The 113,639-nt window shown below is 72.1% G+C and carries 94 protein-coding genes, 1 tRNA gene and 1 pseudogene (2 of these 96 only partly in view); 44 read left to right on the plus strand and 52 right to left on the minus strand.

Annotation, left to right across the window (positions count from 1 at the left end; all coding sequences use genetic code 11):
- Nucleotides 1-1,441: the 5' portion of a coagulation factor 5/8 type domain-containing protein gene (locus tag ACF073_RS08905; RefSeq protein ID WP_392067840.1), read on the minus strand. 395 nt of this gene lie to the left of the window's left edge; the window shows 1,441 of its 1,836 coding nt (coding positions 1-1,441); its start codon is at nucleotides 1,439-1,441; the stop codon falls past the left edge of the window.
- 296 nt (nucleotides 1,442-1,737) lie between these two features.
- Between ACF073_RS08905 and ACF073_RS08910 the strand changes: the two genes are divergently transcribed.
- The 5 genes from ACF073_RS08910 to ACF073_RS08930 all read left to right on the plus strand — a co-directional run bounded on the left by ACF073_RS08910 (nucleotide 1,738) and on the right by ACF073_RS08930 (nucleotide 8,941).
- Nucleotides 1,738-2,811 (plus strand): DUF1996 domain-containing protein, encoded by a 1,074-nt coding sequence (locus ACF073_RS08910; protein ID WP_392067841.1) that lies wholly within the window; start codon nucleotides 1,738-1,740, stop codon nucleotides 2,809-2,811.
- Nucleotides 2,812-2,923: 112 nt separating this feature from the next.
- A complete protein-coding gene (locus ACF073_RS08915) occupies nucleotides 2,924-4,678 on the plus strand; it encodes a discoidin domain-containing protein (protein WP_392067842.1) in 1,755 nt (584 codons plus the stop codon).
- 27 nt (nucleotides 4,679-4,705) lie between these two features.
- Entirely contained in the window at nucleotides 4,706-7,147 is a 2,442-nt protein-coding gene (locus ACF073_RS08920; protein ID WP_392067843.1) for a glycoside hydrolase family 3 C-terminal domain-containing protein, read from the plus strand.
- A 77-nt stretch (nucleotides 7,148-7,224) separates the two neighbouring features.
- Nucleotides 7,225-8,265, plus strand: coding sequence for a LacI family DNA-binding transcriptional regulator (locus ACF073_RS08925; protein ID WP_392067845.1), 1,041 nt, complete (start codon nucleotides 7,225-7,227; stop codon nucleotides 8,263-8,265).
- A 127-nt stretch (nucleotides 8,266-8,392) separates the two neighbouring features.
- Nucleotides 8,393-8,941: a CHRD domain-containing protein gene (locus tag ACF073_RS08930; protein WP_392067846.1), complete on the plus strand. Its 549-nt coding sequence runs from the start codon at nucleotides 8,393-8,395 to the stop codon at nucleotides 8,939-8,941.
- On the opposite strand, the gene ACF073_RS08935 is transcribed toward ACF073_RS08930, so the two are convergent.
- Nucleotides 8,904-9,671 carry a YqjF family protein gene (locus ACF073_RS08935; protein WP_392067848.1) on the minus strand — a complete coding sequence of 256 codons (768 nt, stop codon included), beginning with the start codon at nucleotides 9,669-9,671 and terminating at the stop codon, nucleotides 8,904-8,906. The genes ACF073_RS08930 and ACF073_RS08935 overlap by 38 nt on opposite strands.
- 90 nt (nucleotides 9,672-9,761) lie before the next feature.
- A complete protein-coding gene (locus ACF073_RS08940; RefSeq protein WP_392067850.1) occupies nucleotides 9,762-10,499 on the minus strand; it encodes a class I SAM-dependent methyltransferase in 738 nt (245 codons plus the stop codon).
- Nucleotides 10,500-10,872: 373 nt separating this feature from the next.
- On the opposite strand from ACF073_RS08940, the gene ACF073_RS08945 reads away from it, so the two are divergent.
- Nucleotides 10,873-11,433, plus strand: coding sequence for a DoxX family protein (locus ACF073_RS08945; RefSeq protein WP_392067851.1), 561 nt, complete (start codon nucleotides 10,873-10,875; stop codon nucleotides 11,431-11,433).
- 157 nt (nucleotides 11,434-11,590) lie between these two features.
- Nucleotides 11,591-12,328 (plus strand): SDR family oxidoreductase, encoded by a 738-nt coding sequence (locus ACF073_RS08950; protein ID WP_392067853.1) that lies wholly within the window; start codon nucleotides 11,591-11,593, stop codon nucleotides 12,326-12,328.
- A gap of 48 nt (nucleotides 12,329-12,376) precedes the next feature.
- Here the strand turns inward: ACF073_RS08950 and ACF073_RS08955 are convergent, their stop codons facing one another.
- Nucleotides 12,377-13,291 (minus strand): RNA polymerase sigma-70 factor, encoded by a 915-nt coding sequence (locus tag ACF073_RS08955; protein WP_392067854.1) that lies wholly within the window; start codon nucleotides 13,289-13,291, stop codon nucleotides 12,377-12,379.
- A 132-nt stretch (nucleotides 13,292-13,423) separates the two neighbouring features.
- Nucleotides 13,424-14,008, minus strand: a complete 585-nt coding sequence (locus ACF073_RS08960; protein ID WP_392067856.1) for a helix-turn-helix domain-containing protein — start codon at nucleotides 14,006-14,008, stop codon at nucleotides 13,424-13,426.
- Between the two features lie 117 nt (nucleotides 14,009-14,125).
- Between ACF073_RS08960 and ACF073_RS08965 the strand changes: the two genes are divergently transcribed.
- The 3 genes from ACF073_RS08965 to ACF073_RS08975 all read left to right on the plus strand — a co-directional run bounded on the left by ACF073_RS08965 (nucleotide 14,126) and on the right by ACF073_RS08975 (nucleotide 17,849).
- Nucleotides 14,126-14,965 carry an EamA family transporter gene (locus ACF073_RS08965; RefSeq protein ID WP_392067857.1) on the plus strand — a complete coding sequence of 280 codons (840 nt, stop codon included), beginning with the start codon at nucleotides 14,126-14,128 and terminating at the stop codon, nucleotides 14,963-14,965.
- 104 nt (nucleotides 14,966-15,069) lie between these two features.
- On the plus strand, nucleotides 15,070-15,777 hold the full coding sequence (locus tag ACF073_RS08970; protein WP_392067858.1) for a B3/4 domain-containing protein: 708 nt from the start codon (nucleotides 15,070-15,072) through the stop codon (nucleotides 15,775-15,777).
- Nucleotides 15,778-15,884: 107 nt separating this feature from the next.
- Nucleotides 15,885-17,849, plus strand: coding sequence for a protein kinase (locus ACF073_RS08975; protein ID WP_392067860.1), 1,965 nt, complete (start codon nucleotides 15,885-15,887; stop codon nucleotides 17,847-17,849).
- Nucleotides 17,850-17,930: 81 nt separating this feature from the next.
- Here the strand turns inward: ACF073_RS08975 and ACF073_RS08980 are convergent, their stop codons facing one another.
- From ACF073_RS08980 to ACF073_RS09000, 5 genes are all read right to left on the minus strand, one after another.
- Entirely contained in the window at nucleotides 17,931-19,130 is a 1,200-nt protein-coding gene (locus ACF073_RS08980) for a cytochrome P450 (RefSeq protein WP_392067861.1), read from the minus strand.
- 31 nt (nucleotides 19,131-19,161) lie between these two features.
- On the minus strand, nucleotides 19,162-20,532 hold the full coding sequence (locus ACF073_RS08985) for an NAD(P)/FAD-dependent oxidoreductase (protein WP_392067863.1): 1,371 nt from the start codon (nucleotides 20,530-20,532) through the stop codon (nucleotides 19,162-19,164).
- Nucleotides 20,522-20,731 carry a ferredoxin gene (locus ACF073_RS08990; RefSeq protein ID WP_392067864.1) on the minus strand — a complete coding sequence of 70 codons (210 nt, stop codon included), beginning with the start codon at nucleotides 20,729-20,731 and terminating at the stop codon, nucleotides 20,522-20,524. Before ACF073_RS08990 ends, ACF073_RS08985 begins: the two co-directional genes overlap by 11 nt.
- A 155-nt stretch (nucleotides 20,732-20,886) precedes the next feature.
- Complete coding sequence (locus tag ACF073_RS08995; RefSeq protein ID WP_392067866.1) at nucleotides 20,887-25,185, minus strand: discoidin domain-containing protein; 4,299 nt, start codon at nucleotides 25,183-25,185, stop codon at nucleotides 20,887-20,889.
- Nucleotides 25,186-25,383: 198 nt separating this feature from the next.
- Nucleotides 25,384-26,349 (minus strand): LLM class F420-dependent oxidoreductase, encoded by a 966-nt coding sequence (locus ACF073_RS09000; RefSeq protein WP_392067867.1) that lies wholly within the window; start codon nucleotides 26,347-26,349, stop codon nucleotides 25,384-25,386.
- A 186-nt stretch (nucleotides 26,350-26,535) separates the two neighbouring features.
- Here ACF073_RS09000 and ACF073_RS09005 point away from each other — a divergent pair, with 186 nt between their 5' ends.
- Nucleotides 26,536-26,709 (plus strand): CsbD family protein, encoded by a 174-nt coding sequence (locus tag ACF073_RS09005; RefSeq protein ID WP_392067868.1) that lies wholly within the window; start codon nucleotides 26,536-26,538, stop codon nucleotides 26,707-26,709.
- Between the two features lie 95 nt (nucleotides 26,710-26,804).
- On the opposite strand, the gene ACF073_RS09010 is transcribed toward ACF073_RS09005, so the two are convergent.
- Entirely contained in the window at nucleotides 26,805-26,963 is a 159-nt protein-coding gene (locus ACF073_RS09010; RefSeq protein ID WP_392067870.1) for a hypothetical protein, read from the minus strand.
- Nucleotides 26,964-27,223: 260 nt separating this feature from the next.
- On the opposite strand from ACF073_RS09010, the gene ACF073_RS09015 reads away from it, so the two are divergent.
- Together ACF073_RS09015 and ACF073_RS09020 are read left to right on the plus strand one after the other, a co-directional pair.
- Nucleotides 27,224-28,405 (plus strand): PP2C family protein-serine/threonine phosphatase, encoded by a 1,182-nt coding sequence (locus ACF073_RS09015; RefSeq protein WP_392067871.1) that lies wholly within the window; start codon nucleotides 27,224-27,226, stop codon nucleotides 28,403-28,405.
- A 101-nt stretch (nucleotides 28,406-28,506) separates the two neighbouring features.
- The gene (locus ACF073_RS09020) at nucleotides 28,507-29,010 is read left to right on the plus strand and encodes a hypothetical protein (protein ID WP_392067872.1); all 504 of its coding nucleotides are present in this window, start codon (nucleotides 28,507-28,509) and stop codon (nucleotides 29,008-29,010) included.
- A 31-nt stretch (nucleotides 29,011-29,041) separates the two neighbouring features.
- Here ACF073_RS09020 and ACF073_RS09025 read toward each other — a convergent pair whose 3' ends face one another.
- Both ACF073_RS09025 and ACF073_RS09030 read right to left on the minus strand, forming a co-directional pair.
- Entirely contained in the window at nucleotides 29,042-30,280 is a 1,239-nt protein-coding gene (locus tag ACF073_RS09025) for a PP2C family protein-serine/threonine phosphatase (RefSeq protein ID WP_392067874.1), read from the minus strand.
- A 155-nt stretch (nucleotides 30,281-30,435) separates the two neighbouring features.
- A complete protein-coding gene (locus ACF073_RS09030) occupies nucleotides 30,436-31,119 on the minus strand; it encodes an endonuclease (RefSeq protein ID WP_392067875.1) in 684 nt (227 codons plus the stop codon).
- 177 nt (nucleotides 31,120-31,296) lie between these two features.
- Here ACF073_RS09030 and ligD point away from each other — a divergent pair, with 177 nt between their 5' ends.
- Together ligD and ACF073_RS09040 are read left to right on the plus strand one after the other, a co-directional pair.
- Nucleotides 31,297-32,229 (plus strand): non-homologous end-joining DNA ligase, encoded by a 933-nt coding sequence (gene ligD / locus ACF073_RS09035; RefSeq protein WP_392067876.1) that lies wholly within the window; start codon nucleotides 31,297-31,299, stop codon nucleotides 32,227-32,229.
- Nucleotides 32,230-32,304: 75 nt separating this feature from the next.
- Nucleotides 32,305-32,757, plus strand: a complete 453-nt coding sequence (locus ACF073_RS09040) for an SRPBCC family protein (protein ID WP_392067878.1) — start codon at nucleotides 32,305-32,307, stop codon at nucleotides 32,755-32,757.
- A 245-nt stretch (nucleotides 32,758-33,002) separates the two neighbouring features.
- Here ACF073_RS09040 and ACF073_RS09045 read toward each other — a convergent pair whose 3' ends face one another.
- Both ACF073_RS09045 and ACF073_RS09050 read right to left on the minus strand, forming a co-directional pair.
- On the minus strand, nucleotides 33,003-34,718 hold the full coding sequence (locus tag ACF073_RS09045) for an aldehyde dehydrogenase family protein (RefSeq protein WP_392067879.1): 1,716 nt from the start codon (nucleotides 34,716-34,718) through the stop codon (nucleotides 33,003-33,005).
- Nucleotides 34,715-36,292 carry a GMC family oxidoreductase gene (locus ACF073_RS09050; protein ID WP_392067880.1) on the minus strand — a complete coding sequence of 526 codons (1,578 nt, stop codon included), beginning with the start codon at nucleotides 36,290-36,292 and terminating at the stop codon, nucleotides 34,715-34,717. Before ACF073_RS09050 ends, ACF073_RS09045 begins: the two co-directional genes overlap by 4 nt.
- A 199-nt stretch (nucleotides 36,293-36,491) precedes the next feature.
- Here ACF073_RS09050 and ACF073_RS09055 point away from each other — a divergent pair, with 199 nt between their 5' ends.
- Nucleotides 36,492-37,136: a TetR/AcrR family transcriptional regulator gene (locus tag ACF073_RS09055; RefSeq protein ID WP_392067881.1), complete on the plus strand. Its 645-nt coding sequence runs from the start codon at nucleotides 36,492-36,494 to the stop codon at nucleotides 37,134-37,136.
- Nucleotides 37,137-37,327: 191 nt separating this feature from the next.
- Here the strand turns inward: ACF073_RS09055 and ACF073_RS09060 are convergent, their stop codons facing one another.
- The 3 genes from ACF073_RS09060 to ACF073_RS09070 are packed head-to-tail and all read right to left on the minus strand — an operon-like array spanning nucleotide 37,328 to nucleotide 41,758.
- Complete coding sequence (locus ACF073_RS09060) at nucleotides 37,328-37,837, minus strand: inclusion body family protein (protein WP_392067883.1); 510 nt, start codon at nucleotides 37,835-37,837, stop codon at nucleotides 37,328-37,330.
- Nucleotides 37,838-37,868: 31 nt separating this feature from the next.
- Complete coding sequence (locus tag ACF073_RS09065) at nucleotides 37,869-39,704, minus strand: thiamine pyrophosphate-binding protein (RefSeq protein WP_392067884.1); 1,836 nt, start codon at nucleotides 39,702-39,704, stop codon at nucleotides 37,869-37,871.
- Entirely contained in the window at nucleotides 39,701-41,758 is a 2,058-nt protein-coding gene (locus tag ACF073_RS09070) for a flavin monoamine oxidase family protein (protein WP_392067886.1), read from the minus strand. The genes ACF073_RS09065 and ACF073_RS09070 overlap by 4 nt, the downstream gene beginning before the upstream one ends.
- A gap of 1,199 nt (nucleotides 41,759-42,957) precedes the next feature.
- Between ACF073_RS09070 and ACF073_RS09075 the strand changes: the two genes are divergently transcribed.
- From ACF073_RS09075 to ACF073_RS09105, 7 genes are all read left to right on the plus strand, one after another.
- Nucleotides 42,958-43,527, plus strand: a complete 570-nt coding sequence (locus ACF073_RS09075) for a 2Fe-2S iron-sulfur cluster-binding protein (protein WP_392067887.1) — start codon at nucleotides 42,958-42,960, stop codon at nucleotides 43,525-43,527.
- Nucleotides 43,524-44,519, plus strand: a complete 996-nt coding sequence (locus ACF073_RS09080) for an FAD binding domain-containing protein (protein WP_392067888.1) — start codon at nucleotides 43,524-43,526, stop codon at nucleotides 44,517-44,519. Before ACF073_RS09075 ends, ACF073_RS09080 begins: the two co-directional genes overlap by 4 nt.
- Nucleotides 44,516-46,744 (plus strand): molybdopterin cofactor-binding domain-containing protein, encoded by a 2,229-nt coding sequence (locus ACF073_RS09085; RefSeq protein ID WP_392067890.1) that lies wholly within the window; start codon nucleotides 44,516-44,518, stop codon nucleotides 46,742-46,744. Before ACF073_RS09080 ends, ACF073_RS09085 begins: the two co-directional genes overlap by 4 nt.
- 146 nt (nucleotides 46,745-46,890) lie before the next feature.
- Nucleotides 46,891-46,964, plus strand: a tRNA-Met gene (locus ACF073_RS09090).
- A gap of 868 nt (nucleotides 46,965-47,832) precedes the next feature.
- Nucleotides 47,833-48,372 carry an ArsR/SmtB family transcription factor gene (locus ACF073_RS09095; protein ID WP_392067891.1) on the plus strand — a complete coding sequence of 180 codons (540 nt, stop codon included), beginning with the start codon at nucleotides 47,833-47,835 and terminating at the stop codon, nucleotides 48,370-48,372.
- The gene (locus ACF073_RS09100) at nucleotides 48,369-49,664 is read left to right on the plus strand and encodes an MFS transporter (RefSeq protein ID WP_392067892.1); all 1,296 of its coding nucleotides are present in this window, start codon (nucleotides 48,369-48,371) and stop codon (nucleotides 49,662-49,664) included. Before ACF073_RS09095 ends, ACF073_RS09100 begins: the two co-directional genes overlap by 4 nt.
- A gap of 229 nt (nucleotides 49,665-49,893) precedes the next feature.
- The gene (locus ACF073_RS09105) at nucleotides 49,894-50,670 is read left to right on the plus strand and encodes a hypothetical protein (RefSeq protein ID WP_392067894.1); all 777 of its coding nucleotides are present in this window, start codon (nucleotides 49,894-49,896) and stop codon (nucleotides 50,668-50,670) included.
- Nucleotides 50,671-50,813: 143 nt separating this feature from the next.
- Here ACF073_RS09105 and ACF073_RS09110 read toward each other — a convergent pair whose 3' ends face one another.
- Nucleotides 50,814-51,746, minus strand: coding sequence for a dihydrodipicolinate synthase family protein (locus ACF073_RS09110; protein WP_392067896.1), 933 nt, complete (start codon nucleotides 51,744-51,746; stop codon nucleotides 50,814-50,816).
- Nucleotides 51,747-51,817: 71 nt separating this feature from the next.
- Here ACF073_RS09110 and ACF073_RS09115 point away from each other — a divergent pair, with 71 nt between their 5' ends.
- The gene (locus ACF073_RS09115; protein ID WP_392067898.1) at nucleotides 51,818-52,738 is read left to right on the plus strand and encodes a LysR family transcriptional regulator; all 921 of its coding nucleotides are present in this window, start codon (nucleotides 51,818-51,820) and stop codon (nucleotides 52,736-52,738) included.
- Nucleotides 52,739-53,041: 303 nt separating this feature from the next.
- On the opposite strand, the gene ACF073_RS09120 is transcribed toward ACF073_RS09115, so the two are convergent.
- Entirely contained in the window at nucleotides 53,042-53,659 is a 618-nt protein-coding gene (locus tag ACF073_RS09120; RefSeq protein WP_392067899.1) for a TetR/AcrR family transcriptional regulator, read from the minus strand.
- Nucleotides 53,660-53,813: 154 nt separating this feature from the next.
- Between ACF073_RS09120 and ACF073_RS09125 the strand changes: the two genes are divergently transcribed.
- On the plus strand, nucleotides 53,814-54,674 hold the full coding sequence (locus tag ACF073_RS09125; protein WP_392067901.1) for an enoyl-CoA hydratase/isomerase family protein: 861 nt from the start codon (nucleotides 53,814-53,816) through the stop codon (nucleotides 54,672-54,674).
- A gap of 486 nt (nucleotides 54,675-55,160) precedes the next feature.
- Here ACF073_RS09125 and ACF073_RS09130 read toward each other — a convergent pair whose 3' ends face one another.
- A complete protein-coding gene (locus tag ACF073_RS09130) occupies nucleotides 55,161-55,763 on the minus strand; it encodes a TetR/AcrR family transcriptional regulator (RefSeq protein ID WP_392067903.1) in 603 nt (200 codons plus the stop codon).
- An 83-nt stretch (nucleotides 55,764-55,846) separates the two neighbouring features.
- On the opposite strand from ACF073_RS09130, the gene ACF073_RS09135 reads away from it, so the two are divergent.
- Nucleotides 55,847-56,125 (plus strand): SsgA family sporulation/cell division regulator, encoded by a 279-nt coding sequence (locus tag ACF073_RS09135; RefSeq protein WP_392068891.1) that lies wholly within the window; start codon nucleotides 55,847-55,849, stop codon nucleotides 56,123-56,125.
- A gap of 39 nt (nucleotides 56,126-56,164) precedes the next feature.
- Nucleotides 56,165-57,292 carry a dihydrodipicolinate reductase gene (locus ACF073_RS09140; RefSeq protein WP_392067904.1) on the plus strand — a complete coding sequence of 376 codons (1,128 nt, stop codon included), beginning with the start codon at nucleotides 56,165-56,167 and terminating at the stop codon, nucleotides 57,290-57,292.
- Nucleotides 57,293-57,317: 25 nt separating this feature from the next.
- On the opposite strand, the gene ACF073_RS09145 is transcribed toward ACF073_RS09140, so the two are convergent.
- The 3 genes from ACF073_RS09145 to ACF073_RS09155 all read right to left on the minus strand — a co-directional run bounded on the left by ACF073_RS09145 (nucleotide 57,318) and on the right by ACF073_RS09155 (nucleotide 59,665).
- Nucleotides 57,318-57,920, minus strand: a complete 603-nt coding sequence (locus ACF073_RS09145) for a helix-turn-helix domain-containing protein (protein WP_392067905.1) — start codon at nucleotides 57,918-57,920, stop codon at nucleotides 57,318-57,320.
- Between the two features lie 145 nt (nucleotides 57,921-58,065).
- The gene (locus ACF073_RS09150) at nucleotides 58,066-59,004 is read right to left on the minus strand and encodes a M56 family metallopeptidase (RefSeq protein ID WP_392067906.1); all 939 of its coding nucleotides are present in this window, start codon (nucleotides 59,002-59,004) and stop codon (nucleotides 58,066-58,068) included.
- 37 nt (nucleotides 59,005-59,041) lie between these two features.
- On the minus strand, nucleotides 59,042-59,665 hold the full coding sequence (locus tag ACF073_RS09155; protein WP_392067907.1) for a TetR/AcrR family transcriptional regulator: 624 nt from the start codon (nucleotides 59,663-59,665) through the stop codon (nucleotides 59,042-59,044).
- Between the two features lie 181 nt (nucleotides 59,666-59,846).
- Here ACF073_RS09155 and ACF073_RS09160 point away from each other — a divergent pair, with 181 nt between their 5' ends.
- The gene (locus ACF073_RS09160) at nucleotides 59,847-60,104 is read left to right on the plus strand and encodes a hypothetical protein (protein WP_392067908.1); all 258 of its coding nucleotides are present in this window, start codon (nucleotides 59,847-59,849) and stop codon (nucleotides 60,102-60,104) included.
- Nucleotides 60,105-60,486: 382 nt separating this feature from the next.
- Nucleotides 60,487-60,807, plus strand: a complete 321-nt coding sequence (locus tag ACF073_RS09165; protein ID WP_392067910.1) for a hypothetical protein — start codon at nucleotides 60,487-60,489, stop codon at nucleotides 60,805-60,807.
- Here the strand turns inward: ACF073_RS09165 and ACF073_RS09170 are convergent.
- Entirely contained in the window at nucleotides 60,728-63,007 is a 2,280-nt protein-coding gene (locus ACF073_RS09170; protein ID WP_392067911.1) for a SpoIIE family protein phosphatase, read from the minus strand. The two genes, ACF073_RS09165 and ACF073_RS09170, sit on opposite strands and share 80 nt — an antisense overlap.
- A 127-nt stretch (nucleotides 63,008-63,134) precedes the next feature.
- Nucleotides 63,135-64,196, minus strand: a complete 1,062-nt coding sequence (locus ACF073_RS09175; protein ID WP_392067912.1) for a zinc-binding dehydrogenase — start codon at nucleotides 64,194-64,196, stop codon at nucleotides 63,135-63,137.
- A 257-nt stretch (nucleotides 64,197-64,453) separates the two neighbouring features.
- On the opposite strand from ACF073_RS09175, the gene ACF073_RS09180 reads away from it, so the two are divergent.
- From ACF073_RS09180 to ACF073_RS09190, 3 genes are all read left to right on the plus strand, one after another.
- Complete coding sequence (locus ACF073_RS09180) at nucleotides 64,454-67,672, plus strand: bifunctional cytochrome P450/NADPH--P450 reductase (RefSeq protein WP_392067913.1); 3,219 nt, start codon at nucleotides 64,454-64,456, stop codon at nucleotides 67,670-67,672.
- A 151-nt stretch (nucleotides 67,673-67,823) separates the two neighbouring features.
- A complete protein-coding gene (locus tag ACF073_RS09185; protein WP_392067914.1) occupies nucleotides 67,824-68,441 on the plus strand; it encodes a TetR/AcrR family transcriptional regulator in 618 nt (205 codons plus the stop codon).
- Nucleotides 68,423-68,572, plus strand: coding sequence for a hypothetical protein (locus ACF073_RS09190; protein ID WP_392067915.1), 150 nt, complete (start codon nucleotides 68,423-68,425; stop codon nucleotides 68,570-68,572). Before ACF073_RS09185 ends, ACF073_RS09190 begins: the two co-directional genes overlap by 19 nt.
- Nucleotides 68,573-69,456: 884 nt before the next feature.
- Here ACF073_RS09190 and ACF073_RS09195 read toward each other — a convergent pair.
- The 13 genes from ACF073_RS09195 to ACF073_RS09255 all read right to left on the minus strand — a co-directional run bounded on the left by ACF073_RS09195 (nucleotide 69,457) and on the right by ACF073_RS09255 (nucleotide 85,583).
- The gene (locus ACF073_RS09195; protein ID WP_392067916.1) at nucleotides 69,457-70,323 is read right to left on the minus strand and encodes a phytanoyl-CoA dioxygenase family protein; all 867 of its coding nucleotides are present in this window, start codon (nucleotides 70,321-70,323) and stop codon (nucleotides 69,457-69,459) included.
- A gap of 392 nt (nucleotides 70,324-70,715) precedes the next feature.
- Nucleotides 70,716-71,816 carry a phosphotransferase family protein gene (locus tag ACF073_RS09200; RefSeq protein WP_392067917.1) on the minus strand — a complete coding sequence of 367 codons (1,101 nt, stop codon included), beginning with the start codon at nucleotides 71,814-71,816 and terminating at the stop codon, nucleotides 70,716-70,718.
- Nucleotides 71,816-73,054 carry an acyl-CoA dehydrogenase family protein gene (locus tag ACF073_RS09205; protein WP_392067918.1) on the minus strand — a complete coding sequence of 413 codons (1,239 nt, stop codon included), beginning with the start codon at nucleotides 73,052-73,054 and terminating at the stop codon, nucleotides 71,816-71,818. Before ACF073_RS09205 ends, ACF073_RS09200 begins: the two co-directional genes overlap by 1 nt.
- 28 nt (nucleotides 73,055-73,082) lie before the next feature.
- Nucleotides 73,083-73,865, minus strand: a complete 783-nt coding sequence (locus ACF073_RS09210) for an SDR family oxidoreductase (protein WP_392067919.1) — start codon at nucleotides 73,863-73,865, stop codon at nucleotides 73,083-73,085.
- 3 nt (nucleotides 73,866-73,868) lie between these two features.
- Nucleotides 73,869-75,548: a class I adenylate-forming enzyme family protein gene (locus tag ACF073_RS09215; RefSeq protein ID WP_392067920.1), complete on the minus strand. Its 1,680-nt coding sequence runs from the start codon at nucleotides 75,546-75,548 to the stop codon at nucleotides 73,869-73,871.
- Between the two features lie 41 nt (nucleotides 75,549-75,589).
- Nucleotides 75,590-77,146, minus strand: a complete 1,557-nt coding sequence (locus ACF073_RS09220; RefSeq protein WP_392067921.1) for a long-chain fatty acid--CoA ligase — start codon at nucleotides 77,144-77,146, stop codon at nucleotides 75,590-75,592.
- 99 nt (nucleotides 77,147-77,245) lie between these two features.
- Complete coding sequence (locus tag ACF073_RS09225) at nucleotides 77,246-78,502, minus strand: aspartate aminotransferase family protein (protein ID WP_392067922.1); 1,257 nt, start codon at nucleotides 78,500-78,502, stop codon at nucleotides 77,246-77,248.
- 17 nt (nucleotides 78,503-78,519) lie between these two features.
- A complete protein-coding gene (locus ACF073_RS09230; RefSeq protein ID WP_392067923.1) occupies nucleotides 78,520-79,635 on the minus strand; it encodes a Zn-dependent alcohol dehydrogenase in 1,116 nt (371 codons plus the stop codon).
- Between the two features lie 29 nt (nucleotides 79,636-79,664).
- The gene (locus tag ACF073_RS09235; RefSeq protein ID WP_392067924.1) at nucleotides 79,665-81,023 is read right to left on the minus strand and encodes an NAD-dependent succinate-semialdehyde dehydrogenase; all 1,359 of its coding nucleotides are present in this window, start codon (nucleotides 81,021-81,023) and stop codon (nucleotides 79,665-79,667) included.
- Nucleotides 81,020-81,754 carry a transporter gene (locus tag ACF073_RS09240; protein WP_392067925.1) on the minus strand — a complete coding sequence of 245 codons (735 nt, stop codon included), beginning with the start codon at nucleotides 81,752-81,754 and terminating at the stop codon, nucleotides 81,020-81,022. Before ACF073_RS09240 ends, ACF073_RS09235 begins: the two co-directional genes overlap by 4 nt.
- On the minus strand, nucleotides 81,751-83,145 hold the full coding sequence (locus ACF073_RS09245; RefSeq protein WP_392067927.1) for a flavin monoamine oxidase family protein: 1,395 nt from the start codon (nucleotides 83,143-83,145) through the stop codon (nucleotides 81,751-81,753). Before ACF073_RS09245 ends, ACF073_RS09240 begins: the two co-directional genes overlap by 4 nt.
- Nucleotides 83,129-84,055 carry an alpha/beta fold hydrolase gene (locus ACF073_RS09250; RefSeq protein ID WP_392067928.1) on the minus strand — a complete coding sequence of 309 codons (927 nt, stop codon included), beginning with the start codon at nucleotides 84,053-84,055 and terminating at the stop codon, nucleotides 83,129-83,131. Before ACF073_RS09250 ends, ACF073_RS09245 begins: the two co-directional genes overlap by 17 nt.
- Nucleotides 84,048-85,583: a flavin-containing monooxygenase gene (locus tag ACF073_RS09255; protein ID WP_392067929.1), complete on the minus strand. Its 1,536-nt coding sequence runs from the start codon at nucleotides 85,581-85,583 to the stop codon at nucleotides 84,048-84,050. Before ACF073_RS09255 ends, ACF073_RS09250 begins: the two co-directional genes overlap by 8 nt.
- A gap of 180 nt (nucleotides 85,584-85,763) precedes the next feature.
- Between ACF073_RS09255 and ACF073_RS09260 the strand changes: the two genes are divergently transcribed.
- From ACF073_RS09260 to ACF073_RS09270, 3 genes are all read left to right on the plus strand, one after another.
- Complete coding sequence (locus tag ACF073_RS09260) at nucleotides 85,764-87,212, plus strand: APC family permease (protein ID WP_392067930.1); 1,449 nt, start codon at nucleotides 85,764-85,766, stop codon at nucleotides 87,210-87,212.
- 235 nt (nucleotides 87,213-87,447) lie between these two features.
- Nucleotides 87,448-88,686, plus strand: a complete 1,239-nt coding sequence (locus ACF073_RS09265) for a helix-turn-helix domain-containing protein (RefSeq protein WP_392067931.1) — start codon at nucleotides 87,448-87,450, stop codon at nucleotides 88,684-88,686.
- Nucleotides 88,687-89,361: 675 nt separating this feature from the next.
- A complete protein-coding gene (locus ACF073_RS09270; protein WP_392067932.1) occupies nucleotides 89,362-90,723 on the plus strand; it encodes an NAD(P)/FAD-dependent oxidoreductase in 1,362 nt (453 codons plus the stop codon).
- A gap of 280 nt (nucleotides 90,724-91,003) precedes the next feature.
- On the opposite strand, the gene ACF073_RS09275 is transcribed toward ACF073_RS09270, so the two are convergent.
- The 8 genes from ACF073_RS09275 to ACF073_RS09310 all read right to left on the minus strand — a co-directional run bounded on the left by ACF073_RS09275 (nucleotide 91,004) and on the right by ACF073_RS09310 (nucleotide 97,819).
- Nucleotides 91,004-91,969 (minus strand): pirin family protein, encoded by a 966-nt coding sequence (locus ACF073_RS09275; protein WP_392067933.1) that lies wholly within the window; start codon nucleotides 91,967-91,969, stop codon nucleotides 91,004-91,006.
- A gap of 94 nt (nucleotides 91,970-92,063) precedes the next feature.
- A complete protein-coding gene (locus ACF073_RS09280; RefSeq protein ID WP_392067934.1) occupies nucleotides 92,064-92,405 on the minus strand; it encodes a hypothetical protein in 342 nt (113 codons plus the stop codon).
- Nucleotides 92,402-93,010, minus strand: a complete 609-nt coding sequence (locus ACF073_RS09285; RefSeq protein ID WP_392068893.1) for a SigE family RNA polymerase sigma factor — start codon at nucleotides 93,008-93,010, stop codon at nucleotides 92,402-92,404. Before ACF073_RS09285 ends, ACF073_RS09280 begins: the two co-directional genes overlap by 4 nt.
- 138 nt (nucleotides 93,011-93,148) lie before the next feature.
- Nucleotides 93,149-93,604: a hypothetical protein gene (locus tag ACF073_RS09290; RefSeq protein ID WP_392067935.1), complete on the minus strand. Its 456-nt coding sequence runs from the start codon at nucleotides 93,602-93,604 to the stop codon at nucleotides 93,149-93,151.
- A gap of 188 nt (nucleotides 93,605-93,792) precedes the next feature.
- Nucleotides 93,793-94,386: a GNAT family N-acetyltransferase gene (locus tag ACF073_RS09295; RefSeq protein WP_392067936.1), complete on the minus strand. Its 594-nt coding sequence runs from the start codon at nucleotides 94,384-94,386 to the stop codon at nucleotides 93,793-93,795.
- A 133-nt stretch (nucleotides 94,387-94,519) separates the two neighbouring features.
- Nucleotides 94,520-95,494: a D-cysteine desulfhydrase family protein gene (locus ACF073_RS09300; RefSeq protein WP_392067937.1), complete on the minus strand. Its 975-nt coding sequence runs from the start codon at nucleotides 95,492-95,494 to the stop codon at nucleotides 94,520-94,522.
- 118 nt (nucleotides 95,495-95,612) lie between these two features.
- Nucleotides 95,613-96,965, minus strand: coding sequence for a VWA domain-containing protein (locus tag ACF073_RS09305; protein WP_392067938.1), 1,353 nt, complete (start codon nucleotides 96,963-96,965; stop codon nucleotides 95,613-95,615).
- Complete coding sequence (locus ACF073_RS09310; protein WP_392067939.1) at nucleotides 96,962-97,819, minus strand: AAA family ATPase; 858 nt, start codon at nucleotides 97,817-97,819, stop codon at nucleotides 96,962-96,964. The genes ACF073_RS09305 and ACF073_RS09310 overlap by 4 nt, the downstream gene beginning before the upstream one ends.
- 136 nt (nucleotides 97,820-97,955) lie before the next feature.
- On the opposite strand from ACF073_RS09310, the gene ACF073_RS09315 reads away from it, so the two are divergent.
- The 4 genes from ACF073_RS09315 to ACF073_RS09330 all read left to right on the plus strand — a co-directional run bounded on the left by ACF073_RS09315 (nucleotide 97,956) and on the right by ACF073_RS09330 (nucleotide 101,437).
- Entirely contained in the window at nucleotides 97,956-98,528 is a 573-nt protein-coding gene (locus ACF073_RS09315) for a TetR/AcrR family transcriptional regulator (RefSeq protein WP_392067940.1), read from the plus strand.
- Nucleotides 98,529-99,147: 619 nt separating this feature from the next.
- Nucleotides 99,148-99,828, plus strand: coding sequence for an ABC transporter permease (locus tag ACF073_RS09320; protein ID WP_392067941.1), 681 nt, complete (start codon nucleotides 99,148-99,150; stop codon nucleotides 99,826-99,828).
- Entirely contained in the window at nucleotides 99,825-100,496 is a 672-nt protein-coding gene (locus ACF073_RS09325; RefSeq protein WP_392067942.1) for an ABC transporter permease, read from the plus strand. The genes ACF073_RS09320 and ACF073_RS09325 overlap by 4 nt, the downstream gene beginning before the upstream one ends.
- Nucleotides 100,493-101,437 carry an ABC transporter substrate-binding protein gene (locus ACF073_RS09330; RefSeq protein ID WP_392067943.1) on the plus strand — a complete coding sequence of 315 codons (945 nt, stop codon included), beginning with the start codon at nucleotides 100,493-100,495 and terminating at the stop codon, nucleotides 101,435-101,437. Before ACF073_RS09325 ends, ACF073_RS09330 begins: the two co-directional genes overlap by 4 nt.
- Before the next feature lie 5 nt (nucleotides 101,438-101,442).
- Here the strand turns inward: ACF073_RS09330 and ACF073_RS09335 are convergent, their stop codons facing one another.
- From ACF073_RS09335 to ACF073_RS09350, 4 genes are all read right to left on the minus strand, one after another.
- Nucleotides 101,443-102,597, minus strand: a complete 1,155-nt coding sequence (locus tag ACF073_RS09335; protein ID WP_392067944.1) for an ABC transporter ATP-binding protein — start codon at nucleotides 102,595-102,597, stop codon at nucleotides 101,443-101,445.
- Nucleotides 102,598-102,731: 134 nt separating this feature from the next.
- A complete protein-coding gene (locus ACF073_RS09340; RefSeq protein WP_392067945.1) occupies nucleotides 102,732-103,373 on the minus strand; it encodes a lactate utilization protein C in 642 nt (213 codons plus the stop codon).
- Nucleotides 103,370-104,848, minus strand: coding sequence for a LutB/LldF family L-lactate oxidation iron-sulfur protein (locus ACF073_RS09345; protein ID WP_392067946.1), 1,479 nt, complete (start codon nucleotides 104,846-104,848; stop codon nucleotides 103,370-103,372). Before ACF073_RS09345 ends, ACF073_RS09340 begins: the two co-directional genes overlap by 4 nt.
- Entirely contained in the window at nucleotides 104,845-105,600 is a 756-nt protein-coding gene (locus ACF073_RS09350) for a (Fe-S)-binding protein (protein WP_392067947.1), read from the minus strand. Before ACF073_RS09350 ends, ACF073_RS09345 begins: the two co-directional genes overlap by 4 nt.
- Before the next feature lie 716 nt (nucleotides 105,601-106,316).
- Here ACF073_RS09350 and ACF073_RS09355 point away from each other — a divergent pair.
- The 5 genes and pseudogenes from ACF073_RS09355 to ACF073_RS09375 all read left to right on the plus strand — a co-directional run.
- Complete coding sequence (locus ACF073_RS09355; protein ID WP_392067948.1) at nucleotides 106,317-107,342, plus strand: LacI family DNA-binding transcriptional regulator; 1,026 nt, start codon at nucleotides 106,317-106,319, stop codon at nucleotides 107,340-107,342.
- 98 nt (nucleotides 107,343-107,440) lie between these two features.
- On the plus strand, nucleotides 107,441-108,742 hold the full coding sequence (locus ACF073_RS09360; protein ID WP_392067949.1) for an alpha/beta fold hydrolase: 1,302 nt from the start codon (nucleotides 107,441-107,443) through the stop codon (nucleotides 108,740-108,742).
- A gap of 412 nt (nucleotides 108,743-109,154) precedes the next feature.
- Nucleotides 109,155-109,955, plus strand: coding sequence for a MerR family transcriptional regulator (locus ACF073_RS09365; RefSeq protein ID WP_392068895.1), 801 nt, complete (start codon nucleotides 109,155-109,157; stop codon nucleotides 109,953-109,955).
- A complete protein-coding gene (locus tag ACF073_RS09370; RefSeq protein WP_392067950.1) occupies nucleotides 109,952-111,181 on the plus strand; it encodes a glycosyltransferase in 1,230 nt (409 codons plus the stop codon). Before ACF073_RS09365 ends, ACF073_RS09370 begins: the two co-directional genes overlap by 4 nt.
- Nucleotides 111,182-111,260: 79 nt before the next feature.
- Nucleotides 111,261-111,892: pseudogene (locus tag ACF073_RS09375) on the plus strand (pentapeptide repeat-containing protein); the annotation flags it as partial.
- 60 nt (nucleotides 111,893-111,952) lie between these two features.
- Here the strand turns inward: ACF073_RS09375 and ACF073_RS09380 are convergent.
- Nucleotides 111,953-113,639, minus strand: the 3' portion of a protein-coding gene (locus tag ACF073_RS09380; protein ID WP_392067952.1) for a cytochrome P450. It continues 14 nt past the right edge of the window; the window shows 1,687 of its 1,701 coding nt (coding positions 15-1,701); its start codon lies beyond the right edge, outside the window; it ends in the stop codon at nucleotides 111,953-111,955.

The raw sequence follows: 113,639 nt of genomic DNA on the forward strand, positions 1-113,639 counted from the left end.
TGCACAGCACGTCGTCGCCGTTGACCACGACTCCGTAGTCGGCGCGGTTGGTGTCCCAGCCGACGCCGGTGCCGTGGTCGGCACGCCAGACCCAGGTGTGGTCGACGATGGTGTGGCGGCTGTTGATCACCATGCTGGTGGTCGCCTTGCCGGCGCCCGCGCCGCCGATGCGGACGAAGACGTCCTGCACGGTGGTCGGGTTGGCCGAGTGGTCGAGGGAGGCGCCCGCGGGTCCGACCTCCAGCAGTGTCGCCGAGTTGACCGGCCCGGCGTCGATCAGGAAACCGGCGAGCCGCACCCCGTCGACATCGGCGACCTTGATGACCGTGGTCCCGTTGTCGGGCACGAGCGTGGCGAACCCGAGGCCCAGCACCACGGTGTTGGCCCGGTTGACCTGGAGGGGCTGGTCGACGTGGTAGATACCCGGCGTCAGCAGCAGGTGCAGCCCCTGCGCCAGCGCCTGGTTGAGGGTGGCCGCGCTGACCCCGGGCTTCGCGACGTAGAACTGCGACAGGGGCAGGGACGTGCCCCGCGGGGTGCCGTTGCCCCAGGTGACCCCCCGGGCGTTGGTCCGCTTCTCCGGCAGGAAGACCCGGTATTCGCTGCCGCTGAGGTACAGGAACGGCTTCTCGCGGGAGACGGGGGTGGTGTCGAGCGTCGTGTAGGGCGGGTTGGGGAAGCTCTGCGCGGGGGCGCCCTGGACGCCGGAGAACACCATGTTCCACACCCCGTTGAGCCAGCCGCCGATGACGCTGTCACGGGTGTACCACTGCTGCTGGGAGTACGGGCCCACCTGGCCGTCGATCCGGCTGTCCGCGATGTAGCCGCCGCTCGCCCAGCCGTAGCCGGACGGCGCGAGGTTGAGCCCGCCCCGCACATGCATCCGGCGGAACGGGGCCGCCTGCGCCACCGCCCACCGGTCGGTGCCGTTCACCGGCACCAGGGCCAGGTTCTCCGCCGAACGCCAGAAGTTCTGCGTGGCGTTGCCGTTGAACCAGCCCGCATCGACCGTGACGTCACCGTTGATCGTCGTGTCGTCGGGGGACAGACCGAGCCCCGCGATGGAGGTGTAGAAGCCGATCTGGGCGTTCAGGCCGCTGTACGTGCCCGGCTTGAACAGCAGCGCGTACCGGCCGGTGCCGAACTGCGCCGACTCCTGCTGTCGGAAGATCTGGTCCAGCTTGGCCTGGATGCCGGGCGTGGCCGGGTCGAACACCACGACGTTCGGGCCGAGATCGCCCCCGCCGGGCAGGGCGCCAGGAGCGGCGGCCGTGGCGCCGGCCGCCCGGGCGGGGGCGGCGACACCGGCCAGCAGCGGTACCGCTGCCGCCGCCGCGCCGAGGACGGTCCGGCGGCCCACGGACGACGGCGAACGGGAGGCGGAGGAAGCGGGGGAGGAAGCGGAGGGGGAAGCGGGGGAATCGGGGGAGGCGGGAGGCATGCGCGGCTCTCCTTGTTCAGGAAATGAACGGAGTGGGGTGGGGGAGCGCTCTCTCGACGTTGGATGCTTCATTGGCCTGAACGATGCGTCAAGAGTTACGACCGAATTTCCGCGCTGTCACGCCTGATTACGCGTCATGTCCCGCGCCAGTCTTCGAGAAGTGAGCGATGGGCGTCCTCTGATCCTTTGGCCTTATCCCTTGACACCCCCTGCCGACGCCTCAACACTCCAGCGATGGGAGAGCGCTCTCCCACCCTCCGTTCGACCTCTCCTTCCCCTCCCGCCGAGGAGCCCCCATGTCACGGAGAACGAAGATCCTCTCGGGCGCGCTGATCACTTCCGCCGTGGTGCTCGCCTCGTTCGGTGTCACCGGCGTCGCCGCCTCGTCCGCACCCCGCTCCACGGTGACCGCCGCGCACACCGGCCACACCATGGCGGTGTCGACCGCGGCCTCGCCCGAGGACCCCGACGGCGACGGCTACATCCCCGCCGTCCCGCCCGTCACCGGCGTCACCCCGTCCACGCAGAACCCGCCGCACCGCTACTTCCACGAGTTCCAGGCCAACTGCGCGGTCAGCCACACCAAGCCGGACGACCCGATCGTCTATCCGCAGCAGCCCGGCAAGTCCCACGACCACACGTTCATGGGCAACACCACCACGAACGCGAACAGCACGACCGCCTCCCTCGGCGCGGGCGGCACCACCTGCAAGGCCCCCGGGGACCTGTCCGGCTACTGGATGCCCACCCTCTACAAGGGCGACCGGGCCGTCCTGCCCGTGGGCCCGCAGGTCATCTACTACAAGGCCGGCGTCACCGACTACACCAGCGTCCGGCCCTTCCCCAAGGGCCTCAGGTTCGTCGTGGGCAGCCCGATGCAGAGCGCCGCCGAGTTCCGCAACCACCGCGGCTTCGTCGAGGGCTGGGAGTGCGGCGACAGCTTCTTCAACACCGAGTTCCCGGCGACCTGCCCGGACCGGCCCGACGTCCAGCTCAACATCCGCTTCCAGGCGCCCAGTTGCTGGGACGGAAAGTACCTCGACACCCCCGACCACCAGAGCCACATGGCCTATCCGGTGGTCAAGCCCGGCACCAACGACAACATCTGCCCCGCCGACCACCCGGTCGCGCTGCCGATGATCGAGTTCAAGATGGCGTTCCCCGTCAACGGAGACATGTCGCAGGTACGGCTGGCCAGCGGAGCGGGCCACAGCTTCCACTACGACTTCTTCAACGCCTGGGACGACCGCACGCTCAAGGCCCTGGTCGACCACTGCGTCGTCGGCGGTCTGCAGTGCGACGCCCGGGGCTACGACGAGACCCACCCCGAGGCGGGCGCCGCCCTGAACGCCGACTACCGCCTGCCCTAGCGACACCCCCCACGGTCACCCCCGAACCCCTGACGCCCCTGACGGGCCGCCCCCCAGCCCCCTGGGTCACCCCCACACCCCCATCGTCACCCCCCCCGGAGACCCCATCACCATGACCCCACCACCACGCACCCGCACGCGCCGCCTCGCCGCCCCCCTCACCGCCGGCGTGCTGACCGTCGGCGCCCTCACCGCCCTGCCGGCCGCCCAGGCCCACGCGGCCGGCAGCGTCGTCAAGGTCACCGGCTCCCAGGGCAACTGGCAGCTGACCGTGGACGGACAGCCGTACCAGGTGAAGGGCCTGACCTGGGGGCCGTCCACGGCCGACGCCGACCGGTATCTGCCCGATCTGAGGTCCATGGGCGTCAACACCATCCGCACCTGGGGCACCGACGCCACCAGCAAGGCGCTGTTCGACTCCGCCGCCGCGCACGGCATCAAGGTCGTCGCCGGATTCTGGCTCCAGCCCGGCGGCGGACCCGGCAGCGGCGGCTGCGTGAACTACGTGACCGACACCCCCTACAAGAACCAGATGCTCGACGAGTTCCCCCGGTGGGTCCAGACCTACAAGGACAACCCGGGTGTCCTCATGTGGGACGTCGGCAACGAGTCGGTGCTCGGCCTCCAGAACTGCTACAGCGGGGCCGAGCTGGAGCGGCAGCGCGACGCCTACACCACCTTCGTCGACGACGTCGCCAAGAAGATCCACTCCATCGACCCGAACCACCCGGTCACCTCCACGGACGCCTGGGTGGGCGCCTGGCCCTACTTCAAGAAGAACGCACCCGACCTGGACCTGTACGCCGTCAACTCCTACAACGCGGTCTGCGACGTGAAGTCCGCCTGGGAGCAGGGCGGTTACACCAAGCCGTACATCGTCACGGAGACCGGGCCCGCCGGGGAGTGGGAGGTGCCCGACGACGCCAACGGCGTTCCGCTGGAACCCGCCGACCGGGCCAAGGCCGACGGATACACCCGCGCCTGGGGCTGCATCACCGGGCACAAGGGTGTCGCGCTCGGCGCCACGATGTTCCACTACGGCACCGAGTACGACTTCGGCGGCATCTGGTTCAATCTGCTGCCCGCCGGGGAGAAGCGGCTCTCCTACTACGCGGTGAAGCGTGCCTACGGCGGCGACACCTCCCGCGACAACACCCCGCCGGTCATCACCGACCTGGCCGTCGAGGGCGACCCGGGCAAGGTGCAGGCCGGCCGCGACCTGACCCTCGCCGTCAAGGCGACCGACCCGGACGGGGACCCCCTCACCTACGAGGTCCTCGACAACAGCATGTACATCGACCAGGGCAAGGACCTCACCACGCTGCCCTTCACCGACCTCGGCGGCGGCCGGCTCAAGGTCACCGCACCCGACCGCCCCGGCGTCTGGAAGATGTACGTCAAGGTGAAGGACGGGCACGGCAACGTCGGTGTCGAGAGCCGGTCCGTCCGGGTCGTGCCACCCGTCGTGACCGGCACGAACGTCGCCCTCGGCAAGCCGGCCACCGCCTCCTCCTTCCAGCCGGGCTACGGCGACTGCCCGTGCGCCCCGGCCAACGCGGTCGACGGCAACCCGAACACCCGCTGGGCCAGCGACTGGAGCGACCCCCAGTGGATCCGGGTCGACCTCGGCACCCGCACCGCGTTCCGGCACGTGCAGCTGGTGTGGGAGGCCTCCTACGCCAAGGCCTACACCGTGCAGACCTCCGACGACGGCCAGAACTGGCAGACCCTGCGCACCGTGACCGACGGCAACGGCGGGGTGGACGACCTCGACATCACCGGAACCGGCCGGTACGTCCGGATCAACGGCACCGCCCGCGGCACGGGCTGGGGCTACTCGCTGTACGAGTTCGGCGTCTACAACTGACGATCGCCGACGCACGAGGGGGTGGGGATGACCGACGAGGACGCACTCGACCGGCTGCTCGACAAACTGACCCCGCACGCCGGGATCCGGCTGCTCACCGGCGCCACGACCTGGCGCACGGCGGCGGAACCCGACCTGGAAATGGGGGAGTTGGTACTGTCCGACGGTCCCGCCGGGGTGCGCGGCGAGGGGTGGGACGAGCGGGACACCTCCGTCCTGCTGCCCTCGGCCTCCGCGCTCGCCGCCAGCTGGGACGAACAGCTGGTCGAGGAGGCCGGCGGCCTCCTCGCCTCCGAGGCCCGGCGCAAGGGCGTGCACGTGGTCCTCGCGCCCCACCTCAACCTGCACCGCAGCCCCCTGGCCGGCCGGCACTTCGAGTGCTTCTCCGAGGACCCCGTGCTGACTGGCCGGATGGGGGCCGCCCTGATCCGGGGCATCCAGGCGCACGGGGTCGCCGCGACGGCCAAGCACTACGTCGCGAACGACGCCGAGACCGACCGGCTCACGGTCGACGTGCGGATCGACGAACGCACCCTCCGCGAGGTCCACCTCGCGCCCTTCGAGGCGGCGGTCGCGGCGGGCGTCCGGCTGGTGATGGCCGGATACCACCAGGTCAACGGCGTCACCATGACCGCCCACGAGCTGCTGGGCGCCCCCTTGAAGAGCGAGTGGGGATTCGACGGGGTGGTGGTCTCCGACTGGGGCGCCGTCCGCGGCACCCGCGACACCGCCCGGGCCGGGCTCGACCTGCAGATGCCGGGACCCGCGGGCGAGTGGGGCGAGGCACTGGTCCGCGCCGTGGCGGCGGGCGAGGTCGAGGAGCGGGCCGTGCGCGACAAGGTGCGCCGGCTGCTGCGGCTGGCCGCCTGGTGCGGGATGCTCGGGCGTCCGCACCGGGCGGCCCGACCGCACCTGCGGTCCGGGCAGGCGCGGTCCCTGGCCCGGCGGGCCGTCGCGGCCGGCGCCGTCCTGCTGGCCAACCGGGGCGTGCTGCCCCTGGACCCGGCCCGCCTGGGCACGGTCGCCGTCATCGGCGCGGCAGCCGCCCGCACCCGCACCCAGGGCGGCGGCAGCGCCGGCGTCTTCCCCCAGGGCGAAGTGTCGCTCCTGGACGGCCTCAGGGCCGGCCTGCGCGGCCGGGCACGCGTCGTCCATGTGCCGGGCCCCGCACCGGCCGGGCCGCCCCCGCCCCTCGACCCCCTCCTCGCCTCCGACCCGCGCACCGCCGCACCCGGTGTGCTGCTGCGGATCCTCGACGCCTCCGGCGCCGAGCTGCTCGCCGAACACCGCGCCTCCGGACGACAGCTGGAGCCCCCGCTGCCGCCGGGAGCGCACACCGTGGAGATCAGCGCACGACTGCGTCCGCGCACCTCCGGCAGCTGGCGCGTCGGCATCGCCGGATTCGGCCGCCTCGCTCTCGGGCTCGACGGACACCCGCTCCTGGACGGCGAGTTCGCCACCACCACCGACGACCCCGCCGTGCTCCACGTGAGCCCGCCCGCGCAGGTCGTCACGGCCCGGCTGACCGCCGGTACGACCCCGCTGCTCGTCGCCCGCAGGGAACTCGCCCCCGGCACCGGCCGGGCCGTCGTGGTCGGCGCCGCACCCCCCGCGCCCGACCGCGCCGCGGCGCTGGCGGCCGCCTCCCGGGCGGCACGCGCGGCGGACGTGGCCGTGGTGGCCGTCGGCACCGGCGAACAGTACGAGTCCGAGGGCCGCGACCGCGCCCACCTCTCGCTCGGGCCCGACCAGGACGCCCTGGTCCGCGCGGTCGCCCGGGCCAACCCGCGCACGGTGGTCGTCGTCAACAGCGGCGGCCCGGTGGAGCTGCCCTGGCGCCACGACGTCGGCGCACTCCTGCTCGCCTGGTTCCCCGGCCAGGAGGCCGGCGGCGGCCTGGCCGACGTCCTGCTCGGCCGCAGCGAGCCCGGCGGACGGCTGCCCACCACCTGGCCCGCCCGCCTCGCCGACGCCCCCGTCACCCGCACCCGCCCGGACGCCGGCCGGCTGCCCTACACCGAGGGCATCCACGTGGGCCACCGCGGCTGGCTGCGCGAAGGGCGTACGCCCGCCTACTGGTTCGGGCACGGCCTCGGCTACACGACCTGGGCCTACGAGCACATCTCCGGGCCCGCACGGGCCGCGCCCGACGCCGGCCTCACCGTCCTGGTGCGCCTGCGTAACACCGGTGCGCGCCCCGGACGCGAGGTCGTCCAGGTCTATCTGTCCCGCCCCGGGAGCACCGCCGTCGAGTACCCCGAGCGATGGCTCGCGGGATGGGCCGCGGTACGGGCGCGGCCCGGTGAGACGGTCGTCGCCCGGATACCGGTCCCGGCACGCGCCCTGAGCCACTGGGACGTCGGCTCGGGCGGCTGGCGCACGGAACCGGGGCCCTGCCGCGTGCTCGCCGGGAGCTCGGCGGACCAGCTGCCTCTGACACTGGACGTCCGGGTCGGCGACCTGACTTGACCTGACCTGACCTGAGCTGCGCCTCGGCTCGGAGAGCGCTCTACCGCCGCAGTGCGCCGGGCCGTTAGGGTGCGGGCATGAGCAGACAGGCGCCGACCCTGGAGGACGTCGCCCGGGAGGCGGGCGTCTCCCGGGCCACGGTCTCCCGGGTCGTCAACGGCGTACGCAATGTGGATCCGGCGATCCAGGAACTGGTCCGCCGGGCCATCGCACGCACCGGGTACGCGCCCAACCGGGCCGCCCGCTCCCTGGTCACCCGGCGGGCCGAGACCGTGGCGCTGGTGGTGTCCGGCGCCGGTGACACCTCCGACCAGGCCCAGGCCGCCTTCGCCGCCCGCGTGTTCGCCGACCCCTTCTTCGGCCGGGTGGTCGCCGGGATCGTCGGCTTTCTCCGGCCGCGCTCCGTCCATCCGGTGCTGATGTTCGCCGAGTCGGACGCGGCCCGCCAGGAGGTGCTCACCTATCTGCGGCAGGGCCGGGCCGACGGCGCGCTGGTGGTCTCCAGCCATGCCGAGGATCCGCTGCCCGCGCTGCTCGCCGAGGCCCGGCTGCCCGCGGTCCTCTTCGCCCGTCCCGCCCGTCCCGTCCCGCTCAGCTATGTCGATCTGGCCCACCGGGACGGCGGCCGGCTCGCCGCCGAGCACCTGCTCGCCCGGGGCTGCCGCAAACCGGCCACGATCTGCGGGCCGTTGGCGGTCGCGGCCAGCCAGGAGCGGCTGGCCGGCTTCCGGGACGCCCTCGCCCGCCGGGGCCTGGCCTACGCCCCCGTCGCCGAGGGCGGGTTCACCCTGGACAGCGGGGTCGCGGCCATGACCGAGCTGCTCGCCCGGCACCCGGACCTGGACGGGGTGTTCGCGGCCAACGACCTCATGGCCCGGGGGGCCTGCCAGGTGCTGCGGGAACAGGGCCGGCGGACACCCCAGGACGTGGCCGTCGTCGGCTTCGACGACTCCGCCGTCGCCGTCGCCCGGCACCCGCATCTCACCACCGTGCGCCAGCCGGTGGAGGACATGGCCGCCGAGATGGCCCGCCTCCTCGACGAACACATCCACGGCACCCGCACCGAGCCCACATCGGTCCTGTTCGACGCGGAGCTGGTGGTCCGGGAGTCGGCCTGAGCCGGCCGCTCACGGCGCGCGTCGCACACCCCGACCGGGCCGAAGGCGAGATCCGTTCGCACGCATGCCCAGAAGCGGATGCAGGGGGGCGCCGGCCCGGAAACCGGGGATAAAGGGAACCATGGGTATGAACAACGCAGTCTCCGGCCGCCGCGGGCGCCTGACTCTCGCCGCTGTCGCGGTGGCCGCCGCCGCTGGTGTCGCCGCCGCGGTGATCCCGGCCCACGCGGCCACGAGCCACGACGGGAACGGCAGCGGCACGACCGTCCTCGCCGCCGCTCTGCGGGGTGCCGCGGAGGTCCCGGTCGAGGGCGGTCCCGCAGTCGGCGACAAGGACGGCGCCGCGCTCGAACTCCTCAGGGTCCGGGGCGACGAGGTGTCCGTCGCCGTGATCTGGCGCCGCACCGGCAGGCCGGTCAAGCTCCACATCCACGAGGGCGCCGAGGGCACCAACGGCGACGTCAAGATCGACTTCACTCATCTGCTGGACGGGGCCGAAGGCCACACGTTCACCGGCACCGTGACCGTGGAGGACCCGGCCCTGCTGCGCAGGCTCACCACCGACCCCGGCTCCTTCTACACCAATCTGCACACCGCCGAGTTCCCCGGCGGCGCCGTCCGCGGCCAGCTCCACACGGTCACCGCCGCCGGCTCCGCCCCCGGGGCGGGCGGGTGAAGCGGACCGGGACTCCGGGGGAGTAGAGCACGCTGGCGGGGGCGCCGGCAGGCGCGGGCAGGCCCGCGGCCGCCACCAGGTTCTCGTCGCAGCGCAGCAGTTCGGCGCGGTGCAGCGGCCAGCGGGGGTGGGTGTTCGGCAGATACAGGGCGCGGCCGAAGAAGGCGCTGTGCATGCCCCAGCGGGCGGTCAGGAAGTGTTCGAGGCGGGTCGGTGCGTCGATCCGCTCGCCGACCCGGATCGCGAGATCGCTGCGCGGGCCACGAGGGCCCGGCAGGCGCCGCTCGCTGGTGTACGCGACCGTCGCGCCCTCCTTGCGGATCCGCATCCGCGACCAGACGTACGGGAGGCGGAAGGCGACCCGCCCGACGGCCACGGGTATCAGCCGGGAGGCGTCCAGGGAACGGAAGACCACGCCGCGCCGCCCCTGGGCGTCCACGGAGTACAGGCGGACGTTGGTCTCGGGGAAGGAGCCGAGGTACGGAACGCCGGGCAGCCGGAACCATCCGACGCGGTGCATCCGGAAGGCGACCAGCCCGACGTACGTCACCCCGTCCAGCGTGTCCGGACGGGTGCCGGCCGGCAGCAGCGGGGCGACGTCCGCGGGGTCCGCCACCCAGTGGAGGAAGGCAAGGTCGAGCCACGACTGGGTCAGCAGCGGCCGCCGCGTGCGGTGCGGAGGGTCGGCGGACACGGGCTCCGGGCCCACGGCGAGCGGCGGTAGCGGCATCGCACCAGTATCCGGGAGCGGTCCGGGGCGACGGAACGCGGGTGCGGCCGAGGTTCCGGGTCCGGGCGCGGGCAGGGGGCCGGACGCGGGTCAGGCGTGCGTCGTCAAGATCATGTAGGGCGCGGTCCGGGTCTCCGCCGGAGCCTCGGGCGCGGTGTCGCCGGCCGGGAGCGTGGGCAGCTCCACGGTGGGGGCGGGGAAGCCGGCCCCGGTGAGCAGGGACCGGTACCGGTCCAGGGACCGGTGGTACGTGACACCGGCCATCATGGTCCCGTCGCGCAGGCGCAGCAGCGTGGACACGGTGTCGCCGTCGGCGTACGCGGTGTCCGGCTCGCCGTTGCGCAGCGTGGAGAAGGCCACGCCGGTGGCGGCCGGGTTGAGGTCGGCCAGGATGTACGGGGCACCGGGGCGCAGGACCCGGCGGATCTCGGCGGTGAGGCCGGCCAGCCGGTCGTCGTCGGGGTCGGTGCAGTACACCAGGCAGCACACCGCGGCGGCGACGCTGTCGTCGGCGAGCCAGTCCAGGGTGCGGCCGTCGAACAGCCGGTAGGTGATCCGCGGATGCGGGCGGTCGGCGCGGGCGATGTCCAGCATGTCCGCCGAGAGGTCGACGGCCTGGACCGTCCACCCGCCCGCGTCGGCGAGCCGCGCCGCGACCGCGCCGGTGCCGCATCCGACGTCCAGGGCCGGCAGGCCGGAGCCCGCCCGGCCGGCGAGCCCGCGCAGCACGGCGGGGAAGATCAGCCGCTCGGCCAGCCGCATGTCGCGGTCCCGGTACGCGTCGGCCGCGGCGGAGGTGTCCCAGCCGAGGGGGTCGTCGGCGATCAAGAGCGCTGCCTCCCGCACGGAACCGGGCCCGGACGGTGGTGACGGGCCGCTCGGCGGCAGCCTGACACACCGCGCGCGGGGAACGTCCGCATGTCACGGAGAGATCCCCCCGACAGCGGACCGGGCGGGCGGACGGTTGACGGGTCGGCCGCCCCGCCGTCGCCGGCCGGCTGATCGGATCCGGGACCCGACGCGGCCGTCTCACCCATCGGTACGCCCCCCCCGCTGCCCGGATGCACGATGCCGCCCGCGACGGAAGGATCGTGAGGGGGGCGCTCCGCGGTGTCGCGCGGGGCCCACCTGCCACCGGTTGCTCGGTGCCTGTCCGAGCTGGGGAAAACGCCCGTTCCGGCGTTCCAACCGGAGTATTGCCATGGTCTTCGAACACACTCCCAGCAGTTCCGCCGGTCCCGCGGAACCGGCACCGCATCCCACCACGACCCGGCCCACGGCGACCGCCGCCGACTGTGGTCTGCTGCTCATCCGGCTGACCTTCGGTCTCTTCATGGCCGGGCACGGCGCGCAGAAGCTCTTCGGAATCTTCGGCGGCGACGGCCTGGCGGCCACCGGCAAGGGCTTCGAGGCCCTGGGATACAGCCCGGGAAAGCTCTTCGCCACGATCTGCGGACTCTCCGAACTGCTCGGCGGCCTCGGCCTCGCCGTCGGGCTGCTGACGCCGCTCGCGGCCGCCGCCCTGATCGGCGTACTGATCAACGCGATGGCCACGGTCACCGGTGCCCACGGCCTGTGGGACACGGACGGCGGGGTGGAGTACAGCGTGGCCATCACCGTCGTCGCCCTCGCCGTCGCCGCCATCGGTCCCGGCCGGCTGGCCCTCGACCGCTTCTTCCCCTGGGGCAAGGGCGGCTGGCGAGAGGCCGCCTTCGCCCTCGGCCTCGGCGGAATCGCCGCCGCGATCACGCTCAGCATCTGACGGCTGTCACAGACCCGGCCGCTGCCTTGTCTCGTTGGTGTGCGGCTCACGCACCGGGGCCGGCGAGGTGTCGCCGGTATCCGCAGACAAGTGAGACAAGCGCACCAGGCGCACCAGGCGCATCGAACGAATCAGCACAGGGAGACAGGAGACAGTGATGAAGATCGTGGTCATCGGCGGTACGGGCCTCATCGGCTCGCAGGTGGTCGCATCCCTCCGGGACAGCGGCCACGAGGTCCAGGCGGCCTCGCCGTCCACGGGCGTCGACGCGTTCACGGGCCAGGGCCTGGCGCAGGCGCTCAAGGGCGCGGACGTGGTCGTGGACGTGACGAACTCGCCCTCCTTCGACGCCGAGCCGGCGCTGGACTTCTTCACCCGCTCGGCGCGGCACCTGATCGAGGCCGAGCGGGAGGCGGGCGTCCGCCACCACGTCACGCTCTCCATCGTCGGGGTCGACCAGGTGCCCGACTACGGCTACTACCGGGCCAAGGTCGCCCAGGAGGACGCCGTGCGCGACGGCGGCGTCCCGTACAGCATCGTGCGCGCCACACAGTTCTACGAGTTCATCGCCCCGGTGATGGACATGACCACCGAGGGCGAGGAAGTGCGCCTGCCGACCACGCGGCTGCGCCCGATGGCCTCCGCCGATGTCGCCGCCGCCGTCGCCGACGCGGCCCGGGCGGAACCGTCGCACGGCATCCGAAACATCGCGGGCCCGGAGGTGCACGGCCTCGACCGGCTCGGCGAGATCACCCTGGCGGTCAAGCCGGACGGCCGCAAGGTCGTCACCGACGATGCCGCCGGACTCTTCGCCGGCATGCCGGACGTGCTCGTGGGCGACGACACCGCGCACCTCGCGACCACCCGTTACGAGGACTGGCTCAAGCGGCACTGACCCGCCGAGCGCCGCCCCGCCGGCCGTGCCGCGCGGGCCCCGCGTCGGCTACGCCCGGCCGGTGGGCCTGCGCCCCGACCGCTCGTACGCCCTGAGCTTGTCGGGTGCGAGCACCCAGTAGAGCCCGTCGATGCCGTCCGGTGCCGCGGTGACGCTCACCAGAGCCACCGCGGCACCGTCGGCGGCGAGCAGCACGCCGGGCCGGCCGTTCGCCTCGACCACCGTGTACTCGGCCCCGGGGAAGAACCGCTGGGCGAAGGCGCTGATCATGGCCACGCGCCGGGCGCCCACGACCGCCAGCCGCGCCACGCCGCGCATCCCGTTGCCGTCCGCGTACGCGACGACATCGGCGGACAGCACGTTCTCCAGCGCGGCGACGTCACCGTGCCGCGCCGCCGCGACGAAGGCGTCGAGCAGGCGCCGGTGCTGGGCCGTGTCGACGGGGGCGCGGCGCTCGGCGGCGAGCCGCTTGCGGGCCCGGCTGACGATCTGCCGCGTGTTGGCCTGGGTCAGCTGGAGCATGCCGGCGATCTCGTCGTACGCGTAGTCGAACGCCTCCCGCAGCACGTACGCCGCCCGCTCCACGGGATTGAGGCGCTGGAGGATCATCAGTACGGCGAGTTCCAGCGCCTCGCCCCGCTCGGCGCCGACCTGCGGGTCCACACTCGTGTCCACGGGCTCCGGCAGCCACGGCCCCACGTACGCCTCGCGGCGGACCCGCGCCGACTGCGCCACGTTGATCGCGAGACGTGTGGTGGTCTTCGCGAGGAACGCCCCGGGATCGAGCACCGTGGCCCGGTCGGCGCCCTGCCAGCGCACCCATACGTCCTGCACCACGTCCTCGGCCTCGGACACGCTGCCGAGGACGCGGTAGGCGATGCCGAACAGCCGGGGGCGCAGCCGCTCGAACGCGTCCGCCGCCGCGTGCAGCGAGTCGTCGGGGAAGGGCTGTCGCCGGTCCATGGTGCCCGTGCCTCCGCTGGTCGGCCGTCCTGCCTCACAAGTCGTACCCCCAGGGAGTCGTACCACGATGCGGGGGCGGCGTGTTCGCTGTGATGCCGAGCCGGGCGGACGGCCGAGCCCCGGCCGTGCCGCTCAGGGCGTCGCGCCGGGGCCGGGCGGCAGGTGGACGGTCATGATCAGATGGCAGGTCCCGGTGCCCGCACCGCGGTAGGTGTGCGGCGCGTCGCCGTCGAAGGCGGCGGTCTGCCCGGCCTCGACGGTGTGCTCGGTGCCGTCGACGATCAGGGTCATCCGCCCGGCGGTGACGTTCACGGTCTCCACCACACCGGCCTGGTGGGGATGGCTCGGGTACTCCTCGCCCGGCTCCAGTGTCCAGCGCCAGACCTCGACCGGGGCCGGTCCGGAGGTCGTCAGCATGAGCCGGGCCGCACCGCCCCGTGCGCCGGTCCACAGCGGTTCCAGATCGCCGGCGGACACGACGCGCACCCGCTCCTCGGTCCTGCCCTCGAGGAGGGCGGAGACCGAGACGCCGAGGGTGTCGGCCAGCCGGACCAGGGTGGCGAAATTCGGGTTGCCCTGGGCCTTCTCCAGGCCCACCAGGGCGCCCTTGCTGACCTGGGCACGCCGGCCGAGTTCGTCCAGGGACAGGCCCGCGCGGGTCCGGGCCGCCCGGACGTTGTGCGCGAGCGTCCGCAGCGCCGCCTCGGTCTCGGCCATCTGATCACCCTCCTCGCCAGTGGATCACTGGAATGCACCGTGCGGTCGTTCGGTTGACACGACTCGGTCGGTTCGTTGTACGGTTCAGTCGTTCCAATGAATAGTAAGGGATGTACCGTGATCGCTCTGCTGCTGGCCCTTGGCAGCTCCCTGGCCTACGGCTGCGCCGACTTCCTCGGCGGCCTCGGTGCCCGCAAGGCCCATGTCCTGCGCACCGTGCTGATCGCCGCCCCCGCCTCGCTCGCGGTCGAGCTGCTGCTGTGGCCGTTCCTCGGCGCCTCGTTCGGCTCCGGCGCCCTGGGCTGGGGCGCCGCCTCCGGGGTCGCCTCGGCCGCCGCGTTCGCCCTGCTCTACCGCACGCTGGCGATCGGCCCGATGAACGTGCTCTCGCCCGTGACCGCGCTGGTGTCCGCCATGCTGCCGGCCGGCGTGGGACTGCTGCAGGGCGAGCACCTCGGCCCGGCCGGGCTCGCGGGGCTGCCGCTCGCCCTGGCGGCGGTGGTCCTGGTCAGCGCCGGCGGGCGCGGCACGGGGTCGGCACGCCCGTCCCGTACGGCGCTGCTGCTGGCCTTCGGCGCGGGCGCGGCCATCGCCCTCCAGCTGGTCTTCCTGCACCAGGCGCCCGCCGACAGCGGCGTGGCCCCGCTGATCGTCGGCCGGGCCGTCTCCTCCGCCGTCACCCTGGCCGCGGCGGGCCTGATGTTCCGCAGGCTCGGCCCCGAGCGGCCCGCGTACGCGATCTCGGCCGCCGCCGGGGTGCTGGACTCGGCGGCGAACCTGCTCTTCCTGCTCGCCGCCCGCAGCGGCGACCTCGCCGTCGTCGCCGTGATCACCGCCCTCTACCCGGCCGGCACCGTCCTGCTCGCGCGCGGCGTCCTCGCCGAGCGCGTCCATCGCGGACAGCTCATCGGCCTGGGCACCGCCGCGGTCGCGGTCAGCCTGCTGGCCCTCACCTGAGCCCCGCCCCGGCCGCCCGCGCACGCGGCCCCGACCGGTGCGCCCCGCCCCCCGAACCCGTCGCCCCGAACCACGCCCCTGAACGCCGAGAACGGAACCCGTCCATGACCGTCTTCCACCTCACTCCCGCCGTCGCGGACGCCTTCCCGGACACCCGCGTCGCCGTCGTCACCGCCACCGGCCTGCGCGGCCGGGAACCCTGGCCCGCCACCGACGCCGCCGTACGGGAGCTTGAGCAGCGGCTCGCCGACGGCGACTGGGAGCCGGCCGGCGAGACCGACCCCCGCATCGAGGCGTGGCACACCGCCTACCGCTCCTTCGGCACCAACCCGCGCCGGGCCCGGCCCAGCGTCGACGCCCTCGGCCGCCGCCTCGCGAAGAAGGGCGCCCTGCCGCGCGTCAATCCGGCCGTCGACGCGTACAACACCGTCTCCGTGCGGTACGGCCTCCCCGCCGGCGCCTTCGACCTCGACCACGTCAGCGGTGACGTCTGCATCCGCCACGCGGACGGCACCGAGACCTTCACACCGCTCGGGGAGCCCGGCACCACCGAGCACCCCGGGCCCGGCGAGATCGTCTACGCGGACGCCGCCGGCGTCCTGACCCGCCACTGGAACCACCGCGACGCCCACCGCACCCGCGTCACCGAGGACTCCGCCCACGTCGCCTTCCTCCTGGAGACCCTCCACGCCGCCCGCGACGGCCACCTCCTCGAGGCCGCGGCGCACGAGCTGCGGGGCCTGCTCGCCCCGCACGCCGCACGGACCGCGGTGCACCACCTCGGACCCGCCGAGCCGCGCGCCCGCGTCTGACCCCGTACCCACGGCCGGCGGGCGCCGCCCGGCACGCCGTCGGGGCCGGAAGCGGCCCGTGATGCAATAGGGCGCGAAGCGGAGCGGATCTCGGGGTGGAGTGCGGCGTGTTGAGCAACGGTGGGCCGGGCGCGGGCAGTTTCGAGCCGCTGGAGGCGGGCGATCCGCGGACGGTGGGCGGCTACCGGTTGGTGGCCCGGCTCGGGTCCGGCGGCATGGGGCGGGTCTATCTCTCGCACACCCCGGGCGGACGGGCCGTCGCGGTCAAGGTGATCCGGCCCGAACTGGCCGAGAACACCGAGTTCCGCAGGCGGTTCCGGGCCGAAGTGGCCGCCGCGAGCCGGGTGCACGGGATCTACACGGCTCCCGTCGTGGACAGCGACACCGAGGGGGCCGTGCCGTGGTGCGCGACCGCCTATGTGCCGGGGCCGTCCCTCTCCGACGCGGTACGCGACCACGGGCCGCTGCCCGTCGACACCGTGCTCCGGCTGATCGCCGGTGTGGCCGAGGCGCTGCAGGCGGTGCACCGCGAGGGCATCGTGCACCGGGACCTCAAGCCGTCCAACGTCCTGCTCGCCGCCGACGGCCCGCGCGTGATCGACTTCGGGGTGGCCCGCGCGGCGGACTCCACGTCACTGACACAGAGCGGTACGGCCCTCGGCACGGTCGCCTACATGGCGCCGGAGCAGGTCCTCGGCGCCGAGGCCGCCCCCGCCGCCGACGTCTTCGCGCTGGGGCAGACCGCCGTGTTCGCGGCCACGGGCCACGCCGCGTTCGGGGACGGGGACCCGCACGCGGTGCTGTACCGCGTGGTGCACGCCGAGCCCGATCTCGGCGGTGTGCCGGCCGGGATACAGGAGCTGGTGGCACGGTGTCTGCGTAAGCCCCCCGCCGAGCGGCCCACCGTCGAGGAGATCATCCGCTCCGTCCAGGCGGTCCAGGCGTACCGCGGTGACGAGGCGCGCTTCACGTCCGGGGCGTGGCTGCCGGGCGAACTGGCCGCGGGGATCGAGGCACGGGCCGCGGGCGCCGATCGGGCACGGGCGGGCACGGCGACTCAGGGCGCGGCCCAGCCGCCGGGCGCGTCCGGGGCTCCCGGCGCCTACGGCACCGCCGCCGCTCCCCACCTGCCCGGCGCCCCGGCTGCCTACCAACCACCGCCGGTCGCGGGGGAGTTCGGGCCGCCCGCTGCCTACCCGGCCGCCTACCCGGCCACCGCGCCGTCCCCTGCCGTACTGCCCGGGCCCTTCGTCATGGGGCACGGGACCACACCAGGCCCCTACGCCCCCGCCGGCGGCCCGCAGCCCTACGACCCGGCCGGGGCGCAGACCGCCCCGGTGGCCGCTGCCGGCACGGCAGGCAAGGCCGGCAGACGGCGGATCTGGCTGCTGTCCGCCGCCGCCGTCGTCCTCGTCGCCTGCGGCGCGGCCGTCACCCTCCTGCTGGTTCCGCGTGACGGAGACCAGGACGACGACCGCGCCCAGCAGGCGGCCGCGTCGCGGTCGGCCACGTCCGCCGCGCCGTCGCCCTCCGCGTCCGGCTCGAAGGCCGCCCCGGCCTCCAGGAAGGCGAAGGCCACCGAGTCCGCGCCGCCGCCCAGCCCCTCTGGACCTCCGACACCCACCCGGACCGCGTCCTCGGCTCCGCCCGCCGCCGCGACGAGCAAGCCCGCCGCGGCTCCGCAGGCGCCCGCCGGGGTGACGTACACCGGGATCCGGATGACCAAGAGCCACGACCTGTATCTGGCGGACAGCCCGGTGCGGGCCAAGGCGGACAGCGGCACCTCCGACGAGGACCTGACCTACGCCGTCTACTCCTCGGGCGCGCTCCTCGCCCCCGGCACCGACTCCGGCAGCTCCCTCGCGCTGCTGCCCGCCGGCCGGCCGGGCGGTCTGGACGCGTGCAAGGCGGCGACCGGCTACAAGAGCTACATCTGGATCAAGGACCTCGGCGTCGGCCAGCAGATGTGCGTCATCAGCGGCACGGGCCACGTCGGGCTGGTGACGTTCCGCGGCGCGTCCGGCTCGGCGTACGCCACCCTGGACGTGAAGGTGTGGCGCGACGCGGCCTAGCCCATTCCGCCGCAGAAAAGGAGTCCAGGCCTCTGCTGAACTGACGCATCCCAGCGACAACTCCGCGTCGAGCCCGCCCCCTCACCACCGCACGGGGAGATGGCGCGGTCCGCGCAGCATGGCGTTCTGCCGGTAGGGAGGGGGGTCCTCCACCAGGTGGGCCGTGACCAGCCGGGGCAGCAGCGCGCCGAGCGCGGCCTCGGCCTCGATCCGGGCGAGCGGTGCGCCGTAGCACAGGTGGACACCGCTGCCGAAGCCCAGGTGCTCGTTGTCCGACCGGGCGGGGTCGAAGCGGTCCGGTTCATGGAACCGCCGGGGATCGCGGCTGCCCGAGGCCAGCACCAGCACCACGGGCGCTCCCCGGGGGATCGTGGTGCCGGCGACCTCGATGTCGACGAGGGGCGCCCGCTCGCGCATGTGCACCGGGGGCTCGTAGCGCAGCAGTTCCTCGACCGCCCGCGGCAGCAGGGCGGGGTCGCGGCGCAACCGCTCCGCCTGCTCGGGATGGCGCAGCAGGGTCAGCACCCCGTTGGTGATCAGATTGACCGTGGTCTCGTGTCCCGCGATGAGCAGCAGAGTGGCGGTCACCCCCAGCTCCTCGGGGGTCAGGCGCAGCGCCGGATCCGGCTCGTTGACGAAGTCGGAGAGCAGGTCGCCGGTCGGCCGGCCGCGGCGCTGCCCGGCGAGGTCCAGCAGATACTCCTTCAGCGCGGCGCCCGCCTCCGCGCCCGCCCGGTCCAGCTCGGCGGTGTCCTGGTCCGGTCGCACGTCGGCGGCGGCCACCAGGGCGTCCGACCAGCTCCGGAACAGCGGCTCGTCCTCGTGCGGCACCCCGAGCAGCCGGCAGATCACCGTGACGGGCAGCGGGTAGGCGACATCGTCGACGATGTCGACGGGCCGGTCCGCCGGGAGGGACGCCATGAGGTCCTCGGTGATCCGGGCGATCTCCCCGCGCATGGCGTCGACCCGGCCCGGGCTGTGCGGGGGTCCGAACGGCCGCATGGCCAGGGTGCGCTGCCGGTGGTGCTCGGGGTCGTCGAGCCGCAGGAACGACGGATCCCTGTGCTCCCCGGACGGCGACCAGCTGCGCAGCGCCCGCTCGTCGGCGCTCATCCGGGGGTCGTGGAGCAGGGCGGCGATGTGGTGGTAGCCGCCGACCAGGAAGCCGCCGTCCTCCTGGCGGACCACCGGGCCGGCCTCGCGGAGTTCGGCGTACAGCGGGTACGGGTGGGGCCGGTTCGCGTAGTCGGTGATCCGTGCCAGCAGGGTGTCCGAGGCCATCGCGGCTCCTCGTGGTCGGGCGGGACGCGGGTCAGGTCGGCGGGACCACCATCAGCCGGCGATCGGGCAGATGACCGGTGAGCGCCACGACGGGTTCGTGGGAGAGCCCCTTCGCGTCCGGCACGTCGGACGGGAGCGGGACGTCGGCCATGAGCGCACGGTCCGCCGCGCCGGGCGGGGGCGGGAACGGAGCCGCGGTCTCGATCAGGTGCCGGTAGTAGTCGAGCGACTTGGCCATGTCGACGGTGACCGCGGCGGTGACCCGCCCCCGGTAGCCGTAGACCATCGCCAGCCGGCTCGCCTCCAGGGAGCCCTGGGCGATGACGACGTGGTCGGAGTAGGTGGGCACGCCCACCGACTTGATGTTCAGCCCGAACTGGGTCGACCAGAACGTCGGGACGGCGAGGTGCGGGCGCTGCAGCGGTCCCGGATTGATCATGTTGTGGGCCGCCACCTCGGCCTGCGCGACCGCGTTGCCCCAGTGTTCGAGGGAGAGCATCTGGTACCCGAAGAGCGGGTGCGGGAACCGGGAGACGTCGCCGGCCACGTAGACGTCGTCGGTGACGATGCCGTACATGTTGAAGGCCCGGCACCCGGCGTCGCAGGCGATCCCGCGCGGTCCCGCCGCGAGCCCCGACTCCGCCAGCCACTCCACGTTGCGCACCGCCCCCAGCGCCACGACGCACACGTCCGCCTCGACCCGGCTGCCGTCGGACAGGTCCGCGCCGACGAACCGGCCGTCCCCGTCCCCGAGCAGCGCCGTCACCGTCGCGTTGCAGCGCAGATCCACACCGTGGTTGCGCTGCATGACGGCCGCGAGCTTCGACAGGGTCCCGCCCAGCGCGCCCACCAGCGGCGCGGGCCCGCGTTCGGCGACCGTGACGTCCAGTCCGCGCTCCCGGCAGGCGGAGGCGATCTCCGAGCCGGTGAAGCCGGCGCCGATCACCAGGACCCGCCGCGGCCCGGCGGACAGCCGCTCGGCCAGTTCCGCCCCCTCGTCGCGGGTACGCAGGGTGAGCACCCCGTCGAGGGCCGCCTGAGCCGGGGCGGGCCAGGGCCGCGCCCGGGTTCCGGTGGCGATCAGCACCCGGTCGTACGGCAGCGACTCGCCGTCGGCCAGCAGCACCCGCTTCCCCAGCAGGTCAAGGCCGCAGGCCGCCACTCCGAGCCGCCACTCGGCGTCCGGGTCCCGGCGCGTCGGCAGCCCCGTCGAATCGGCCGGCACATCGCCGAGCAGCACCTGCTTGGACAGCGGAGGCCGGTCGTACGGTGCGTACGGCTCGTCGCCCACCACGGTCAGCGAGCCGGTGAAACCCTCCTCGCGCAGCGTCTCGGCGGCCCGCAGGCCGGCGAGCGACGCGCCCACGACGACGATGCGGCCGTCCCGCAGCTCACCCGCCATCGGCACGCACCGCCTCACCGGCGAGAATGGCCTGGACCGGGCATGCCGCCGCGGCCTGGCGCACGCGCTCCAGCTGATCGTCGGGCACGGACGTGGCGTACAGCAGCCCCTCCTCGCCATGGAGGCGGAACACGTCCGGCGCGAGGAACACGCACTGCGCATAGCCCTGGCAGCGCGTGAGATCCACGACGAGCTGCATGGCCCTCTCCTCACCTCGACGCCCTTCCGTTCCATCATGGACAGCGACCCGGAGGCCCGCCACGCGAAGACCGTCCCGGGCGAGCCCCGCGGCAGGGCGACGCCGCGCCCGGGGTCCCGGGCGCGGCGCCTTGTGCGGGTCGAACCGCCGTACGTCTACTGGACGTTGATCGTGAACGTCGACGTGGTGTTGCGGATGTCCACGGCGTTGTTCTCCAGCCGGAGACCGTTGAAGGTCGCCGAGCCGACCGCCGGGCCCTGGCCCGGTTCGGGCAGTTCGTTGGCCCAGATCCCGAAGCCGGACTTGGCGTCGAAGGCGTCACCGCTCCGCTGCGCACCGGTGATCGACACATCGGTGAAGACCGTGTCCTGGACCGGGTTCTGCGCCGTGCCGCCCACGTAGTTCGTCTGGAACATGATCCCGCTGTAGGTGGGATCGACGATGTCCACGTCGGTCACCCGGATCGCCTTGTACGCCTTCGAGGCCGAGAACATCCAGATGGCGCCGAAGGTCTGGTTGCCCCAGAAGTGACCGCCCGCCCGTACCAGTGAGGCGTTCTCGACCTTGGTCTGGCCCGGGCCGAAGCCGTTCATCGGGTAGCCGAAGTCGAGGGAGCTGATGGTCACACCGGAGTAGACCAGCGTGTCCGCGATGTACAGGTTGCGGAACACGTTGTTCTCGCCGCCGTAGACGGCGAGACCGGCCGCGCGCCAGGTCAGGACCGATGTCAGGTTCTCGTAGACGTTGCCGGTGTTGTTGCCGCCGGAGCCGTCGGTGGCGGCGAACAGCGCGAAGCTGTCGTCGCCGGTGGAGCGGGCCTGGTTGTTCTGGACGAGGTTGTTCTGCGACCCGTTCGTCATGTTGACGCCGTCGGCGAAGGTGTCGCGGATCCGGCTGTTCTTGATCGTGACGTTGTCGGTGTTGGCTCCCCAGTACAGGCAGACCTGGTGCTCGGCCCAGACGTTGTCGATCGTCAGGTTGGTGATGCCGTTCGCGTCGAACACCTTGCCCGGGCCGTCGATCCGGGAGCTGTAGTTGCCGAAGTAGGAGAAGCCGGCGAACGTCGAGCCGCCCGCGGTGTCGGTCACCCGGAAGCCCACGTCCGTGTTGCTCTGGTTGGCGGGGGAGGAGAACCGGGTGTACCAGGGCCCGGCGCCGATCACCTTGACGGGCTTGAGGTAGACGGTGAACTTGCCGGTCGTCTGGTAGTCGCCGGCCGGCAGGTAGACGCCGACCAGTTTGCCGGTGCTGTCCATCCGCACCTTGTCCAGGGCGTTCTGCACGTCCTGGTGGGTGAAGCCGGCCGGTGTGACATAGGTGGCCGGGTCGGGGTTGGGGACCGCGGCGACCTGCTCGGTGTCGATGAAGTCGATGGCGTACTGGGAGGTGTTGGCCGCGTCCTTCTGCAGCCGGATCTTCGCACCCGCCGGGACCGTCGTGCCGAGCATCAGATGGGCCTCGTCGTAGATGTGCCGCGGAGCACCCGCGCCGGGCGAGTCGCTCGGGCTCGCCTCCGCGCCGTACAGCCACGCGTACTTCGAGGTCAGGTCGATCGCCTTGGCGAGGGTGCCGTTGACGTAGACGTCGAGGGTGGCGTCGGTGCCGCCGCCGCTCGGGGAGTCGGGGATGGAGAACCGGGTGACCAGCGTGTTGGTGGGCTCCTTGGTGGTCCACTCGACGTAGCTGCCGGTGCTGTTGAGCGTGACGGCCTTGCGGCCGGACGCCTCGCCCGCGAGGTCGCCGATGGTCCGGTTGGGCCCGACGATCCGGGCGCCGCCGCCGATCGCACCGTCCTCCGCCTCGTACGTGGAGAACGGCAGGTTGGCGCCGCGGCCGACGAACAGCGGTTTGCCGCTGGTGTTGTTGGCGCGCTTGACCGGCAGCTCGTTGGCGTCGTCGGCGATCACCGTGCGGACCGTGTACTTGCCGCCCACCGCGGTCCACGAGCCGAGCGCGACCGGGCCGGTGGTGGCCCCGGCGGCGATGGTGCCGTTGTAGGTGCCGGTCAGGGTGCGGACCGTGCCGCCGTTCCCGTCGAGCAGGGTCAGGGTGACGGGGTGCGCGCCGCCGGCGGAGGCGATGGTGCCCTGGTTCTTCAGGGCGACGGTGAAGTTCACGTTGCTGCCCGCCGCGGGGTTGTCCGGGGACCAGCCGACCGGTGCGGCGACCAGGTCGGAGCTGTCGACCGGGCGGACCACCAGCGGGGAGGCGGCGGTGAAGGAGTTGTTGGTGTCGTTCTGCTCGATCACCGTGCCCGCTTCGTCGACCTTCGCGGTGAGCTGGTACGACCCCGCGTCCCGGGTGCCGATGGAGGCGGTCACATCGGTGGCGGCGCCCGCGGCGAGGGCGCCGACGTTCGCGGTGGCCACCTTGGTGGTGCCCAGGTAGAAGGTGACGTCGCTGGCCGGGGAGGCGGCGGTGCCGGTGTTGGCGACCCGCGCGGTGAGGCGGACGGTGTCGGTCTCCACCGGTGCGGCGGGGGAGGCGGTGAGACCGGTGACGGTCAGGTCGGGGTTGGGCGCCGGGTCACCGATGACCTGAAGCTCGCCGATCTGGCCGCCGGGCGCTCCGGTGTTGCTGTTGACGCGCACCTGGACGTCGGCGGTGCGCGCGGTCACCGGGATGGTGACGGTGTTGCCGGTGGCCGGGTTGAAGCCGTAGTCGGCGGCCGGCACCAGGCTGCTGTACGTGGTCGCGTTCTGCTCGCGCCCGAGGATCTGGATGTTCTGTGTCCGCGCACCCCAGACCGGGTCGGGGTTCAGCTTGATGACGACCTGTGAGATGTCCGCGTTGGCCCCGAGCTTGACGGTGAGCGTGCTCGGCCAGGCGCCGCTCGCGCCCTCCCAGTAGGTGCCCACGTTGTTGTCCACGGCATTGGTGCCGACATACGTGTACACGTGCCCGGACTCCACCACCGGCTTGCCCACCGCGAGGTTGCTGGCGAGGAGGCCGTCGCCGGTGCTGACCGCCCTGGCGCTCGGCGGCGAGGTGTTGCCCGCGGCGTCCTCGGCCCGCACCTGGTAGGTGACGGTGGCACCGGCCGGCTGCCGGTCGGTGAAGGAGGTGGCCGTGCCGGGCACGCTCCCGCGCAGCTTGCCGCCGGCGTAGACGTCGTAGCCGGTGACCTTCCTGTCGTCGCTCGACTTCTGCCAGCTGAGCGCGACGGCACCGGACTTGGCGGCGGCCGCGGTGAGCCCGGACGGCTGGGTGGGGGGCTGGGTGTCGCCCTTGGCCGCCGCGCGCGTCACGGTGTTGCCGGCCGGCGACTGGTTGCCCGCCGCGTCCCGGGCGGTGACGCGGTAGGCGAGAGCGGCGCCCCGGGGCTGGGTGTCGGTGTACGAGGTCACGTCGCCCGCGACGCTGGTGCGCAGGGTGCCGCCGAGGTAGATGTCGTAGCCGGTGACCTTCTTGTTGTCGCGCGCGGGCTGCCAGGCGAGCGCGACCTTGCCGCTCTCCGGCTGGGTCAGCTTCAGGTGCCGGGGGGCCGAGGGCGGTGTGGTGTCACCGGTCGCCGGGCCATACACCTCGAACTCGGCGAGCCGGCCGCCGGTCCTCTTCGTGTCACCGGTGAGCGCGAGGCGCAGATACCGGGTGGTCGTGGTGTCGAAGCTGATCGTCGCCTGGTTGCCCTTGCCGGGGCTGAAGCGGTACGCGGCGGCGGCGACCAGGTCGGTGCGGTGCCTGCCGTCGGTGCTGCCCTGCACCGTCAGGGTCTGTGTCCGGGCGGCGGAGCCGGCCGGGAGCTTCAGCACCACCTTGTCGACGCGCACGGCCGCGCCGAGGTCCGCCTCGATCCAGGGCGCGGAGTCCTTCGTGCCGCTTCGCCAGTAGCTGTTCCGGTCGGCGTCGGCGGCACCGGAGGCGGCGTGCCCGGTGGCGGAGCTGCTCGCGGTCAGCCGCTTGCCGCGGGCCAGGTCGGCGCTGCTTCCGGTGGCCCGGTGCGCCGCCAGCTCGGCCAGCTGACCGGCGTCGGCGACGCTGTTTCCGGTGATCTCCACGCGCAGATAGCGGGTGTGGAGCGCCGGGAAACGGATGGTGACGGTGTTGTCCTCGTCCTGGGCGAAGGTGTAGGTGGCCGAGGTGACGAGGGTGCGGAACGCCCTGCCGTCGTCGCTGCCCTGGACCGACAGGGTCTGGGTCCGGCTCTTCCAGCCCTCGGGCAGGCGGAGGACCGCCCGATCGATCCGGGTCCGGGCGCCGAGGTCGATCTGCGCCCAGGAGGGGAAGGCGCCGCGGCGGCCCTGCCAGTAGGTGTCACGGTCACCGTCGTCCAGAGCCGCGGCCGCGTGGCCGCGGATGCTGCCGGCGACGGCGGCAGCGGTGCCGGCCGCGGTGCCGGCCGACGGGCCGGGGCCGTCGGCCGCCAGCGCGGGCAGGGCCGGTACGCCGACCGCCAGGAGGCTGCCCGCCAGTGTCCAGGCGAGCGGGCGCCATCTGAATCGCTTGCTGCGCATCGTGCTCCTCGTCTGCAGGAGTGAGTGAAATCCGTGCTGCTGTCAGGAAGTTGCGCGAGGATGATCGTAGAAAGCGACGCTCTGTAAGTTATTTGCGTCGACTTGTTGAAGCGTTGCAGAGGCACGGGTGTACGTCCATGCCCATGACAAAAGATCACTCGCGCGCACGATGCGCGGTGCGGTGAACGGCCCGCGGGCTCAGAGCCCGCGCAGCACGGGCAGCAGCGTCTTCTCCGCCCAGTCGAGGTAGGGCAGTTGTGCGGCGCCGCCGATCTGGATGAGGGCGACCTCGGTGAAGCCCGCGTCGATGTACGGGCGCACGGCCTCGGCGAACACCTCCGGGTCGTCGCCGCAGGGGATCGACGCCGCCACGTCCTCCTCGCGCACGTACGCGCTGGCGGAGGCGAAGCCCGCGGTCCCGGGCAGTTCGGCGTTGACCTTCCAGCCGCCGCCGAACCAGCGGAACTGCTCATGCGCCCGCCGCACGGCCGTCGCCCGGTCCGGGTCGTAGCAGACCGGCAGCTGGCCCACGCGCGGCTTGCCCGCGCCGCCGTTCTCGTCGAAGGCGCTGACCAGGTGCGCGTCGGGCGCTACGGCGATCATCAGATCGCCGAGCCGGCCCGCCAGCTCGCAGGACGGCTGCCCGGAGACCGCCACGCCGATCGGCGGCGGGGTGTCGGGCAGGTCCCAGAGCTTCGCTGACTCCACGTCGAAGTGCGTGCCGTGATGGTTGACGTAACCGCCGTCGAACAGCGCCCGGATGATCTCGATCGCCTCGGCCAGCATCTCCTGGCGCACGTCGGCGGCGGGCCAGCCGCCGCCCACCACATGCTCGTTGAGGTTCTCCCCGGAGCCGAGCCCCAGCCGGAACCGGCCCTCCGACAGCAGCTGCGTCGTCGCGGCCTTCTGTGCGACGACCGCCGGGTGGTAGCGGATCGTCGGGCAGGTCACGTAGGTCATCAGGGGGATCCGCGAGGTGGCCTGCGCCGCCGCGCCCAGCACGCTCCAGGCGTAGGGCGCATGCCCCTGCTCGTCGAGCCAGGGGAAGTAGTGGTCGGACGTCACCGAGAAGTCGAAGCCCGCCTCCTCGGCCCGGACGACATGCGTCACCAGATCACGCGGACCGGCCTGTTCCGTCATCATCGTGTATCCGAATTGCACCATGAGGTCCGGGTTTCCAGCCTCTCCGCGGGAAAACCGCCCTCCCAGGCGGCCCGCCGCCGCCCGGTGGCGCGCGGACCTGGTCGGCGGCCCGCCCCGTTGCTCCGGGATACGGGCGAGTCGTCCCGGGACACGGGGGTACTCGGCCGGGAGGAAAGCGACGCCCTACGCGGTGAGGAGTGAACGACCATGGCGAAGGACCAGAAGGCCAAGGCCAAGATGGAGCAGGCCAAGGGCAAGGCCAAGGAGACCGCCGGCCGCACGGTGGGCAACGAGCGGTTGACGGCCGAGGGGCAGGCCGAGAAGTCGAAGGGCGACGCGCGCCAGGCCAAGGAGAAGATGAAGGACATGTTCAAGCACTGACGTGCCACGCACGGTGCGGGATCCTGGGACTGCGCCCCAGGGGTCCCGCACCGCGTGCGCCCGCCCGGAGTTCACCGCGTGTGCTCGCTCAGGGTTCACCTGCGTGCGCCCGCTCGGAGTTCCTCCTCCATGCGGATCGCCTTGCGCAGGTCGTCGTGGGCCTCGGGCCGCTCGCCCTTGTGCTGTGCGAGCAGGGCCGCCGCGATGCTGTCCAGCTTGCGCTGGATGGCGTGCTCCGCGCGCCGCTCGGACACGGCGTGGCTGCGGGCCCGTGCCGGGCGTCCGGCACGGGCCGTCTCGCGTGTCCCTTCCTCGCTCCGGCGGTGCACCGCACCGCGCCCACCGGCCGAGTACCCGGCCCCGGGCCCTCTCACCTCACCGGACCGTCCGAGCGCCGTCCGGGCGGCCCGGACCGTCCCTGTTGGCCTCCGCGGCGCCGGGGTACCCGGGGGGCCGGGCCGGCGGACGGATGCCCGGCAGCGGGAAAGCGAGGGGTGCACGGGAGGCGAGACCGATGTCGATGCCGGACAGCGGAGGCGACCCGCTGCGGGATTTCCTGGCCGACCCGGCCTACGCGACGGTCGACCTCGTCGACGCCCTCGACCGCTGCACCAAGGCGCTCGGGCTGGAACATTCCCGGGTCTACCTCGCGGACATCCAGCAGCGCCACCTCGTCCCGCTCACCGAGGTGGCCGCCGGGCTGCCCATCGACGCATCGCTGGCGGGCTGGACCTATCGCACGCAGTCCCTGAGGGTGGAGCCGTCCGAGACCGGCGCGGTGATCGCCTGGTTCCCCTTGCTGGACGGTGCGGAACGGCTGGGTGTCCTCGCGGTGCACGCGTCCGCCCTCACCGCCGCCTCGCTCGAGCGCGGCAGGGCACTCGCCACGCTCGTCGCCATGATGGTCACCTCCCGGCGCACGTACAAGGACTCCTTCGTCCGGCGCACCCGCACCGAGCCGATGCAGCTGCCCGCCGAGATGCTCCGCGCCTACCTGCCGCCGCGGACCATCGGCAACACCCGCGCCGTCTCCACGGCCGTCCTCGAACCCGCCTACGAGCTGGGCGGCGACGCCTTCGACCACGCGCTCACGGAGACGACGCTGCACGCCACCGTCCTCGACTCCATGGGGCACAACCTGGCCTCCGGGCTGACCAGCGCCGTCTCGCTGGCGGCCTGCCGCAACGCCCGCCGGACCGGCGCCGACCTGCCCGAGCTGGTGCGCACCGTGGACGAGGCGCTCACCGCATGGCTGCCGGACCAGTTCTGCACCGCCGTCCTCGCCCAGCTGGACTTCGCCTCGGGGGTGCTGCGATGGAGCAACTGCGGCCATCCCGCGCCCCTGCTGATCCGCGACCAGCGGCTCATCGTCGACGCTCTGGAACGGGAGCCGGATCCCCCCTTGGGACTGCCGTCCCTCCTCGCGGCCAGGCCGCGCGGCACGCACGAGACGACGCTGCGGCCCGGTGACCGGGTGCTGCTCTACACCGACGGCGTCACCGAGGCGCGCACCCGCAGCGGTGAACTCTTCGGCCTCCAGCGCTTCACCGACTACATCATCCGCGCCACCGCCGCCGGAGAGCTGCCTGCCGAGACCCTGCGGCGGCTGATCCACTCGATCCTCGACGTGGAGACCGACCGCCTGCGGGACGACGCCACCATCCTGATGTTCGAGTGGCAGCCGGCCGGTGCCTGATCTCCGGGGGAGGGAAGTGCGGGGCGGCCGGATGATCCGCGGCGATCGGGGGCACTCGGAGGCGGAACACGACAGACCGTGAGAAAAGGTGAGGAGAGGACATGAGGCAGCGGAAGCCGGCCCCCTCGGCCCGCACCATGCCCCTGCGGACGGCGGCCACGGCGGTGCGGATCGTCCCCGGCGGCGCGCTGGCGGGCAAGGCGGCGCAGCACCTACTGGACAGGTTCGGGACGATGTCGCCCCGACGCCGGCGACTGGCGGTCTACGTAGGGGCCGGAGTGCTCGGGGTGGCCGGCGTGGTGGAATGGCCCGTCGCCCTCGCCGGCGCGGCCGTCGCCTGGCTCACCCGGTCCCGCGGCACCGGCCGCACGGCGTCCGCCGCGCGGAAGGGGCGCGGTGCGCCGGCCGGCCGCGCCGGACGGTCCTCCGGGCCCGTCACGCCCACCCCGAAGGCGCGAGTCGGCCGCAGGGCGGGCGGCCGGAGGACGCCCGGACCGATCACGCCGACCCCGAAAGGGCGAGTCGGCCGCGGGGCGGGCGGCAGGACGACGCCCGGACCGATCACCCCCACCCGGACGGCGCGAGGGGGCCGTACGACCCGTTGAGCCGCGCCCGCCCGTCGAGCTCCGGGGCCGCCTACAGCCGGATGACGACGAGGGCGATGTCGTCCTCCGCGGAGCCGATGACGCCGAGGCGGCTCAGGATCTCGTCGGCCAGCCGCTCGTGTTCGAGGGCGACGGACCGGGAGACGATGCCGGTCAGGCGGGCCAGGCCGGTGTAGATGTCCTCGCCGCGCCGCTCGATCAGCCCGTCGGTGTACAGCACCAGCACGTCGCCGGGTGTGTACGTGAGGCTGACCTGCGGGCGGGGGATCTGCTCGGCGCGGGCCCCGAGGGGCGGGTCGGTGGCCTTGTCCAGCAGGTCGTGGGTGCCGTCGCCGTGGCACAGGATCGGCGGCGGGTGCCCGGCACTGCTGTACGCGATCAGCCGCAGGTTCTTGTCGATGAGGACCTTGACGGCGGTGGTCGCGAGGGCGCCCTCGACGGAGCGGGCGTACAGGCTGAGCACCTCCAGGGCCTGGGCGGGGCCGTCCGAGGCGCGGATGGCCGCGCTCAGCGCGCTGCGGAGCATGCCCATGGCGACGGCGGCCTTCAGTCCGTGGCCGACGACGTCGCCGACGGCCACCGCGAACCGGCCCGCGGAGACGTCCGCCACGTCGTACCAGTCGCCGCACACATGGAGGCTGCTCGTCGCCGGCAGGTAGCGCACGGCGATGTCGGGGTGCTGCGCGAGGTCCGGGACCTGCAGCATCGACTCCTGAAGGGCCAGGGCGACCTCGCGTTCGCGGGCATGCGCCGCGCGCAGCTCCTCGTTGAGCCGTTGCAGCTCGAACGAGCGCACATACAGCTCGGCCGCCTCCGTGTCCCGCGGTGACTGCCCGGGCGGCCGGCCGCGCAGCCGGTGGTGGACGACGGCGGTCACGTTCTCCAGCCGGTGCAGGATCCAGGCCGGTGTGCCGTCCGGCCCCAGGACCGGGATGTTGATCGGGCTCCACCAGCGCTCCTCGCGCGCGGCGGAGGCGCCGGCCAGGGGGAGGACGTCGTACCGCAGCACCGGCATGATGTCCTGCGACCGGGTCTTGAGGACGCGCTCGAACGAGGCCATCAGTTTCCCGGCGCCGTAGTACCGGGCATCACCCGGGTCGTCCGGAAGGACGTCGGCGAGGCTCTTGCCCACGAGATCGTCGTGCGTACGGCCTGTCACGGCCAGATACGCGTCGTTGGCGTCGGCGATCACCAGGTCCGGTGCCAGTACGAGGCAGGGACTCGGCGTCGCCGCGAAGATCGCGGCGTAGTCGACGGCTGGATTCGCCATGACGCGCCCCTGCCCATCAGGTGGAGTCCCCTCAACCAATCTACGGAGCACCGGGCCGTCCCGCCTCCCCCGAGAGCGCCCCGCCGGCGGCGCCCGAGCCGTGCCGTGAGGGTGCCGCGGAGACTACGGGCGGTTCAGACCGCGCCTGCGGCGGTTCAGATCGCGCCTGCGGCGGTGCGGACCTCGTCGGCCAGCGGTTTGTCGAGCGCCGCGTGGACCAGACCGTCCACGAAGCGCGGCATGTCACCGCCGGTGACAAGCCCGCCCAGCTTCGCCGGAGAGGCCGGAAGACCGAGCCGTCGCGCCCCGTCCAGTGCCTTGCGGTCGAGGTACGGCGCCAGCTCCGGCCAGACGCCCTGCACCTCCCGCAGGAAGATGTCGGCACCGGTGGGCCCGATCCCGGGGATGTCCAGCAGGGCCTTCTTCGGGTCGGCCTCCTCGCGCAGCCGGCGCAGATCACCGCCGTAGCGTTCGAGGACCAGTTCGGCCCCCTTGCCGAGCTGGGTGGAGGTCCGCTCGTCGTAGCGGCGGTATCCGCCGGCGCCGAGCGCGTCGACGCGCTCCTGCCAGGACGCCTTCGCCATCGCCCGCGGATCGCGCAGCCCCGCGTCGAACAGCGCTCGGGCCGCCGCCACCGCGATCTCGCCCCGGATCCGGGCGCTGAGGAGGACCGCCAGCACCAGCGCCTGGTAGAGCGGGGCCGGCGTGTCGCGCAGCCGGATACCGGCCTCGGCGGCATAGGTGCGCTTCTGCCGGTCCAGCAGGGCGCGGACCAGCGCCTGCTCCGTGCCGCCGCCTGCCGTGCTCCCGCCCGTTCTCCCGCCGGTCCTCACCGTCATCGTCCGTCACCGATCCCCGTCGCCGTTCCGGCGTGCCGCCGGGTCGCACCGGAGGCCCGCTGCCACGCGCCCCGGGTACCCGCCCCCGCTTCCCCCGATGCCGAGGGCATGCGTCCCGGCCGGGCGGGCACTCGGAGCGGCGGACGACAGGCCCGGTGGACGGGACGAGGCGGATCCATGAGTGCCAAGGCGAAGACGCGGGACGAGCTGCGCGTGGGCGGCAGAACGGTGCCGTTGTCCCACCCGGACAAGGAGATGTTCCCCGGCGACGGGATCACCAAGGCCGAGCTGGTCGACTACTACCGGACCGTGGCCCGCCCGATGCTCACCCATCTCAGGAACCGCCCGGTGGTGATGGAGCGGTATCCCGACGGGTACGGCGGAAAGTCCTTCTACCACAAGGACGTTCCCGCCTACTTCCCCGACTGGATCCGTACCGTCCGGGTGCCGAAGGAGGGCGGCAGCCTCACCATGGCGGTCTGCGACGACACGGCCAGCCTCGTCTACCTGGCCAACCAGGCGTGCCTCACACCGCATCCCTGGCTCAGCCCGGCGGACTGCCTGGACTGCCCCGACCGGCTGGTCTTCGACCTCGATCCGCCCGGGGAGGGCACCGAGGAGTTCGAGACCGTCCGGTGGGCCGCGCACCGGCTGGGTGATCTGCTCACCGAGCTCGGCCTGCGGCCCGCGCTGATGACGACCGGGTCGCGCGGACTGCACCTGCTGGTCCTGCTCGACCGGCGGACGGACTTCGACACCGCACGGCACTTCGCCACAGACGTCGCCGAGCTGCTGGCCGCACGCCACAGCGACCGGCTGACCACCGAAACCCGCAAGGACAGGCGCCGCGGCCGGCTCTACCTGGACGTCCAGCGCAACGCCTACGCCCAGACCTCGGTCGCCCCGTATGCCGTGCGGGCCCGCCCGCACGCCCCGGTCGCCACCCCGCTGCACTGGGACGAACTCGACGACCCCGGCCTCGGCCCCCGCCGATGGACGCTGCGCACCCTCCCCGACCGCCTCGACACGCACGGAGACCCCTGGAAGGGACTCGGCCGCTGCCGCCGCTCCCTCACCCGGGCGCAGCAGCGCCTCGCCGCTCTGGGATGACATCGCCGCACCCCGGGATCACCGAGGAGCACCGACAGGTGCACATCAGGGCATAAAGGTGCATAACCTGATCGTATGGCCCGCAATCGCCGGCTCATCCTGAGCCCGCCCTCCACCGTCTGGCGACTCCTCTGCGACGGCTACCGCTACGGCGAATGGGTGACGGGGACTCAAGCGGTCCTCGCCGTGGATCCGCACTGGCCGGACGTGGGCGCCCGGCTGCGCGTCCGGGTCGGCGCAGGCCCCCTGACCCTGGACGACACCTGCGTCGTCCGCGTCTGCGAGCCGCGGGAGCGGCTGGAGCTGGAAGCGAAGGCGGATCCGTTCGGTGCCGCGCGCATCGCCATGCGCCTGGCCCCGTGGGGCGAGCACACCCTCTTCGTCCTCGACTGGCACCCGCTCAGAGGCCCCGGGACACGGATGCACGGCGTGCCCATCGACTACGTCGTCGCCATCCGCAACGGCATGATGCTGACCAAGCTGGCCCGCATCGCGGTGCGCGAGCGCCATGACAGCGGAGCCCGATGACCGCGGAGCGGCCTGGCGCACGACGAGCCCGCGCCGGTACGGCTGCCGCCAGGGCGACGGCGCTCGCAGGAGCAGGCCGCCGGTCGTGCCGGGTCTCCGGCTCCCGGCCGCGGAGACGGGCTGCCGGTCACGCCGCCCGCCGCTTCCTCGCCCCGCACGTGACGAGCATCCTGTGCGCGCCGAGCCGGCTCCCCTTTGCGAAGGAGCCGGCACACGGTCGTACGACGGGCAGAGGGGCGCGCGCCTCAGCCGCGCAACGCCGAGGCGAAGAGGGCCGGCAGCGCCGACCAGCGCGGAGCCGCGGCGAAGCCGGCGAGCAGCCGGCCCGTGGTGGCCGCCGTACGGTGGGAGACGAACCACGGGGGTTTGGGCGACATGACCGGCTGCCCGTGCAGCAGCGCCCGGGGCGCCGGGCGGAACGGACCGCGTACGACGGTGCGCTCCGGCCCGTCCAGGAGCAGGGCGTTGTGCACCACCCCGATGCCGCTCTGCACGTCGTCCAGCGTGTGGCCGGGGAAGGCCCCCCAGGGGGCGGTCGCCGTCAGATAGCCGACGCCGGTCCACGCGTTGACCCCGATCGTGCCGTAGCGGAGCCGGGCGATCGCCTGGTCGAGCGCGGGGCCGAGAGCGGCGACCGTGCGCGGGTCCGCGATGAGGTTCACGCCGAGGGTGCCGGCGAACTCCTCGTTCGCGGTGCGGACCGCCTCGTCGAGGAACGGCCGGGCGGCGCCGGGGAGTTCCAGGACGGCGAGGACCGGGGCGAAGTACTCGGTGGTCAGCGCCGGGCCCGGCGCGGCCGGGTCGAGGTTCCCGATCAGTACCCGGCCCCCGTCGACGCTCTCCGCGCCGGGATACGCGCCCAGCGCCTGTGCCACCCGGTCGTCGCTGCCCGGGTAGTAGGCGGGGCGGGCCGGGGCGGCGGACAGCGCCGCGCGCAGATGGGCCAGGAAGCGGTCCTTCAGCGGCCAGTCGGAGGAGACGACGACCACCTGGCTCGCCACGCAGTTGTAGCCGCCGTTGTGCAGCCGCTGGGTGGCGACGTGCTCGGCCTGATAGCGCAGGTCCGCGTCGGTCCAGTCGCCCGGCACCACGATCGTCGGGGACACACCGCCCAGTTCGCTGGTGACCGGCTTCTCCAGCAGCGGCGTCCCCGCGGCCTTGCGGGCCGCGCCCTCCGGCCCCGTACCGAAGACGATCGCGTCATGGGTGGCCGCGCTGCCGGTCATATGGACATGGCCCACCCTCGGGTGGTGCACGAGGTACGCGCCGACATCCGCGCCACCGGTGAGGATCCGCACCACGCCGGCGTCGACCAGCGGCGCCAGCACCCGGCTGAAGACGTCGAGGAGGCCGTCGGTGACCGGGTTGAGCTTCAGGGCCACCACCCGGTTGTGCGCGTACAGCTCGTACAGCACGTCCAGGATCGGGATCGAGGTGATGTTCCCCGCGCCCAGTACGACGCCCACGCCCCCGGTCTCGGCCGGGCGGCGCAGCCCCAGGCCGGCGCGGGCGCGTACCGTCTCCTGCGTGACGCCGGGCGGCATCCACACCTCGGCGCTGAAGCCGTTCAGCAGCAGCCGGTCGAAGACGCCGTGCGGCAGGACGCTGAGCGCGACCCGCCCGCCCGGCGCCCGGCCGACCGGGAACCCGTCGACGGGGCTGCGGCCTTCCGCCAGCGCCCCGATGCTCGCGGCGAGCGCGCCCACCGACGTCAGCACCGGATACGGCCCGGTGATCCACTCCTCGCCGGCCAGCGGGCTGTCGTCCGGCAGCCGTTTGTACGCGGTGGCCGCGCGCACCCATGCCCCCGCGTGCTCGGCGGTGGCGGCGCCCACCTGTTCCAGCAGCGCGCGGCGCCGGTCCAGGCCGCAGGAGGCCCAGACGGCCTCGCCGCGGGCCAGGTCGTCGACGGCCCGGTCGATCGCCCATGTGTCGTCGGTGGCCGGTGCGGTGGTGGTCATCGCGGCTCTCCCGTACGGTCCGTGACGCCCATGATGAGGTCGGCGGCCTTCTCCGCGGCCATGATCGTCGGCGCGTTGGTGTTCCCGCGGGTCACCGTGGGGAACACCGAGGCGTCGACGACCCGCAGGCCCGCGACGTCGAGGACGCGCAGCTCGGGGTCGACCACCGACCCGATGGCACAGGTCGACGTCGGGTGGTAGAGCGTCTGCCCGGCCCGCTGGGCCCAGGCGAGCAGGTCCGCGTCGGAGTCCGAGGCGGGCGCGTCGCCGTACGGACCGGTGACGAGGTCGGCCACCGCCGGCCGGGCCGCTATCTCGCGGGCGATCCGGATGCCGGCGACGATGCAGTCCCGGTCCTCGGGCGTCGTCAGATAGTTGTGCACGATCCGGGGCGCGGTGTCGGGGCGCGCGGAGCGCAGGGTCACCGTGCCGCGGCTGGTCGGGGCGAGCACGCACGGGCCGAAGGCGAAGCCGTGCTCGGTGGCGGCGCCAAGCCCTTCCTGGTGGAAGAGCACGGGGGCCGCGTGGAACTGCAGGTCCGGGGCGGTCAGGCCGGCGCGGCTGCGGAAGAAGCCGCCCGCCTCGCCGATGTTGGAGGTCAGCGGGCCGCGCCCCTCGCTCTGCAGGAGCGCGGCGTTCTCCGGGCTCGCCGCGCCGATCAGCGACTCGGCATCGGTACGGAAGTTCAGCAGCGTCATGTAGTGGTCCTGCAGCCCCTGGCCGACCGGCAGGTCGCGCACGACGGCGACTCCGAGGGCGGACAGGGCGGCGGCGGGCCCGATGCCGGACAGCATCAGCAGTTTCGGTGACTCGTAGGTACCCGCGGACAGGATCACCTCGCGCTCGGCGCGGAGCACCTCGACGCTGCCGTTCCGCTCCACCTCCACGCCCGTCGCCCGGCCGCCCTCCAGCACCACGCGGTGGGCCCGGGCGGCGGACAGCACGGTGAGGTTCGGCCGGGCCAGGGCCGGGTGCAGAAAGGCGACGGCCGCGCTGCACCGCAGGCCGCCGCGCTGCGTCAGCTGGTAGCGGCCGACGCCGAACTGGGTCTCGCCGTTGAAGTCGTCGTTCGCCGGATGCCCGGCCTGCTCGGCGGCGCGCACGAAGGCCGAGGCGAGCGGATGCCCGGACCTGCCGTCGCTGACCGTCAGCGGCCCGCCCTTCCCGTGGAAGGCGTCAGCGCCGCGCTCGTTGTCCTCCGAGCGCTGGAAGTACGGCAGGACGTCGGCGTAGGACCAGCCGGTCGCCCCGGCGGCGGCCCAGCCGTCGTAGTCGGCGGGGTTGCCGCGCATGTAGATCATCGCGTTGATCGAGCTGGAGCCGCCGAACGTGCGGCCGCGGGGCAGGTAGGTCCGCCGGCCGCCCAGTCCCGGCTCGGGGTCGGTGTCCAGGTCCCAGTCGAGGTCGCTCTTGAACAACTGGGGAAAGGCGGCCGGGACATGGATCTCCTGCGCGGTGTCGGGGCCGCCGGCCTCGATCACCGCCACCCGCACACCGGGGTCCTCCGACAGCCGTGCCGCCAGCACGGAGCCCGCCGATCCGGCGCCGACGATGACGTAGTCGTAGATGCTCATTCCCATCCCCTTTGACAGAAAAGGCGGTTCACTGGTGAAGAGGTCTGCCGGTTCTGTGGCCTGGATTATACTCAAATTCGAATCGAGTTTGAGTTTAGATGGTGCGAGCGTCCTGTCAACCCTGTGCGCACGAGCGCCTCGGCTGCCTTGCCCACCGTCCCCGTCTGGAGTTCAGGTGCCAGTGATACGATCTCGAATCGTGTTTGAAAAGACTTCGCCGAGCCAGGCTTCCGCGCGTCCGCCGGCGGTGCAGCGCCGCGGGGTGGAGCGCAGGCGGGCCATCCTCGACGCGGCCGAGGCGCTGCTCACCGAGCAGGGGTACGCTGCCGCCACGCTCAAGGCGATCGGTGAGCGGGCGGGCATCCCGACCGCCTCCGTCTACCACTACTTCTCCGACCGGCATCAGGTCGACGCCGAGCTTCTGCAGCGGCACGTGAGCGAGTTGGACGCGCTCACCCGCGCCGCGCTCGACGACCCCGAACCGCGCACACTGCGCGAGGCGGTCGACGCCGTCATCGACCCCTTGCTCGCCTACTTCCGCCGGCATCCGAGCTGTGCCGAGCTGTGGTTCGCGGGACGGCACGAGGTCCTGGTCGACCTGGTCCGCGCCTTCGACGAGACCCAGGCCGAGCGGTTCTGGCACTTCGTCGTCGAGCACGGACTCGTCCCCGCCGACACCCCCCGGCTCGTGCTGCGACTGGCCCTGGAGGCCTGCAGCCGCCTCTTCGACGTCGCCTTCCGCCATTCCCCGGCCGGTGACGACGTCACGATCGACGAGGCCCGCCGCCTCGTCACCGCCTACCTGGAGACCTACGCCCCGCAGCCGCCGAAGCGGCGTCTCTGACGGGCTGATCCGACCGGGAGCGGGGCGCTGCCGTGCTACTCCCGGCGTGCGGCACGCCCCCCCCGCCGGTGTACGCACCGCGCCGACCGCGCCTCCCGGGCCGCTTCCGGCTGTCTTCACCTTGCTCATCCCCGCGGCACCGCGAGGGGCGGCGGCCGTGGTGACCGCCGCCGCCCGTCACGGCCGGGCCGTCAGGCGTCCTCGATGGTGATGAAGGGGTCCCACTGGAAGTACCCCTGCAACTGCCGGTGCCGGTCCAGGATCTGGAAGTAGAAGTGGTACACGACCTTGCCGACGCTCTTCACCGTGGTGCGCCAGTAGTGGTCCTGGTACTTCTGCGTCACGAAGTCCGGACTGCCCTCGCCGCCCTCCTTCGGCAGCGGGTAGACACCGTCGACCACCTCGATCTCCGGCGTCCTGATGAGCGTGTGGGTGCTGTCGCTGCTCACGTACCGGTACAGCAGCGCCTTGTAGTCGCTGCCCAGCGACAGCGTCGTCTCCCGCCACCGGACGGTGTCCCCGGGCTCGGCCCGCAGGTTCAGCTCGGCGCCCGACGTGCCGACGATGTGGTCGTGCCGCGTCGTCATGTAGATCAGGCTCTGGTCGACGTAGGTCGGTGCGTCGGGATTCCGCGACGCGTTGGGATTCTGCTCGACGATCGTGGCCGCGTCGAAGGCGATCAGGACGTTCAGGTCAGCCATTTCTCTCCCTTTCGGAATGCGGGACATTCGGCTAGGACGATTTCGATTTCGGCACCTTGTAGGCCATGGCCCGCGGATAGTCGTGCCGGGGCAGCCGGACGCGGACCACGACAGGACCGGCGTTGACCGGGTCGGCCGGGTCGGCGAGGCGGGCCAGCAGGTCGTCCAGCTCCGCGGGACGGGCGACGCTGACGCCGCTCGCCGGGGTGTCCTCGCTCGCGAAGACGGCCGCGAGACGGTCGTGGTGCCAGGGGTGCAGGACGTTGTAGAAGTCCGGCTCGGCGGGGTCCTGCCCGGTGTAGAAGTCCGGATGCACCAGCATCTGCTCGATGCCGTAGAAGTGCCCGTTGTCCATGACGAACACCACCGAGCGCAGCCCGAGCCGGGTGTGGGTGGAGATCTCCTGGCAGGTCTCCTGGAAGGCGCCGTCGCCGACGAACACCATCGGGCGGGCGCCCTCGCGTTCCGGGGCGAGCGCGGCGCCGGTGGCCGCGCCCACCGACCAGCCGATGGACAGCCAGCTGATCTGGGACAGGAAGCCGCCGGCGGACAGGGACAGGTTCATCGAGCCGATCAGCGAGAACGCGGCGTCGGAGACGACCGTCCAGTCGTCCCTGGTCTCCTGGCCCAGGAAGTGGTCGATCCGGTCGAACACGCCGTCGTACGTGAGCCGTTCGGCGCTCCGGAACCGCGCCCCGCTGACGCTCAGCGAGGCGCGGTAGCGCGCCAGGCCGGAAGGGCGGTCGTCGCGCGCTCCCTGGTAGCTGTAGGACTCGGCGTAGTAGTCGGCGGACAGGCCCTCGCAGCCGTAGGCCTTCACCAGCGCGTCCTGGAGGGCGGGCAGCAGACGGGCGAGCTGGACGTCGGGGAAGTAGGAGGTGCCGACGCTGACACCGCCGTGCGCCGCCATCACCCAGTCGGTGCCGACGCTCTGCTCGCCGCCGAGGTTCTTCGATGTCGACCAGGCCCCGAGCCCGATCCGGCAGGTGGCCCAGTCCTTGAAGACCGCGTGCACGTCCGGATGGCTGGCCCTGCCGTTGTAGACGCCGTGGAACTGCGGCAGGTCCTCGTCCACCACGGCCTTGGCGCCGACGGTCGTGCAGAACGGCACACCGGTGGCCGCCACCAGGTCGGTCAGCTCCCCGCCGAGCCCGTACCGGTCGAGTTCCTCGCCGGCCCACACGATCGGGCGGGGCCTGCCGTCCGGGCCGGGGTGCTCCTCGACCAGGGTGAGGACCGCCTGCACGGCCTGGTCCAGCATGGCCTGGTTGCGGGCGCTGAACGGCCGTTCGCGGCGGACGAGCGGCTCCGCCGGCTCAGGGCAGGGCTCGTCCCACAGGTCCTCCATGACCTCCAGGTAGACCGGCCGGCGCTCGGAGACGCACGCGGTGAGCGCGGCGTCGATCCGGCCCGGTGCGAGACCCGGGTGGGAGATGACCTGCGCGTCCACGGTCACCTGCCGGTAGACGTCCAGGTTGCTCTCCGCGCGGGGGCTCATGTGCGAGGTGAGCAGGCCGACGGCGCGGAAGTTCTGCCACTGCTCGTACGGTGGGCAGGCGTTGACGGCGATCAGTGGTACCTGCTCGACGTACGCGCCGCCGCAGGAGTTGAGCAGGTTGAACGCGCCCACGCTGTACGTCACCGCCGCGGCGCCCACGCCGTGGATACGGGCGTAGGCGTCGGCGGCCTGGCCCGCGCCGCCCTCGGTCGGCGTGCCGACCCACTCGATGTCGCCCTCGGCCCGCAGGGCGGTGAGGAACGGGCCGAGGTGGTTGCCGGGGACGCCGAACAGATGGGTGATGCCCAGCTCGGCCAGCCGCAGGGCGAGATAGCGGGCGACCGTGCAGGCGGGGGTGGACGCGCTCATGAGTCCGCCCCTTCCTGGCCCGGGCCCGCGCCCTGCCTGTCGGTGACCGGCGGTGCCTGATGGACGGCGAGGGCGGCGCGCACGGCGCTCTCCAGGGCGCCCTCGATCCAGGCGTGCTTGAGGGACGTGTGCTCGCCGGCGAAGTGCACCGGGCCCTCGGGCCGGGAGACGTCCAGGTGGAAGCTGGTCATCTGGTGCGCGGTGTAGATGGCGGCCTCGCCGAAGGCGTACGGGTCGCGGGCCCAGCTCTGGGTGGCGCCCCGGCCGGTGAGGAACACCTCGATCCGCCGGCCGTGCAGGGCCTGGAGGTTGCGCAGGGCGTAGAGGTAGCGCTCGGCCTTCGGCATGGAGTCCCAGCGCGCGGCGTCGTCGGACCACGAGTACGAGGCGAGGACGACGCCGCCGCCCGTGCCGTCCGCCACCGGGTGCGAGGGGTAGTACATGAAGCGGTTGGGGTTGTCGGCGGCGGAGCCACCGCCGTAGCAGTGGGTGGCGGGCCGCACGGCGGGGCCGCGCAGCGGCAGGCTGCCGTCGATCCGCCGCATCTCCTCGGTGACGAGGCTGTCCTTGACGGCGGCGCCGAGCAGCCCGGCCTGCGGGTCGGGCAGCGTGGGCCGGGAGACCGCCCCGGTGTCCGCATCGTGCCCCTGCCGGTAGTACTCGTACAGGCCGGGCGCGATGCCGTCCAGCGTGTCGCGCCAGTCGTCCTCGGTGAACTCCCACCAGCGGTGGCTGAATTCGAGCAGCACCTTGGTGGCCTGGTCGTAGTGGGTCTCGATGACGGCGCGGCGCTTCTTGTAGGACATCGAGGGGACGATCTCCACGAAACGCAGGGCGGAGAAGGGGATGGTGACGACCGCCAGATCCGCCGTCCAGAGCTGGGGGAGTTCCTTCGGGTCGTCCTCGCTGACCGTCTGTACGGCCACCCCCCACCCGTCGGGGCCGACCGCGCCGGTGCCCTCGGGGTCGGTGTCGCGCGTGGGATCGTGGTACTCCAGACGGATCATGCGCCGGCCGAGCCGCACCTCGTCGCGCAGGCCCTCGTACAGGGCGTGCGGCAGGCGCCAATTGCCGCCGGGGATCTCCCAGTAGCGGACGGCGGAGTTGATGTCGCTGCGGCTCAGGAAGCTGTGGAAGAAGGAGAGGTGGAGCCGCGAGGACATGTTCTCCAAGGTGCCCACGGCTTCGACGGCCTCGTCGCTGAGCCCGGCGCGGTCGCGCAGGAAGGCGCCCATCGAGTAGCCGTCGAAGTCGCGGATCACCCGCGCCCAGCCCTCGACCCACTCGTCGAACGGCTTGTTGACGCGGGCGCCGTCCACCAGGTCCGAGTAGTAGTCCCGCACGCTCTCCAGCGCCTCGTCCACCATCTGGATGACGGGGGCGCGGACCTCGTCGCCGGTGAGGTGGAAGCCCTCGTTGACCCGCTCGGGACCGGCGACGTAGTCGGCGCGTCGCACCTGGACGCGGTTGGCGCGGATCCAGGAGTTGCCCCGCTTGTCGGGTTCGCGGAAGTCCGGGCTGTCATCGCCGTACGTCCATGTCCGGCCGGTGAAGGAGGTGTACGTCACCGGGGGGACGGGCACGTCGGGACCGCTGCCCGAGCGGGGATCGATGTCCACGTTGTAGAACTGGCGCCGGCCGAGCCCCAGTTTGTCGATCAGGGCGAGGACGAGCGGGTGGAAGTCGGGCAGCCGCATGGCTCCGGCCTCGGCGTACTGGGCCGGGTCGGCGAAGGGCTGGTGGTGCTTGGTGGTGCGGAAGGTCTTGATGCGCCCGCCGACACGGTTGGCGTTCGCCTCGAGGATGGTGACGTCGTGTCCGGCGTCCTTGAGCAGCCGGCCGACGACGAGACCGGTGATGCCGGCGCCGACGACGAGGATCTTCTTGCGCGGGTGACGGGTGGGCCCGAGGTGGCCCGTGTCTATCAGGGTGTGCAGGTATTCGAGCTTGAGGTCTTTGCCGTCGGGTCCGACGAGGAGGAGTTCACGGGCGAGCCTGAGGCAGGTCTGCCAGCGGGCCCGGATCGCGGAGTTGTCCCGTGGAGTGTCGGTCATAGCCTGCGATCGTAGATATGCCGAAAGGGTTTCGCGGTTCACCCACCGGACAACGTCCTAAAAATGCCGAGAGGGCTGGGTGACGCGATTTCCACTTGCTCGAATTTCCGACCGTAAGGCGGGGGATTCCTGAGGGGCGGAAGGGAGATCGGGTGCGAGGGAATAGCAACTCGCCCGTGGAATGTGGCACTCCTGGGGTGGGGATGTGTCGGCCCCGCGGATGGCCCCGGCGGGAAAGCGGACAGTCGGCGCCGTCAACTGACGTGAGGGCAAGGGGAGTTGGCCTATGCCTCCGGCCAACCTGCGCCTGTCCCCGCCCCGGGTGATCAGACACATCTCGATGGGTGTGAAGCCACGCATGACATGAGGCGCGGACCGTGGGTCGGCTGTGGCGCGGGTTCCCTCGATTCCTGGGTCCGTCCGCCCGGTGTAGCCCCGCGGAAATCGATGGGCGGCGTTGCGGACCCGCGGATACGGGAAAGGCGGCGGCGATTCCCTTCGCTTTTCCGCGGGCCTTCCCGGATCCGCTGGTGCGGGGTGGGTCTGCCGGTACCGGGGCCACCCGCGCGTGACGCCGACGCCCGCCCGTACGGATGTGCTCCGGATGCTGCCGCGGGCCGATCACGTTCGGTGACCGCGGAGGGGGATCGGCCGCCACCTCGGCCGCCGCCACACGGGCAGCCCGCTGCCCGGCCTTCCGGCCTTGCGCGGCCTTCCGGCCTTGCGCGGCCTTCCGGCCTTGCGCGGCCTTCCGGCCTTGCGCGGCCTTCCGGCCCTTCGGCCGTGCCCGGCCTTCCAGCCCCCCGGGCCGTCCCCGGCCCCCCCCGGGCCGTCCCCGGCCCCCCCCGGGCCGTCCCCGGCCCCCCCCGGGCCGTCCCCGGCCCCCCCCGGGCCGTCCCCGGCCCCTTCGGCCTTCCCCGGCCCCTTCGGCCGTCCCCGGCCCCCGGCCGTCCCCGGCCCTCCGGCCGTCCCCGGCCCCCGGCCGTCCCCGGCCCTCCGGCCGTCCCCGGCCCTCCGGCCGTCCCCGGCCCTCCGGCCGTCCCCGGCCCCCGGCCGTCCCCAGCCCCCCGGCCTTCCCCGGCCCTCCCGGCGCGCGGGGCGACGGCTTTCCTGAGACGCTGAGAGGCGGAAGCGCGCGCCCGAGAGCGGGCGGCGCATGTCCAGCTGGAACCCGCACCGAGCCAAGAAGGCGGGCCGTGATGAGCGATGCGGATACGGGCGCCGCAGGGCGGAGCCAGGGCGAGTCGGCCGGACTCGCGCCGGTCAGGCTGAGCGTCAACGGTCAGGCACGGGAGCTCGCGGTGGATCCGCGGACCTCGCTGCTCGACGCGCTGCGCGAACACCTGCGCCTGGGCGGAACCAAGAAGGGCTGTGACCACGGGCAGTGCGGAGCATGCACCGTGCTGATCAACGGCCGCCGGGTCAACTCCTGCCTGTCACTCGCCGTCATGCACGAGGACGACGAGATCCTGACGATCGAGGGCCTGGGCGACCCCGATGCCCTGCACCCCCTGCAACGCGCCTTCGTCGAGCGCGACGGCTTCCAGTGCGGCTACTGCACGCCCGGCCAGATCTGCTCGGCCGTCGGCATGCTCGCCGAGGTGGAAGCGGGCTGGCCCAGTCATGCCACGGCTGACGTGTCCGCGCCGCAGGTCGCGTTGACCGACGAGGAGATCCGCGAGCGGATGAGCGGCAACCTGTGCCGGTGCGCCGCCTATCCGAACATCGTCGCGGCCATCCGCGACGCCGCGCAGGGAGGCCCGGAATGAGGCCGTTCACCTACGAGCGGGCGAGGGACGCGCGGAGCGCCGTCGCCGCGGCGTCCCGAGCCGGCGCGAAGTTCATCAGCGGCGGCACCAATCTGCTCGACCTGATGAAGCTCGACATCGAGCGGCCCAGCCATCTCGTCGACATCAGCCGGCTGCCGTTGCGGGACATCGAGGAACTCCCGGACGGCGGACTGCGCATCGGCGCCCAGGCGGCGAACTCCGACGTGGCCGCCGACGCCCGGGTGCGCACCCGCTATCCGGTGCTGTCGGAGGCACTGCTGGCCGGCGCCTCCGGCCAGTTGCGCAACAAGGCGTCCACCGGCGGAAACCTGTTGCAGCGCACGCGCTGCCCCTACTTCTACGACACCGCGGCGGGCTGCAACAAGCGTGACCCCGGGTCCGGATGCTCGGCGATCGGCGGGCTCAACCGGATGCACGCCATCCTCGGCGCCAGCGAGTCCTGCATCGCCACCCACCCCTCGGACATGGCCGTCGCGCTGGCCGTACTGGGAGCGGAGATCGAGCTGCTCGGCGCCGATCAGACGGTCCGCCGCGTCGCCCTCGCGGACTTCTACCGGCTGCCGGGCGACACCCCCCACATCGAGACCGTGCTGCGGCCCGGCGAGATGATCACGAGCATCGTCCTGCCCCCGCCTCCGCCGGGCCGGCAGAAGTACCGCAAGGTGCGCGACCGGGCGTCGTACGAGTTCGCGCTGGTCTCCGTGGCGGCTGTCGTCTCGACCGACCGGGGAACGATCAGCGAGGCCCGGGTGGCGTTCGGCGGTGTCGCGCACAAGCCGTGGCGGTCCGCCGAGGCGGAGGCCGCGCTGACCGGCCGTCCGGCCACGATGGCCACCTGCCGCGCCGCCGCCGAGGCGGCCCTGCGCGACGCGGTCGGGCACGGGCACAACGACTTCAAGATCGATCTGGCCAAGCGCACGCTCTGCCGCACGCTGCTGCAAGTGGCCCGGGGAGCTGAGGAGGCGGCATGATCGGGCGAGCCCTGAACCGCGTCGACGGCCCGCAGAAGGCCGCCGGCCGGGCCACCTATGCCTACGAGCAGTGGGCGGCCGGCCAGCCGCTCTACGGGTTCATCGTCGGCGCGACGATCGGAAAGGGCCGGATCACCCGGATCGACACGGAGAAGGCCGAACGCGCGCCCGGCGTGCACTTGGTGCTGACCCATCTCAACGCCCCGGCGCAAGGCGCCCGCGACGAGTCCGTCCCGTTCGAGTACTGGCGTGCCCAGCCGGTGCTGACCGGCCCCGACATCCACTATTACGGCGAGCCGGTGGCACTCGTCGTCGCCACGGCCATCGAACAGGCCCGCGCGGCGGCCGATCTCGTCGACGTCGAGTACGCCACCGGGCGGGGACGTTTCGACTTCGCCGAGCAGGAAGACGAGGTGTACGTCCCGAAGGTGGTCAACGCCGGCCTCCCCACCGACACCGCGGTGGGCGACTTCGATGCCGGCTTCGACGGCGCGGACGTCAGGATCGACCAGTACTACACGACGCCGTACGAGTTCTCGATGCCGATGGAACCGCACGCATGTCTGGCGGAACCGCGTGACGAGGACCTCGTCGTCTACGTCAGCTGCCAGATCGTCGACGCGGCGCGGGGCTCGCTCGCCAGCACGCTGAAGATCGACCCGGAGCGGGTTCACATCGTCACCCCGTTCGTCGGCGGGGGATTCGGGTCCAAGCTGGGCATCCATTCCGAGACGGTCCTGGCGGCGCTCGCCGCTCGCGCGCTGCGCCGGCCGGTCAAGGTCGCGATGACCCGGCAGCAGATCTTCCAGCTCGTCGGGATGCGCCCCACATCCAGCCAGCGGGTCCGGCTGGGCGCGGGGAAGGACGGACGGCTGGCCGCGATCGCCCACGACGTCACCATGCACACCAACCCCGACGTGGAGTACGCCGAGCAGACCGCCGCCACCACCCGCAGCCTCTACGCCGCCCCCCACCGGTTGACCAGCCACCGGCTGGCACCGCTCGACCTGCCGCGCGGCACGGACGTGCGCGCACCGGGCGAGGCGCCGGGCATGCTGGCGGTCGAGTCGGCGATGGACGAGCTGGCCCATGCGCTCGACATGGACCCGGTCGAGCTGCGGATCCGCAACGAGCCCGCCGTCGACCCCGAGCGGGACGTTCCGTACAGCGACCGGCACCTGGTCGAGTGCCTGCGCGAAGGCGCGCGCCGGTTCGGCTGGGAGCACCGCCCCGCCGCCCCGGCGAGCGTGCGCGACGGGCGATGGCTGGTCGGCTACGGCATGTCGGCCGCCATCCGCGGGCACTTCCAGGGACCGACCTCGGTGCGGGTGCGGTGGGAGGCGGACGGCAGCGCGGTCGTCCAGACGGACATGACCGACCTCGGCACCGGCACCTACACCGTCCTGACGCAGGTCGCGGCCGACGGCCTCGGGCTCTCGCCCGATCGGGTGCGGATCGAGCTGGGGCGGTCCGAATTCCCCTCCAGCTGGGGGTCCGGAGGCTCGTGGGGCGCCACCAACTCGTGCACCGCCGTGCACCGGGCGTGCCTGGCCCTGCGCGAGAAGGTGCTGGTCGCGGCGGGCGGCGACACGCGCTCTCCGCTGTACGGCCGCGACCTTGCGGACGCCGTGTTCTCCGACGGCGAGGTGGGAGTCGGCGGCGCGTCCGAGGCGGTGAGCGAGATCGTCGCACGCAACCACCCCGAAGGTGTGCAGGCGGAGGGCGGCACCCGCTTCATGGGCGACGATCCGAACTACACGGACTACTCGATCAACACCTACGGGGCCCATTTCGCCGAAGTGGGGGTCGACGCGGACACCGCCGAGATCCGTCTGAGGCGGATGCTCGGCGTGTTCTCGGTGGGCCGTGTGTTCAACCCGAAGACGGCCCGCTCGCAGCTGATCGGCGGCATGATCTGGGGAGTCGGCGCGGCCCTCGAGGAAGACGCCGTCGTCGACCCGCGATCCGGCGCCTTCGTCAACTGCGATTTCGCCCAGTACCTGGTGCCGGTCCACGCCGACATCCCCGACGTCGACGCCGTCATCCTCGACGGGTACGACGCCAAGGCCAACGTCCTCGGCGCGAAGGGCGTCGGTGAGCTGGGCATCTGCGGGTCCGGCGCGGCGGTCGCGAACGCGGTGTTCAACGCCACCGGCGTGCGCGTGCGCGACTTCCCCCTCACCATCGAGAAGCTGCTGCCCGGCCTGCCCCTGCTGGAGGACTGAGCCCGCGGTGCGGACCAAGGACGCTGCCCGGCCGGGACCGAGCGGGGTGAGGTGGAGGGCACCGCGTGGCCCGGTGCTCCGCGAGGGTCTGGATGCTCGTCGTGGTCACGGAGCGGCGCCGAGTGGCGTAGGGTGGTGTTCACCGACGCGGGGTGGAGCAGCTCGGTAGCTCGCTGGGCTCATAACCCAGAGGTCGCAGGTTCAAATCCTGTCCCCGCTACTGAAGGACGAGGCCCGGATCCCCTGGATCCGGGCCTCGTCCGTGTGCCCGGGGCCTGGCGGGAAGGCAGGCCCCCGGGAGTGCGGGGCCGGGGTGCGGGCGAAGGAGCGGGAGCGGTACGGGCGAAGAAGCGCGGGCCGGGACCGGGCCGGCGTCGCCCATCCGGACTGGGGCCGGGGCCGGGACCGGGCGGCCTCGCCCATCCGGGGCCGGGGGCTGGCTGCCGTCGCCCATCCGGGCCGGGGCCGGTATGGCCCGTCCAGGCCGGAGAATCGCCGCCGCACGGCAGTCCCGGACGCGCGGACATCCTTTCCGGACGATCACCCATGGAAGCCGGTGGGCCGCCCTGTGAGGCTCGACGCATGACACACACCGACATCAACCGCACCGAAACGACGAACGCCCCGGCACCGTCCTGGTCCTCGGCGGCACCGGCAGGACCGGCCGCAGGGTCGTCGCCCTCCTCCGCGAGCGGGGTGTGAAGACGCACGCGGCCTCCCGCTCCGGTGACACGCCCTTCGACCGGACCGAGCCCGGCCACGCGGGCCGCGTCTCCCGGTGAAGCCGGCAAGCGGCGCGATGGTGACGACCATCTGCCGCCCCGGCCCGTGCGATGCCGACGACGGGACTCATGCGGAGCACGGCCTTGCGCGGTCACCGCACAAGGCGGTCGAGACGGCGGATGAAGGTGCGGACGAAGGTGCGGACGAAGGCGTGCGCAGAGCGGCCCGCCGTGGGGCCGACTTGTCGTCAGTTCGCCTGCGCGGCAGGAGGTTTGACGGAAGGTCCCGCGCACCGGACAGCAGTTTCCGGAAGGACGTGCGGAATCCCCTTGCGCAATGGTCAAGAATCGTTGACCATTGCTCGCATGCCTGCTGAAGATCTCCCCGAGACGTTTCACGTCACCACTGACGAGCAGCTACGAGCCGTCTCCAATCTCACGCGTCACCGGATCATGGCCGTCCTCCGCTTCGAGCCCGCGACGATCACGCAGATCGCCGAGCGGGTGGGGCTCGCGAAGGGGAGTTCCAGCTATCACGTGCGACTGCTGGAGCGGGCCGGCCTGGTGAAGGTGGTCCGGACGCGGAAGGTGCGGGGGGTCACCGAGCGGTACTACGCGATGGCCGCGCGGGCGATCGTGCTGCCGGATCCGGGCGAGGGAGGGCCCGATGTGCTGATGCGCCACGCGGTGGCGGACCTTGAGGCATCTCCGGCCGATGGCGAGCGGCACGTACGGATGGCGCATCTGCGGCTCACCGACGAGCAGTTCGCGCAGCTGGGGGCGCGGCTGCAGGCACTGGCGGACGAGTACCGGGAACTGTCCGACCCGTCGCTGCCGGACGCGTCGCTCGTCTTCGCACTGTTCCACCCGGCATCGCGCGAGCAGACCGAAGGGGACGCCAAGTGACGTCAGAGGCGAAGAAGTTGCCCACCGGGTTCGGACGGCTGTGGGCCGCGCAGACGGTGTCCTCGCTCGGCGACGGGGTGTCGCATGCCGCGCTGCCGCTGCTCGCGCTGACGTTGACGCGGGATCCGATGGCGCTCGCCGTCGTCACGGCCGCCGGAACACTGCCGTGGCTGCTCTTCGGGGTGCTCGGCGGTGCGCTGGTGGACCGCTGGGACCGCCGGCGCACGATGTGGGCCATGGACGCGGCGCGTGCGGTGCTGCTCGCGCTACCGGCGGCAGCCGCCGCCCTCGACGTGCTGAGCATTCCGCTGCTCGCGGCCGTCGCCTTCGCGCTCGGCCTCGGCTCGCTCTTCTTCGACACGGCCGCCACGGCCTATCTGCCGGACCTGCTCGGCCGCGACCCCGCACTCCTTGAGAGCGCCAACTCCCGCCTGCGCGGCGCCCAGACCGCCATGTCCGGCTTCGCTGGGCCGCCCGCTGGCAGTGCGCTGCTCGCCCTCGGACGGGCGGTACCGCTGCTCGCCGACGCGGTGTCGTTCGCGCTCTCCGCACTGCTCGTACGGTCGCTGCCCGCCGCACCCCGGCCCGTGCCGGAGGCCCGCGAGACACTGCTCCAGCAGGCCCGGGCCGGAGCCGCGTACGTCTTCCGGGACCGGCTGCTGCTCGGGCTCGCGCTGCGCCCGGCGGTCGGGAACGTCGCCTTCCTCGCCGTGGAGACCGTCCTCGCCCTCTTCGCGCACGAGCGCCTCGGCATCGACACCTACGGCTTCGGCCTGCTCCTCACGGCGGAGGCCACCGGCGGACTGCTCGGCGCGGGCATCGCGTCCTTCCTCGGCCGACGACTCGGGACCGGCACCGCGCTGACCTGCACGGCCGCGGTCGAAGGGCTTGCCGTCCTGGGCCTCGCCGCCGCCCCGAACCCGTACGCGGCCGGGCTCGCGCTCGCCGTCTGCGGGGCCGGCATGGGCGCCACCATGGTGCTCGGGCCCTCACTGCGGCAGACGATCGTCCCGGCCCGCCTGATGGGCCGGGTCGCCTCCACCTCCCGCATGCTCGCCATGTGCGCCGCCCCGTTCGGCGCCTTCCTCGGCGGCTGGCTGGCCACCACCTACGACGTACGCACCCCGCTCTACACCGCCGCCGGCCTCCTCCTGACCATGACCGCCGTCACGGCGACCATGACCAGCAACCGCCGGGTGGAAGCGGCGCTGCGGGGCGCTGCCCCGACCGATCGTCCGGGCCACCCGGAATCCGCTGACCCCGCCGAGGAGAGCGCACGCGACTCGGTGTGACGCCTGCCCCGAAGGCGCACCCCAAGCCGGGTGCCCGGCCCCCCGCTGGACCTGACACCGGCTCACATGGTGTCGTTCTCCCACCCGACACCGGTTCGCGGGCGCGGGTGTAGTTGCGGTGATCCGGAGCGGGCCCACGGCGTCGTCAAGACGCTGGTGAAGTCCGACGCGCGGGCCGGGTCGGACCCACGACGAGAGAGAGGCGACTGGCGATGAGGGGCGGACAGGCATGAGGGCCTTCGCGCGGCGTGCCGCCGGCTCGAAGAGCGTGTGGGGAACGTGGGCGCTGGTCCTCCTGTTCGCCGTCTCGGCCTGTTCCACGACCCCGGACCGTGCCGTCGGCGACAGGCAGGTGCGCACGCTCGGGGAGAGCGGCCAGGCGGTGCGGGCCCGGGAGCGGGCGGAGCAACGGCTTCGGAGCGTGGCGCGGGCGTACGCCGACCGCACACCCCTGACGCTCGGCCTGGTCGTGGTGCACGACGTGTGCGTACCGGGCTCGGGACCGGGCTGGTTCTTCCAGCAGAAGACCGACAACTACAAGATCGCCTGCTCGATGAAGATCACCGCCTACTACGGCGCCGACCCCGAGCACACCGGCGACACCCTCGACGCGATCCTGACCGCGGGCGACCACGCCCGGTCACGGCCGGACGGATCCGGACGTCCCATCCCGTTCACACACGACGACCAGGGAAAGCGGCTCGTCGCCTACTACCGGGGGCACGGCCCGAACCCCCAGAGTCCGCAGGCCGTGGAAACGACCCGGCTGGCCGTCTCCGGACAGACGCTGACCTGGGACACGACACGCGGCGGCGCCCCGCGCCGACTGATCGAGGAGCCCTACGCCGGCCTCGTCGACGATCCGCCGGTGTCCCGCGCGGTCCGTGATCCGAAGACCGCCACGGTCGCCGCCATCCGGAAGCGGTACGGCCTGGCGTTCAAGCTGGAACTCCCTTACCGCGACTACTACGGGGTGCTCAAGAACGGTCGGACGCGCACGGAGTGACGTGGGCGCCGGCCGGGCACGGCGGTGCTGTGCCGCCTACCTCAGCCAGAAACTGACCGGCGTCCGGCAGGCGTCCGTGCCCACCCCGGCGGTGCTGCACGAGATGGCCCGCCGGGCGCGAGGATGACACGGGGCACCTCCTTTCACGCCGCGGTCTCATGGCGGGCTCGGTGGGCTTGCTGGGGCCGGGTGGTGGCCAGGGCCGTCGCCCGCCGGACCGAATCGGCGGAGGCGGCCAGCAGCGGCAGCCGGACGGCCGGGCTGGGGATGCGGCCCTGGGCGTGCAACACCCCCTTGATCACGGTCGGGTTCGGCTCGGCGAAGAGCGCGGCGGACAGCCGGGCCAGCTCGGCTCCCAGCCTGCGGGCCGGTCCGGCGGCATCCCGATGCCACAGCGAGATCAGCTCGGCGAAGTCGGCGGTGCGGACGTTGGCCGACGCCAGGACGCCGCCGTGGGCGCCTGCCGCGAGTATCGGCGAGATGACGGCGTCGTCGCCGCCGAGCACCGCGAAGCCTGGTGCGGACGAGTCGAGCAGTTCCATCGCGGCCGCGTCGATCGCGCCGGTCGAGTACTTGACCCCGATGACCTCCGGTAGGCGCCCGAGCGCGTTCAGGGTTGCGGTGCTGAGGGGCTGAGCGGTGCGGTAGGGGATGTCGTAGACGACCAGCGGCAGGCCCCCGTGTTCGGCGAGTGCCGTCATGTGCGCCAGCGTTCCCGCCTCACCGGGCCGGGTGTAGGGCGGCGCGGGAACCAGCGCCGCGGTGACGTCACCGCTCTGAGCGAGCTCCCGCAGTGTCACGATGGCGGCGGCGGTGTCGTTGGTGCCTACGCCGACGATCAGAGGAGCGCGGTGTGCCCGGCAGGCGGCCGCGCAGATGCTGACGACGGCCCGCTTCTCCTCGGCGGTCAGCGTGGCCGCCTCCGCGGTGGTGCCCAGGGCGACGAGTCCGCTGGCGCCGGCCGCCAGCGCCTCTTCGGCGAGGCGGGCGAGTGCGTCGGGGGCGAGGTGCAGGTCGTCGGTGAACGGAGTCACCAGGGGGACGAACAGGCCGGTGAGGTTCGCTTCGGGCTTCATGCACCCACCCTGACCGACGCGAACCCAGTAGATCCAGTTCATGTTTCTTCGCTTCTGCATAAGATGAACTTATGCTTGATGTTCGACGTCTCCACCTGCTGCGCGAACTGGATCGACGCGGCACCATCGCGGCTGTGGCCGAGGCGCTGACCTTCACCGCGTCGGCCGTCTCCCAGCAACTGGGCGTGCTCGAACGGGAGGCCGGCGTGCCCCTGCTGGAACGAAGCGGCAGACGGGTGGTGCTCACGCCTGCGGGCCGCACCCTCGTCGGCCACGCCGACGCCGTCCTCGAACGCCTCGAACTGGCGGTCTCCGAGCTGGCCGGGGCGCGCGAGGGCATCGGCGGGCCGTTGCGGATCGGGACGTTTCCGTCGGGCGGTCCGGCGATCGTGCCCGCCACGCTTGCCGAACTGGCGCTGCGGCATCCCGCGCTGGAGCCGATGGTGCAGGAGATCGACTCGGCGCGCGTCTCCGACGGCCTGCGCGCCGGCGAACTCGACGTGGCCCTCGTCCACGACTACGACTTCGTTCCCGCGTCACCGGACACCACGGTCGATCAGGTGCCCCTGCTGGAGGAGCCGATGTACCTGGCCACGGGCGGCGCTCCCGCCACCGTTTCCGCCGTCCGCGGTGACGCGCTGGCGGAGTTGCTCGGGCCGTGGGCCGCGTCCCCGTGGATCACCGCCCGGGACGGTACGACCGGTCACGCGCTGGCCGTACGCGCCTGCCAGGCGGCCGGTTTCCAGCCGCGCGTCCGCCATCAGGTCAACGACTTCCGTACGGTCCTGGCACTGGCCGCGATCGGGCAAGGTGCGGGATTCGTACCGGAGATGGCCACCGCGCACGCCCCCGACGGCGTGGTCCTGACCCGGCTGCCCCTGTTCCGCCGCTCGAAGGTCGCCTTCCGCGCGGGCGGCGGCACGCACCCGGCGATCGCGGCATTCGTGGCGGCGGCGCGAACAGCGGTGGGCGCCACCGGCGGTGCCTCCTAGCGTGACCGGCACGTCCGATCAACTGATGACCCCCTCGAAGGAGGCACACCTCAAGGGCACCCCGTACGACGGCGGGACGCCGATCGTCTGGAATGTGCCGGACCAAGAGGTCGCGCAGACAGGTGCTGGGGGGGCCTCGGCGGCCCCGCACGGCTGCGCGTGGGCACCGTCCGCTTCGGCCGGATAGCCCCCCACCCCGGCACTCGCGGCCGGGGCTGGACTCCGCGACGCGATCACCGCCGCCGGGTCGAGCACTCCTTTCGGCCGCTCCGGCACCGCCGAGGAAGCCGCCGCCTCGGCCCTTTACAACGGAGCGTCCGTCTGCCGGCGTGCCGGGGTCGAGAAGGCGGCGAACGCAGCGTCCAGCAGTTTGCCGAGGTCCTCTTGGCCGTCGCTCGCACTCCATTGCCCGAGGACGATCCACAAGATTTCGAGCGCCGCCGCTGCGCGAACGGTGGCGATGACGGATGACCCGTCGGTCGAGGAGGTTGTCTTCTGCAGGCGGGCGACGATCTCTGGTCGCCATTCAGCCTGCTTCTCGCGGAGGCGTGCGCACAGGGCTGGGGTCTGCTCGATGAGGCCGAGGATCGTCACGAGCTCCTGAACGTCGCGCACGAGGAACCTGACGGCTGACTCCAGGGCGCTGCGCAGCCTGCTCCAGTCGTCCTGGTCGGCCGGCTCGGCATCGAGGGCGTCGGTGATGACGCCACCGACAGGGTCGAAGACGAACAGGACCACGTCTTCCTTGGTGCCGAAGTAGCGCAGGAAGGTGCTCCGCGACACTCCGGCGGCTTCGGAGAGGTCGGCGAAGGTGACCTGGCTGAAGCCGGTGAGGCAGAACCGGTTGAACGCGACGCGGGCCAGCTCTGCTCGCACCGCGTGGCGGCTGATCTCACGGGTACCGACTGGCGCTGCGCTCATGGGGGCGAGTGTACTCCGACACACTCATTTGCTTCTTCGGATGCAGGTTTCTAATCTGACACTCAGTGTCAGTCTCGATGCCGAGATTCACGACACTGTTCCCGGCCGGCCGCCCGGTCACGGACCGTCCCTTACCGCGATATGGAGCCACCTCATGAGCTACGACGAGCTTCCCGCCCTGACGATCGACGTCTCGGACGGGGTCGCCACGGTGACAATCGATCACCCGCCGCTCAATCTGATGGACGGGGTCCTCCTGCCGTCACTCCGGGCATTCGTCGCGCGTGTGCGGGACGACGCCGACGTCCGCGTCATTGTCTTCGAGAGCGCTGACCCGGAGTTCTTCATTGCGCACGGTGACATGGCCTACCTCACCGACCCTGACGCGCTGCCTGCGGCCACTCGCGCTGCGATCGCGGCCGCGCCGGGCTCGACCGTCCCGGAAGGCCTGAACATCCTCCAGGCGATGAGCGAGGAGGTCCGCTCGCTGCCGCAGGTCACCATCGGCAAGCTGGCGGGCTTCGCGCGCGGCGCGGGCAACGAGTTCTTCATGTACCTGGACATGCGATTCGCGGCGATCGGCAAGTCGGGGCAGGGGCAGCCGGAGTCCTTGATGGGAATCCTCCCCGGAGGCGGCGGCACGGTGAATATGACGCGCCTGGCAGGAAGGGCCCGCGCGCTGGAGCTCATCCTCGGCGCCGAACTCGTGGGCGCGGAGCTCGCGGAACGGTACGGCCTGATCAACCGTGCCCTGCCCGCCGCAGAACTCGATTCCTTCGTCGACACCCTCGCCCGACGGATCGCCGGCCTCCGGCCGGAGGTGATCTCCATCACGAAGGCTGCGGTCGACGCGGTCGCGCAGCCGATTCCGCGTGCGGCGTACGCCGTTGAGAACGAGGGCCTGTTCGCGGCGTTCGGCGATGAGGTCACCGAGCTCGCCCACAAGCTGCTCGCCGCTGGTATCCAGACCCGTGAGGGCGAGCGGGACCACGAGCGCATCGCCAACAGCATCTGATTGCCCAAGCTCTCGCCATCCGTGCGCAGAGGCTCCGTGGGAAGAGTTCCTCAGCAAGGGAAGGTCCCGTTTGAAGGGCCCCTGCCAGGGCGTGGCCGGACGGAGGTCGATGCGGCGTCCGGTCCGGCGGGTACTGAGTGTGGCCGGCCGATAGGGCCGGCGCCCAGAGGTGCTTGCTGAAGAGGTGGACGGGAGGGTCGAGGGCAGGCCGGCCGGCCTCGGACTTGTCGTAGAGGCCGCAGTGGGAGACGCCGGGGACGACCAGGAGTTCCTTGTTCTGCGAGGTGGCGAGGTCGAAGATCAGGTGCGCGAATACGGCTTTTCGCATGTCGTGGACATGGTCATACCGGGCGTCTCCGGCCTGGCGGCGCCCAGCCCCTCGGCGACCCTGGCGCTGTACAGGGTTTCGACCACCCCTGCTGCCGGCCGGGCTCGCAGGACGTAATCGCTCATCGGCAGAACGCCCGGCGTGCGCCGGTTCGCGCCTCAGTCTCGCTCGCGTACCCGGGCCGGGTGGTTCTCGACGCTCGCGACCGCGCCGTCCAGGGCGAAGTGAGCCATCGCGTCCAGCTCGAGCCGGGTGGGCGCCGGGCGCTCGTCGCTGCCCGGAGCGGAGGGGAGAGTGGCCCACTGCTGCACGACACCTGTCAGCTCGCTGATCATCAGTCCCGTGAGCGTCGCGCACAAGGTGGCGGCCACCCGTGGGATCTCCTCGGTCGGCAGGCCCGCCGCGGCCGGCACGTTGGTGAGGTCCCGCCAGAAGGAGTCCTCGGGCTGTATGTACTCGGCGCGCCCGAGGCAGTACGTCATCAGCTTCGGGTGCTCGAGTGCCAACTCGCGGAAACCCAGAAACATGTGGCGCAGGCGGTCCTGCCAGGGCAGACCCTCCGGGCCCTGCGCGCTGAACCGCGAGCCGACGCGGGCCGCCGCTCCCCGCAGTACCGCCTCCTTGTTCGGTACGTGGTGGTACAGCGACATCGGGTTGGCGTTCAGCGCAGCCGCCAGCTTGCGCATGGTGAGCGCCTCGACCCCGTCGCCCTCGATCAACCGCAGTGCTACGTCGTAGATGCCGTCCTCCGTGAGGGGCACCTCCCTCTTCCGTGTCCCTCGCGGAGACCGGGCTGCCCGTGCAGTTGCTTCCTGCGCCCGGGCCGATGACCGTGCCGCTGCGTATGAACCTCGCATACGAGCCGGACGATCCCTACGCCGTCCGTGTCTCGTTCGCCTGCCCGGACACCGGGCGGACGGTGGAGTGGATCATGGACCGGGACCTGCTCGCCGCGGGCCTGGTGGGATCCCCTGTGGGGCTCCGTATCCGGACGGTGAAACGCAACGGCATCGGTCACGGGGTTCGTCCCCGTGACCGATGCCGTTCGCCGTCCCGACGGCAGAAGACGGAGCGCCTGCTTCGCTCGGGCCAGGTGCCCCTTGTCGTGGCACCGTCAGCGTGATAGAGCTAGGCCGCTGTTTAGTGCTACTAAACAGCGCACATGGTCACGCTGGTTCAGTCGTGCAAGGGAGCGAAGTTGAGCAGTCAGACAGTCGTCGTGGGTCTCGGCGCTACCGGCCGTGCCATCGCCTCCTCCTTGCTGGAACGCGCGGACGTCGACGTCGTGGGGGCGGCGGACCGAGATCCCCGCGTAGTCGGTCAAGACCTCGGAGTGGTGCTCGGCGGCGCACCGAACGGCGTCGTTGTCGTGAGTGACCTCGCTGATCTGCCTGCCGCTGACCTCGCGGTCGTGGCGACCACGTCGGATCTGGACCAGGTCGCCGGCATCCTGTTGCCTCTGCTGGAGCGGTCGTACAACGTCCTCAGCATCTGCGAGGAACTCGCCCATCCCTGGCGTAGCCATCCGGATCTGGCCCGTCGGCTCGACGGTACGGCGAAGGCGCACGGCGTGACGGTTCTGGGCGGCGGAGCGAACCCGGGCGTCCTGATGGACACCCTTCCGCTCCTGCTGACCGCATTGACCCAGCGCGTGGAGAGCGTGCGCATCCGTCGACGCACGAACATGTCGCGTTACGGCGCGATCCTCTCGAAGTTCGGTCTCGGTCTGGACCCGGAGGAGTTCGAGGCTGCTCGCAACCGTGGCGACGTCGTCGGCCACTACGGCTTCGAGCAGGCCATCGGGGCGCTCGCGGCGGGGCTGGGCTGGGATCTCGATTCGGTGGAGGTGGGGGAGGTCGAGCCCGCGGTCGTGACGACGTCGCCGCGAGTCGGTGACCACCTGCGCATCGAGCCGGGACAGATATCGGCCGTCACTCACGCGGCTCGCGGGATGCTCGAGGGCGAAACGGTGATCGACTTGGAGATCATGTTCGGCTTCTTCGAGCCTGCTGACGAGGTGACCGCCGGCGACGACTATCAGGTCGTCGGTGAGGAGCAGGTCATCGACCTTCGTTCCTGCGTGGGCTTCGACTCGTTCCTCAGCACGATCGCAGCGGCCGTCAATGCCGTCGCCGCGGTCGTCGAGGCAGAGCCCGGTCTCCTGTCGATGGGAGACCTGCCCGCCCGTGCGGTCGCGGCCAAGGGGGCACGACGAGCAGCCCGGACGTCACCCGGGACCACGAAACTTCAGGAGCAAGCCGAGTTCGAGTCTTCGAGCGAGGCGCACTGACACCCCCCGGCAATGCGCGCCGTCATCATCGCTCTCCGCGCGTGTTGCTGAGCAACGGAGGTGACAGGACCCACAGGACCTCGCTCACCGTCGTGCCCGGATTGTCGAACTGGTGAAGTGTCCGGCCGGGAAATGAGGTGGAGACGCCGGCGGACAGCATCCGTGTCTCGCCGCCGACGATCAGGCGGGTCGAGCCGCTCAGTCCCAATGCGAAGATCGTGGTGGTGTCGAGCCGATAGGGGCCACCGGTGCCACCACCTGGTTCGACGACTGAACGGAAGACTTGAAAAGCCGTGCTGCCGGCGGGCGTGAGCAGGTACTCGGAAACGCCTTCACCGCCCATGTCGATCGGGCTTCCGCCGGTGACGATCGGCTCATCCGGATAGGCGAACAGCTCTCCGACCCCGATCTGCAGCACATCGCAGACCCGCAGCAACGTCGGCACGGACACCCTGCTGAGACCGCGCTCCAGCTGGCTCAGGAACCCCTTGCTGACGTCTGCCTGATGTGCGACCTCCGTCAGTGACAGCCCGCGGCCGAGTCTGATCTCCCTGAGCCGCGCGCCTGTGGACTCGTCAAAAACCTGCGAGCTGCTGGGTGCCCCGCGTGCCTCCCCGCTGTCATCCATGGACACCGTGTGCTCACCGCCCCTCCGGAGGTCGTACGGGCCATCGGGTGACAGGCCGACTCCGACGAGCCCCTCATGTGCACCGAGGCTAAGGCATGCGTGCGAGGGCCTGTCACATCCCCTCTCAGCATCTGCCCGTCGCACTTCAGTCGAGTGCGTCGATCCCTGGTGCGAGGGTGATGAGCAGGGGCAGCGACGGAGTCAGCGCCGCCGCTATGGCGATGAGGACGCGGTCGCGGTGCCTCAGTCTCGGCGGGGGACTGAGGAGGCGGTCCACCCGGTCACCCAGCGCGCGGCGGCTGGAGGCACAGGAGAGAACCCCTCGGTGCTGGTTGAGTTCGATCAGGGCGAGGGCGGTGGTGACGTGCCCGCACCGCCGCGCGGCGATGTCGTCGGCGGCCAGTTCCACCAGTTGGTGGGTCCGCTCGCAGAAGTGGGTGAACAGGGGTACCCGGGGAAACCCACTGGCGAAGGCGGCGGACAGATGCAGCAGCCAGTCGTGGCGGGCACGCGCGTGGCCGCGCTCGTGGGTGAGGACGGCATCGAGCTGGCGGTCGGTCAGCCGCTGTACAGCCCCTGTGGTGACGACGAGCCGGGACGGGCTGCCGGGCAGCCACCAGGCGTCCGGGTATTCGTCTTCGAGTACCAGCAGGGGCCCGCTCGCGGCGGGGAAGTCGCCGGGTAGATCCGGCGCCCGTCGCCGCAGACGGTCGCGGGTCACCGCGCGGGTCCGGCGGATCGCCCAGAACCGTCCGGCGAGCACGGCCGCCGTCCACACCGCGCCCGCCGCCAGGAGCAGGGTGAGTCCGGTGGCCCAAGCGGGGGCCGCGGCCAACTCGTAGGCGGCGAGGACGCCGCGCGGCGCCGACTCGAAGAGGGAGTCGCGCACGGTGCGGAAGACCGCAGCCATGCCGAGCAGCAGTCCGGTCAGGCAGCTCAGCAAAGCGGTGGCGACCAGACATTGCCACACCCACAGACCGAGTACGGGCTCCCGCTCAGGCCAGGTCGCCCGGTCCAGCCGTCGGGCGGCCGGTATACCGGCCGTCAGGCTGACGGTGAGAAGGAGGAGCAGGCAGCCGATCATGTCATGTCTCCGATGGATGTCCCTTCGTGTTCGATGCTCAGACCGTCGGCATCTCCGGGAGAGCGAGGCGACCCTTGGCCAGAGCCACGGTCGCGGCCACGAGCGCCCTCAGCCCCTGCTGCTCCGCGGCCTCGTCCGACAGACACAGGGCCTGCAGGGTCAGGCCGTCGAAGCCGGAGAGGAAGAACCGGGCGACCGTGTCCGCGGGCGCGGTCAGCTCCTGTCCGGCCCTCGCGGCCGTCTCGCTGATCAGTCGCGCGGTCACCTCCACCACCCGCCGGTAATGCCCCTGCCGGGCCTCGTGCAGTCCAGGCACGCGCAGGGCGAACATGGCCAGTTCGTTGAGCAGTTGATGGTGCGAAGACGGCTTACGCATAGTGCCCCACAACTGGGCCGCCAAGGCGCTGAAGGTCTCCTCGAATCCCGCGTTCTCCGGCGCCGCCCGCCGCACCTGCTCGATGAGGTCATCGGTGATCTGGTCCATGACCGCGCGGTACAGGTCCTCCTTCGTGCCGAAGGTGTAGTGGACCGTGGCTTGCGCGACTCCGAGCTCGGCGGCGATGGCGCGTGTGCTGCCGGCGGCGACACCTTCCCTGGTCATCAGGTCGATAGCTGCTTTGATCAGCTGGGGGCGGCGCTCAGCCGCGGTTACGTGAGCCATACGTGCCACTATATCGACTTAGTCGTTCGACTAAGTCACGATTTCGCAGCAACCCGGAGGACCAGGGCGGCTCCTGTGATCGTCCTGCTCGTCGTCACGGCTCTGGTTCTCCTGTGGGCTCTGGTATCGGACCGGCCGGCCCGCTGGAGTATCACCGCACCGATCGCCTTCGTCCTGGCCGGTGCCCTGCTGGCGGGCGGGGACCTTCCCCGTCCTGCGCCTGGACTTCCAGACGGATGCCTACCGGCGGAGCGCCGAACTGGTACTGGTCGTGATGCTCTTCGCGGACGGACCGAGGGCCAGGAGCTACGAGCGGCTGGGGAACCCGACGGTGGAGCGCCGACTGCTGGGGCTGGCCCCGCCCGCTTCCGTGGGGCTCGCGACCCTTTTCGGCGCGGCGCTCTTCCCCAGGGCCGGCTGGTGGCCGCGCTATTGGTGATGCCGATGGATCTCGCCCCGTTCCGAACTTCCTCACGGACGAGCGGGTGCCGTGGAGGGGGCAGGGCCGCGCTGAACATCGAGGGCGGTTTCAAGGACGGCCTGATCTCCCCGCTCTTCGTCCTCGCCGTGGCCCATGCGGTCGGCCACGGCGACCACTCGTTCGCTGATCTGGTGCTGAACGCGCTCCAGGGTGCCGTACTCGCAGTACTCGTCGGCACGGCCCTGGGCCTGGATGCAACTGACTCGTCCGACGGAGTCACCGGGCCGGCTGGGCGGAGCCGCGGGTACTGCGTTTCGCCGGTCCGGCGCTGCCTTGCCTCGCCTACGCCGGTGCCGTCCTGATCGGGGGCAACGGCTTCGTCGCCGCGTTCGTGGCCGGCATGTGCGACGCCCGCACGGCTCATGACGTCGGACGCGACCCCCGGGATCTCGTGCACGACACCAGCCACGGCCCGCGCGGGGTGACATCGATCCACTTCGCGGTCCTCGCCTACGTCGAGCTGGGAGCGCGAGACGCCTCGCTCATTCTCAAGCTGGCCGGCTCCACGGTGCTGCTCAGCCTCATCCAGCACGGCGTGACAGCGGAGCCCCTCGCCCGGTGGCTGGGACAGCGCGCCGTGATCACCGACGGCGGAGAGGGGTCCCGTACCGGCCATGTGCAGCGCCGCCGGTCACCTCAGGCAGAGGGGAAGGCGTCGTAGGGACGGTGATCGTGAGATCGACTCCCGGTACGGCCTGTACACCCCCGCGGGACCCGTCGTCCTCACGGGGGATGGGCTGCTCGGCCCAGATGACCTTCCCGTCGCGGGAGTGCCTCGTGCCCCAGCGGTCGGCCATCTGGGCGACCAGCAGCAGGCCGCGGCCCCCTTCGTCGAAGGTGCGCGCACGACGTAGGTGCGGAGCCGTGCTGCTGGCGTCGGAGACCTCACAGGTGAGTGAGGCTTGCAGGATCATCCGTAGCTGGATGGGGCTCCGGCCGTACCGGACGGCGTTCGTCACCAGCTCGCTGACGATCAGTTCCGTGGCGAAGGACAGGTCTTCCAGCCCCCACTCCTCCAGACGATCGGCTGCGAAGCGGCGGGCGCGGGACACGGCCGCCGGGTCGGAGGGGACATCGAGCACCGAGATGTGCCGCGGGTCGAGCGCGCGCGTCCTGGCGACCAGCACCGTGGTGTCGTCGACCGGCTGATCCGGCACGAGTGCGTCCAGCAGCCCGTCACAGACCGCGTCGAGCGACTCGGGTGCCGCGGCGAGATGTTCGCGGAGCACCGCACGCGAACCGGTCTCGCCGGACGCGCCGCTCCCGATGAGCCCGTCGGTGTAGAAGGCGAGAAGGCTGCCCTCGGGGACGTCGAACTGGGCGGTCTCGAAAGGAAGTCCGCCCACCCCCAGGGGCGGTCCCATGGGTATGTCGAGGAAGCCGACGGACTTGGCCACCGATCCGGACGAGGCGTCCGGCCGCGACGCTGTCGCCAGAGCGGGCAGAACGTGACCGGCGCTCGCCAGGGAGCACGTCCTGGTGGAGGCGTCGTAGACGGCGTACAGGCAGGTGGCGCTGAGTCCGCCCTCGTTCCGGCCCTCCTCCCGGCTGAGGCGGATGACCACGTCGTCCAGGTGGGTGAGCAGCTCATCGGGCATCAGGTCGATGTCGGCGAAGGCCCGGACCGCCATCCGCAGGCGGCCCATGGCGGCGGCGGCCTCCAGGCCCCGGCCGGCCACGTCGCCCACGACCAGCGCCACCCGTGCCCCGGACAACGGGATGACGTCGTACCAGTCTCCGCCCAGCCCCGCGCGGCCCCCGCTCGGCAGATAGCGGGCAGCCGTCTCGACCACCGCGCTCCGCACGGGGCGCTGGGGCAGCAGACTGCGCTGGAGCGTAAGGGCGGTGAGGCGCTCGTGGGTGTAGCGGCGGGCGTTGTCGATGGACACCGCGGCCCTCGCGGCGATCTCCTGGCCCAGAGACAGATCGTCGTGATCGAACGGGGCGGCGGAGTGGCCGCGAAAGAGCTGGACGAGGCCGAGGACGGCCCCGCGAGCCTGTAGGGGAAGCAGCAGAACCGAGTCTCCGGCCTCCGGCTCCCACGGCGCGGACCCGCCTGGCTCCACGCCGATGCGGAGCACCGGTTGCCCGCTCCTGAGGGCCCGCTCCTGCATGGACCCCTCGGGGTAGCGATGGGCCGGCACGCCGGCGGGGCAGTCCTGGACGGCGCCGGGGGTACCCAGTGCCACACGGCGGAGCAACGCGTCGTCCGGGGCCCTGTGGTGGGGCTCGGGGGTTTCGCTCACGGCGCTGTCGAGGAGATCGACCGCCACGAGATCGGCGAAGTCCTCCGTGCCGACCTCCACCAGTTCCTCGGCCGTCCGCGTGATGTCGAGGGTCGTGCCGATGCGCCGGCCCGCCGCGTCGGTCATGGCGAGTCGCTGTCGCAGGCGGCGCTCGCGTTCCTCCTGGTAGGCGGTGACCACCTGTTCCGAGCCGATGTCGACGTAGGCGAACCCCGAGTCCGTCATCCGCGTCACGATGTCGCTGACGAGTTGCGTGTCGTCGGTGAGACGGGCGGCCTCGGCCTGCATCTGCCGCAGCAGGATCATGTGGCCGATCCGGTACGCCCGCAGGAGCCCGCTGAGCGGGAGCCCTCGGCGAGCGCACTCACGGGAGACTTCCATGGCCAGTTCCGGCGGCTCCACCTCGTCCATGGCCACCTGACCGTCGAGCAGGTCGAGGAAGGTCGTCAGGTGGCCGGTGATCTCATGGAGCGCGAGTACCGCCAGGTCCTCGTGCTCCCAGAAATCAGGCAACTCGTCGCGCAGCCGGCCAAGGAGCGCGTCCGCCCGCTCGCCCACCTGGGGGCGGATCCCCTGAACCAGGCCATGCAGCAGCTTGTCGACCTCGGCGCTCATATGGTGAACCTATCGAAAGATCACGCTGTCTGACCTTGCGGGGCGGGTGAGCCGGGCACCGGTGCCGAATGCCGAGCGTGCAGCCCCTCCGGGACCCCGGAGGGGCTGCACGCACGCGGGATTCGTCTCACGGAGTGAGCACCAGGCGGATCGGGTCCCCGACCTTGTTCTCCAGGCGGGCGACCGCCTCCGCAGCCTCGGCCAGCGGCACGTGGGCGGTGATGGACGGAGCCAGGTCGATCCGCCCGGCCGAGGCGAGGCCGACGAGCTGCTCCACGTGCTCGGGCTCGGAGCCGTAATGGCCGCGGACCTGGTTGACGTTGAAGCAGAAGCCGATGCTGTCGGCGATCGTGACCGGCTCCGGGGTGAGGCCGGCGAGCACGAGTGAGCCGAATGGACCGAGCACCGACGCGGCCTGAGCACGTGCCGCGCCCACCCCGGCGAAGTCGAACGCGACATCCAGGCCGCGTCCGGCCGTCGCCTCCCGTACCGCGTCCGCGAAGTCCGCCGCGAGCGGGTCGAGCGCCACGTCCGCGCCGAAGGTGAGGGCGCGCTCCCGGGCGGAGCGCAGCGGGTCGACCGCGATGACCGGGGCCGCGCCGACCATCCGGGCCAGCCGGACGGCGTGCGCGCCCAGACCGCCCGCGCCCCAGATGCCGACCGCCTGTGCGGGCCGGACAGCACCGGTGCCTACGATCGCGGCATAGGGGGTGGAGACCGCGTCGGGGATGATCGCCGCCTGGTCGAAGGGCAGGTCGTCCGGTATCGGGAGAAGCGTGGCCTCGTGGGCCACCGTGTACTGGGCCCAGCCGCCGTCGTAGTCCAGACCGCGGGTCAGCGGTCGCTGGCACATCATCCGGCGCAGACAGCCGGGGCAGTCACCGCAGGCCTCGCCTGCCTGCAGTACCACGCGCTGCCCCGGGCTCCAGTCACCCTTCGTGTCCGGGCCGAGCGTGTGCACGACTCCGGCGACCTCGTGGCCGAGCGTCACGGCACCCGCCTTCGTGACGGCGTCGACCGGGAAGAAGGGGCTCAGACTGCCGTCGATCAGGTGGACGTCGGACAGGCAGACCCCGGCGGCGCGGACCTCGATCAGGACCTCGCCCGGGCCGGGGACCGGGATCGGCACCTCCTCGACGGCGAAGGTTCGGGTGTCAAGGCGGAGTCGTCCGGCGAGCATGCTGCTCATGGTGAGGCCCTCGATTCTGTCTGGGGAAAAGCGCGCGGATCACGGCAACCGATCGACTTGGTCAGTCGCTCAAGTCATTCAACCGTGTCGTGCGACGAGGTCTACTGTCAAGCGCGCCGGACCCTACGTTTCACATGCTTCTTTAGTTCCTCCAGTCGACTGTGTCGCGTAATACGGTCACTCGACATGAGCAGGTGACAATGTCGCCTGTAGGGTGGTGGCCAAGCGACCGCTGATGAGCAACGAAAGGTACGTTCATGACCCAGACGACCGTCGGCGGGACCCAGGCGATTCCTGAGCGTCCCTCGCTCCCCCTGATCGGACATGCCCTGACCCTCCCCGGCGGTGCCGACTTCCTGACCCACGTCCTGAAGGAGGTGAAGGATCTGGGGCCGGTGTACCGGCAGCGCGTCTTCGGCAACGAGACCGTGATCGTGGGCGGCCTGGAGCTGGTCGAGGAACTGGCCGACGAGAGCCGTTTCCGCAAGAACGTGCACGAAGAGCTGGTCGAGGTCCGGCAGATCGCCAAGGACGGGCTGTTCACCGCCTTCAACCACGAGCCGAACTGGCGCAAGGCGCACGACATCCTGATGCCGGCGTTCTCACTGGGTGCGATGCGCAGCTACCACGGCACGATGCTCAAAGTCGCCCGTTCCCTCATCGGCAAGTGGGACCGGCTCGCCGAAGTGCAGTCGGTGGACGTGCCCGACGACATGACCCGGCTGACCTTCGACACCATCGGCCTGTGCGGCTTCGGCTTCGACTTCGAGTCCTTCCGCCGCAGCGACCTGCACCCCTTCGTCGAGGCGATGGGCCGGGCCCTGCACTTCACCCAGGAGAAGACCGAGTCCATCCCGGGCACGGAGATCTTCCGGCGCAAGCAGGCCGAGCAGTTCCGCAAGGACGCCGAAGCGATGGCGAACCTGGTCGACGACGTCATCCGGCGGCGCCGTGAGTCCGGCGACACCAGCACCGACGACCTCCTCGGCATGATGCTGCACACCAAGGACCCGGTGACGGGCCAGCCTCTCGACGACGTGAACATCCGCCACCAGGTGATCACCTTCCTCATCGCCGGCCACGAGACCACCAGTGGCGCGCTCTCCTTCGCGCTCTACTACCTCACCAAGCACCCCGAGGTCCTCAAGCGGGCCCAGGCAGAGGTGGACGCCCTGTGGGGCGACACGGAGAACCCCGAGCCCGACTACGGCGACATCGGCAAGCTCGCCTACATCCGCCAGGTGCTCAACGAGAGCCTCCGGCTGTGGCCGACCGCGCCGGGCTTCGCCCTGGAGCCCATCGAGGACACGGTCATCGGAGGCAGGTACGCCGTACGCAAGGGCGAATCGCTGATGGTGATCACCCCCGCGCTGCACCGCGACCCGGCCTGGGGTGAGAACGTCGAGCTGTTCGACCCCGACCGCTTCTCGCCCGAGCGCGAGGCGGCGCGCTCCGTCCACCTCTTCAAGCCGTTCGGCAACGGTGAACGTGCCTGCATCGGAAGGCAGTTCGCCCTGCACGAGGCCACGCTGCTCCTCGGCCTCCTGGTGCACCGTTACCGTCTGCTCGACCACGCCGACTACCAGCTCAAGATCAAGGCGTCGCTCACCATCAAGCCCGACGGGTTCAGCCTCAAGCTGGCCCGCCGCACGAGCGGTGAGCGTGTCAGGCCCGCCGCCGCGAGCGCCGCCGCCGGCTCCCGTGCCGCGGCGGCCACGGTCCGGCGTGCCACCGGCACCGCCCTCACCCTGCTGCACGGCTCCAACCTCGGCACGTGCGCCGGCATCGCCGGTGACCTCGCGGCCGAGGGCGCGGACCAGGGCTTCGCCCCGGCCGTGGCCTCCCTGAACGACCACACCGGCCGACTGCTCGATGCCGAGGGCCCCGTGGTGATCGTGGCGGCGTCGTACAACGGCAGGCCCACCGACGACGCGGCCGAGTTCGTCGCCTGGCTGGAGGGTCTGGAGCCCGGTGAGCTGGACGGCCTGGAGTACGCCGTCCTCGGCGTCGGCGACCGCAACTGGGCCGCCACGTACCAGCGGGTGCCCACCCTCATCGACGAGCGCCTGACGGCGGCCGGCGCCAGGCCGATCCTGGACCGCGCCGCCGCGGACGCCTCCGGCGACTTCGGAGGCGCCGTGGACCGGTGGACGGCCGACCTGTGGACCACGCTGCTCGACCGGTACGGCACGGCGGTCGAGGGAGCTGCCGCTCCGGCCGCCGAGGCGGAGGACGAAGAGGAGGGCCTGTACGAGCTGGAGGACACCACCGAGTCGGCCATCGGTGGACTCGCCGCTCGCCACGGAGTGCAGCCGATGGAGGTCCTGGAGGCGTACGAACTGGTCGACACCGACCACGAACTCGGCCGCTCCAAGCGCTTCCTGCGGCTGCGGCTGCCCGAGGGCGTCACCTACCGCACCGCGGACCACCTCGCCCTGCTGCCGAGGAACCCGGAGGAGCTGGTGCGGCGGGTCGCCGACCGCTTCGGCCTGGACCTGGACCGCACGGTCCGGCTGCGGACCCGTCGCCGCAGCCGGAACGCCCTGCCCGTCGACAGGCCGCTGACGCTGCGTCGCCTGCTGACCGATTTCGTCGAGCTCCAGGACGCCGCCACCAGTGAGCAGATCGCCGTGCTGGCCGAGCACACCCCCTGCCCGCCGGAGAAGCAGCCGCTGGCCCGGCTCGCCGCGGCGGACGAGCAGACGTTCCGGGAGCAGGTGACCGTACTGGGGACCAGCGTGCTGGATCTGCTGGAGCGATACCGCGCCTGCGAGCTGCCTTTCGAGGGCTTCCTCGAGCTGCTGCCGGTCCTGCGCCCCCGCCACTACTCGGTCTCCTCCTCCGCGGCGGCCCGGCCGGGCGAGGTCGACCTCATGGTCTCGCTGCTCGCGGCACCTCACCGCGGTGGCGAGGGCACTTTCCGCGGCATCGCCTCGCACTACGTGCAGACGATCGAGGCCGGTGACACGGTGTGGGCGCGGGTGCTGCCCTGCAGCGAGTCCTTCCGCCTCCCGGAGGACCCCTCCATACCCGTGATCCTCGTCAGCGCGGGCACCGGCCTCGCGCCCTTCCGGGGAGCCGTCCTGGACCGGCACCACGCCGGCTCGACCGGCACCCTGCTGTGCTACTTCGGCTGCGACCACCCCGAGGTGGACTACCTCCACCAGGACGAGTTCGAGGCCGCCGAGGCGGCCGGCGCCGTCAGCATGCGTCCGACCTTCATGCACGCACCCGTCGACGGGGCCCGCTTCGTCCAGGACCGGATCGCCCGCGAGAGCGACGAGGTCTGGGCCGCCCTGGAAGCGGGCGGCCGCGTCTACATCTGCGGCGACGGCCGCCGCATGGCCCCCGCCGTGCGGGAGGCGTTCATGGCCGTCCACCGCGCGCACACCGGCTCCGGCGACGAGGAGGCCGCCGCCTGGCTGGCCGGCATGGTGGAGTCCGGCCGGTACGTGGAGGACGTCTGGGCCGGCTGATCGCAAGTACCCCGACGTCAGGGGGCGTGCCCGTCGGGTGCGTCCCCTGACCTGGTCGTTTCACCAAATCTGACAAAGGGGCCATGCTACCGTTGAAGTAGTTCAAATGACTGAGTCAATACTTCTCGGTCACGGTCTCCCGGAGGGCTGAATGGCGTACGTGTCGGCGGAAGCGCGGCGACAGCAGCTGATCGAGGCGGCGGTTCTGGTGGTGGCCCGCGAGGGTGCCGACGGGGCCACCACCCGGAAGATCGCGGACGAGGCCAAGGCGCCTCTCGCCTCCCTCCACTACTGCTTCCAGAACAAGGAAAATCTCCTGCTCGCCGTCTTCACGCAGCTCAGCGCGGAGGTACCCGTGGGCGTTGTTCTGCCCGAGGACGGAAGCGCGACGCTGTCGGACGTCATAGAGCAGAGCCTGACGAACGCCATGCGGTGGAGTGCCGACAACCCCGTTCGCATGCGGGCCATGATCGAGGTCACGCTGTGGGCCGAGCGCAATGACCCCGAGCTGTCCGTCAGCTTCTACGACACCTTCCTCAGGTCCGCGGAGGCCGTACTGCACCAGGTCGACGTGTCGCTCTCGGACGAGGAACTGCACTCGGTGGTGCGGGTCGCGATGTCCTTGGTCGACGGGCTCTCCCTGCAGATGCTCACCAACGGAGACAAGGACCGCACGCTGCGCGACACCGCGACCGCCTGCGCGATCCTCAAGTCCTACCTGAGCGAGCGCGAACGGAACCCCTCGGCGGGATGCTCGTCGACGGCGTGATGTCCATGCCCTCCGACACGATCTTCTTCAGTGCCGCGTACGACCAGGCGGACATCGACGCCACGGTCCGCGGGCTCCAGAGGCTCCAGCGCCAACTGCCGCAGCCGCTCGTGACCGTGCAGCCGGCCTGACCTCACCGAAGGCCCGGGCGGTTCGACCAACGCGGTCGTCTTCGTCCTGCCGCCGCTCCTGCCGGTCATCCAGGCGCGGTACGTCTCGCCACCGTGGCCGGGACGACGTGGCTCTACTCGGCGCTGACCCTCGGAGGGGGAGCGGGCTTTCAGATCATGAAGATCCACCCGGGCCCTGCCCGCTCGCCCATCGGAGGCTTTCCTGGCGGACCTTGTGCCTCGTCCGCCCGCCGACTGGACCTGCCAGAGACCGGGGTCTGCGCTGCCGGGGCGTCTCGCTGACCACCGACCGGAACGCTTCAAGCGGTTCCTGCGGCTCCGTCTGCCCGGGGGTGTCGGCTTCTGCGGCGCGGTCCGCGACCGCCACCAAATCGGGCTCTCGGCGGCGGGAGCCGTTCAAACGGCGGTCGTCCTGGTCGGGCCCAGGAAGCGGGCCGTGCCCGGCTGTGGGAGCGGGGTCCCGAGTTCCCCGTCCGCCTTCCAGCCGGCCGCGGGCCTCCGCTGCGTGCGGGGGGAGCACCCGGACGCCTCGTTCATGCCCGGTAGCCCCTTCAGGCTCGTCGTCGCCAGGGGGCGCTGCGTCGGCTGACCGATCGCCAACCGGACGCCGTCGCCACTCCCGAGCCCACCGCAGCCGGCTGCTGTATCTGTCCGGCGTCCTGGAGGGGGGCTTCCTCGGGGTGCTGCCAGTGCGGGCGTGTCACTCCGACATGCCCGCATCGCCATCGCGGAGGCAGCGGCCTCCCTGACCGAGGAACGCAGGGTCATGGGGCCGGTCAGTCCGATGAGAACTGGCATGGCGCGTCCTGCGGACTGGGGAGCCGTCCGCAGGACGCCCTGCTCATGAGGCCCTGGCGGGGTGTGTACGCCAACCGGGTCGTCTCTCAGAGATCGAGGTAGTCACCCAGGTCGGCGTAGTCGACCTGCCACAGGCCGGGAGAGCCCGTCGGGTACTGGGAGCGGAACCCGAGCATGCGCTGGACACGCGGCGAGAGCGTCCTTGCGACCTCGATGTCGACCAGGAAGGGGTACGCCTCCTCACCGGTGAGGAAGCCCGGATTGAGGGCGAAGGCCACGGCCCGCCGGTACTCGTCATCGGTCTGGTTGGCGCCACCACCGTGTGCGGTCTTGCCGCTGAACAGAAGGGCGTCTCCGGCGTTCATGATCGCGGGGACGGTCTGCTCAGGAGTCCCGCGGTCCTCGAAGTCGCTCCAGTGGTTGCTCCCCGGGATGACGCGCGTGGCGCCGTTCTCCTCCGTGAAGTCGGTCAGGGCGATGAGGAAGTTGAGGGTGGCTTCCGGGCCGTCGGGTCCCATCCCGATGAACGGGAACCAGTTCTCCAGGTCCCGGTGCAGCATCTGGGCCTGGCTGTGGGGGCCGATCTCGATCACCTGCGCGGTGGTCATCCAGTACGTCCCCGACTCCGGGAGGAAGATCTGGTCGCAGATCTCGTGGACCAGGGAGTGTTCGAGGATCTCGTTGCGGAACGTCGCGCTGTGCGTGACGAGGTTGGTGAGCCGCTTGGTGTTGCTGCCGTGGAAGGCGGCCACCATCTCGTTCTCGTGGGTCGAGCCCGGACGGAGCGCCTGCAACGGCGGCTCGATCTCGGTGTTGAAGCGGTTCATCTGCTCCGTCGTCAGGAAACCCTTGACGATGACGCCTCCGTCTCGGGTCAGGAGCCCGAGAATCTCATCCGTCGGTGTGTCGGTCGCCACCGACGACAGGGTCTGGGGCTGCTTCTCCACTGTCATGGAATCTCCCTCTGGACGTGAACTCCGTTTGTCACGTGGCTTTTTCATGCAGTCGGACGCCAGGACCGGGCCGTTCGAGTCCCAGCGGCGCGTAGGGCGTGGCGTCGGCTGTCGTGGGCCGGGCCGTGTCCGTCGCACGCAATCGAGTAGGAGAGGTTGCCCTCCCACTGCCCCGCAACCGACAGGAGGGACGAGGTCATCGTGATCCAGTCGGCCCACGCGTTTCACAGCCACATCGGTGAGCGTGGGGAACGTGTCGCGAAGCCATGCGTGCCGTACACGCTGCCGGCGTTTCCTTGCTGTTCCTGCGGGCTTCACTGTCCTCAGCCGCGCCCGCGGTGAGAACGGCAGTGCGCCCCTGCTCCGCTCAGATCCGGTGCACTGTGCACAGGTCAGCGGCGAGTGGTCACCGTCAGACCGGCGTACTGGCCGGCCCGCTCCAGCAGCCGGGGGACACCCGCTTCGAGCGACGGTCCGAAGGACGTGTCGTGGGGCCGCTCACCACGCTGCCAGCGGGTGTAGATGGCCTCGGAGAAGATCGCTGCCTTCCACAGGGCGAGGGCCTGGTACCAGGGCAGCGCGGTGAGGTCGAGGCCCGTCCGGGACTGGTAGCGCTCAGCGAGCTGGCGCTGGGTGAGGTAGCCGGGCGACCGGGTCACCCGGGTCAGCTCGAGCGGGGTGGCGGGGCTGCCGGCCTCGGAACAGGTGGCGGTCAGGTACCCCAGGTCCGCGAGCGGGTCGCCGAGCGTGGCCATCTCCCAGTCGAGGACCCCGACGACCCTGGCCGGCGCTTCGGGCGCGAACATGAGGTTGCCCATGCGGTAGTCGCCGTGCACCACCGAGGCCGTCCGGCTCGTCGGCAGATTGCGGCCGAGCCAGTCTCCGATGCGCTCCACCGCGGGCAGGCTGCGGGTGGTGTTGACCTCCCACAACCCGCGGAACCTGTCGATCTGGCGGCGGAGGTGCCCCTCCGGGAAGCCCAGGGAGGCGAGTTCCCCTTCGGCCACATCGATGCCGTGCAGCGCGACGAGGACGTCGACGACCGCCTCGCTGGTGGCCGCGCGCTGTCCGGCGCAGGAGAGGTGCGGCGGGATGGTGCCGGTGATGACCGTGCCGTCGAGCCGGGACATGACGTAGAACGGCACACCGAGGAGCGACTCGTCCTCGCATACGGCGATGATCTCCGGCACCGGTACCCCGTGCCGGCCGAGGATGCTCTGGATGCGGGCCTCGCGCACCATGTCGTGTGTCGACTTCGGCAGTGGGGGACGCGGCCCGCGACGCAGGACGACGGACCTGTCACCGCGCTCGATCAGGTAAGTGACGTTGGAGTGGCCGTCGCCGGTGCGCTGCCAGGCGACCGGGCCGCTGCCGATGCCGTGCTGGTCGAGGAAAGCGGTGACCGAGTCGAGGATCAGGAGCGGAGGGCGGTCGAGACGACGTGCGTTGTCCCGGCACGTGACGACTTCCACGCCGTCGGGGACAGTGAGCATCACGCGCCTTTGTCCCGGCCCACGACAGCATCGCCCCGGTACGGTTCACCGGCCCGGACCGCGGCGCTGCGTCCTGCCGAGGCGCGGCGGGCGATGGCCCACCTGTGGGTCTCGTTGGAGCCGTCGTAGATGCGGAACGGCCGGACCTCGTTCAGGTACTGCGCCAGCGGGAGTCCGTCGGAGACCCCGTCCCCGCCACAGATCTGGATGGCCCGGTCGATCACCCGGAAGATCGCCTCCGAGCAGTGCACCTTCGCGACCGAGGACATCGCCGAGCCCGCCTTCGGGTCACTGTGCAGCAGTGCCGCGGTCTTGGTGATGATCGCGTCCGACGTCTCGATGTCGATCACGGACTCCGCGATCAGGTGCTGCGCCAGGCCCAGTGAGTCGATCGGGCCGCCGAACAACTCCCGCTTCCCGGCCCGGTCGAGTGCGATGTCGTGCGCCCGCCGTGCCAGCCCCAGCCACCGCATGCAGTGGGTGAGACGCGCGGGTCCGAGCCGGACCTGCGCGTAGCGGAATCCGAGTCCGACTTCGCCGAGTACCGCGTCGTCGGGGACGAAGCAGTTCTCGATGTACAGGTGCGGGTGACCGCCGTCGATGGAGCGATCGACGGTGTGGATCGCCTCGCCGCCCCGGAGCCCGGGGTTCGTCATGTCGACGAGGAACATGGTGGCCCCCTCCGGGGAGCCGTCGACGGCCGGGGTCCGTGCCATGACGATGCAGAACGCGGCACCCAGGGCACCGCTGGTGAAGCGCTTGTGGCCGTCGATGATCCAGCCGCCGTCGGCACGCACGGCCTTGGTCCGCAGCGCGGCCGGGTCGGATCCCGCTCCGGGGTGGGGCTCGGTCATGCCGAAGCACGAACGGACATCCCCCGCCGCCAGGGGCGCGAGATAGCGCTTCTTCTGCTCCTCGGTCGCGATCTGGTTGAGCATGTGCATGTTTCCCTCGTCGGGTGCCATGCAGTTGAGCGCGACCGGGCCGACCGGCGAGTAGCCGGCCTCCTGGAGAATCGGTGACCAGTACTCGATGGACAGGCCCTGCCCGCCGAACTCCGTCGGCACCAGCGGCGCGAAGACGCCCGCCTCCTTCGCCGCGGCCTGCAGCCGGTCACGGGTGGCCCGGTCGAGGCGTCCGCCCGGTGCGGGCTCCGCGTCGATGACGACCTCGCGGACGAACTGGCGGGTGCGCTCACGCAGGTCCGCGAACCGGGGCGGAAGGTGAGGAAATGTCATGGTTGTCCTTCGTCGGTGGGCAGGGGCGTCAGGCGGTGCCGCCGGCGACCGTGAGGCCGCCGTCGACGGTGAGGACGTGGCCGGTGACCCAGGAGGAGTCCTCCGAGCCCAGGTACGCCACCGCCGAGGCGATGTCGGACGGCACGCCCAGACGCCGCAGGGGGTAGTCGGCGGCCACCTCGGCTTCCTTGCCCTCGTACAGGGCTTCGGCGAACCGGGTCTTCACCACCGCGGGAGCCACCGCGTTGACGCGTATCTCCGGGCCGAGCTCGACGGCCAGAGTCTTGGTCAAGTGGGACACCGCCGCCTTGCTCACTCCGTAGAAGCCGATGCCGGGTGCGGGGGTTTCGCCGGTGACGGAGGAGAGGTTCACGACAGTCCCGTGGCGTTCGGTGAAACCGAGCTTCGGGTGGGCCACCGCGTCCTGCACCCAGGCGAGGGTGGCGAGGACATTGACCTCCAGTACCTTGCGGGCGACATCGAGGTCGAGTCCGACGACGGGGCCGTACGCGGGATTGATGCCCGCGTTGTTCACGAGGACGTCGAGCCCGCCGAACTCGCGGGCGACGGTGTCGAAGACCTCGCGGCGATGCTCGAGATCGTCCGCCTTGCCGGCGACCGTGATGACGCTGCCTGGGGGGAAAGAAGCTGCGGCCTCCCCGAGCGGGCCGGTGCTGCGCGCCGTGATGCACACGCGCGCGCCTTCGGCGACGAGCCGTTCCGTCACGGCGAGACCAATGCCCCGGCTCGCTCCGGTCACGACGGCGACGCGGCCTGCGAAACGGCGCCGGCCGGTGTGCTTGTCGTTCATGGATCAGTCCTTCGTGGGGGAGAACGCCCCCGGCCCGTCGAGGCCGCGGAGTTCCGCGCGGCGGATCTTGCCGGTCTGGGTCTTGGGCAGGTCGGCGATGAGGTGGATCCGGCGGGGGCGTTTGTAGGCGGCCAGCCGGTCGCGGGTGAAGGCGATCAGCTCCTCCTCGGTGGCGTTCAGGCCGGACTTGAGGGAGACGTAGGCGACCACCGTCTCGCCGCGGTACTCGTCCGGCCGGCCCACCACGGCGGCCTCCAGCACCGAGGGGTGTTCGTAGAGCGCGTCCTCGACCTCGCGCGGCCAGACCTTGTAGCCGGACACGTTGATCTGGTCCTTGAGCCGGTCCACCAGGTAGACCCAGCCCTCCGGGTCGATGACGGCGACATCGCCGGTGCGCAGTCGGCCCTGCGGCATCGTCAGCGCGGTGACCTCGGGCTTTCCCCAGTACCCGGCTACCACCTGCGGCCCGCTCAGCTCCAGCTCGCCCTGCTCCCCGTGCGGCACCGGCCGGCCCTCGGGGTCCACCACCCGCGCGGTGAGGCCGGGCAGCGGCATGCCGATGGACAGTGTGCCGCTGGGCAGGTGCACCGGTGCCCTCAGTCCGGCGGGTACGGCGATGACGGCGGAGGTCGTCTCGGTCATCCCGTAGCCGTTGTGGATGTAGGCGCCGAAGCGTTTCTCGAACCGCTCGACGGTCGCGGGCGGGATCGGCGCCCCTCCCGAGTAGAGGTGCTTCACGGAGGCGAAGTGCTCCGGGCCGGCCTGCGGTAGCTCGTAGATGGCGTTGTACGCGGTGATGGAGCCGATCGTGTAGGTCACCTGGTGCTCGGCGAACGCCTCCAGGGCGACCTCGGGGTGGAACCGGCCCGCGAGGACGAGGGTGGTGTCGGTGAGCAGGGAGAGCACCGCGTTGACCACCGCGCCGGTGATGTGGAACAGCGGGGCCATCGCGAACACGACGTCCCCCGCGCTCACCCCGGTCCACGGCGCGCAGGTCGCCACCACGCTCAGGACGTTGCCGTGGGTGTTCATGGCACCCTTCGGCGGGCCGGTCGTACCGGAGGTGTACGTCAGGAACGCGACGTCGTCCCGGACCGGGTGCACTGGGGAGGGGCGGCGGCCGGCGAACTCCTCGACCAGCGCCTTCAGATCGCCGTCCGGGGCGGGGGAGGGGCGTTCCGTCGTCGCGAAGACCCGTGCGTCGTCGCGGGACTGGAAGTCCAGCGCCGAGGTGCTGACCAGCCACCGCACCGTGCTGCCCGTCAGGGTGGTGAGGGTCTCCTCGGTGTCGGTGTCCGCGCAGACGACGCCGACTGCCCCGGCGTCGTCGATGATGCGGCGGAGCTCCTGCCGCCGGTACATGGGGTTGAGCCCCACCGCGGTGGCGCCCAGCTTCCACAGAGCCAGCAACACCAGCACGTAACCCGGCACATTCTGGAGGTACACGCCGACCCGGTCGCCCCGGCCGGTGCCGCGCGCCTCGAACGCGGCCGCCAGCGCGTTCGTCGCGGATTCCAACTCCCTTGCGGACAGGACCCCGTCGAAGTAGCACAGCGCCACGCCCTCAGGGTTCCGCGCCACGCGGTCCTGCCACGCGGCCACCAGTGAGGCGGGGGCCGAAGCCCTTGCCGTACCGGACCCGTCGAGAAACGTGGCTCCCCGCCGGCCCTCGTCCACTGTCATCTGTCGTCCTTCCTGCCGATGTCGATGCGTGTGCCGGGCCGTCAGGTGAGTTCGCGCTTGAGGATCTTCCCGGTGGACGTCATCGGCAGGGTCGGCACGATCTCCACGATGCGCGGGTACTTGTAGCCGGCCATCTGCTCCTTGCCCCAGGCGATCAGTTCGTCGGGGTGGGCCTCGGCGCCGCGGTCGAGGATGACGAACGCCTTGATCTCCTCGCCGTGGCTCTCGTGCGGCACGCCGACGACCGCGGCCAGGCTGATCGCCGGGTGTGTCATCAGGACCTCCTCGACCTCGCGCGGGTACACGTTGAAGCCGCCGCGGATGATGAGGTCTTTTGCCCGGTCGACGATGTAGTAGAGGCCGTCCTTGTCCCTGCGGGCCAGGTCGCCGGTGCGGAACCAGCCGTCCCTGATGGCTTCGGCAGTGGCCTCGGGGCGGCCGTGGTAGCCCTTCATCACGTTGTGGCCCCTGACCGCGATCTCGCCGATGGCGCTGCCCGTGCCGTCGTCCTCGACCTCCGACCAGTCCGGCTTGACGAGCTTGAGCTCCACCCCCCAGACCGGCACGCCGATGGAACCGGGCCGAGGCTCCCGCGCCGGGTCGCTGAAGGTCACCACCGGCGAGGTCTCGGAGAGACCGTAGCCCTCCCGGACCTGGACGCCGAGCCGCTCCCTGACCTCCTTGATGATCTGGGCGGGGAGCGCTGCACCGCCGCAGACACCGACGCGCAGATTCCTCGCGATCCTGTCGACGTCGACATCGTCGGTGAGCGCCCGCAGCAGGCCCCACCACATGGTGGGCACGCCCGCGAAGAAGGTGATGTCCTCCTGGTGCATCAGGGACACCGCCTGCCGGCCGTCGAACCGCGGCAGCAGCACCAGTGTGCTCGCCGTCGAGAAGCCGGCGTTCATCTGTACGGTCGCGCCGAAGGAGTGGAACAGCGGCAGCACGACCAGATGGGTGTCCGAGGCAGTCTTGTTGTCCAACGACCGGTTGCACGTCAGGGTGTTGAGGACCAGGTTGGCGTGGCTGAGTTCCGCGCCCTTCGGCTGCCCTGTCGTACCACTGGTGTAGAGGAGCACGGCCGGGTCGTCCCCCGAGGTGCCCACGCTGTCGAACGTCGGCGCCGTGCCCCGCAGTGCGGCGGCCATGGTCTGGACGCCCTCGATCGGGGCTTTCGCCGCCGGATCGGCGGTGATGAGGAAGAAGTGCTCGCAGCCCTCGGTCGCGGTGAACCCAGAGTGTCCCTCCGCACCCATCGGGAGGGCCGCGTCACCCTCGAAGCAGAAGTACGCCGTGGCCTCCGAGTCGGCGAGGTGGTAGGCGATCTCCCGGCTCTTGAGCAGGATGTTGAGGGGTACGACGACTGCACCGGCCTTGAGGATGCCGTAGGAGACGATCGGGAAGCTGGGCAGGTTGGGGCAACTGAGCGCGACCTTGTCACCGGGCCGGATACCTCGGTCGGCCAAGAGATGGGCGACCCGGTTGGCGGCGGCGTCGACTTGTGCGTAAGTGAGGCGCGTTGTGCCGAGGACGACCGCGTCCCGGTCCGGGTGCGTGCGCGCGGAGTCCTCGAGCAGGACCGAAAGGTTCAGCATGGCGTCTTCCGGGAGGGTGGGGCCGGGCCAGACCGCGGAGGATGGGACACACGGCCCGGCCCGGAGTGGGTGGGGACTACAGGTGGCTCGCTGTGGACGTCACGACTGCCGCAGGGTTCGTTCCAGGGCCTCGGCCGTCGCCTCGATGTCGGAAGATGTGTGCGCCGTGCTGATGAAGACCTTGCCGGACGGCATGAAGAGGAAGCGCTGACGCAGCATCCTTTCGAGGATCGTGGTCCAGAGTCCGCCGGTTCCGTGGAGCCCGGTGGCGCCGCCGGCGGGGACGTACTGCAGGAGCGAGCCGACCCTGTTGAAGCGGCCGAAATCAGGAGACGAGCGCAGGACGGCGCCGACATGGGCTTCGAACGCGGTCGAGTTCTGTTCGAGCAGCTCGTAGACCGCAGGGTCGGCCAGGACGCGCATCGTGGCCTCGACGGCGGCCAGTGCGATCGGGTTGGCGTTGAAGGTTCCGGCATGAACGACGCCGGCGGCCACTTGATCGACCAGCTCCGCTCGGCCCACGACGGCGCTCTGGGTGAAACCGCCTGCCATCGCCTTGCCGAAGACGGACAGGTCGGGCGACACGCCGTACTTCTCGGCCGCCCCGCCCCGGGCGATCCGGAACCCGGCGATCACCTCGTCGAAAATGAGGACCACGCCGTAGCGGTCGCAGAGAGTTCGCAGCGTCGACAGGAACTGCGGTGCGGGCTCTTCGACGCCGGCGTTGCTCATCACCGGGTCGACGAGCACGGCTGCGATGTCGCGCTCAGCGGCCTCACCCAGAAGGCGCTCGGCCAGCCGCACGTCGTTGAAGCGGGCCACGACCAGGTCGTCCAGCACGCTGGTCGACTGCCCTGGTCCGCCGGGCGTCGCGGGCCGATCGCAGTCGTCCTCGGACATCCCGGCATATACGGTGTCATGCCAGCCGTGGTAGGTCCTGGCGAACTTGAGCACGCGGCGTCGCCCGGTGGCGGCTCGCGCCAGCCGCAGTGCGACCTGCACGGCTTCGGTCCCCGTGTTGCTCCACAGAAGACGCTCGCCGTGCGGCACGGCGTCGAGCACCGCTTCCGCCGCGAGATATTCGAGTGCGTGGCCGGTGCCGACGACCTGCATCTTCCTCGCCACCTCGGTCACGGCGGACACCACGCGCCGGTCACCGTGACCGAGGACGAGTGGGCCCCAGGCCATCACGTAGTCGGTGTACCGGTCGCCGTCCAGGTCCCATACGTGGGCGCCCCGTGCCTCCCGCACGAAGAGCGGGTGGGGAGGCATGGCGGCGCGCAGGCCGGACCCCACACCTCCGCCCACGCTGCGGCGGGCCCGCTCGAAGGCCAAGCGTGACGATTCCAGGGCCATGCGATTGTCCCTGCCTTTCAGTACGCGATCACCGATCGGATGCCGATGCCGCGCTTCATCTGGTCGAAGGCCTCGTTGATGTCCTTCAGATCGATCACGCTCGTCACGAGGGAGTCGAGGTCGATGCGGTTGTCCATGTAGTGATCGATCAGCAACGGGAAGTCGGAAGCCGGCTTGCTGGACCCGTAGTTCGAGCCGATGAGCGAAAGTTCCTGATCGGACATGACGAAGGGGTCGATGGAGACCCTCATGCCGTCCGCCACCTGCCCGGCGACCACCGCCGTGCCGCCTCGGGCCAGTACCTCGTAGGCCGACTCGATGGTGCGCGGCAACCCGATGGCCTCGATGGCGATCTCCACACCGCGCCCGTCGGTGATCTGGCGCACCCGCTCCGGGAAGTTCTCGCGGCTGTTGTTGATCAGCTCGGTCGCACCGAAGACGCGCGCCTGCGCGAGCTTCTCGTCGGAGATGTCCGCGGCGATGATCTTCCGGGCGCCGGCGAGCCGAGCCCCCTGAATCGCGTTCAGGCCCACGCCGCCGCAGCCCAGGACCAGCACGGTGTCGCTCGGACGCACCTTGGCGGTGTTGACGGCCGCGCCGACGCCGGTGGTGACGGCACATCCGACCAGAGCCGACTGTTCGAACGGGGCGTCGTTCCGAATGGCGATCGCGCCGGATTCCGGCACGACGGCGTACTCGCCGAACGTTCCGAGGCCCGCGTAGCTGTAGACGTCGCCCGCGCCGACGGACGTGATCCGGGACCGGCCGTCGAACGACAGATGGTTCGCCGAGTGCCGGCTGACCATGTCGCAGAGGACCGGCCTGCCACTGACGCAGTAGCGGCAGCGGCGACAGGAAGGCGTCCACGACAACACGACGTGATCGCCCTGCTTCAGCGTCGTGACCCCGTCGCCGACACTCTCGACGACTCCGGACCCTTCATGGCCGAGAATCATCGGCGCGGGCACGTTCCATTCGCCCAGGAGCACGTGCAGGTCGCTGTGGCACACCCCGCTCGCCTTGAGTCGTACGAGCACCTCCCCGGGCGGGGGTGTCGAGGGAACAGTCACCCTCTCGACCGTCAGTGGTTCGTTCGGAGTCCGGAAAACGGCGGCGTCGAATTCGATGGTCATGTCAGGTGTCCTTCCGTGCGCAGTGGCGATCAGGTCCGAGCGGTGCGGATGAGCTTCTTGTTGGCGAACTCGTCGATTCCGGCCCGGCCCAGCTCGCGGCCGAAGCCGGACCGCTTGACGCCGCCGAACGGCAGTTCCGCACCTTCGAGGCCGACACCGTTGACGAAGACCATGCCCGCGTCGATCTGGTCGGCGACGCGCATCGCCTGCTCGGCGTCCGTCGTGAACACGTAGGAGCCCAGCCCGTACGGGGTCGCGTTCGCCAGCTCGACGGCCTCGTCCTCGGAGCCGACCCGGTAGACGGTCGCGACAGGCCCGAAGAGTTCCTCGGCTGCCGACGCCGCCGTCGGCGACACGCCTGTCAGAACGCCCGGCGGGAAGTACGCTCCCGCGCGCCGCCCCGCGGAGACGAAGGTCGCCCCCTCGGCAGTGGCCCGCTCGACCTGTTCCTCGAGGCGCTCGGCGGCGCCGACCGAGGACAGTGGCGCCAGGCCGTCGGCCATGGCGAGCACCTTCTCGGTGAACTTCTCCAGGAAGACGTCATGGATGTCGTCGGCGACGATGACGCGCTTCCCGGCGTTGCACGCCTGTCCCGTGTTCTCGAATCGCGTCTCGACCGCCGCGTCGACCGTGGCGTCCAGGTCGTCGGTCGACAGCACGATGAAGGGGTCCGAGCCACCCAGTTCGAGCACCACCTTCTTGAGGCTGCGCCCGGCCTTCTCGGCGACCTCCGCGCCCGCTCGCTCCGAGCCGGTGAAGGAGACGCCTCGCACCCTGGAGTCCGTGATGACGTCGGCGATCTGCTCGTTGGTGGCGTAGACGTTGACGTAACAGCCCTCGGGGTAGCCCGCGTCCGTGAACAGCTGCTGCAGAGCCGCGGACGACCGCGGACACTGCGGTGCGTGCTTGAGCACGATGGTGTTGCCCAGAGCGAGATTGGGGGCGGCGAATCGAGCGACCTGGTAGTACGGGTAGTTCCAGGGCATGATCCCCAGCAATACGCCAACCGGCTGGCGACGGACGAAGGCGGTGCCCTCTCCTTCGAGCAGCTCGATCGGCTCGTCGGCGAGGAACGTGGGCGCGTTCTCGGCGTAGTACTGGTAGATGGCCGCGCTGAACTCCACCTCCGCGACGGCCTGGTCCATCGGCTTGCCCATCTCCCGGTGGATGATCTCGGCAAGTTGCTCACTGCGCTCGTTGTGCAGTTTGGCGACGGTGCTCAGCAACTGGGCACGCTGAGCCACGGAGGTCTGCTTCGACCACTGCGCGTGGGCGTTGACCGCCGCGTCGAGCGCTGCGTCGACAGCCTCGTCCGTGGCGGTGGGGTACTCCTCGACCAGCTCGCCGCTCGCGGGGTCCACCACCGCGTACACGTGCTTGTCCGTCATATCGACTCCCTCTTCGTGTTCGGGGTTCGTGCGACCGGTCCCACGGCGTGAGCCGGGTCGGCGTCCAGGGACGCGTTGTGGTCGTGCAGCGTGCGGTAGGCACGGAAGTAGACGAATCCCTGGGTGCCCCACGTCGCCAGCGCCGCGGTGTAGAAGATCGTGCGGTTCGCGTCGTCGAACGGCAGGGGGAAGAAGTCGTAGGTCAACGCGATGGTGGTCGCGGCGGCCGTGACCAGTCCCGTCCAGATCGCCGGCCACTTGGCACCCGCGTCCCAGAGCCGCTTGACGAAGTACCCGAGGAAGGCCGCCGTGAGGACATTGACGGCCGCGTAGAAAGCTGCGACTGAGAACGCGCCGCGGTCGGTGTGGAGATCCGCGCCATGGAAGGGCCGGAGGAACAGGCCCACCGCGATCGCGACGCCGAATACGCCGACGTCTACGCCGAGGCTCGGCTTGTACCGGTGGGTGACCTGCATCAGGCCCAGGACCAGAATCAGCGTGATGCCTACCGACCTGGAGAACGCGTCGAAGAAGTACGCCACGTCGTACAGGACGCTGCCGCTGTTGGCTCCGGACAGCGACCAGAGAAGGAAGTTGCTGCCCGACGTCGCGACGACCATCCATTCGAGACCGAGCAGATAGTTGCCGTACCGGCGGATGAAACGCCAACCGTAGAAGTAGCCGGCGACGATCAACCAAACGTCGGCCAGCAAGAACAGTGCGTCCTTCACCGCGACACCCTCTCTCGGACGTCGCGGGACAGGAGGGTGACGAGGCGTTCGGCAGTGCGCTGTCCCGTCAGGACCGCGCCGTTCATGCTGCCGGCCCATTCGCCGGCGGTCTCGCTGCCGGCCCAGTGGACACGCCCGTGGGGCTCGGTCAGCGCTTTGCCGTAGCTCACGGTCGCGTAGGGCGCGACGGCAGGATTGGGGCCGCCCGGGGCGAAGCGCTCCGCTCCCCAGCAGTGGTCCAGGTAGTCGACCGGGGTGCGGGCGCGCGGACCGTAGAGATCGACGAGCTGCCGGATGACCCGGTCGCGGCGCTCCTCGGGGCTGAAGCCGTCGAACACGCGCGGATCGCAGAACGCCATCAGGACACCCGGTCCGGCGGGGGTGGGTGACACGTCGAAGGTGATGAACACCGTTCCGGTGTCGGTGAGAGCCTCGCCGGAGAACCCGTCGGCCCGCCAGAAAGGCTCTTCATAGGCCACGAAGGCCTTGCTCAGCGAGCCCATGCGCCAGGTGCGCGTGAGCCCTTCGGCCCGCTCGGGCAGAGCGGGCGCGAACTCGATGGCGGCGCGATGCGCGGGCGAGGCCGTGACGATCGCGTACTGGGCGTGGATCTCGTCGGAGCCGGTCCGGACGGTGACGCCGTCGTCGTCCTGCGCGATACGGTGCACCGGTGTCTCCAGGCGCACGCGGTCACCGAGTCGCTCCGCCACTCGCCTGGCGATCTCCTGGGTGGTTTCGACGAACCGGTCCTGCTGCTGACCGCCGTCCACGTCCAGCATGTGATCGAGTCCGCCCGCCGAACGGATGTAGCGCAGCGCGTGCAGCAGGGAGACGTCTCCCGGGGTGCAGCCCCACTGCACCTTGCTGACGACGGTCATCAGCGCACGGGTGCTGGGCAGCGCGTTCTTCCGGTCCAGCCATTCGCCGAACGAGATGGCGTCGAGCCGGGTGGCCTCGGGCGACTCCCATGCCGCGTTCACATCGATGGTCGAGACCAGCTTGCCGACCGCACTCTGCATGCGCGCCATGTCCACCAGGGCCGCAGGGGAGACCTTGGGAATGGTGCCGCTGTAGGTGCGGCGCCGCCCCGCCAGCCACAGCACGTTGCGACCCTGGGCGAACTGGTCGGTCGTGGTGCACCCGACTCGGCTCGCCAGGTCCCGGATGGCCGTGTGGCGGCGTGCCACCCAGGTCGCTCCGAGGTCGACCTTCACGCCTGCCACCTCGCCGGAGAACGACCGGCCGCCGACCCGGTCGCGGCCCTCCAGCACCAGGACGGACCGCCCCGTGCTCACCAGTCGCTCGGCAGCGCTCAGGCCCGCGAAACCCGCACCGACGACCACGACGTCGACTGCGGTGTCCCCGGAACCGGGCTCACGAGATCCGGACATGGCTTCCCCCCTCACCCACGCGGCTCGCGTGCTGCGAGATGTATGTGGTGACAGGGCCGACGAGGGCCTCGGGAAGGTGATGGCCCATACCGGGAATGACCACGTGCTGTGCCGAACGGATCGCCCGGACGGTCGCGGCGCCGCCGCTCGGGTGCACCAGCAGATCCCTGTCACCGTTGATGACCAGCGTCGGTGCCGTGATGGCACTCAGCTGGGCCGTCCGGTCTCCGGAGCGGTGGATCGCCTGGATCTGGCGCGCGACGGCGGCCGCCGGATCACCGGCGCTGCGGTCCCAGCCACGCGCCGCGATGGCCGCCTCGGCGGCATCGTCGATCGGATGTCCCAATCCCGCGACATGCCTGGTGAGCCGCAGGTGCGCACGGACCGCCGCGGTCCTGGTCCTGGCCGGCGGGGCGGCGAGGAGCCGGATCGTCGACAGAGCAGGCTGGCCGACCTTTCGCGCCCCGGTGGTGGAGTAGACAGAGGTCAAGGACAGGACCCGCTCAGGTGTTGTGGCCGCGATCGTCTGCGCGATCATCCCGCCCATCGACCGGCCGACCAGGTGAACCCGCGAGATCCCGAGGTGGTCGAGTACACCGATGGCATCCTGAGCCATGTCGGCCAGCGCATACGCGTCGCCGCGCGGCCGGGCGGCGATCTGACGCCAGAGCCCGGGAGGGGGAGTGGCGACGAACGTGGACTGGCCCACGTCCCGGTTGTCGATCGCGACGACCCGGAAGCCGCGGCTGACGAGTGAGCTGAAGAACGAGTCGGTCCAGAAGGTGAGGTCCTCGCCCAGTCCGGCGATGAGCAGTATCGCGGGGTCGGCCTTGTCGCCGAAGTCCCGGAAGCAGATGGTCAGTCCGGACGGCAGAGTCGCGTACTGGTCGGCGCCGTTCGTCTCAGACACGGGTCGCTCGCTTCCCGCCGGGTCGCCGCGCGGCGGACCGGCCGACGCCGAACTCGAGGTTCTCGTCGACCACCGGACCGCGCAGGGCCTTGGCGTCCTCCGGGTAGGACATCGCCATCCGCCAGGGGGCGGACGGCCCCTGCTTCGGCAGGAACTTCTCGCCGCGCTTGGCGTATCCGGCCTGAAGGTCCATGACCGGCCTGCGCGTCGTCACCGAGGGCGCGATCGGTACCACGGTGTCGTATCCGCGGGCGTCCATGTGCCGGACCAGATCGATGAAGTAGCGACACATCAGGCTCACCTTGAGCGTCCAGGACGAGGTGGTGTAGCCGATCGCCATCGCCCAGTTCGGGAGCCCGCTCAGCAGCATGCCGCGATAACAGAGCGTGTCCGCGATGTCGATCCGGCGCCCGTCGACCGTGATGGGCATGCCGTCGAAGAGCCGCAGATTCAGCCCCGTCGCGGTGACGATGACGTCGGCCTCCAGCTCCTCGCCCGACGACAGGACGATTCCGCGCTTGCTGAACCTCGCCACGGTGTCGGTGACGACGGACGTCCTGCCCTCCTTGATCGCGTCGAAGAAGTCGCCGTCCGGTGCCAGGCACAGCCGCTGGTCCCAGGGGTCGTACGGCGGGTTGAAGTGCTTGTCGACGTCGAATCCCTTGGGAAGGCGTTTGATGTTCTCGCGCCGGATCAGCGCTCGCCCGGCCTTGGGGAAGGTCCGCAGCCCCTTGACGACGGCCCGGTCGACCCAGATGTTCTTGAACCGGGTCGCGGCGTACCCGCGTTTTTCTCCGAGCAGCTTCGTGAGCGCGAGGGCGATCCGGTCGACCCGGGGGAGCGGCATGACGTAGGTGGGAGTGCGCTGCAGCATCGTCACGTGCCGGGCCGCGCCCGGCCCGGTGGTCATGGCCGGCGCCAGCGTGATCGCGGTCGCCCCGCTGCCGATGACCACGACCTTCTTCCCGCTGTAGTCGAGATCCTCGGGCCAGTGCTGGGGATGGACGATCTGCCCCTCGAAGTCGTCCCGCCCAGGGAACTCCGGGGAGAATCCCTCGTCGTACCGGTAGTAGCCAGTGGCGGCGAAGACCCATCCCGCGCGGATCGTCCTGGTCCGGTGTTCACCCGTGGCCGGGTCCGGCGTCTGGACGGTGAGGGTCCACCTCGAATCCGCCGACGACCACTCCGAGCTGACGACCCGGTGGCGGAGCTTGAGGACGTGGTCCAGCTCGTTCTCCTCGACTGCTTCCCGCAGGTACTCCCTGATGAGGGGAGCGTCGGCGATCGCGACCTCGTGGCGCCACGGTTTGAAGTCGTAACCGAAGGTGTGCAGGTCGGAGTCGGAGCGGATGCCGGGATAGCGGAACAGGTCCCAGGTGCCCCCGATGTTGTCTCGCGCTTCCAGCACGGCGAGCGACTTGTCGGGGAGCTCCCGGCTGAAATTGGCGGCCGCGCCGATCCCGGAGATGCCTGCTCCGATGATCACCACGTCGAACTCTTCGACGGCGTCCAACACCTCAGCTGTCATGGCGTTTCCTCGCTGTTCCTGTGGCGGTCACCTCACTGTCGTCAGCCACGAACGCGGTGAGAACGACAATGAGCACCTGCTTCGCCGGGGCCAGGTGCACGGTGCACAAGCCAGTCGCACGGCTACGCCCTTACGGTGGTCGGCGGCCGGAACCGGCCCGTGAGCTGAAAGGCGGTCGACATGAGCGGCCTCTCCAGGACAGGGCACGGCGAAGCATCCGGCGGTGAGGCAGGATCGGTGGCCCTGCTCGACCGTGGGCTCGGCGTATCGCAGATCGTGTTCATGGTCGTAGCCGCGGCGGCGCCGCTCGGGCTGGTGATCGGCGGTGTGCCGCTCGGCTTCGCGGCGAGTGACAGCCCGGGAATGCCGCTGTTCTTCGCGCTGGCCACCGTGTTGCTGCTGGTCTTCGCGGTCGGCTTCACGCTGATGGCCGGCCGGGTACGTGACGCGGGCGCCTTCTACGCCTACGTCCAGGCGGGGCTGGGCCGCATACCCGGCCTGTCGGCCGCGACCCTCGCGCTCTTCTCCTACACGCTGCTCCTCGTGGGGGTGAACGCCTACGTCGGCGTCGCGACGCGCAACGTCATCGAGCGGTGCGCCGGCCTCGCCACTCCGTGGTGGCTGTGGGCACTCGTCTCGCTGGGCGTCGTCGCGTTCCTCGGCCATCGCGACATCGAGCTGAGTGCCAAGGTGCTCGGTGTCGTGCTGGTGGTGGAGTCCCTGCTGCTCCTCGTCATGGACTTCGGCATCGTGGGCCACGGTGGCGCCCACGGACTGACGGCAGAGCCGTTGTCGCCTTCGATGGTGGGGAACGGCTCACCGGGCCTCGGCATGATGTTCGCCGTCTTCGGGTTCATCGGCTTCGAGGCGACGGCTGTCTTCCGCAACGAGGCGAAGGACCCCGATGTCACGGTCCCGAGGGCCACGTACGTCGCGATCCTGATCATCGGCATCTTCTACTCGTTCACCGTGTGGGCGGTCGCGGTGGGCGTGGGCGTCGACGCGGTGACCGGGGCCGCGAAGGCCGACCCCGAGGGCTTGGTTCTCACCGTGGCCCGGACGTACGTCGGGCCGGTCTGGGCCGACGTGATGCAGGTACTCCTGATCACCAGTCAGTTCGCCTGCGTGCTGGCCTTCCACAACGTGGTGACGCGCTACCAGTTCACGTTGTCCCGGGCCGGCGTCCTTCCGGCCTCGCTGGGGGTCGTCCACTTCCGGCACCGCGCGCCGTCGGCGTCCTCGGCTGTCGCCTCGGCGGTCGCGTTCGCCGTCACGCTCGTCGTCGCCGCGCTCGGACTCGACCCGATCGGAGATCTCTACGCCTGGTTCTCCGGCGCCGCCACCCTCGGCATCGTCCTGCTGATGGCGACCACCAGCCTCGCGGTGATCGGCTTCTTCCGGCACGCCGCTGAGCAGCAGTCGGTGTGGCGCACGGTTGTGGCTCCCGCTATGTCCTTCCTCGGCCTGGCCAGTGTGGTCTTCCTGATGGTCGTCAACTTCCCGCTGCTCGTCGGCACCGTAGGGGGCGCCTGGGTGATGGGCGGGATCGTCGTCCTCTCGGCTGCGGCGGGGGCGGTGCAGGCCCTCGTCCTTCGGGTACGCCGACCGGCCGTCTTCGATCAGCTCTAGGATGCTCCGCACGCGGCGGGGTGGGCGACAGGACCCACCCGAACTCGCTCAGGTACGTGGCGCCGGGTCCCTTGCGGCCGTGCCGCCAGGCTGATAAACCTGCCGCGCGGTTTAGTGAAACTAAACGCTGCCCTCGAACTCCTGGAGGCCCATGCCCGCGGGAGTAGCCCGGACAACTGTTGATGACACGGCATCTCGGCAGCATCGGCTCCTCGCGATCAGGGAAACTAAGGACATGGAAGAGCTGTGGCCCGCGCCCTCCCGCGAAGTCGCTGATGTGATCAGGTCACTGTGTCAGCGGCTGCTCACGGAAACGGAGGCCATGGTCGATGCCTTCGCGAGGCCCTCGCTCCTCGCCCAGAACGATCCGGCCCTTCTCGCGGACGCGTCGCTGGTCGAGGAGGATCGCGAGCTCAACCGCTCCGATCTCGTCCAGTGGCTGACCTCGAACGTGCAGCAACCGGGGCGGCGGGTGGAGCCCTACGTCGGCCCGCGGACCACGGCGTACATCAACGATCTCGTCTGCCGTGGCATCGCGCCGGACTTCGCCGTCGCCTGGCGCGTGGCACTGGGGATCGGCTGGCGGCGATGGCTGGAGGAATGCGTGGCGGACTGCTGCGCCGACCCCGACCTCCTCGTAGGGGTGCTGGACGTCACGGGGAAGTCGCTGGTGCAGTACGCCCTCGACTCGGTCGCGGCCCTGGGCCAAGCCGGTCTGGCCGCGGCGATGGACAACACGGATTCCGAGGGGATCGCACTGATCCAGCTGATCGCCAGCGGGGCACCGATGGCGGAGGATCTCGCCGAAGGGCGCCTGCGCTACCGGATGGCGCGGTGGCACGTAGGTCTCGTGCTGTGGATCGATGATCCGCGGCAGGCCGACGCGCTGGACGAGGCGGTCTCCGCCGTGCGCCCCGCGGCCGGGGGCCGGTGCGCCCTGGTGGCGCGTGCCAGCGCCACGTCGCGGTGGATCTGGCTCTCGGGTGAGGCCGTCCCGGACCTTCTCCATGCGGCGAATGCCCTCGCGGCGACCGACGAGGTCCGCGCGGCGGTGGGGAGGCCGGGCCGCGGTCTCGAAGGCTTCCGGTCCAGCCACCAAGGCGCCCTGGCGGCGCAGGCGCTGGTCATTCGGCTCGGGTCCGACCGGCGGTTCACCGCCTACGCCGACGTCGAGCTGATCGACGCGCTGACGAAGGACCGTGCCAGCGCACGTCGGTTCGTCGTCAACACCCTCGGGCCATTGGCCGAGGCCGACCCGGCTCTACGGCAGGCACTCCTCACCTACGTGCAATGCGGCTTCAACACCACTCGCGCGGCCGCCAACCTCTACGCGCACCGCAACACCGTCGAGCGGCGGGTCTCGCGGGCCAATGAGCTCTCGGCCGTCAAGGTGGAGGACAACCCGGCCCACGTGGCGGCGGCACTGCTGGTGCTGGACATCGCGCCTGACATCGTGGCTGTCCATCCGGGCTGAACCCGTGTCACGGGGTCGCAATCTCGCCGGCGCCACGCGGAATCCTCCGCCATGTGGAAGGTGAGCCGTGCTCCGTGGCAAGCGAGGGAGAGGGGTGTGCCTCCGACCGAGGCCGGGATCCAAGGTTGCGGGTGGCGGTGGTGTTGTAGCGGGCGACCCCGGCCTCACGCCAAGGGCCAGAGCACGCTCGGCGAACCCGACCAGATGAAGCCCGACGGCGTGTAGTACGCCTCGCCTCGCGTGAGGGGGCAAGCACCCACCGGCCCGCAAACAGCCCAGACAACGATGCCGGCCCCCGTGGTGGGGCCGTGCTATCGTGAAAGTAGATCAAATGACTCAGTCAGGTTCACGGATGGTCGGGTGGTGTACATGCCAGCGGACACGTGGGGAGAGCGGTTGATCGAGGTACCTGTGCGTGTGATCGCCCGCAAAGGTGCCGACAGAGCCACCACCCGGAGATCGCTGACCAGGCACAGACGCCTCTCGCCTCCCTCCACTACTGCTGCCAGAACAAGGAACACCCCCTGCTCGCCGTGGTCACACATCTCGCCGAAGAGGTGCCCGTCACGGGCGGTCCGCCAAGCGGGAACGAGGGCTTCGGACGCGCCGCCGAGGAGGCCTTGACGCGGAGCACGCGGTAGGACGAACACCCCACCCAAAGGAGATCAGGACACCATGAGGACCGACGGCACCACGTACAGCAACTTCACCGGCTGGATCGACCGGCCGGAGGACGTTCGGCCTGCACTGGACGGGGACCTCACCTGTGACATCGCCGTCATCGGCGGCGGCATGGGTGGCATGGCGGCTGCGCTGCGCCTCGCGGAGCGCGACCAGGACGTGGTCCTGCTGGAGGCCGAGTTCTGCGGCTACGGCTCAGCCTCGCGCAACGGCGGTCAGATCGCCGGGGCGCCGGGTGGCGACCTGCGGATGCTCAGCATCCAGTCCCCGAAGAAGATGCCGGTCATGGCCAAACTGGCGGAGCACGCGGGCCACTACGTGGAAAACCTCATGAAGACGCACGGCATCGAGTGCGACTACGTGGCGAACGGCCTGGTGTGGGGTGCGGTCTCGCCCCTCATGATGCTCAGGGTCCGCACCCAGGCGGCGATCCTGCGCGCCTTCGGTGGGTACGGGACTGTCGGGAGCCGTGAGGAACTCGGCCTCCCCGCCGGCTTCGTGGGCGGTATGCGGGAATCCGTCGGCGGGATGCTGAACCCGGGAAAGCTCGCTCGTGGTGTGCGTCGCGCACTGCTCGCCTCCTCGGCCAAGGTCTTCGAGCAGTCGCGGGTGAGTGATGTCCGGCGGACAGGCGGCATCGTCGAGCTCACGACACCGCACGGCACCGTGCGGGCCAACAAGGTGGTGCTCGCGACCAACGCCTACGGCGGCGAGTGGGACATCACGCCCAAGAACCTCGCGACGCCGCTGTACGTCATCGAGATCGAGTCGGAACCCATCGCGCCGGAGCGGCTCGCCGAGCTGGACTGGACCAGTCGGTCCGGCATCATCACCCAGCACCAGTTGATGACCCACTACCGGCTCACCGAGCGCAACACCATCGTCTGTGGCGTCCGCCAGGCGCAGCGAGGCCAGACGTTCCCGCTCCCGGACCGGGTCCCCGACCCCGTTGTGGTGCAGGACATGGGGAAGGACCTGGCCAAGCGGTTTCCGTCGCTGTCCGACGTGGCCATCGAGCGGGCCTGGGGCGGTTGGATCGGTATCAGCCCGGACTGGCTGTCGGTCGCCGGGCAGGTGGGCGACAACGTCTTCTACTCGATGGCCTGCAACGGCCACGGCCTCTGTCAGGTGCCGTACGTGGCCCATCAGCTCGCCGACTACATCGTCGACGGCGAGATGTCGGACGACCTCGCCGGCATCTGGTCGAACGCCTCGAAGTACCCGCCGTCGATGTCGCTGCTGATGCAGCCGTTCGTCCTCCGAGCCATCTGGGGGCTGGACCGGTTCAACGACTTCTTCAACGGCAGCAAGACGCTGGCGCGACGGGCGCTGCGCCGCAGGCGCGGGAACTCCTGAAGGTATGGGTGACGCCTGATCTGTGACGACGTGGCGTTGGCACAACACCTGTTCGTCAACCAGCCCCTCGCACGGCCGGTCATGAGCATGGGTGTGCTGATCGGACCCGCCCTCGGCGGGATCCTGGCCGACGCCTGCGGTCGACACGCTCCGCGTTTCAGTCCGCCGCCGGCTCGGCGCTGGTCGATGGCCTGATGTTTGCTTCTGCAGTGCATGCTAGCCCGGTGAGATGGTTCGCCGTTGTCCGGCCTTGTGTGGTGGAGCTTTGAAAAACGCCGGTTCAGCGCACTCGTCCTCGTGGTTTCAGGGGCACGGGCGGGAGTTGGGGAGCGGGCAGCGGCTGCCCGTCATACCCCTTCACCTCCCCAAATCGCGAACCCCTCATCCAGTCCTCCCGAGCCCGACTGATCTCGTCCTGCGTGCGGGCGACGAAGTTCCACCACATGACCAGCTCCTCGGCGAACGGCTCGCCGCCCAGCAGCATGATCCCGGCGTCCGACTCGGCGCGCAGCGGGAGTTCGGTGCGGCCGCAGCCGAGGTAGAGCATCGAGCCGGGCAGCACCGGTACGCCGTCGACGCGGACCTCGCCGGACATGGCCAGCACGCCGTACTCGAAGTCGGGTTCGAGGGGCAGGCGGGCCTCGGTGTCCCGGCGCAGCGCGATGTCGGCGCCGACGATCGGGGTGTACGTCGTACCGGGCGAGACCGTGCCGTCCAGGTCGCCGAGGAGCACCGTCGCGGTCAGGCCGGGCGCCGTCACCCCGGGCAGCTCGGGGTGGTACTCGAACGCCGGGTCGGTGTGCCGGTGCGCGTCGGGCAGGGCGACCCAGAGCTGGGCGCCGTGCAGGAAACGGGCGTGCGGCCGGGGGCTTTCCTCGGAGTGGCTGATCGCGCGGCCCGAGGTCATCAGGCCCAGCTGCCGGGGCCCGATGGTCTGCAGGCTGCCGGTCGAGTCCCGGTGCAGCACCTCGCCCTCGTGCAGCCAGCTGACCGTCTGCAGCCCGATGTGCGGGTGCGGCGGCACCTGCACGCCGGGCTCGTCGGCGATGTCGTCAGGACCGTAGTGGTCGACGAAGGCCCACGCGCCGATCATGCGACGGCCGAGGTTCGGCAGCAGCCTGCGCACCTCGGTCGACTCGCCCAGCCGCACCTGACGGGGACTCAGCAACTCGCGGACGGGTTCGGCGACGACGAATCCGCGGCCACCGCAGACGCTGGGCGCGGGCGCACGGTCAAGGTTGCTCATACCGCCCAACTTAGCGGTGCGGAAGCCGGACAGGGGTGCGCGAATGCGCGGAATTTCCCTGGGACGCGACACCCGTCCGGTCGCCCCGGCCGGCTCACTCGCCCTGCGGGCTCGGGGTCGGCCGGGCCGCCGTCGGCGTCGCCGCGCTCGGGACGGGGGACGGCGAGCCGGTGGGCAGGTGCGGGGGGCGGGCCGGCTCGGCCGGGCGTGGCGAACCGCCGCGCACCGTGAAGAACACCAGCGCCGCCACGGCGGCCAGGGCCAGCACGCCCACCACCGCCCGGCGCACCAGCACCCGGCGGGACCGCACAGGCCCGGCGGGCGGGCGCAGGGGCCGCAGGTCGGCCGGGCCGACGGAGTGCGCACGCGCGGCCAGCGCGGCCCGCAGCCGCTCCTCGACCTGCGTCGCCGTGCTGCCGGTACCGGACTCGTTCATCGCAGCCCCTCCAGACGCCGGCCCAGGGCGTCCAGGGCCCTGCTGGCCGTGGACTTGACGGCGCCCCGTGACAGCCCGAGCGTCGCCGCGATCTCGGCCTCGGTCAGATGCGACCAGTAGCGCAGCACCAGCACCTCCCGCTGCCGCCGGGTCAGGGTGCGCAACGCGGCCAGCACCTCCCGGTGGTCCTCGTGCAGCAGCACGTCCTCCTCCGGGGCGGGCGCGTGCCCCTCGGGCATGGGGGTGTGCGCCCGTACGGTCCTGCGCCGGCGCAGCACCGAGCGGGCCGTGTTGACGACACTGGTCCGCAGATACGCCTCCGGGTCGTCCAGCGCCGCGAGCCGGTGGCCGTGCCGCCGGAACAGCGCGGTGAACGCGTCCTGTACGACGTCCTCGGCCGTGGGCAGATCGTCCACCAGCAGCAGCGCGAGGCGCACCAGGGACAGTCGGCGGTGGTGGTAAAGCTCCTCGATGCCGGGCGGGGCCGCGGGGCCGGCGAGGGCCGCGGCGCCGGCGCCGGGCGCCGTCCGGGTCGGCGTCGTGTTCGTGCGGATGCGGGCGAGGAAGCGGAACCCGGCCGCCCGGGTGAAGGGCCACCGGCGCATCGGGCGGTACGGCGTGCCGGACCGGTGGCCGGGGGCCCAGGGCGGGGCCGCGGCCGGCGGTGTCGCTGTCGTCATGGATCTCCTGGAGCCCGGTGCCGGGGAGCCGCCGCGCGACGGCTCCCCGGCACCGGCCCTGCCTCAGTGCTGCTGCGGAACCGGAGTCGGCGTGGCGTGCCGGTGGTGCGGTACGGGCGCCGGGCGGGCCGGCTCCGGCACGGGTGCCGGATGCCGGGGCGCGGCGGTGGACGGCACGGGGCTCGGGGCCGTGGGGTCGGCCGGGACCGGGGACGGGGTGCCCGTGGCGGGCACCGGCGAGGGCGTCCCCGTACGCACGGGGGAGGGCACCGGGGACGGCTTCGCGGTACGGACCGGGGACGGCACCGGCGACGGAGCCGTGCGGTCACCTGCCGGGACCGGCGTCGGTGCGGCGGTGTGCGCGGAGCGGGCCGGGGTGTGGCGGGTGTGGCTGTCGCCCTGGGCCGCCTGGGCGGTGATGGTGCCGGCGACGGCCAGGGCCGCGCCTACGGCGGAGACCCCCAGGACGGCGCGCAGCCGGTTGCCACGGTTCGGGTGCGGGGCACGGTGTACGGACATGTGTTCCTTCGGTCGCTCGGGTCGGACATCTGGTCGAAGTGGAGGCCTCCACCCCGACAGACGTCCGACCCCCGATGAGGTTGCAGGTACCGGCCGAAGAATTTTCCGTGCCCGCGATCAGCCCCCCGCCCGGGTCCCGGGCCGCCCCGATGCGTTCGATGCGTCCCGCGCGTCCCGAGCGTCCCGGCTCAGCTGCTCGGGGTCGGGATCGGGGTCGCGGTCTGCTCGGGTCCGTGGTCGGCCGTCCACTCCGGGGCCAGTACCGACCAGATCTCCTCGTCGTGCCGCTCGCCCCGGTACAGGTGGCTCTGCCGCAGCACGGCCTCCTTGCGCATGCCGAGCCGCCGGGCGACCGCGATGCTCGGCGCGTTGCCGGCCGACACCCACCACTCCACACGGTGGACTCCGCGCTCCCGGATCGCCCAGTCGATGAGCAGACCGACCGCCCGGGTCACCAGACCCCGGCCCACCGCGGCCGGTTCCAGCCAGCAGCCCGCCTCCGCCGTCCCCTGCGGGACATCGAGCCGGCGCAGGATCACTGCGCCCACCAGGGTGCCGTCGAGGCGGACGGCCCGGATGAGGCCCTCGTCGGCCGCCTCCTTGCGGGCGTACGCCTCCAGGAACGCCCGGCCGGCGGCCAGGTCCGTGACCACGTCCGGCAGTCCGTTGAACCGTCCGATGAACTCCCGGCCCCGGTCCACATGGGCGAGGAACTCCTCGGCCTGCCAGGGCTGGAGCGGACACAGCTCGGCGCCGTCGGCACCGAGAGGGATCGCGAACATGGTCACCTTCGGGTGAGATGAGATGAGGTGAGGTGAGATGGGCTCGGCGCGGCGGGGCATCCGGTACGCCAGCCTACGATCGGCGCCCCCCGGCGCCGTACCCGCGCCCGGCGCCGGCGCCCGCCCCTCGCCCTCACTCGCCGAAGACCCCCGCCCCCTCCTCCGCGAAAGCGACCGCGTCCGGGTGGCCGAACAGGCCCGGCAGGCCGCCGGTGTGCAGGAAGACCGTCTTCTCGCCGGGGCGCACGCCGCCGTCCTGGACGGCGGCGCGGAGGCCGGCCAGGGCGCGGCCCGTGTAGACCGGGTCGAGGACCAGGCCCTCGGTGCGGCCGGCCAGGCGCAGGGCGTCGCGGACCGGGTCGGTCAGCACCGGGTATCCGGCGCCCACCTGGTCCCGGCGGACCCGCAGCGCCTCAGCGGTGATCTCCTCCGCCATGAGCGGCGCGGCGAGCAGGGCCACCGCCGCGGCCGGGTCGGGCAGCGCACCCACGTCGACACCGAGGACCGACTCCGTGCCGAGGGCCGCGACCAGCCCGGCCATCGTGCCGCCCGAGCCGAGCGCCACCACCGCCGTGCGCAGTCCGGGCACCTGCGCCCGCAGTTCCTCGCCGCACCGCACGTACCCTTGCGCGCTCAGCGTGCTGGACCCCCCGAACGGGATCAGCGCGGGACAGGACCCGGTGGCCCGCAGCCGGGCGCAGACCTCGGCCGCGGCCGCGTCGAGACCGGCCCGGTCGACCTCGCCGGCCCAGGCGAGCCGGGCCCCGAACAGCCCGTCCAGCGCCAGGTTCCCGGAGTGCGAGCCGCCCGGCGAGCCACGCAGTACGAGGACGACGTCGAGACCGAGCCGGGCGCCCGCAGCGGCGGTCAGCCGCGCGTGGTTGCTCTGCGCCGCACCGGTGGTGACGAGCGTGTCCGCGCCCTCGGCGAGGGCCGCGCCCACCGTCCACTCCAGCTTGCGGATCTTGTTCCCGCCGCCGCCGAGTCCGGTCAGGTCGTCTCGTTTCACCCACAGGTCGTCCGGGGCGAGCCCGAGGGCGGCGGCGAGCCGGGGCGCCGGTTCGACGGGGGTGGGGAAGCTGCCCAGCGGCACGGGCGGGTGGCTCATGGCGAGGTCCTTGTGATCGGTGGTCGGGCGCACGGCCGGCGCCGCCGTCAGTCGCGCACGGCCGGCACCGCGGTCAGTTGATCACGGCCGACACCCCGCGTCACCCGCGTCACCCGCGTCACACCGGCAGCAGCCGTGCGATCAGGGCGCCGAGCTGCCGGGCCGTGCGGCACTCGTGCATCTCGACCAGCTCGGCGTAGGCCGGCGCGGCCGAGTCACCGCTGCCCCACTGGTCGCGCGGCTCGGGGTTCAGCCAGTACACGCGCCGGGCCCGCCGGGCGATCTCCCGTACGGCGGGCAGGTTCGGGTCGCTCATGTTGGTCCGGGCGTCGCCCAGGACGAACACCGTCGAACGCGGGCCGACCGCGGCGCCGTACCGCTCGGCGAACTCGCCCAGCGCCACGCCGTAGTCGCTGCTGCCGTGCCATCCGGTGAGCGTGGCCTCGGCGCGGATCCGGGCGCTGAGCCCGTCGGGGTCGGCGCGGCCGTGATCGAGGAGGCCGGTCACCTCGTCGAGCCGGTTGACGAAGGCGAACACCCGGACCTTGCTGAACTGGTCGTGCAGGGCCTGCACGAGCAGCATCGTGAAGTCCGAGAACCCGGACACCGAGCCGGACACATCGCACAGCAGCACCAGTTCCGGGCGGACCGGACGGCGCCGGCGCAGCACCGGCCGCATCGGCACCCCGCCCGTGGACAGCGAGGAGCGCAGGGTGCGGCGCAGGTCGATGCTGCCGCGCGCGGCCCGGCGGCGGCGCGCGGCGAGCCGGGTGGCCAGCTTGCGCGCCAGCGGTGACACCGTCCTGCGCAGTTCGGCCAGTTGGTCCCGGCCGGCGAACAGGAAGTCGACACGGTCGGCGGTCGGCCTGACGCCCCGGCGCGCGATCTCGTCCCGCCCCCGCCGCTCGGCGACCCGGCGCCGGGCCTCGGCGCCGACCATCCGCCGGAATTCCTCGATGCGGCGCCGGATCTCGTCGTCCAGCAGCCGGTCGGCGAACCCCTCGCCGCCACCGTCCCGGCCCCGTACGTCGGACCGTACCCGGGCCAGCAGGGTCTGCGGGCGCAGCCGGTCCAGGGTCTGGTACGCCGACCAGCCGTCCGAGCCCGGTGCGTTGCCGTATCCGCCCATGCCGTCCACGGCCTCGGCCGCCAGCCGGGCCAGCAGTGCCCGGTCGTCGGCGGCCAGCGCCTCGGCGAGCCGGTCGCGCAGGGACTCCCGGTCGCCGGGAGCCCCGTCGGGGCCGCCCACCCCGCGCGGGAAGTACAGGTCGAAGACCGAGTCGAACAGGGCCCGCTGGCCCGGGCCGTGCAGCAGTGTCGCGGCCAGCCCCTCGCGCAGCAGTTCCCGGTCCGCGAGTCCCAGTACCTGCGCGGCGCGGGCCGCGTCCACGGTCTCCCCGGTGCCGATCCGCACCCCGTGCGCGCGCAGCGCACCGGCCAGGCCGGTGATCCGGTCGGCGACGTCGCTCACAACGCGTCCAGGTCGAGCTTGGCGGCGGCCTTCTGGATGTCGTCCTGGTGCTTGAGGATCACCCCGAGCGTGTCCTGTACGACGGTCTCGTCCAGGCTGTCGGCGCCCAGGGCCAGCAGGGTCCGCGCCCAGTCGATGGTCTCGGCGACGGACGGCACCTTGCGCAGGTCCATCGCGCGCAGCGCCCCGACCACCCGGACCACCGACTCGGTCAGCGCCGCGCCGAGGCCCGGCACCTTCAGCCGTACGATCCGCCGCTCCAGCTCCTCCTCCGGGAAGCCGATGTGCAGGAACAGGCAGCGGCGGCGCAGCGCCTCGGACAGTTCGCGCCCGGCGTTGGAGGTGAGTACGACGAACGGGCGCCGGGTCGCGCTGACCGTGCCCAGCTCGGGGACCGTGATCTGGAAGTCGCTCAGCACCTCCAGCAGCAGGCCCTCCATCTCGACGTCCGCCTTGTCGGTCTCGTCGATGAGCAGCACGGTCGGCTCGTCGCCGCGGATGGCGGTCAGCAGCGGGCGGGGGAGCAGGAACTCCTCGCTGAAGATGTCGGTGCGCGCCTCGTCCCAGCTCTCGTCGCGGCCTGCGCTGATGCGCAGCAGCTGCTTGGCGTGGTTCCACTCGTACAGGGCCCGGGACTCGTCCACGCCCTCGTAGCACTGCAGCCGCACGAGGCGGGCCCCGGCCACCTGGGCGACGGCCTTGGCCAGCTCGGTCTTGCCGACCCCGGCGGGGCCCTCCACCAGCAGCGGCTTGCCGAGCCGGGCGGCGAGGAAGACGGTCGTGGCGACGGCGGGCGAGGCGAGATACCCGGTCTCGGCGAGGCGGGCGGAGACGTCGTCGACGGATGTGAACAACGGGGCCTCCGGCGGTTCGGGGAGCGGCGTCCATGGGGAGCAGGGTCCGGGCTCCTATCTAAGCGCTTGTTCAGCGCTCGCGCCACGGTATAAACCGATCGGTTTCTCCTGGTCCGGATCGCGGTAACCTCGCTGTATGGCCAGCACAGAGAAGGTGTCCCCCCGTGACCGGCTGCTCGACGCCGCCGCCCGGCTCTCCTACCGGGACGGCGTGTCCGTCGGCATCGAGGCCCTGTGCCGGGCGGCGGGCGTGTCCAAGCGGTCGATGTACCAGCTGTTCGACAGCAAGGACGCCATGCTGGCCGCGAGCCTGGAGCAGCGCGTGCCGAGGTTCGAGGCCCAGCTCGCCCACCCCGACCCGGAGTCCGCGACCCCGCGCGAACGCATCCTGTACGTCTTCGAACGGCTCACGGCGGCCGCCGCGGACGCCGACTACCACGGCTGCCCCTATCTCGCGGTGCTGGTCGAGCTGAAGGACCCGGAGCACCCGGCGAGCACGGTCGCCCGCGGCGCGAAGGAGGGGATGGCGGCACGCTTCCGCGCCGAGGCGGCCAAGGGCGGCGCCCGCGACCCCGAGCTGCTCGCCCGCCAGCTCCTGCTGATCTTCGACGGCGCCAGCGCCCGCGCGGGCGCCGGGGTGGAGCGCCTGGAGGACGGCCTCGTCACGACGACGGTGAACCTGCTGCTGGACGCGGCGGGGATGGCATAGCACCCGAGGAGTCGGCAGAGCGCATGCCTTGAGAGGCGCATGCCTTCACAGGCACGGGGCGTCAAAGGGGCGCGAGGCACTGCGCGACCGGCCTCGGCGGCCTTCGGCCGACCCCGGCGGCCCTTCGGTCAGTCGTGAGGGCCCTCCCGTCGGCCACGGGGGCCCTCGGGTCGCGCACGGCGGCTCGTCGGTCGGCCACTTTCTTCTTCCGGGCGGCCACCGGCGCCCGCCGGCCCGACCGACCCCGCAACGCGGTGGCGTAGCACCCTAGGGGGTGGCGCAGCGCGCCTTCAACGGGGCGCGAGAACCGCGCGGCGCCGGCCGCTGCGGCCCCTCGGCCGGCCATGGCGGCGGCTCCTGCCGGCCATGGGCGGGCCCCCGGGGCCGCCCCCCCCGCGGCAGGGCCCCGGGGGGGCGGCCCCACCCCGGCAGACCCCCGGGGCCGACCCCGCCGCGGCAGGACCCCCCGGGGCCGAGCCCACCCCGGCAGACCCCCGGGGCCGACCCCGCCGCGGCAGGACCCCCCGGGGCCGAGCCCACCCCGGCAGACCCAGGGGGAGCGCCCCGTACGGGTCACCCCAGCGCGCCGACCCGCTGGTCCGCCCGGTCCAATGGAGCCGTGACCGCGCCCCCGGACGACTGCCTTGCGCGCAACGAGTGGATCTGCGGCGCCTATCTGAGCACCCGCCGGCAGATCCTGCTCGACGCCGTCGTCCAGCACCTCCAGCTGACCTTCCTCTCGATCCTGATCGGCCTGGTCATCGCGGTGCCGCTCGCCGTGCTGGCCCGCCGCTGGGGCTGGGCGGCCGGCCCGGTGCTCGCCGGGACGACGATCCTCTACACCATTCCGTCGCTCGCCATGTTCTCCCTGCTCCTGCCCCTCTACGGCCTCTCGGCCACCCTGGTCGTCGCCGGGCTCGTGCTGTACTCGCTCACTTTGCTCGTACGGAACCTCCTCGCGGGACTGCGCGCCGTCCCGGAGGAGACCCGGCAGGCCGCGCGCGGCCTCGGCTACGGCCCGGTCCGACTGCTGCTCGCCGTGGAGCTGCCGCTCGCGCTGCCCGCCGCGATGGCCGGTCTGCGCATCGCGACCGTCTCGGCCGTCTCGCTCGTCACGATCGGTGCGATCGTCGGCTTCGGCGGCCTGGGCAATCTGATCTACGCGGGCATGAACACCTACTTCAAGGCGCAGGTGCTCACCGCGTCCGTGCTGTGCGTGCTGATCGCCGTCGCCGCCGACCTGCTCCTGCTGGGCGTGCAGCGGCTGATCACCCCCTGGACCCGGGCGGCCCGGACATGAGCACGCTCACCGCGGCCTGGGACTGGCTCACCGACCCCGCCCACTGGTCGGGCGACGACGGCATCCGGCACCGGCTGCTCCAGCACCTCGTGCTCACCGTCGTCTGCCTGCTCCTCAGCTGTCTGATCGCGCTGCCCGTCGCACTCGTCCTCGGCCACCTCGGCAAGGGCGGCGCGCTCGCCGTGAACATCTCCAACATCGGCCGGGCCGTCCCCACCTTCGCCGTCCTGGTCCTGCTGCTGCTCACCCCGGTCGGGAGGTGGGGCGAGGGGCCCACGGTGGTCGCGCTGGTGCTGTTCGCCGTGCCGCCGCTGCTCACCAACGCCTACGTCGGCATGCGCGAGGTCGACCAGAGCGTCGTACAGGCGGCGCGCGGCATGGGGATGACCGGGCGGCAGCTGCTGTTCCGGGTGGAACTGCCCCTCGCGCTGCCCCTGCTGCTCAACGGGGTGCGGATCGCCGCCGTCCAGCTCGTCGCCACCGCCACCATCGCCGCGCTCGCCGGCGGCGGCGGCCTGGGCCGGATCATCACGGCGGGCTTCAACCTCGCCAGCACCCCGCAGGTGGTCGCGGGCGCGCTGCTCGTCGCCGTGTTCGCGCTCCTGGTGGAAGGCGTCTTCGAGATCGTCGAGCGGCTGGCACCGGTATGGGCCCGGGCCGGCCGATGAGGCGCCGTACGGCACTCGCCGCGCTCGCGCTCCTCGCGCTGGACGCCTGCTCCACCGGGCCGTCCCTGGAGGACCGCGGCCAGGTCACCGCAGCGCCCGGCGACAGCCACCACCTGACCGTCGGCTCGGCCGGCTTCACCGAGAGCGATCTGCTCGCCCAGCTGTACGCACAGCTGCTGGACCAGGCCGGCTACCGGACCTCGATCCTCACGGTCGCCAACCGGGAACTGTACGAACCCGCCCTGGAATCCGGCCAGATCGACGTGGTGCCCGAGTACGCGGCCACCTTCGCCGACTGGCTCAACGCCAAGACCCACGGCGCCGACGCGAAACCGGTCGGCTCACCCGACCTGGACGCCACGATGAAGGCCCTGCGCGCCCTCGCCGCCCCCCGCGGCCTGACCGTCCTGCCGCCGGGCCGGGCCGTCGACCAGAACGCCTTCGCGGTGAGCGCCGCCTACGCCCGCCGGCACCACCTGAAGACGCTCAGCGATCTCGGCGCCTCCGGGCTGAAGGTGCGGCTCGCGGCGGGCGACGAGTGCGTGCAGCGGCCGTACTGCGCGCCGGGCCTGAAGAAGGTGTACGGCATCGACATCACCGCGGTCGACCCGAAGGGCGTCGGCACCACCCCGGCCAAACTGGCCGTCCAGGACGGCCGGGACCAGATGGTGCTGACCACCACCACGGACGCCACCCTCGACCAGTTCGGCCTGGTCCTGCTCGCCGACGACAGACATCTGCAGAACGCCGACTACGTCGTCCCGGTCGTCAACCGCTCCCGCGCGGGCAGCGCACGCGTGGCGAAGGCGCTCGGCCGGCTCAACGACGTCCTCACCACCGCCGACCTGGCCGCCATGAACGAGCGGGTCGACAGCTGGCGCCGGCTGCCCGCCGACGTCGCCCGCTCCTATCTGCGGGACAAGGGCCTGCTGAAGAAGTAGCCCGGTCAGGCGTCCGAGACCGAGTCGAACGGCACCTGCCCGCGCGCCACACCGCGCGCGTCCGCGTCCACCGAGCGGCGCAGCGCCTCGTGCAGCTTGGCCGGGGTCAGCACACCGAGGAACCGCGCCCCGTCCAGCACGGCGACCCACCCGGCGTCGTACTGGAGCATCACCCCGAACGCCTGCTTCAGCGGGGCGCCGACCGGCAGCCAGGCGGTCATCCGGTGGGCGCGGTCCCGGACCGTGCCGTCCGCCGTCAGCTCGTCGACGCCGACCCAGCCGTGCAGATCACCGTCCGCGTCCAGGACCACCGCCCAGCGGGCGCCCTCGGCCCGCATCCGCTGCCGGGCGCGGGCGGCGGGCTCGTCCGGGCGGGCCACGGGCGGCTGCTCCAGATCGTCCGGCTCGATCGCGGTGACCGACAGCCGCTTCAGCCCGCGGTCGGCACCCACGAAGGAGGCGACGTACGGCGTCGCGGGTGCCCCGAGCACCGTGCCGGGCGTGTCGAACTGCTCGATACGGCCCTGCCCGTACACGGCGATGCGGTCGCCGAGCCGGACCGCCTCCTCGATGTCGTGCGTGACCAGCAGCACCGTCTTGCGCACCGCGGCCTGCATCCGCAGGAACTCGTCCTGCAACTGCTCGCGCACCACCGGGTCGACCGCGCCGAACGGCTCGTCCATCAGCAGCACCGGCGGATCCGCCGCCAGCGCCCGGGCCACCCCGACCCGCTGGCGCTGCCCGCCGGACAGCTGCTCCGGGTAGCGCGGCCCGTACGTCCCCGGATCGAGGCCCACCAGTTCCAGCAGCTCGGCCGCCCTGGCCCGCGCCTTCGCCCGCTTCCAGCCGAGCAGCGCGGGCACGGTCGCCGTGTTGTCCAGGACGGTGCGGTGCGGGAAGAGACCGACCTGCTGGATGACGTATCCGATGCGGCGGCGCAGCCGCACCGGGTCGACGGCCGCGATGTCCTCGCCGTCGACGAGGATCCGGCCGGCGGTCGGCTCGATGAGCCGGTTCACCATCATCATGGTCGTCGTCTTGCCGCACCCGGAGGGCCCGACGAGCGTGACCAGTTCTCCCTCGGCGACCTCGAAGGAGAGGTCGTCCACGGCCGTCGTACCGTCCGGGTACCGCTTGGTGACCTGCTCGAACCGGATCATTCCCTCACGCTACGGCAGGGTGCGGCGGGCCTCATCCCGCCGTGCCCCCGACCGGCGGAGCGGACAGGGAGCGGAGAGCGGGAGCGGTCCGGCGGGCCGGCGGCCCGCGCCATGGCGGGATTCGAGGGGTGCGCTCAGCGGAGCAGGATCACTTCCAGCGTGCGGGGGCCGTGCACGCCCTCCACCCGGTCCAGTTCGATGTCGCTGGTGGCCGACGGTCCCGAGATCCACGTCGACGGGCGGGCCGGATCGAGGCGTTCCAGGGCCTGCGGGACGGAGGAGACGACCTGGTCCGGGACGCGGACGACACAGATGTGGTGGTCCGGGACGAGCGAGATCCGGCGCCGGCCCTGGTCGGGGGAGCCGTCCAGCACGATCGTGCCGGTCTCGGCGATCGCCACGGCGCAGCCCGTCACCACGCTGTCCACCCGGTCGAGGCGCTGGGCGGTGCTCGCCGCCCGGTCGGGGATCCGCACGGGATCGGCGGCGGACAGCCACTCCGGCGGCAGCCCCGGCGGCACCAGCACCTCCTGCGCGCCGCGCTCGCTCAGCAGCCGCATGACGAGGTACGGAAGCTCCTGGGCGTCGGCGCGGTGCACGATCGCCCGGTAGTCCGCCAGGTTCTCCGCCAGCAGTTCCACCGTCCGCGCGGCGGACCGCTCCCCGTGCGCGCGCAGATAGTCGCGGACCACGGCCTCCTCGTAGGGCCGCTCGTCCGGTGCCACGTCCGCGAGCGCCCGCCGCACCCGGCCCAGGATCCGGTCCCTGCTGTTCACTCGCCGCCGTCCTCTCCACCGCGGGTGCGTTCCCACCAGTCCCGGAAGGGCTCCGCCGGCAGCGCCGGCAGATCCCGGGTGCCGGTCCAGGCCCGGCCGGGGCCCGGCAGGGTGCGCGGAAGCAGCCGGCGGGTCCGGGAGGCCAGCCGCTGGCCCGCGCGCAGGGCGCCCGGGTGGGCGAACGCCCAGCGCGCCGCCCGCATCGCCGCCCGCTCGGCCGCGTGCCCCTTCGCCGGCCGGAGCACCACCCTGTTGCCCTGCCGTACCGCCGGGCCGCCCTCAGCCACCCGCTCCCGCAGATGCACCAGCACCTCGGGGATGTCGATGGCGACCGGGCACACCTCGTAGCAGGCCCCGCACAGGCTCGACGCGTACGGCAGGGAGGCGTCGATCTCGCTCGCCGTGCCGCGGAGCTGAGGGCTGAGGATGGCACCGATGGGGCCCGGGTAGACCGAGCCGTAGGCATGCCCGCCGGCCCGCTCGTACACCGGACACACGTTCAGGCAGGCCGAGCAGCGGATGCAGCGCAGGGCCTGGCGGCCGACCTGGTCGGCCAGCGCGTCCGTGCGGCCGTTGTCGAGCAGGACCAGGTGGAAGGCGCGCGGCCCGTCGTCGTCCGCCGTGCCGGTCCACATGCTCGTGTACGGGTTCATCCGCTCGGCCGTGGAGGAGCGCGGCAGGGTCTGCAGGAAGACCTCCAGGTCCCGCCAGGTCGGCACGATCTTCTCGATGCCGACGACCGAGATCAGCGTCTCGGGGAGGGTCAGGCACATCCGGCCGTTGCCCTCGGACTCCACGACGACCAGGGTGCCGGTCTCGGCGACCATGAAGTTGGCACCGGAGACGCCGACCTTGGCCCGCAGGAACTTCTCCCGCAGATGCAGCCGGGCGGCCTCGGCGAGTTCCGCGGGCGTATCCGTCAGGCCCTCCGGGGCCGGGCGGCCCCACGCGCCCATCTCGGCGCGGAAGATGTCCCGGATCTCACCCCGGTTGCGGTGGATCGCCGGCACCAGGATGTGCGAGGGGCGGTCGTTGCCCAACTGCACGATCAGCTCGGCGAGATCGGTCTCGTAGGCGCGGATGCCCTCCGCCTCCAGGGCTTCGTTGAGCCCGATCTCCTGCGTGGCCATCGACTTGACCTTGACGACCTCGGACTCACCGGTCTCCTTGACCAGCCGGGCCACGATCCGGTTGGCCTCGTCCGCGTCCGCCGCCCAGTGGACCGTGCCGCCGGCCGCGGTCACCGCCTCCTCCAACTGGACCAGATAGCGGTCGAGATGCCGGAGGGTGTGGTCCTTGATCCGCTTGCCGGCCTCCCGCAGCGCCGCCCAGTCGGACACCTCGGCGACGGCCTTGGCCCGCTTGGCGCGGATGGTGTGCGTGGCATGCCGCAGATTCCCGCGCAGCGTCGGATTGCCGACGGCGTCGTGCGCGGCCTTCGGAAAGGCCGGCATCCCCACGAACGTCCCGCTCACAGCGCCGGCTCCTGTTCCGTGCTCGCGAGGATCTCCGCGATGTGCACCGGCCGCAGCTCCGTGCCGAGCCGGGTCATGGTCCCGCCGAGGTGCATCAGACAGGAGTTGTCGGCCGCGCACAGCACCTCGGCGCCGGTCGACTCGGCGCCGCGCACCTTGTCGGCCCCCATCGCCGCCGAGACGTCGGGGTTCTTCAGCGCGAACGTCCCGCCGAATCCGCAGCACTCCTCGGCTCCCGGCAGCTCCACCAACTCCAGCCCCCGCACGGCCCCGAGCAGCCGGAGCGGCCGGTCGCCGAGCCCGAGGCCGCGCAGTCCGTGGCAGGTCGGATGGTAGGTGACCCGGTGCGGGTAGCAGGCGCCGACGTCCGTCACCCCGAGGACGTCCACCAGGAACTCCGTCAGCTCGTAGGTCTTCGGCACCACCGGCGCCAGCGTCCGCGCGAGCAGGTCCCCGCGGCCCTCGGCCCGGGCCCGCTCGCCCATCCGCGGATACAGCTCCCGCACCATCGCCGCGCACGACCCTGAGGGGGTCACGATCGCGTCGTACTCCCCGAAGACATCGGAGAAATTCCGGGCCAGCGGCTCGGCCTCATGCCGGTAGCCGGTGTTGTAGTGCGCCTGTCCGCAACACGTCTGGGCCGTGGGGAAGTCGACGTCCACACCCAGTCTGGTCAGCAGCTTCACCACGGCACGGCCGGTGTCCGGATACAGCGTGTCGTTGACACAGGTCAGGAACAGGGCGACACGCATCGCGGCTCCTCGGTGTGGGTCATCGGACGAGTGCAGGGTAGTCGGCGGGCCCCTTCCACGGGAGACCGCGGCTCACCGCACGGCGAGCCGGGCCCGGGGCCCCAGCGGGTGGCCGGCGGCGCGGCGCGCACCGGGGGAGCGGCCGGGTGACCGGCGGGGCCGGACGGTGTGGGGGCCGGACGGTGCGGGGTCCGGCGGGGGGCCGGACGATGCGGCGCGATCGCCGGTGAGTCCGTGCGTGCGGCCACGGCTTCCGCCACGCCGGGTCCGTCGCCGGACTCCCGGGCGGCCCGCGGCGTCCGCCTGGACCCCGTCCGCCGCCGGCGCCGTACCGCGGAGCCCGGACGGACCCGTGCTCGCCGTACCGCGGAGCCCGGACGGACCCGTGCTCGCCTACCGCGGTTCCTCCCGCACCCTGGGGCCCGCTCCGGCTCGGCCGCCGCTCGGGCGGCTCCGGCGGCGGTGTCAACCACCGTGCCGGGCACGGTGGTTGGCGTGGAGCGCGCTGGGGGAGCGGACCAGCGCGGACCGAGTCCGGCACCGGCGTGCACGGTCGTCCGCGCGAGCGCGCCCCGCCTCAGGTGGGGTGGTGGTCGATGGGGACTCGGCTCGGGGACGGCGCCTTCCGCGCCGCGCGACGCCGGCGTCGCCCTGCCGACGTGACGATAATGTGAAGGTCTTCCCGCCGCAGCCGTTCCCTGGAGGTCCGAAGCCCGATGGCCCAGTCGGTGGGTATCAAGGACGTCGCCCGTGACGCCGGAGTGTCCGTGGGCACGGTGTCCCACGTCATCAACCGCCCGGACACCGTCGCCGACGAGACCCGGGCCCGGGTGCTGGCCGCGATCGACCGGCTCGGCTATGTCCGCAGCGAGTCGGCACGCCAGCTCAGGGCGGGCCGCAGCCGGATCATGGGGCTGCTCGTGCTCGACATGGGCAACCCGTTCTTCGCGGACGTGGCACGCGGCGCCGAGCGGGCGGCCCGGCGGACGGGGCTCGGCGTGATGGTGTGCAACAGCGCGCAGAACGCTGCCGAGGAGGCCGAGTACCTGTCGCTCTTCGCCGAGCAGCGGGTGCGCGGGGTACTGCTCACCCCCGCCGACGCCACCGGCCGCAACCTCGCCGCCTTCCGCCGGCACGGCATCCCGTTCGTGCTGGTCGACCGGGTCGCCGAGAGCGCCGCCGAGTGCTCGGTCTCCGTGGACGACGTCGCGGGCGGCGCGCTCGCCGTGCGCCATCTGCTGGACGCCGGGCACCGCTCGATCGCGTACGTCAGCGGTCCGCCCTGGCTCCACCAGGTCCGCGACCGCCGCACCGGCGCGCTGAGCGCCCTGGCCGAGGCCGGCCTCGGCCCCGAGGCGCTGCGCGAACTGCCCACCGAACGCCTCGACGTGGCCGCGGGCCGGGACGCGGGCGCCCGGCTGCTCGGCCTCGCCGACCGCCCCACCGCCGTGTTCTGCGCCAACGACCTGCTCGCCCTCGGCGTGCTCCAGGCCGTGTACGCGGCGGGCATCATCGTCCCGGACGAACTGGCGATCGTCGGCTATGACGACATCGAGTTCGCCGCCGCTGCCGCCGTCCCCCTCACCTCCGTACGCCAGCCCGCCGTCACCCTGGGCGCGCTCGCCGCCGAACTGCTCCTGGAGGAGGCCGAGCAGGGCGACGGCGGACGGACGCACGAGCACCGCCGGGTGGTGCTCGAACCGGAGCTGGTGGTGCGCCGTTCCAGCCCGGTCGCGCGCTGACCCCGAGTTCAGTAACAATGCACGATCCCGGGGCTCGGCCCGCGCCCGGTCATGTGCTGAACTGGGACGCGTCCGCCTCGTCCGTCCCGGGAGCCCCCTTGAGCCTCAGCTACCGCCAGCCCGGCGTCGTCCTCACCGACCGCCACTTCACCGTGCCCCTCGACCACGCCGACCCGGGCGGCGAGACCATCGAGCTGTACGCCCGTGAGGCGGTGGCGAGCGACAGGGCTGGACAGGACCTGCCCTGGCTGGTGTATCTGCAGGGCGGTCCCGGATTCGGGGCGAATCGTTTCGTCGGGCGTCAGGCATGGCTCGACCGGGCCCTGAAGGACTACCGCGTCCTGCTCCTCGACCAGCGCGGCACCGGCCGCTCCACGCCCGCCACCCGGCAGACGCTCCCGCTGCGCGGCGGCCCCGCCGCACAGGCCGACTACCTCACTCGCTTCCGCGCCGACGCGATCGTCCGCGACTGCGAGGCCGTCAGGACCGAGGTCACCGGCGGCGCCCCGTGGACCGTGCTCGGCCAGAGCTTCGGCGGCTTCTGCGCGGTGTCGTACCTCTCCCTCGCCCCCGAGGGCGTCGACACCGCTCTCATCACCGGCGGCCTGCCCTCGCTGCACGCCCACGCCGACGACGTCTACCGGGCCGCCTACCCGCGCGTCGAGCGCAAGGTCGCCGCCCACTACGCCCGCTATCCGCAGGACGTGGAGCGGGCCCGCCGGATCGCCGACCACCTCCTCACCCGCGACGTGGTGCTGCCCAACGGCTACCGCTTCACGGTCGAGGCCTTCCAGTCCCTCGGCCTGATGCTCGGCGCGAGCGACGGCAGCCACCGGCTGCACCACCTGCTGGAGGACGCCTTCGTCCGCACCCCCGGCGGCCTCGACCTCGCCGACGCCTTCCAGGAACAGGCCCAGAGCCTCCTGTCGCACGCGGCGCACCCCCTCTACGCCCTCGTCCACGAGTCGATCTACGGCCAGGACGCCCGTCCCACCGGCTGGGCCGCCGAACGCGTCCGCGCCGAGTTCCCGCAGTTCGACGCGGCCAAGGCGCTCGCCGGCGACGGCCCCGTGCTCTTCACCGGCGAGACCGTCCACCCCTGGATGTTCGACGCCGACCCGGCGCTGCGCCCGCTCGCCGAGACGGCCGAACTGCTCGCCGCCCGCACCGACTGGACCCCGCTGTACGACCCCGCCCGCCTCGCCGCCAACGAGGTCCCCGTCGCCGCGGCCGTCTACCACGACGACATGTACGTCGACACCGCCCACTCCCTGGACACCGCCCGCGCCATCCGCGGCCTGCGCCCCTGGGTCACCAACGAGTTCGAGCACGACGGCCTGCGCGCGGGAGCGCCCCGGGTCCTCGACCGGCTGCTCGCGCTCGCCCGCGACGAGGCCTGACGCGCGTCGCCCGCCGGTCAGCGGCGGCATGCGGTGCCGCCCCTGACCGGCGCGAAGACCACCGGTCAGCGGCCCCCGGCCCGACGACCGGCAGGGCGGCGCCCCGACCGTGACGGCCACCCCGACGGGCTGGAGGTACGGCCGCTCGGCGGCCGTCGCTGTCAGCACCGGGCCCCCATCACCGCGATGGGGTGATCGCGCACGGGCTCGCGCCGCTCCAGCGCGGCGGCCCGCCGACACGCTGTCGACGCCACGCCGGTCCGGAGCGGGCCGTGCGCTCACGGCTCGAACCGTGCGCCCGTCGAGGCGTCGACCGCACCGGGCCCGTACCCCCGCGCCCCGGGGGCCGCCGCGGAGTTGACCCTCCCCTTACGTCAGGCTCAAGGCTGTGACCGGACGAAAGGGCGGGGACATGGGCTACTCGGTGGGGCAGGTGGCGAAGTTCGCCGGCGTGACCGTGCGGACGCTGCACCACTACGACAAGGCGGGGCTGCTCTCGCCCGGCGAACGCAGCCCCGCCGGCTACCGCCGCTACGGCGACGCGGACCTGGCCCGGTTGCAGCAGATCCTGTTCTACCGGCAACTGGGCTTCCCGCTCGACGAGATCGCCGCCATCCTGCGGGACCCGGCGGCGAACGCCCTGCACCAGCTGCGGGACCGGCAGCGGCGGCTGCGCGCGGAGATCGCCCGGCTCGAACGCCTGGCGGAGGTGGCCGAGCAGGCCATCGAGGTACAGCGGACCGGGCTGACACTCACTCCCGAAGAACGCTTCGAGGTCTTCGGCGAGATCTCCTTCGACCTCAGCTACGCCACCGAGGCACAGCTGAAGTGGCAGGACTCGGCCGTCTACCGCGCGTCGATGGCACGGGCCCGGGCGCACACCAAGGAGGACTGGCGGCAGCTGATGAAGGAGGCCGCCGCCTGGCGGACCGAGCTGCTGGACGCCGTCGACGCGGACGCGCCCGCCGACGGCGAGCGGGCCATGGACCTCGCCGAGGAGCACCGCAGGCACCTGGTCCGCTGGTTCACCCCCTGCCCGCCGGACACGCACCGGCGCATCCTGGAGGACCTCACCGCCGACCCGCGCGCCTTCGCCCTCCTCGTTCCGCCGTCACAGCAGCGGCCCGGCCTCGCCGCCTATCTGTGCGAGGCGGTCCGCGCCAACGCCGCCCGCCGGGCGGGCTTGTGCACCGATCCCGAGGAGCAACCATGAGAATCCTGATCGCCACGGCCGGATCACGCGGCGACGTCGCGCCCTACACCGGCCTGGGCGCCGCACTGGCCCGCGCCGGGCACGAGGTGACGCTGGCCGCCACCGACGGCTTCGCCCCGCTCGCCCACGGCGCCGGGCTCGGCTTCCGGCGGCTGCCCGGCGATCCCCGGGCGCACGGCGGACCGACCGGCCGGCGGCAACTGATGCGCACGGCCGCCGCTTTCGTCACGGAACTCGGCCGGGGCTTCGCCGATGCGGTCGCCGAAGGCACGGATCTGCTGCTGCTGTCGGCGACGACCACCCCGCTCGGCTGGCACCTCGCCGAAGCCACCGGCCTCCCCAGCCTCGGCGTCCACCTCCAGCCGGCCGCACCGACCGGCGACTTCCCGCCGGTGGTCACGGGCGCCCGGTCGCTCGGCCGGGCCGGCAACCGGGCGGCCGGCCGTTTCGCCCTGCGCATGACCGACCGGGTCTACGAGCCCGCGGTCACCGAGCTGCGCCGCACGCTCGGGCTGCCCCCGCTCACCGCCGCCGCGATGCGCCGCCGCCGGGAGCGGGCCGACTGGCCCGTGCTGCACGGCTTCAGCACGGCCCTCGTGCCCCGCCCCGCCGACTGGCGGCCGGGCCTGGAGGTCGCCGGCACCTTCTGGCCGCACGTCGGCCCCGGGGAACGGCTGCCCGACGCCCTGGAGGACTTCCTGCGGGCCGGGCCCCGGCCCGTCCTCGTCGGCTTCGGCAGCATGGCGGCGGGGGAGGGGGAGCGGCTCGGCGGGATCGCCGTGGCGGCGCTGCGGCGGGCCGGGCTGCGCGGCATCCTCCAGTCGGGAGCCGCCGGGCTCGCCGCCGACGGGGACGACGTCCTCGCCGTCGGCGATGTGCCGCACGCCCTGCTGTTCCCGCGGCTGGCCGCCGTGGTCCACCACGCCGGGGCGGGTACCACGGCAGCCGCCCTGCGCGCGGGGGTGCCGGCGGTCGCCGTGCCGGTCACCGCGGACCAGCCGTTCTGGGCCACCCGGCTCGCCGCCCTGGGCGCCGCTCCCGCCCCGCTCCCGCTGCGCGCCCTCACCGCCGAACGGCTCGCCGCCGCACTCGGCCTCGTCACGACCCGGCAGGCGTACACCGCCGCCGCAGGGCGGGCCGCCCGGCACATGGGCGGCGAGGACGGCGCGGCCCGCGTGCTCAGGGCGATCGAGCGGGTGGCCCGGGCCGGCACCGCCTCCGCGTGACGGCTCCGGGGGACGAGCCGGGCGGTACCCCGGGTCAGTACGGGGCGGGGTATACCGGATCAGACCACCGAACTCTCCGCGCTGCGCGGCGACTGCGCGGCAGAAGGGCTTCACCGGCTGCACGGTCCACGACTGCTTCGGCGCCGGCGCCAGCAGGTCTCACAGGTCACCTTCGGCGGGCAGGACTGGCCGAACGGGGCCGAGGAGCAACGCGCGGCGGATGTTCGACGCGTTCGCGGTGGTACGGCAGGTGCACGAGCTGCTCTAGTACTTAACGGAGGAGCTCACCCCGCCCGCCGCCCGGGCCGGCCACCCCGCGCTGCGGCAGCCGCCGGAGGAGACCGAGCGGCTCACCCGGCAGACTCCCGGCGAACTGGCCGCGCTGGACGCGGCGGCGCACCGGCAGGACGTCGACGTCCTCCTGCCGCGCACCCAGCGAACTGGTCCGGGCCGCTGCCGGCGGCAATGGGGAAGGGCATGGACCGCCGGGGCGCCGACCTCATCGGTGCCCCGCTCAAGGGCGCCGCTCTGCGCGGGGCGAGCCTGTACGGGGCCTGCCTGATCGCCGCCGACCTCACCGGTGCCGATCTGCGCGGCGCGGACCTGATCGACACCGACCTGCGCGATGCCGACCTGACCGGCGCGGACCTCACCGGCACCGCACTGCCGGACTCGGTCGCGCGTCCGGCGCACTGGACCGCCGGGAGCTGAACCCGGGGGCGCTCCGGGTGCGTTGCCGGGGACGGCGGCCGGTGCGGGGCGGTGCCGGAGTCAGTCGTGCGTCCGGTGCATCGGACAGCCGGGAGCTGACCGCTCGGCGGGGCCGGAGCCGCCGCCGGGGACGGTGACCGGTTCCTCGGCGGTGTGCGCGGGGCAGTGGCCGGCGTCGGCGGCACCGTCCGGCACGGCGCCGGTCGCCGGCCGCGCGGCCCGGTCCGGCGCGGACCCGGCCGCCGCGCTCGGGCCGGACTCCGGTGCCGGGGCACGGCGTTCCAGGCGGAGCCGCAGCCCCTCCGGCATCATGGTCAGACGCTCGGTGACCGTCAGCCGGTAGCCGGGGTCGGCGTGCAGGTCGTAGCGGCGCAGCAGCAGGCCGAGGACCAGGGTCGCCTCGTGCAGGGCGAACTGGCGGCCGATGCAGGCCCGCGCCCCGGTGCCGAAGGGCTTGAACACGTGCGGCGGCCGGGCCCGGACGGCCGCGGCGGTGAAGCGGTCCGGGTCGAACCGCTCGGCGTCCTCGCCCCACACCTCCGGATCCCGGTGCAGCATCGTCGCCAGGACCAGGGCCCAGGCGCCCCGGCGCATCGGATGCTCCCCGGCGAGGACCGTGTCCTGCCGGGCCTCGCGGGCGAAGGCGGGCGCGGTCGGCCACAGCCGCAGCGACTCGTCCAGCACCCGGCGGACATAGCGCAGCTTGGCCACCTGCTCGTAGCCGGGCCGCAGGGTCCCGCCCCAGACGCGCTCCACCTCGGCACGGGCCCGGGCGGCGATCTCGGGGTGCCGGGCGAGGTAGTACAGGGCGAAGGAGAGGGCGCCCGAAGTGGTCTCGTGGCCCGCCACCAGGAACGTGATCACCTGCTTGCGCACGTTCTCCGCCGACAGTCTCTCCCCGGTCACCGGGTGCGCGGTCGCCAGCATCCGGTCCAGCAGGTCGCCCTCGCCGCCGCCGGAGCGGCGCCGGGCGGCGACCAGGCCGTCGACCGTGCGGTCGAGGTGGGCGATGTCGGCCGCGTTGCGCCGTGCGGCGGCGCGCAGCAGCAGCGGGACCAGCGGCCCCGGCACGCTGTTCAGGCGCTGTGCGTAGCTGAGCGTGCCGACCATCGCCGTGACGAAGGGATGCGGCCGGTCCCGCTCGAAGGAGCCGAAGTCGTGCCCGAAGCCGGTCCGCGCGATCGTCTCCAGCGTCAGCCGGGTCATGTCGCCGGGCACGTCCACCGTGCGGCCGGCCGCCAGCTGCCGGTCCCAGTGGTCGGTCAGCCGGTCGGCGACCGCCAGCATCATGCCGTGGTAGCCCTCCATCGCCTCCCGGCTGAACCCGGGAGCCAGGACGTCGTGCGCCAGCTGCCAGTTGGGCTCGTGGTTGTAGGCGGTGAACAGGCCGTCCCCGGCCACCGGACGCAGATTGGCGATGCCGAGCCCGACGTGCTTGGCGAACCGGGACTCGTCGGCCAGATCGGCCACCAGCCGCGCCCCCCAGACGAACACGAACTCCTTGCCGAAGACCCGGCGCCGGAAGACCGGGCCCAGGGTGCGCCCGAAGCGCGCGGAGTCCTGGAGCGGCCGGCGCCGGTCGGCGCCGAGCACATCGCCGAGCAGCGGCAGCCGGCGCGGCGGATGCGGGATGCGGTGCAGCTCGGGCCAGCCGTGTTCGGCGCTCCGGAAACCCTTCGGCAGGCCGCTCGACCCGGACCCCCCGGTCGCCGCGGCCCGGCTGGAATCCGTCGTGTCCGTCGTCCCC

It is taken from the genome of Streptomyces sp. NPDC015171, from assembly GCF_043079545.1.
In the GTDB taxonomy this organism is placed as follows: domain Bacteria; phylum Actinomycetota; class Actinomycetes; order Streptomycetales; family Streptomycetaceae; genus Streptomyces.

Excerpts from the sequence above, each read along its gene's own strand:
- ACF073_RS08925 (WP_392067845.1), top strand. The coding sequence starts at position 7,225 with ATGAGCAGACAGGCGCCGACCCTGGAGGACGTCGCCCGGGAGGCGGGC.
- ACF073_RS08985 (WP_392067863.1), bottom strand. The coding sequence starts at position 20,532 with ATGGCGGGTGAGCTGCGGGACGGCCGCATCGTCGTCGTGGGCGCGTCG.
- ACF073_RS08980 (WP_392067861.1), bottom strand. The coding sequence starts at position 19,130 with ATGGCCTCGGACACCCTGCTGGCACGGATCACCGACTACGCGAACCGG.
- ACF073_RS09170 (WP_392067911.1), bottom strand. The coding sequence starts at position 63,007 with ATGAGCGCCGAGGTCGACAAGCTGCTGCATGGCCTGGTTCAGGGGATC.
- ACF073_RS09095 (WP_392067891.1), top strand. The coding sequence starts at position 47,833 with ATGCCTGCTGAAGATCTCCCCGAGACGTTTCACGTCACCACTGACGAG.
- ACF073_RS09260 (WP_392067930.1), top strand. The coding sequence starts at position 85,764 with ATGAGCGGCCTCTCCAGGACAGGGCACGGCGAAGCATCCGGCGGTGAG.
- ACF073_RS08950 (WP_392067853.1), top strand. The coding sequence starts at position 11,591 with ATGAAGATCGTGGTCATCGGCGGTACGGGCCTCATCGGCTCGCAGGTG.
- ACF073_RS09155 (WP_392067907.1), bottom strand. The coding sequence starts at position 59,665 with ATGGCTCACGTAACCGCGGCTGAGCGCCGCCCCCAGCTGATCAAAGCA.
- ACF073_RS09330 (WP_392067943.1), top strand. The coding sequence starts at position 100,493 with ATGAGGCGCCGTACGGCACTCGCCGCGCTCGCGCTCCTCGCGCTGGAC.
- ACF073_RS09280 (WP_392067934.1), bottom strand. The coding sequence starts at position 92,405 with ATGAACGAGTCCGGTACCGGCAGCACGGCGACGCAGGTCGAGGAGCGG.
- ACF073_RS09235 (WP_392067924.1), bottom strand. The coding sequence starts at position 81,023 with ATGACGGACAAGCACGTGTACGCGGTGGTGGACCCCGCGAGCGGCGAG.
- ligD (WP_392067876.1), top strand. The coding sequence starts at position 31,297 with ATGAGTGCCAAGGCGAAGACGCGGGACGAGCTGCGCGTGGGCGGCAGA.
- ACF073_RS09115 (WP_392067898.1), top strand. The coding sequence starts at position 51,818 with ATGCTTGATGTTCGACGTCTCCACCTGCTGCGCGAACTGGATCGACGC.
- ACF073_RS09175 (WP_392067912.1), bottom strand. The coding sequence starts at position 64,196 with ATGAGCAGCATGCTCGCCGGACGACTCCGCCTTGACACCCGAACCTTC.
- ACF073_RS09070 (WP_392067886.1), bottom strand. The coding sequence starts at position 41,758 with ATGACCGACACTCCACGGGACAACTCCGCGATCCGGGCCCGCTGGCAG.
- ACF073_RS09000 (WP_392067867.1), bottom strand. The coding sequence starts at position 26,349 with ATGGTGCAATTCGGATACACGATGATGACGGAACAGGCCGGTCCGCGT.
- ACF073_RS09230 (WP_392067923.1), bottom strand. The coding sequence starts at position 79,635 with ATGACCATCGAATTCGACGCCGCCGTTTTCCGGACTCCGAACGAACCA.
- ACF073_RS09030 (WP_392067875.1), bottom strand. The coding sequence starts at position 31,119 with ATGACGGTGAGGACCGGCGGGAGAACGGGCGGGAGCACGGCAGGCGGC.
- ACF073_RS09315 (WP_392067940.1), top strand. The coding sequence starts at position 97,956 with ATGGCCAGCACAGAGAAGGTGTCCCCCCGTGACCGGCTGCTCGACGCC.
- ACF073_RS08960 (WP_392067856.1), bottom strand. The coding sequence starts at position 14,008 with ATGGCCGAGACCGAGGCGGCGCTGCGGACGCTCGCGCACAACGTCCGG.
- ACF073_RS08910 (WP_392067841.1), top strand. The coding sequence starts at position 1,738 with ATGTCACGGAGAACGAAGATCCTCTCGGGCGCGCTGATCACTTCCGCC.
- ACF073_RS09335 (WP_392067944.1), bottom strand. The coding sequence starts at position 102,597 with ATGATCCGGTTCGAGCAGGTCACCAAGCGGTACCCGGACGGTACGACG.
- ACF073_RS09190 (WP_392067915.1), top strand. The coding sequence starts at position 68,423 with ATGCTCGTCGACGGCGTGATGTCCATGCCCTCCGACACGATCTTCTTC.
- ACF073_RS09110 (WP_392067896.1), bottom strand. The coding sequence starts at position 51,746 with ATGAAGCCCGAAGCGAACCTCACCGGCCTGTTCGTCCCCCTGGTGACT.
- ACF073_RS09015 (WP_392067871.1), top strand. The coding sequence starts at position 27,224 with ATGTCGATGCCGGACAGCGGAGGCGACCCGCTGCGGGATTTCCTGGCC.
- ACF073_RS08920 (WP_392067843.1), top strand. The coding sequence starts at position 4,706 with ATGACCGACGAGGACGCACTCGACCGGCTGCTCGACAAACTGACCCCG.
- ACF073_RS09275 (WP_392067933.1), bottom strand. The coding sequence starts at position 91,969 with ATGAGCAACCTTGACCGTGCGCCCGCGCCCAGCGTCTGCGGTGGCCGC.
- ACF073_RS08990 (WP_392067864.1), bottom strand. The coding sequence starts at position 20,731 with ATGCAGCTCGTCGTGGATCTCACGCGCTGCCAGGGCTATGCGCAGTGC.
- ACF073_RS08935 (WP_392067848.1), bottom strand. The coding sequence starts at position 9,671 with ATGCCGCTACCGCCGCTCGCCGTGGGCCCGGAGCCCGTGTCCGCCGAC.
- ACF073_RS09325 (WP_392067942.1), top strand. The coding sequence starts at position 99,825 with ATGAGCACGCTCACCGCGGCCTGGGACTGGCTCACCGACCCCGCCCAC.
- ACF073_RS09065 (WP_392067884.1), bottom strand. The coding sequence starts at position 39,704 with ATGAGCGCGTCCACCCCCGCCTGCACGGTCGCCCGCTATCTCGCCCTG.
- ACF073_RS08945 (WP_392067851.1), top strand. The coding sequence starts at position 10,873 with ATGGTCTTCGAACACACTCCCAGCAGTTCCGCCGGTCCCGCGGAACCG.
- ACF073_RS09180 (WP_392067913.1), top strand. The coding sequence starts at position 64,454 with ATGACCCAGACGACCGTCGGCGGGACCCAGGCGATTCCTGAGCGTCCC.
- ACF073_RS09290 (WP_392067935.1), bottom strand. The coding sequence starts at position 93,604 with ATGTCCGTACACCGTGCCCCGCACCCGAACCGTGGCAACCGGCTGCGC.
- ACF073_RS08955 (WP_392067854.1), bottom strand. The coding sequence starts at position 13,291 with ATGGACCGGCGACAGCCCTTCCCCGACGACTCGCTGCACGCGGCGGCG.
- ACF073_RS09050 (WP_392067880.1), bottom strand. The coding sequence starts at position 36,292 with ATGAGCATCTACGACTACGTCATCGTCGGCGCCGGATCGGCGGGCTCC.
- ACF073_RS09045 (WP_392067879.1), bottom strand. The coding sequence starts at position 34,718 with ATGACCACCACCGCACCGGCCACCGACGACACATGGGCGATCGACCGG.
- ACF073_RS09025 (WP_392067874.1), bottom strand. The coding sequence starts at position 30,280 with ATGGCGAATCCAGCCGTCGACTACGCCGCGATCTTCGCGGCGACGCCG.
- ACF073_RS09295 (WP_392067936.1), bottom strand. The coding sequence starts at position 94,386 with ATGTTCGCGATCCCTCTCGGTGCCGACGGCGCCGAGCTGTGTCCGCTC.
- ACF073_RS09285 (WP_392068893.1), bottom strand. The coding sequence starts at position 93,010 with ATGCGCCGGTGGCCCTTCACCCGGGCGGCCGGGTTCCGCTTCCTCGCC.
- ACF073_RS09300 (WP_392067937.1), bottom strand. The coding sequence starts at position 95,494 with ATGAGCCACCCGCCCGTGCCGCTGGGCAGCTTCCCCACCCCCGTCGAA.
- ACF073_RS09060 (WP_392067883.1), bottom strand. The coding sequence starts at position 37,837 with ATGGCTGACCTGAACGTCCTGATCGCCTTCGACGCGGCCACGATCGTC.
- ACF073_RS09165 (WP_392067910.1), top strand. The coding sequence starts at position 60,487 with ATGTGCGACGCCCGCACGGCTCATGACGTCGGACGCGACCCCCGGGAT.
- ACF073_RS09120 (WP_392067899.1), bottom strand. The coding sequence starts at position 53,659 with ATGAGCGCAGCGCCAGTCGGTACCCGTGAGATCAGCCGCCACGCGGTG.
- ACF073_RS09245 (WP_392067927.1), bottom strand. The coding sequence starts at position 83,145 with ATGTCCGGATCTCGTGAGCCCGGTTCCGGGGACACCGCAGTCGACGTC.
- ACF073_RS09220 (WP_392067921.1), bottom strand. The coding sequence starts at position 77,146 with ATGCTGAACCTTTCGGTCCTGCTCGAGGACTCCGCGCGCACGCACCCG.
- ACF073_RS09255 (WP_392067929.1), bottom strand. The coding sequence starts at position 85,583 with ATGACAGCTGAGGTGTTGGACGCCGTCGAAGAGTTCGACGTGGTGATC.
- ACF073_RS09140 (WP_392067904.1), top strand. The coding sequence starts at position 56,165 with ATGGTCACGCTGGTTCAGTCGTGCAAGGGAGCGAAGTTGAGCAGTCAG.
- ACF073_RS08915 (WP_392067842.1), top strand. The coding sequence starts at position 2,924 with ATGACCCCACCACCACGCACCCGCACGCGCCGCCTCGCCGCCCCCCTC.
- ACF073_RS09105 (WP_392067894.1), top strand. The coding sequence starts at position 49,894 with ATGAGGGCCTTCGCGCGGCGTGCCGCCGGCTCGAAGAGCGTGTGGGGA.
- ACF073_RS09365 (WP_392068895.1), top strand. The coding sequence starts at position 109,155 with ATGGGCTACTCGGTGGGGCAGGTGGCGAAGTTCGCCGGCGTGACCGTG.
- ACF073_RS09135 (WP_392068891.1), top strand. The coding sequence starts at position 55,847 with ATGAACCTCGCATACGAGCCGGACGATCCCTACGCCGTCCGTGTCTCG.
- ACF073_RS09350 (WP_392067947.1), bottom strand. The coding sequence starts at position 105,600 with ATGCGTGTCGCCCTGTTCCTGACCTGTGTCAACGACACGCTGTATCCG.
- ACF073_RS09355 (WP_392067948.1), top strand. The coding sequence starts at position 106,317 with ATGGCCCAGTCGGTGGGTATCAAGGACGTCGCCCGTGACGCCGGAGTG.
- ACF073_RS09205 (WP_392067918.1), bottom strand. The coding sequence starts at position 73,054 with ATGACATTTCCTCACCTTCCGCCCCGGTTCGCGGACCTGCGTGAGCGC.
- ACF073_RS09265 (WP_392067931.1), top strand. The coding sequence starts at position 87,448 with ATGGAAGAGCTGTGGCCCGCGCCCTCCCGCGAAGTCGCTGATGTGATC.
- ACF073_RS09195 (WP_392067916.1), bottom strand. The coding sequence starts at position 70,323 with ATGACAGTGGAGAAGCAGCCCCAGACCCTGTCGTCGGTGGCGACCGAC.
- ACF073_RS09370 (WP_392067950.1), top strand. The coding sequence starts at position 109,952 with ATGAGAATCCTGATCGCCACGGCCGGATCACGCGGCGACGTCGCGCCC.
- ACF073_RS09075 (WP_392067887.1), top strand. The coding sequence starts at position 42,958 with ATGAGCGATGCGGATACGGGCGCCGCAGGGCGGAGCCAGGGCGAGTCG.
- ACF073_RS09080 (WP_392067888.1), top strand. The coding sequence starts at position 43,524 with ATGAGGCCGTTCACCTACGAGCGGGCGAGGGACGCGCGGAGCGCCGTC.
- ACF073_RS09215 (WP_392067920.1), bottom strand. The coding sequence starts at position 75,548 with ATGACAGTGGACGAGGGCCGGCGGGGAGCCACGTTTCTCGACGGGTCC.
- ACF073_RS09040 (WP_392067878.1), top strand. The coding sequence starts at position 32,305 with ATGGCCCGCAATCGCCGGCTCATCCTGAGCCCGCCCTCCACCGTCTGG.
- ACF073_RS09145 (WP_392067905.1), bottom strand. The coding sequence starts at position 57,920 with ATGGATGACAGCGGGGAGGCACGCGGGGCACCCAGCAGCTCGCAGGTT.
- ACF073_RS09020 (WP_392067872.1), top strand. The coding sequence starts at position 28,507 with ATGAGGCAGCGGAAGCCGGCCCCCTCGGCCCGCACCATGCCCCTGCGG.
- ACF073_RS09270 (WP_392067932.1), top strand. The coding sequence starts at position 89,362 with ATGAGGACCGACGGCACCACGTACAGCAACTTCACCGGCTGGATCGAC.
- ACF073_RS09085 (WP_392067890.1), top strand. The coding sequence starts at position 44,516 with ATGATCGGGCGAGCCCTGAACCGCGTCGACGGCCCGCAGAAGGCCGCC.
- ACF073_RS09200 (WP_392067917.1), bottom strand. The coding sequence starts at position 71,816 with ATGCTCACTGTCCCCGACGGCGTGGAAGTCGTCACGTGCCGGGACAAC.
- ACF073_RS09150 (WP_392067906.1), bottom strand. The coding sequence starts at position 59,004 with ATGATCGGCTGCCTGCTCCTCCTTCTCACCGTCAGCCTGACGGCCGGT.
- ACF073_RS09125 (WP_392067901.1), top strand. The coding sequence starts at position 53,814 with ATGAGCTACGACGAGCTTCCCGCCCTGACGATCGACGTCTCGGACGGG.
- ACF073_RS09005 (WP_392067868.1), top strand. The coding sequence starts at position 26,536 with ATGGCGAAGGACCAGAAGGCCAAGGCCAAGATGGAGCAGGCCAAGGGC.
- ACF073_RS09185 (WP_392067914.1), top strand. The coding sequence starts at position 67,824 with ATGGCGTACGTGTCGGCGGAAGCGCGGCGACAGCAGCTGATCGAGGCG.
- ACF073_RS09210 (WP_392067919.1), bottom strand. The coding sequence starts at position 73,865 with ATGAACGACAAGCACACCGGCCGGCGCCGTTTCGCAGGCCGCGTCGCC.
- ACF073_RS09225 (WP_392067922.1), bottom strand. The coding sequence starts at position 78,502 with ATGGCCCTGGAATCGTCACGCTTGGCCTTCGAGCGGGCCCGCCGCAGC.
- ACF073_RS08930 (WP_392067846.1), top strand. The coding sequence starts at position 8,393 with ATGAACAACGCAGTCTCCGGCCGCCGCGGGCGCCTGACTCTCGCCGCT.
- ACF073_RS08995 (WP_392067866.1), bottom strand. The coding sequence starts at position 25,185 with ATGCGCAGCAAGCGATTCAGATGGCGCCCGCTCGCCTGGACACTGGCG.
- ACF073_RS08970 (WP_392067858.1), top strand. The coding sequence starts at position 15,070 with ATGACCGTCTTCCACCTCACTCCCGCCGTCGCGGACGCCTTCCCGGAC.